The organism is Sphingobacterium siyangense (assembly GCF_007830445.1).
GTDB lineage: Bacteria > Bacteroidota > Bacteroidia > Sphingobacteriales > Sphingobacteriaceae > Sphingobacterium > Sphingobacterium siyangense.
In genome coordinates this window covers 173,015-288,357 of record NZ_VLKR01000003.1, presented here as the reverse complement: position 1 = coordinate 288,357, position 115,343 = coordinate 173,015, and the positions used below count along the sequence as shown (strand labels likewise).

Below are 115,343 nucleotides of genomic sequence, written 5' to 3'. Positions count from 1 at the left end.
TTTCTATCATGCCTGTAACTGGAAAGCCTGTATTTGATCAAGATGAACGTGCGAGCTGGTTTTCACATAAAGCGGAGATTGTAAAACCGTATTATTATTCGGTTTATCTAGCAGATCACGATGTGACTGCAGAGATGACACCAACAGAACGCGCAGCCATGTTTAGGATCTCGTTTAATAAAACAGACGATGCTTATATTGTTTTGGATGCTTATGAAAAGGGATCTGAAGTTCAGATTATTCCAGAAAAAAATATGATAATTGGCTATTCTTCGAAATATGCACGCGGCCCACTACCTGCTAATTTCAAGAATTATTTTGTTTTGGTTTTTGATCAACCTTTTGCAAGTGTCGCTACTTGGGAAGGCAAAGAGAAGAAGGATGGGCAACTTCAGATCAAAGGTGATCACACTGGTGCAATCGTCGGGTTTAAGGTAAAAGACAAAACGAAACCAGTGCAGGTGAAAGTGGCGTCTTCCTTTATCAGTGCCGAGCAAGCCTTATTAAACTTAAATGAGTTAGGTAACAAATCTTTCGATCAAATAAAAGAAGACGGACGTCAGATCTGGAATTCGACTTTAGGAAAAATTAAAGTAGAAGGTGATGATATTGATCAACTGCGTACATTCTATTCGACGATGTATCGGACCTTATTTTTCCCGAACAAATTATATGAAATTGATGCGCAAGGAAAGGCTGTACATTACAGCCCATATAATGGAAAAACACTTCCCGGTTATTTATTTGGAGGAACAGGTTTTTGGGACACTTTTAGAGCGTTGTACCCATTCTTAAACTTTATGTATCCTTCCATTAATAAGGAGATGCAGGAAGGTTTACTTAACGCGTATCTAGAAGGAGGCTTCCTTCCTGAATGGAGCAGTCCGGGATATGCCGATATCATGGTGGGAAATAACTCTGCATCGGTCGTTTCGGATGCATATATGAAGGGATTGCGCGGTTATGATATCAATAAGTTATACGAAGCCTTACAACACGGTGCTAATAACGAAGGACCAATGAGTGCTGTTGGAAGAAAAGGCGTTGAATATTACAATAGTTTGGGTTATGTGCCATATGATGTTAAAATCAATGAAAATGCAGCACGTACATTGGAATATGCCTATGACGATTTCACGATCTACCAATTGGCAAAAGCGTTGAACCGCCCGAAGGCTGAGATTGATTTGTATGCTAAGCGTGCACAGAATTACAAGAATTTATTTGATCCATCGACCAATCTTATGCGTGGAAAGAATAAAGATGGAAAATTCCAGGCCCCTTTTAATCCATTGAAATGGGGTGACGCATTCACCGAAGGAAATAGCTGGCATTATTCGTGGAGCGTATTTCACGATGTTCAGGGGCTGATCGATCTGATGGGAGGAGAGAAGACTTTTGTGGGCATGTTGGATTCGGTGTTTGTTCAGTCCCCAGATTTCGACGATAGCTATTATGGTGGTATTATCCATGAAATACGTGAAATGCAAGTTGCGAATATGGGGCAATATGCACATGGTAATCAGCCAATTCAGCATATGCCATATTTGTACAATTATGCTGGCCAACCTTGGAAAACACAATATTGGGTGCGTCAAGTGATAGACCGAATGTATAAGCCTACACCTGATGGCTATTGTGGTGATGAAGATAATGGTCAAACCTCTGCATGGTATGTTTTTTCAGCGCTGGGATTCTATCCGGTTTGTCCGGCGACGGATGAATATGTGCTCGGAGCCCCATTATTTAAAAAAGCGACATTAACATTTGAAAATGGTAAGACATTGACCATTGATGCACCAAAGAACTCAGCTGAAAATGTATATGTAAACACATTGCAAATGAATGGTAAGGATTATGGTAAAAACTGGTTAAGTCACAAAGCATTGCATGAAGGTGGCACACTTAATTTTGACATGGCGGCAAAACCCAATTATACGAGGGGATCGTCCAAAAATTCAGCGCCTTATTCAATGATAACGGATTTGCAAACAAATATCAAGTTGAAATCGAACAAAAAGAAATAATCATTGGATTATGATAAACTTTAAAAACTTAAAAGTAGTTGTTACCTTATTTGGTTTGGCATACTCTTGTTCACTTTTCGCGCAGGACAACTGGAAACATACAGAAAACGACCGCAAGGTGGCTGTGGATGTTGATAGTATCAGTAAAGGTGGGTACACCCTGATTTGGATAAATAAAGACAAAGATTTTAGTGCTCCTTTAAAAGAAAGGTTGGTGGCGGCATATTTTACAAACTATCCTAAACTAGCCAAGAAATATAATAAAAAGACCATAAAAAAGGTGTCTTTCGTTATTGATCCGGACTATAAAGGTGTGGCAGCGACAGCGGGCGGGATTGTCCGTTACAGTCCAGCTTGGTTTGCCAAAAATCCGGGCGATATTGATGTGGTTACCCATGAAGTCATGCATATTGTCCAAGCATACCCTGACGGGGCGGGCCCTTGGTGGATTACCGAGGGGATAGCCGATTTTGTGCGATTTGACGATGGAATAGATAATGCGGGAGCAAATTGGAAGCTGCCAGAATATAACGAAAAGCAGAAATACACCGATTCTTATCGTATTACAGCGCGCTTTTTGTATTGGATCAATCTACATATAAAGAAGGATTTTGTCAAAAAATTGGATGCAGCGATGCGTAGCAAAAGCTATAGTGATGCTTTTTGGAAAGTGGAGACGGGTAAAACTATTGATGAGCTATGGGCCGATTATAGCCAAAATCCCACACTATAATTCATAAGCGATGAATATCAGAAGTTTAGTCTTTTTGGGATTAATTAGTGTCCCATATCTATTAAAGGCACAAGAAACGAAATTAGTTCAGTATGTCAAACCACTCATCGGAACGGCGAAGATGGGACATACTTTTCCGGGGGCGACAGTTCCATTCGGTGCTGTACAATTAAGTCCTGATACGGATACATTATCTTATGCTGTCAATGGACGGTACAACGGTGATGTTTATAAATATTGTGCTGGTTATCAGTATGATGATCCGACGATTGTCGGGTTTAGTCATACACATTTTAGTGGCACTGGTCACTCCGATCTTGGTGATATACAGATCATGCCGACACAAGGAAAAGTTCAATTGAATCCGGGTACAGCTGATCGACCGCAAGACGGTTATCGATCATCCTACTCACATGCCAATGAGCGAGCTGAGGCCAATTATTACAGTGTTCTACTGGATAAACATCAGATTAAGGCTGAATTAACGACTACAACACGTGTAGGGCTCCACCGTTATACATTCAAAGAGTCTGACGCTTCACATCTTATCGTAGATCTAACTGCTGGGATTTATAATTATGATGGCAAGAATGTTTGGACCGTTGTCAAGGTATTGAACGATTCAACACTGGTAGGCTACCGTCAAACAAACGGTTGGTCGAGAACGCGCACCGTATACTTTGCAATAAAGACCTCAAAAGCTTTTAAGAATTATGGCGCCAAGTATGAAGATGGAAAATCTGTGTATAATGGTTTCTGGCGTAAGTTTGATCAACAAAATAATTTCCCCGACCTTGCAGCGCACAATATTAAGCTACACTTGGATTTTGATACAAAAGCACAAGAATCCATCCTTCTGAAAGTAGCTTTAAGTCCAGTAAGCATGAAGAATGCATTGGCCAATATGGAGGCTGAGGCTCCGGACTGGAATTTTGATGGCTACGTTAAGAAAGGCCAAGAAGCTTGGGAAAAGGAGCTGCATAAGATAGAAGCTGAAATGTTGAACAAGGAAGACCTGGTCAATTTTTATACAGCCATGTACCATGCAAGCTTAATGCCGACAGTCTATATGGATACGAATGGTGAATATAAAGGCTTGGATCAGGAGGTGCACCGCGCCAAAGGTTTTACGAATTATACTTCATTTTCGCTGTGGGATACTTATCGGGCTTTTCATCCGCTGTTGAATTTAATTAATCCTTCTCGGAATGCAGATATTGTGGCATCCATGATGGCTCATTATAACCAGAGTGTATTGAAGATGTTGCCGATCTGGTCGCATTATGCAAATGATAATTGGTGCATGAGTGGCTATCATTCCGTATCGGTTATTGTTGATGCTATCCTCAAGGGTGTTTACAAAGGTGATGCGGATGCTGCTTTAGCAGCTTGTGTACAAACAGCAAATACACGTCAGTACGAGGGGATTGGGGCTTACATAGATAAGGGATATGTTCCTGCAGATGTATCGGGAACATCTGTTTCTAATACATTGGAATATGCGTATGACGATTGGTGTATCGCGCAATTAGCGAAAAAATTGGGAAAAGAGGATATTTACACGACCTTTTCCAAAAGGGCTGAAAGTTGGAAATCACTCTATGATTCCGCTATTGGATTTATGCGTCCGAAGAATTCAGCGGGTAAATTTCAGGAGAAATTCGATGTTTTGGATACACATGGGCAAGGATTTATTGAAGGTAATTCATGGAATTACAGCCTGTATGTACCGCATCAACCTACTGAAATGATGGTATTAATGGGAGGTAAAAAACGTTTAGCGTCTTATTTGGATTCACTGTTTACCATGGAATTACCGGATAAATATTTTGAACATACGGAGGATATTACCCGAGATGGCATTATCGGAAATTACGTGCACGGAAATGAACCTTCCCATCATGTGGCATACTTGTACAATATAACCAAGAGTCCCTGGAAAACTCAGGCGCGTGTAAGACAAATCATACGGAATCAGTATCATAATGGTCATGCGGGTTTAGGGGGAAATGATGACTGTGGACAAATGTCTGCTTGGTATTTATTTACTGCATTAGGCTTCTATCCGGTGGCACCTGGGGAAGATAACTATTGGATTGGCAGTCCTTTGGTAAAATCGGCAAAGGTTAATCTTGAAAACGGACGCAGTCTTTCTATAGTTGCCCGTAACCAGTCTGAGAAGAATGTTTACGTTAAATCCGTTTCTTTAAATGGGCAGAAATTGGCTGATTTTCTATTGCCCTATAGCAGCATTATAAATGGCGGTGAATTAATCTTCGAGATGAGCAATAAACCGAACAAATAATAGTCTGTTTGCAAAAATGAGACGGTCAGGTGTATATAAATGGATAGCTATCTGTTGCTTAGTTTTGTTTTTGATATTACAATATCTCATGATTGCAAGATCATATGAGATCAAAAGAGGCGAACTATTTCAAAAAGAAAAAAAGGAAATTAAGGTTGTTTACGATAAGCATATTTCCAACGATAAGATATTCCCGGGCGGACAGAAACTTGTCGATTCAACCTTAATGCCTCATTTAGTTCGTCTGAGAGCTTATTATCAAGACGATAGAAATGCTTTCAATAGTCTGAAAGATAGTATCGCGAAGACCTTGATAATGCGGCTTCGAAATCATCCTGCGATGGATAGCCTATTCCAGGTCATCAGATCCGAAGTCAATTTGGGTGAAGGCTTTGGTTATGCCATTGTGTTGAGAGATGTTTCGGTGACTTTTGATGCGAAGACCTTTATACCAATCCTGGACTTTGGCAAAGATCAGCATATTCCTATTGGAGGGGAATTTCGGTTTATTGACAAAGACAATCTAGTATCGTCGATTGCAATAACTGCAAATAGTAAGATGTCAAATCGTGTGGCTTTTACGTTGTACGTTGGAAATATTGATACAAATTTTTCTGTATTAAGATCCATTTTCCCATTATTATTGCTGTCGGGCTGCTGTATAATTGGTATTGTTTGGTTGTATTTGATGACCTATAGTAGCTGGATAAAGCAAAAAAGAATGGCAGAAATGGCTTCTGACTTTATTAACAATGTCACACATGAGTTCAATACACCATTGACAACCATACGAATTGGTTTAACCAATTTGGCGGTAAAAGTTTCGAAAGATGATAAGTTAAAAATGTCAACAACTTTGGACACCTTGATGCGTCAGATAAACCGTTTGGATCGATTAGTTAACAAAGCGATTGATTTGAGTGTGTTTAATCAAGAAGAGGTGAGTCTAGAGGAACACTTTTTGGCAGAACTTATGGATCAATTAGAACAAGATCTTGCGATTTTAGTATCAGAAAGTGCGACGATTCAAATCTTAGTGGATCAAAACGTTAAAGAGGCTAGGGTGCTTGTCAACCCATTTATGTTTGTTACCGCGGTAAACAATTTGGTCGATAATGGCCTGAAGTATAATAAAGAGCGAATAAAGCATATTCATATTCGTTTGAGTATTGGCGCTAGAGATACGGTGGTGATGACTGTACAAGACAATGGAATAGGTATTTCACATAACCAATTGCCGTATATTTTCACGAAGGGATATCGGGGTAAACAAGAAGCTTCTTTAAATGGGCTGGGCCTGGGGCTTTTTTTCGTAAAGGAAGTCATGCGGATTCATAGATGGAAAATTGACGTTAAATCAGATAGCCAACCTGGAACAACATTTTCTATTTCAATACCAATAATAAAATAGATGATACCAAAATATGGACATATATTGCTGATTGAAGATGATCTTGATTTAGCGACAATGCTCATAGATTATCTGTCAAATTTCGGATTTGATGTTAGTCATGCAATGTCTGCTGAAGAGGGAATATCTTATTATAAGATTGATAAATATGATATCCTTGTAGTAGATATACAACTTCCCAACTGGGATGGGTTTCAATTCGTTGAATATATTTCTCAGCTAAATAAAAACCAGTTTGTGCTTTTTCTTACAGCAAGACTGTCTAAACCAGATCGATTAAAGGGCCTCCGTCTAGGGGGCAATGATTATATAACAAAACCGTTTGATGTTGAAGAATTGTCTCTGAAACTTCAAAATTATATGGTTAAGCAACATGTTGTTTGTCAATTACAACTCAATATTGGTGACATTAAACTTAACCGTAATTTACTCGCAATAGAATTTAATGATAGATCTCGGCAGGTAGTATCACCACGTGAATTCGAACTTTGGACATTCTTAGCAAATAAACCGAATGTTGTTTTGAAAAGAGAGGAGATCTTACTCGCTCTTTGGGGAGATAACGATTATTTTTTGGGACGAAGTCTCGATGTTTTTATATGCAAGATTAGAAAAATGCTGAAAAGATCGCGGTATGTTGCTATTAAAACTGTTTACAAAGTGGGATTTATTTTAGAGGTCGATTTCAATAATTGTCATTAACAATCGATTAACAACTTTCTCTTTTCTTTCTTTTTAATTTTACTAAAACGAATTAGTTTATCAGCTTAAGGTTGTTTTCTTTGGAGGGCTGTTCATTTCAAAGAAGTAACTGATTGACGACCAATTGTTGTATTAGTAAACCAATCATTAATTATTATTTATGAAAAGAAAGGTAATTCCATTATTTTTTACGCTTTCGGTGTGTAGCACGTTCAATTTGTGGACCGAATTGAAAGCTGCGTCTAGCCACTTCAGTTTCCAACAAGAGGGTATTATTGTAGAGGGAACAGTTTTAAACAGTTCGACAGGGAAAGTTTTGCAAGGTGTCACCATTGTGGTTAAGGCGAGTGGCAAATCAACGAAAACAGATGCATCAGGTCGATATCGAATAGAAATTCCCTATAAGGATGCGGTATTGACCTTCTCGTATATTGGTTTTCAGCCTCAACAAATTGTGGCGGGCGGAAGGTCAACGTTACAGGTTAGCCTAGTAGAAGATGTAAAAGCACTAGAGGATGTTGTGGTTGTTGGATACACAACACAGAAGAAAAGAAATGTTGTGGGCGCCGTCGCAACGATTACGACTAAGGATCTTGTACAGAGTCCTGCAGCCAATATTAATAACATGCTTGCAGGAAGATTACCAGGACTGGTTGTCAACCAATATGCTGGAGGTGAGCCAGGAGTAGATCGTTCAGAATTGTTTATTCGTGGTAAGTCAACTTATGGTAATCAATCCCCCATTGTAATTGTGGATGGAATTGAACGCGATATGAGCTATTTGGCTCCAGACGAAATTGAGACTGTTTCCATTTTGAAGGATGCAGCAGCTACGGCACCCTACGGAATTCGTGGAGCGAATGGGGTTATCGTTGTTACCACAAAACGAGGACAATCCGCCGATAAAGCAACCGTAGACTTCAAAGCGTCTTATGGACTAAATACACCTGCACAATTGCCGAAGCTTTTAGGATCTGCAGATTACGCGACTCTCTACAATGAAGCGTTAATGAATGATGCGAAGCTGTCTGGTGGAAATATCGATAACTTGAAATTATTTAGTCAGGATGCTATAGACAATTTTCGAAGGGCAAAGGGTGATAATTCGGACGGGTTAGGTTATAACTGGGACTATTTCGATTATATTTTTAGAACTGCACCTCAGCACGAATATAATCTATCAATACGGGGTGGTAATGATATTGCGAAATATTTTGTGATGGGCGGTTACATGGGACAAGATAATAATTATGACCATGTTGATTTATCTAAATATAATGTTTCTCCTAAATTTCAGCGCTATAATTTTAGGTCCAATATTGATGTCAACATTACTAAAAACTTGTGGGTAAAACTCAATTTAGGTGCTCGTATTACCAATCGAACTTCACCTGGAACTTCCGCAAGTAGATTGATGACTCTGGCAATGACACAGCCCCCGTATTTACCCATCATTCTTGAACCCAATAGCCAACCTTCTACGCAGGGGTATCTGCTGAATAATCCCTCGGGCTTGTTGTTTGGTAATCAAATTTACCGATTTAATGTTCTTGGGGAGTTGACTAGATCAGGATATCATACAGAAAAAAATACCTATTTGGAAGGCAGTTTTGCTGCCGGCTGGAATATGGATTTTATTACCAAGGGACTTTCTGTTGACGGAATATTTTCCTATGATGCTAGAGAGCAACAATGGGTCCGACGCGAGTTGGGTACCTATAGTGAAGGATATAGGGTATATCCCAATTATGCAACTTTTCAGCCTACAGATGGTATCGATCTTTTTATGAATCCGCAATACTATGAGGGTACTTATAAAAATGGGAACAAATATAGGGTAGATCAAACTGTTGGAAATTCATTTACACAAAGTAGTCCTTTTAATAGAACTTTCATTCAAGGAAAAATAAACTATAACCGTCTATTTAAAGATAAACACAATGTTACTGGAATGTTGCTTTTCAATCGCTCGAGCCAGTCTGTCTATGATGCGGCGAATTCAAGAGCCAGTGTTGATATCCGTTATCAAGGTATGACAGGACAGTTTACCTATAATTATCTAGAAAAATATTTGGCGGAATTTAACTTTGGTTACAATGGATCCGAAAATTTTATAGAGGGAAAACGTTATGGATTTTTCCCGGCTGGAGCATTGGGTTGGGTGGTTAGCAAGGAGAAATTTATGTCGAATACCAAAGACTGGCTTAGCTTTTTAAAGCTGAGGGCCTCGATGGGGCTTGTGGGTAATGATAAAATGCCAGGTGACGCTCGATTCGGATATCTCGCATTTTTTCAGGGAGGAGATGGTTATAGTTTTGGGGAACAGAATTTTAACAATGGACTAAGTGGCCTTCGTGAAGGACGCCTGGCAAACGAAAATATAACATGGGAGAAATCTAGAAAAACCAATATCGGTCTTGATATGGGCTTTTTAAAGAATAAGATGAACTTTAGTATTGATGTTTTTGAAGATTATCGTTATGATATTATTACTGAACTGGGGGCGGATGACATTGGTTTTCCTGGCGTAGTTGGTAAAGGCTCTCCGCTGATCAATATTGGAAAGGTCCGCAACCGTGGTATTGATATTGAGATGAGTTATTCAGATATGATTGGGGATAATTTCAGATTTTCTCTAAAACCTAATTTCACCTTTTCTAGAAATAAGTTGATCTACCGACAAGAGGTGCCACGACAATATGAATACAGACAAGCAACGGGCAAACGACTTTATGAAAATTTTGTCTATGTTTTCGATCACTTCGTTAGAGATCAGGCCGAGGCGGACAAATTAAATCAGAGTAATTTTCAACCTTGGGGAACAGTAGGACCTGGCGACGTCGTATATAAGGATTTGAATGGTGATGGTAAAATTACAGATTTAGGGGATCGCACAGTGATGGGAAATCCTAGGAGCCCGGAGATTCAATTTGGTTTACCAATATCGCTGCAATACAAGGGTTTTGATTTTAGTCTTTTGTTTCAAGGAGCGTTAAATTCTTCAATTTTATTGAAAGATGCGGCTGTGTGGGATTTCCCGACTTTTGATCAAGATAAACTCGGCTCCGTTCGACCAATTCATATGGGACGTTGGACACCGGAAACGGCCGAAACTGCTACTTACCCCGCTCTACATATTGGCAATTCCGAGAATAATAAAAATAGTAACAGTAGTTTGTTTTTATATGATGCTAAATATTTAAGGCTCAAAAATATAGAGATTGGTTATAATTTACCGAAAGATCTTATTAAAAAAATTGGTTTGAACCAATTACGCGTTTATGCGCAAGGGATGAACCTATTTACCTGGTCAGGTTTAAAGGATTTAAGTATAGATCCTGAAATGGGAAATACGAGCGGTTATTGGTACCCGATTCTAAAAGTCTACAACTTTGGAATAAATCTTAATTTCTAACCTTATGAATGTATTGAAGATGAAAAAAATACTTTTTTTTATGGCAGGTGTGGTTGCTTTTATGATCGCAAGTTGCAACAAATATTTGGACAAATTACCCGACGATCAGATCCGGGAAGATGAGGTTTTTACTCGTTATGAAAAAGTAAATCAGCTCGTTACGGATGTGTATGCTAAAGCGAAGGGTGTCAATCAGCCTATCTCGTGGTTCTATCATTTTTCGAGTGCCGCGATAACCGATGAGGCTGAAGGCTCTACAGTAGAGGGAAATATTACAAATAGATATAATACAGGTGATTGGAATATCAATGAACTACCCGGAGACAATGGGCAATTCTGGAATAGTATGTTTGACGGGATCCGCAGAACAAACGTTATTTTGGAAGGAATTAAAAAATATAGTACACCAGATGATATCCTAGAACCAGGTTCACTGCCTATGCGCGTGGGTGAGGTCTACTTTTTAAGAGCTTACTTTCATTTAATGGCTGTTCGTATATATGGTGAGATACCTTACATAGATCATGTTGTTACGGCAACAGAGAACATGAATTTCGAGCGTGAGTCAGTTCATAAAGTTATTGACAAAATTGTAGCTGATGCAACAACAGCATATAATGCTGTCCCGGAAAAATGGGAGGGGCAGAATTTTGGACGTATCGATAAAGGGGCATGTCTTGGGCTGATAGCAGAAGCACGGTGGATGGCCGCTACACCACTTTGGAATGGAGCTGCCGCAAAAGGTTATAATGGGACACGTAAGTTTGAGTCCGAATACGCTACATATGATCCTCAGCGTTGGGTGAAAGCTAAAGAGGCTGCTAAGGCAGTTCTTGAAAGTAAGGTTGCAGGTGGAAAACGTTATAGTCTTTACCAGAAATACTCAAATACCGATTTTGGAGATAGTGGTGGTCAAAACACGAGTAACTCAACAGTTTATACACGCTTATGGCAGATGTTTTATGATATGGAGGCGTTCAAAAATGAGTATGTTTTGTTTTTTACGCGCTATAAGGGTGAAGGGTGGTTTGGTGATGTATATCCGCCAAGCCGCGGTGGTGGAGCTCGTCAGATGCCCGTTCAAGAACAAGTAGATGAGTATGAGTACTTGTCGCCAGATGGCTTTGGTTACCCGATTTATAGTACCAAGGCTAAACAGGACGGGTATGATGACGCAAATCCTTATACTTCAGTAAAAAGGGATCCACGTTTTTATCGCGACATTATATTTCATGGTGCAGCATTCCGCGGCGGTAACAATAATCCATCCCAGACAAATATTGCGAGTGGTGCCGATCAGATCGGAGCGAATAATGCAACGCGCACGGGATATTATCTGAGGAAATTTTTGCAGGAAGCCTGGAATAAGAATGGCAGTGTTATCATTAGTGCGCCTCCAGTTTGGCGTTTGCCAGACTTTATTTACATTTATGCTGAGGCGGTTAACGAAGTTGATGGACCAACACAAGAGATCTATGATTTAATTAATCAGGTAAGATCTAGATCCTTTATGGCACCAATGCCTATGACAACGCTTGCTGATAAAAATTTGATGCGTGAGTACATTTACCGTGAAAGAAGGGTCGAATTCTTCTATGAGAATAAGAGAGCTTTTGATAGTCGCCTATATCTAGAGCCCAGTAGCTCGGTGGAGAAAACTAAATACCAGACCTTTACTGCATCAGGTAGTACAAATAATGAACGAAGTATAAACTACTGGAAGAATAATAATACAGCTTATCCGAAACTTCAAAATATGATTAATGGTATGAGAGCTGTTGAAGATGTAAATGGTAAAATCCAAATCGGTGATAAACGTTATAAAATGGAACGTTTCTTTGTTGAAAGTAGAGTTTTTACTGCTCCAACTCATTACTTATTTCCTATTTTAAACTCAGAGATCCAAAAATCGCCCTCATTAGGGCAGAACCCTGGGTGGTAGTATTAGTGTGATATAAAAACCGCAATCATTTGATTGCGGTTTTTTTTGTAACCATCTTGTGAAAAAGACCTGGGTAATCTGCTATATTTAAATTTCTTACCTATATTTACTAATACGTTTTAGCTTTTTTGCTAATAATTTTAAGCTTAACCAAACGCTTCATTTATGTTTAATATTAAAAAACTAACAGGTAGTATTCTTTTTCTATTCGCGACGCATGCTGGAATGGCGCAACAAACCTCACCTGTTGATTTCGTTAACCCGTTGATCGGTACAGAATCGAAGTATGAATTGTCTAATGGCAATACTTATCCTGCGATCGCTCGGCCTTGGGGTATGAATTTTTGGACCCCGCAGACTGGAAATATGGGCGATGGTTGGGTATATACTTACACGGCTGATAAAATTAAAGGATTTAAGCAAACGCACCAGCCAAGCCCTTGGAACAATGATTATGGTCAGTTTTCAATCATGCCAATAACAGGCACACCGCTATTTGATCAGGAAAAGCGGGCAAGCTGGTTTTCACATAAAGCGGAAATTGCAAAACCTTATTATTATAGCGTCTACCTTGCGGATCACGATGTGACAACAGAATTGTCTCCATCACAACGGGCAGCAATCTTTCAGTTCACCTTCCCCAAAACAGACAGTGCTTATGTTATTATTGATGCATTTGATAAGGGGTCTTATATTAAAGTAATTCCGCAGGAAAATAAGATTATCGGGTATTCAACAAAAAATAGCGGTGGTGTTCCGGAGAATTTCAAGAATTACTTCGTCATTACTTTCGATAGACCATTCTCCTACAAAGCTGCTGTTAAAAGCGGAGCGATAAGTAAAGATGAATTGGAAATTCAGGACAATCACGCCGGAGCAGTTGTGGGCTTCTCTTCCTTGAAAAGAGGGGAGAAGGTCACAGCCCGTATTGCTTCTTCCTTTATAAGTTTTGAGCAGGCAGAACTTAATTTAAAAGAAGTGAAGTCCAAAACATTTCAACAGGTTGTTGACGAAGGTAAAGCACAGTGGAACGAAATCCTCGGACGTGTACAGGTTGAAGACCATAATATTGACCGGTTACGTACATTTTATTCCAGCCTCTATCGTTCAACACTTTTTCCAAGGGATTTTTCTGAATTTGATGGAACAGGCAAGCGTATGCATTATAGCCCCTACAATGGGCAGGTCCTGCCTGGCGAAATGTTTACAGATACAGGTTTTTGGGACACATTCAGAAGTTTGTTTCCGCTGTTGAATTTATTATATCCATCCATGAACGATCGCATGCAAGAAGGTTTGGTCAATGCTTATAAGGAGAGTGGTTACCTTCCGGAGTGGGCTTCGCCAGGACATCGTGCATCGATGATTGGAAACAATTCCGCTTCTATTGTCGCAGATGCCTTGATCACTGATCGGAAAGGCTATGATAAAGACCTATTATGGGAAGCGCTCAAGCATGGGGCCAATAGTGCCTATCCGAAACACTCTTCGACGGGACGCTTCGGTTATGAATATTACAATAAATTGGGCTATATACCTGCTGATGTAAAAGTAGACCAAAATGTAGCACGTTCATTGGAATATGCATACAATGACTGGTGTATTTATGAATTTGGCAAAGCATTGGGCAAACCGGAAGCTGAAACAGCTATTTATGCAACACGCGCGATGAACTATAAAAATCTGTTTGACCCAAGTACAAAACTTATGCGTGGGAAAAAAGCAGACGGATCGTTCGTCTCAGATTTTGATCCAAGTGCCTGGTCAAGAGAATATACGGAGGGAAATGCTTGGCATTGGAGTTTTTGTGTGTTCCATGACCCTCAAGGTTTAATTAATTTGATGGGTGGTAATAAATCATTTGTGTCCATGTTGGATACGGTGTTTGTTATTCCGAGTTATGAGGGTATGAAAAGTCGCGGAATGATCCACGAAATGCGTGAAATGCAGGTGATGAATATGGGACAGTATGCGCATGGAAATCAGCCTATCCAACATATGCCTTATCTGTATAATTATGCTGCAGAGCCCTGGAAAGCACAATATTGGGTACGCAAAATAATGGATAAACTTTATTTGCCTACACCAGATGGCTATTGTGGTGATGAAGATAACGGGCAGACTTCAGCCTGGTATGTCTTCTCTTCGCTGGGATTTTATCCAGTTTCTCCTGCCTCGGGCGAATATGTGATTGGTTCACCACAATTCGATAAGGTGACACTAAATTTCGAAAATGGGAAAAAAGTGAATATCCAAGCTAAACAACAGGGAGCAAATCAGGTCTACGTAGATCAACTAACTTGGAATGGAAAGCCTTATAATCATAATTATATCCGTTATAAAGATTTATTGCAGGGTGCCAAACTTGATTTCAAAATGAGCGAAGAACCGAATAAAAATAGAGGTACAAAAAAAGAAGATGCTCCATATTCCTTTAGTAACGAAAAAATAAAATAATATATTATGAAGCAATTACGTATTATATCGCTAAGTCTTATTTTTGTAATCAATTTATTTGTTTTAAATGCCTTTTCACAAAATTCAATAGGTCTTACAATAGGAAGCTACAACATCCGTTATGACAATGACGGAGATCGTAAAAATGGTAACGGTTGGGATCAGCGATTTCCAGTAATCACTTCTTTAATTGATTTTGTGGATTACGATGTTTTTGGAGCACAGGAGGTATTGGTAAATCAATTGGTAGATTTGAAAAAACGTCTTACTGATTATGATTATGTTGGTGTTGGTCGGGATGACGGTAAAGTTGCGGGAGAGTTTGCGCCTATATTTTTCAAAAAGAAGAAATTTAAGAAATTAAAAAGTGGCGTCTTCTGGCTTTCTGAGACGTCAGATCGCCCTTCAAAAGGTTGGGATGCTGCCTTACCTCGTATTTGTACTTGGGTGCAGTTGCAGGAAATTAATTCTGGGAAGAAATTTTGGTACTTTAATTTGCATATGGATCATGTTGGTGTCAAAGCCCGGGAAAAAAGTAGTCGGTTGGTTGTCAAAAAAATGAAAGAGTTTGTAAAAGGGGAACTAGCTATATTGACCGGTGATTTCAATGTCGATCAAAATAATGAAATTTATAACATCCTACAAGAATCCGATTTTATAGAAGATAGTTTTGAGCTTGCTCCGACTAAATTTACATGGAACGGTACATTTAATGCTTTCGATAATAATCTTTGGACAGACAGCCGTATAGATCATGTATTCGTAACTCCTCGGATTAAAGTAAAGCATTATGCTGTTTTAACAGAATCTTATCGTAGTGCTAAAGAAAATAGTGAAGAGGTTAAAAAGGGGGATTTCCCTAAAGAACTTTCTTTTAAACAGTACGAGACAAGATTACCATCGGATCATTTTCCATTAGTGGTGAAAATCAAATTGTAACATTTGAAATTTATCGACTTTAATCTAATAAACTAGAGATATTTAAGGACATGACAGCTAATTTTTTAGGCTGTCATGGTTTTTTTACATGAATAAAATAATCTTAGCTATTTAAAGTCATACCTTTGTGATTCGAAATTTCGATATGTTAGGCAAAATATTTCATTTTTTAACACTCTTTGCATACCTTAATCTGTTGACCTATGAGTCTTTCTCCTCGGCAACTGGACAGGTGTTGCATGCAGGTGAGACCATTGTGGAGTATTTTTTGGATGACGTATTGGATTTGGAACCCATTCATTCTTCCCAAGAAGAAAAAGTACTATTGCAAGATGATTATCGTATATTTTCGCTCAATAGTCAAGTACTACCAATTTTTATTTTTGTTTTTGGAATCGTCTTTACGGCATTATGTTTTGCAAAAGATGATGAACATCCTTTTTACCGATCTAAAACCCTATGCTTACCAGGGTATTATCGCTTCCTATCCCGTTTTAGGCCATTCTAGTTACGCTCCTCTAATTTTCTAGCGGAGGCTGCAACAATTTAGTTTTATTTCTATATATGGTATGGAAGGCTTTGGGCCGCTCTTTACGCTATAGAATTGCTGTAGCTCCCATCTAACACATTCTCCTAACGACTGATTTTAAAATACCGTAGGAGGGTTTAACATTTTACATTTTTTATCGTTTATGAAGAAATTACTTTTACTGTGCCTTTTCGTGGGTATGGTTGGGATGCTGGCTTCATGCCATTCATCCAACGCTAACGCTGATTCGAAAGAAGAACTCAAAAATATACCAGTAGTACCTTTAATGGTAATGGATACGACTGTTTATCAGGAGTATATTGCGGATGTTCAAGCCTTAAAAAACGTCGAAATTCGTTCCAAATTGAATGGCTTTTTGGATAAAATTTATGTAGACGAGGGGGCTTGGGTAAAGAAAGGCCAAATGCTGTTTAAGTATAATAATGAGGAATATCGTTCGGAATTAGCCAAGGCCAAAGCACAGTATGATAATGCCATTGCGGAGGCACAAAAGATCAAGCTGGAAATGGAACGAACTCAAAAATTGGTTGACAAGAATATTGTGAGCTCTTCCGAATATAATTTATTGAAAATTCAATTAAAAGCGGCCAATTCTAAAATCGAAGAAGCCCGAGCTTTGGTAAATCAGGCACAGACAAGATTGGACTATACTGTTATACAGGCTCCTTTTGACGGTCGTATAGACCGTATCTTATTGAGAGAAGGCTCTTTATTGACCGAGGGTAGCTTAATTACGACGATCTCCGATTTAAGTAAAGTGAACGTTTATTTTGATATTTCTGAAAGGGAGTATCTGACACTTATGCGTGATAAGTTGGACGGTAAGGAGACGCAAAAATCGGTCAAGTTAATTTTGGCTAATGGTGAACTGTATCCACACGAGGGAATTGCCCATTTGGTAGAAAGTGAATTTGAAGCCAATACTGGATCCATTGCCCTTCGGGTTCAATTTCCCAATGCCGAGCATATCCTAAAGCATGGTGCAACAGGTAAGATTGCAGTGCCAATGCAGACAGGGCAACATACCTTTGTACACCAAAAATCAGTATTTGAAATTCAGGACAAAACATACGTTTATACTGTACAGGCAGATAGTACCGTAAAAATGACACCTTTTACAGCGGGCCCACGTGTGGGGCATTATTACATTGTGGATGGAGGTTTAGATCCCAACGCCAAGATTGTCTATGAGGGAGTACAGGGACTGCGGAGTGGAATGAAGATTAATCCAAAAATGAGGAAACTGTAGGGGAGGATAAATTATGTTTGAAACATTTATAAAACGACCCATATTGTCGTTGGTTATTTCGGTGTTTATTACACTTTTAGGGTTGTTGGCCTTATTTACATTGCCCATCACGCAATTTCCGGACATTGTACCACCTTCGGTCGTCGTCAATGCCAATTATACAGGTGCCAATGCTGAGGTGAGTACAAATGCTGTCGCTATTCCTTTGGAAAAAGCAATCAACGGTGTAGCTGGGATGACTTACATGAATTCAGTGTCTACCAATAACGGCAGCACGGTTATTCAAATCTTTTTTGAAGTTGGTACAGATCCAGATATTGCGGCTGTAAACGTACAGAATAGGGTAACAACGGTATTGGATGAACTCCCTGAAGAGGTCATCAAAGCAGGGGTAACCACCGAAAAAGAGGTCAACTCCATGCTGATGTATCTGAATGTTTTTACCGATGATGAAACTGCGGATGAAAGATTCATTTACAATTTCGCAGATATCAACATTCTAAAGGAACTGAAACGGATCGAAGGCGTCGGTCTCGCTCAGATTATGGGAATGCGGGATTACGCTATGCGTGTTTGGGTTAAACCTGATCGTATGGCAGCGTATAATATTTCCACCGAAGATGTGGTGGCAGCATTGCGAAAGCAGAATATTGAGGCTGCACCGGGGCAAACAGGGATTAGCTCGGATAAGATGCGCAATATGCAACAATATGTGTTACGTTATCCTGGTAAATTCACCGAAATAGAGGAATATGCTAATATTCCTATTCGGGCGAATTCCAATGGTTCCATTATCCGTATTAAAGACGTTGCAGATGTCGAATTTGGCTCGTTGGACTATGAAATGGTTTCCAAAACCGATGGTCGGCCTTCAGCTTCCATTATGTTGAAGCAATTACCAGGGTCAAATGCACAGGAGGTTATTCAACGTGTGAAAGATCGCATGGCAGAATTGAAACAGACACAATTTCCAAGCGGAATGACCTATACAATGGGCTATGACGTATCACGTTTCTTAGATGCTTCGATTTCTTCCGTTATCAAGACCTTACTGGAAGCCTTTCTTTTGGTTTTTATTGTTGTATTTATCTTTTTACAGGATTTTAGGGCGACTATTATTCCTATTTTGGCTGTACCAGTATGTTTGATTGGGGCATTATTTTTTATGCAGATGTTAGGTTTCTCAATCAACCTACTGACCTTGTTTGCCTTGGTACTGGCCATAGGTATTGTGGTAGACAATGGAATTGTCGTCGTCGAGGCTGTATATGCAAAGATGGAAGAAGAACATCTTCAACCTATGGAAGCGACATTGGAGGCAATGAAAGAAGTCGGGGGTGCTGTTGTGGCCATTACGTTGGTGATGTCTGCCGTGTTTGTTCCAGTTGCCTTTCTTTCAGGGCCGGTGGGGATTTTTTATCGTCAATTTTCATTGACGCTCGCGGCTGCCATTGTTATTTCAGGTATCAACGCGTTGACATTGACGCCCGCTTTATGTGCGCTTTTCCTAAAATCGCCCCATGACCGTAAGCCTTCGAATAACTGGTTGGACCGTTTCTTTAAAAAATTCAATGCCATTTATGACAAGACTGCCTTCGGCTATAAGGGAATTTTGGTAAAAACCAGTGCGCGACGTGGACTGACTCTCCTTCTACTTGGAGGATTCTTTCTAGCGACGTGGGGAAGTAGTGCCATCTTACCCTCAGGTTTTATTCCAACCGAGGATCAAGGAATGATCTATGTCGCTGTAACAACCCCACCCGGAGCAACCGTAGACCGTACAGAACGCGTTTTGGATAAAATTGACTCCGTATCACGGAAACTCGATGTTGTTGAAACAGTCTCTACGTTGTCCGGTTATAGTATCATTACAGAAGTATCCGGTGCTTCCTATGGCATGGGAATGATTAACCTTAAGCCTTGGAAAGAACGTGATCAGACCGTAGCAGATGTCATTAAAGAATTACGTGATAAGACTAAGGATTTTGCGGATGCAGAGATTGATTTTTTTCCACCGCCAACGGTGCCGGGCTTCGGTAACTCATCAGGTTTTGAGTTGCGGCTTTTGGATCGCAGTGGTAACGAAGATCTCAATAAGACGGCTGAGGTATTGCAGAAGTTTATGGACGATATGGAGAAAAGCGAAGTCCTTCAGGATATCGGTTCCAGTTTTGATGTGAACTTTCCACAGTATATGCTGAAGGTGGACTACGATATGGCTGCAAAAAAAGGAATATCGGTGGAGAATGCCATGAATACGCTGCAGACCTTAATGGGAAGTCTTTACGCGACAAATTTCATCCGTTACGGACAGATGTATAAGGTCATGGTACAGGCTGGTCCCGAATATCGCCAAAGACCAGAAGATGTATTACGTTTATATGTGAAGAATGAGACGGGTGAGATGGTACCATACAATGCCTTTATTTCGATGGAAAGAATTTATGGTCCTGAACAAATTACCCGTTACAATATGTTTAGTTCGGCCATGATTACAGGACAATCCTCAGCAGGCTTTAGTTCTGGACAAGCGATCGAAGAAGTGGAAAAAATAGCGTCATCTCTTCCTCAAGGTTATAGTATCGAATGGTCGGGGATGACTCGGGAACAGAAAATCTCTGGAAATCAGGCTTTGTATATTTTCGCACTTTGTCTTCTGTTTGTTTATCTGTTGTTATGTGCACAGTACGAAAGCTTCTTATTGCCGTTACCAGTTCTGCTCTGTCTTCCGGCGGGGATCTTTGGTGCTTTCATTTTCTTGAAGGTCTTTGGATTGGAAAACAATATCTATGCGCAGGTCGCATTGGTCATGCTGATTGGTTTGTTAGGTAAGAATGCGATTCTGATTGTGGAATATGCCAATTTGAAATATAAGCAGGGAATGGATATCGTGACCGCTTCAATCGAAGGAGCTGTTGCCCGTTTGCGTCCGATATTAATGACTTCCTTTGCATTTATTGCAGGTCTAATTCCCTTGATGATGGCCAGTGGAGCAGGAGCATTGGGTAACCGAAGTATCGGTACCGCTGCGGTGGGAGGAATGCTTATCGGAACCATACTCGGGGTAATTGTCATCCCGGGATTAGTGATCTTATTTTCAAAAAAAGACAACAAGAAACAGGTCGTTAAAAAAGCGTCTTTAGTCATAGCTGCACTTATTTTATTTGGTAGTTGCTCGGTTCCCAAAAAAACGCTTCAACCGGAGAAATTAAATGTACCGACTTCATTTTCCAAACATCTTTCGCCAGATAGTTTAAATGTGGGAAGCCGGCCTTGGAAGGAAATTTTTAAAGATTCGCAGTTGGTTTCCTTAATTGATTCGGCGTTGCAGAACAATTTGGATATTCGTCAATCCATCCTACGTTTGGAATCTGCGCAAGCTTATTTTAAGCAACGGAAAGCCGCTTTAGGTCCTAGGGTCGAGGCCACAGTAGAAGGAGGAATACGGAAGTATGGCCACTATACTGAGTCAGGGATCGGTAATTACGATTCAAATTTCTCGGAGAATTTGAAAAATGATGAAAAATTACCCGAACCATTTATCCCAGATTATTTTATCGGACTTCGTTCATCTTGGGAGATTGATCTTTGGGGAAAGTTAAAGAGCCAAAAACAAGCTGCTTATTTTAGCTTCCTAGCAGAGCAGGAGGGAAAGCGTCTCTTGGAAACGGAATTAGTCTCTAATATTGCAACAGCTTATTATGAACTAATTGCTTTGGATCAAAAGATAAAAGTATATAATCGGAATATTGAATTGCATAAGAATGCACTGGAAGTTGTTGAAGTAAAAAAAGATGCTGGTTATGCGACTGAGCTTTCTGTACAACAGTTTAAAGCGCTTTTGGCCAATTCTAAAGCTGCTAAAGAACAATTGATCCAAGAGATAGCACTTTGGGAACACCATATAAACGGTTTATTAGGACGTTTTTATCAACCTATTGTACGAAGTACATATGCTGAAAATGCGGATTTATATCATGCAATGCATTTTGGTACACCGGATGATCTTGTCAACCAACGTCCCGATATCAAGGCTGCTTATTTGAAAGTGATTGCCTCTTCGAATAATCAGGAAGCATCACGTTTGGCTTTTCTGCCTTCTGTAGCAATAAGTCCATTTATCGGATTGCAGAGCTTTAGCTTTAACAAGTTATTTAATTTGGATAAATCTATTGCGTATAATTTATTTGGCGGTATTACACTGCCGATATTTAATCAAAGACAGCTTAAAACGCAGTATGAGATCGCGAAAGCAGATTATGGAATTGCGTTTGTAGACTATGAAAAAGCAGTTGTAAACGCTTATAACGAAGTTTCCAATGTTGTCATGACGCAAGAGGCGATCGTCAAACGACGTAGCTTTGTTGATGAACATGTTCAAGCGTTAAACCTCTCTATTGAAGCGGCACAGGAACTATTTATTGCTGGGCGGGTGACTTCTCTCGATGTCGTTACAGCACAGAAGGAGTCTCTGGAAGCCCAAATCGGAAAAGTAGAATTGGAGAAAGAGAATACTTTAAATCAGATTCTACTTTACAAAGCCTTGGGAGGAGGTTGGAAATAGGTGGTTATAGATTAAAAAGAAAACTATTTTTCATGCGATAAAGAATTAACTTGTTAATTCTTGGACCCTTAACTGGGTCAGGGGAAGAGGCCGTCGTGAGACGTCCTCTTTTTTGTTGTTATTTTTATGTAGTTTAGTCTACACTATCTTGAACCGATTTTATTATGTTGCAGCGCATTTTTCTTTTTATTCTTTTCGCACATTTTAGTCTTTACCTATCTGCACAAGTGGCTTCCGATAGCACCCGGGTTTTGCAACGATTGGAATATCTGATGGAAAATCAGAAAATTTACATCAAGAACCGTGAAGATAAATTGGAGAAATTAAAACAGGAGGCAAAAGCATTAGAAGGCAATCCTGCTCAATTTTTGAAGAAGAACTACGAAATCTTTGAAAATTATAAGAAGTTTGATTCTGACGCAGCGCTTACTTATATTTTACTGTGTCAAAAGCTCGCTCCACCGCATAATGACTCCTTGCAGGCAGTGATTCATCTCGATTTGGCCTGGGTGTATTCCACCATCGGACGATATATAGAAGCTTCACAATTGTTGAAGCAAGTCGAATCTGCTCATCTTGGCCGGGATCTCCTGGCAAAATATTACGATACCTACAGCTCCTTTTATAGTCATTACGGTCAGAGCAATAATCGGTCAGAATATTACCAGGCAAGTGAAAAGTATCGTGATTCGTTGTTAACGGTACTACCAAAGTCTTCCTTGGAGTATCGTACTACCATTGCGATAAAAACACTTTTTAACGGTAATCGTGAGGACGCTAAAAAGCAATTACTGGTTCTTTGGAATGAGAATAAAAAGGATATTGAGCAACGCGCGCTGATCGCCTATTTTATGGGGCTCATTTATAAATATGAAAAGGATACGAAAAGCCAAATTTACTACCTTTCAATATCGGCCAGTGCAGATATTGAAATGGCAAATCGTGATAACGCATCTTTTCATGATCTGGCGTTAACGTATTACGACCAACAGGATTTTGATCGGGCTTTTCAGTTTATTGAAAAAGCAATCGACGATGCGATGTTATGTAAAGTACGGTATCGCATTATTGAGGGGACCTCTTCTTATCCCATTATCAATGCCGCCTATCAGCAGAAAATCAGTAGTCAAAATCGACAATTGGTTGGACTGGTCATTATCGTTAGTATTTTATTGATCGGTGTCATTATTGGACTTGTCATTATCTATAGACAGGTGCAACATTTGAGAAGGATACGGTCGGAATTATCGGCTACAAACCAACAACTTCGATCATTGAATAACGAAATCAACCAGACTAACCTTAAATTGTCGGAATCCAACCATATTAAAGAAGAATATATCGCCCAATTTTTTGACATGTGTTCGAGTTACATCGATAAAATGGAAGATATCAGAAAGGCATTACTGAAAAAAGCGACGAATCAGCAATGGGATGCGCTGCGGGAACAGTTAAAGTCAACGCAAATGGAGGAAAGGGAAGTGCAGCAACTTTATGTTAATTTTGATCGTATCTTCTTAAATCTATATCCAACCTTTGTTGATGAATTCAATGCACTCCTTCAGGAAGAGGAGAAGATCTATCCCAAAAAGACAGAGTTGTTAAATACCGAACTTCGGATTTTCGCATTGATTCGATTAGGGATCGATGATTCCGTGAAGATTGCAAGTTTCCTGCGATACTCGCTTCGGACGGTTTATAATTACAGAACAAAAGTACGGAATAAAGCCGCGGGAAATCGTGATGCTTTCGAGGCGGCTGTATGTCAGATTGCGGTGATCGACCGGGCATAAAATGTGCTATAATACCCGAAAATTAGCTATGTTAAAGACAATTTTACGCTCCTTTAGGTACTTTTTAAGGGTGTGTGTTTTTTATAGTGATCTTGTTTTTAGTTATTTATGTTTTTTCTTCAGTACTTTTTAAGTACTAGCTCTTTTTTCTCCGTCTTGGTGATCTTAGTTTTGTTTTGAGCAATGAAGCAGGGGAAACTCATTGCCATTTTGGAATAACCAAAAGATTAAACAATAACCAATTTTTTTATTTCATATGATTTACTTTACACGAAAAGTTGCCTTTTCAATGGGGTTAGCTTTCTTGTTTACTTTGGTGAATTTGGTGTTTGCCCAAGACCGGATTCAAGTTAGTGGACGTGTCTTGGATGCCCAAGATCAGAAACCACTCTCAGGAGTAACCATTACACAAAAAGGAAGTAATAACGCAGTCTCCAGTAACGGAGATGGACGTTTTCAAATTTCAGCTAGCACGGGCAGTATACTCCAATTTACTTTTGTTGGCTACGACAGTAAAGAACTACCTGCCAACAGTACCATGATTGTCCAATTAAATTCCTCAACCAATTTGCTGGAGGATGTTATTGTAATCGGTTATGGTAGCGTGAAAAGAAAAGATGTCACGACTGCAATCTCTTCAGTTTCCACCAAAGACTTAGAAAAGAGACCCGTTACTAATTTTGGGCAAGCCATTCAGGGTAAAGCTGCCGGGGTCACTGTTATTCAGCCGAGTGGTCAGCCAGGTGCAGCACCTCAGATACAAATTCGCGGAATAACGTCTTTTAATAGTAATACCACTCCTTTGTATGTTGTTGATGGAGTTCCTGTGGAAGATATTAAGTTCTTGTCTCCTAATGATATCACGGATATTCAAATTCTAAAGGACGCGTCATCGGCAGCGATTTACGGCTCGCGTGGTTCGAACGGTGTTATCTTGGTTACGACAAAATCAGGAAAAGCCGGGGAAGCAAAAATTACACTGGGAACACAATGGACAGCCAATGTTGTCAATAACACGGTTAAAGTTTTAAATACCAGTCAATACAAAGATTTACAGGATGAAATAGGCATGATAAATCTGCCAGAGGGATTGTTGGATCAAACAGATTGGTTTAAAGAAACCTATAAGACGGGGATCCAACAAAATCATCAAATATCCGTTTCGGATGGCAATGAGAAGCTCCGTTATTATTTAGGAGGGGGATATTTGAACGAAAAAGGAACACTACAGGGATCCTTCTTTAGACGATATAATTTTCGTGCTAATATTGATAATCAAGTCCGAAAATGGCTAAAGGTAAATGCGAATATCAATTATTCCGATAACAATGATAATGGAATTACCTCAGGATTGGGTTCTAATCGTGGGGGCGTAGTTACATCGGTGATTACAACACCAACCTACGCGCCTGTATGGGATCCAACCAATCCGGATCGATTCTATAATAATTTCTATGGGATCAACAACATCACCAGTCCTTTGGAAAACCTAGCCCGGACAAGAAATAATAATAACCGCGAAAACCGACTTGTTGCCACAGGAAGTGCACTGATTTCTTTTATGCCTAATTTAACTTGGAAGACTGCGTTTTCATTGGATAGAAGATCAGGTGTGATGACCACCTTTTTGGACCCTTGGACAACAGCTTGGGGAAGAAACCAATTCGGGGAGGCTTCAGATATTCGTAATACAAATACCGTGTTGACTTGGGACAATTTCTTGACGTACACGAAGAGCTTTGGAAAGCATAATTTGGAAGTAATGGGCGGTTCGTCATGGACAGATTCCAAGTACTCCAGAAGCTATATCTATGGTTCAAACTATGCAAATGGAATCATTGAGACACTTAATGCGGCAAACAAAATCTCTTGGGATAGAACAGGATCTACAGCATCCAACTGGGGGATTATGTCCTATTTCGCCCGCGCAATGTATAACTACGATGGCAAGTATTTATTGACCGCAAATATGCGTGCCGATGGTTCTTCGAAGCTGAGTCCGGAACGTCGCTGGGGGTATTTCCCATCGGTTTCAGCTGCATGGAGAATCTCTTCTGAAGACTTTATGAAAGATGTAACCTGGATAAACGACTTTAAAATCCGTGGCGGATGGGGACAGACAGGTAATCAATATGGATTAGGTGATTATGCGTACCTGCAATTGAGTGGGATCCAACGTCAACAGTGGTTCGTTGAGGGAAAAGACAATTCATTGCCAAATATCAATAAGCCAACAATCTTAAGGGCGAAAGACTTGACTTGGGAAACGACAAGTACAACCAGTATTGGTTTTGATATCACGATGTTGAATAATCGACTCAGCATCAGTGCAGATTATTACAACAAGGATACGAAAGATCTTTTAATGAATGCAAGTTTGCCCGCAGGACAGCAAGCAACCACAATCCAAAGAAATGGTGGCAGGTTGAATAACCATGGTTTTGAATTTGCGGTAAATTCAAAAAATCTGACCGGAAACTTGACTTGGAATACCGATTTTAATATTTCTTTTAACAGAAATAAACTGAAACAACTGGATCTACAACAAGTGTACTACGATGTAAAGACAAACGATTATGTCAATGATTTTGTCGTGAAGAATGAGCCAGGAAGATCACTTGCAGGATTCTTCGGTTATATCTCTGATGGTGTAAACCCTGAAACCGGCGAGCTCATTTACCGCGACTTGAATGGCGATGGAAAGATTTCATCGAGCGACCGTACATATATCGGTAATCCTCTTCCAAAGTTTGTCTATGGTATGACAAACAGCTTCTCCTGGAAAAATTTCGACCTCAGTATATTTATTCAGGGAACTTACGGAAACGATATCTTCAATGCGAGCCGCATGGAAACAGAGGGGATGTATGATGGCCGAAATCAAACTACTGTTGTATTGGATCGTTGGCGTGTACCGGGACAGATTACCAACGTTCCGAAAGCTGGGTTTGACATGAAAAATTCAACTTATTTTGTTGAAGATGGTAGTTATTTGCGGATGAAAAATGTTTCCCTAGGCTATTCCATTTCTCCCGAGAGACTGAAACGTATTGGTATCCATAAAATTCAGCCTTATCTATCTGTAAGTAATCTATTTACCTTGACTAAATATTCCGGTATGGATCCCGAAGTAAACCAATATTCCGGCGGATCTGATTCCAGAATCCAGGGTATTGATTGGGGAACCTATCCACAGAATCGTTCATTTGTTTTAGGTCTTAATATTGAGTTTTAATTGTCTGTATCATGAAAAAATATATAAGTAACGCTCTTTCTTTGCTAACCGGCTCTTTGTTTTTATTTTCTTGCTCTTTGAACCGTGATCCACTTTCAGATTATTCGGATGTCAGTCAAGGAAAGACAGAGACAGGAACGCAGATTGTTTTCAAGAATAAAGCCGAAGTTGAAACTTATTTGGCCGGAATTTACCAGCAGATGAAAGATCGGCAAGAACATTGGTACCTCGACCTCCTCTTGATTGGCGATTCGCACGCCGATAATTCCTATGCTGGAACAACAGGCGCGGAAGTTGTACCTTTTGAAAATAATTCTATTGAAGGGTCTAATTCTGTGGTTGACCGGGATTGGGGAAGATATCTGGAAGATGTTGGACGTGCAAATCGATTGATCATTTATGTGGATAGTGTCGCCGATAAATCGGTGAGCGATACAGAAATTAGGACTTATAAAGCACAAGCTAAACTATTCAGAGCATTGGCGATGTTTGATATGGTCCGTATATTTGGATCTATCCCTATCATCACAACGATCGCACCCGATATTACCGGTGATAATGTCAATGAAGTTTATCCGCAATATTTTCCGAAACAAGCTACTGAAGAAGAAGCCTACAAACAGATCGAAAAAGACCTGATGGATGGATTGGCAGATGCACCTGCCAACAATAATGGGAATAAAACTTTATTTACCAAATCCGTAGCGCGAGCTATGCTGGCAAAGATCTATGCCGAAAAACCGATTCGCGATTATGCTAAAGTCATTCAATTTGTTGACGCATTGACAGCTGATGGCTTTGATCTGAATACCAATTACTCGGATTTATATGCGATGAATGCAAGCAATACAGATCTTGCACAACGGAATACGAAAGAATCGATTTTGGAAGCACAGTTTACTTCAGGAGGAGGCAATTGGGCGACTTGGATGTTTGGAAGGGATTTGTCCAATTATGATAATAACTTCACATGGGCAAAATGGGTAACCCCCTCACGGAATTTGATACAAGCATATACGAATGAAGGGGATCAGATTCGTTTGGGGCAATCCGTTGTCTATTACACCACCACTTGGAGCAACTATTATCCCGCCAATCATTATCCATTCATGTTTAAACTGCGGTCTGCATTTAATAGTATTGTCAAGCTTCGTTATGCAGATCTTTTATTGCTCAAGGCAGAAGCTTTAATTCAACAGGGATCAGATTTATCCGGCGCAGCAGACATTATTGACAAAATTCGCACACGTGTTAAATTACCAAAATTGTCAACTGCGATACGTTCAAATAAGGATGCTTTATTAGATGCTTATTTGAAAGAACGTCGTCTGGAATTAGCCTTCGAAGGACAACGCTGGTTTGATCTCGTGCGCTTAGATAAGGTGGAATCTGTCATGAATGCGGTCTATGCAAAAGACGCTGGAAGAAAGGCACAGGTGTATCCCTTCACGAAGAACTCTTACCGTTTACCGATTCCGCAACCAAAAATTGATCAGAATCCTAATCTAGTTCAGAATCCAGGGTATTAATTGATTTAACAAGTGGAATCCCCCATCTGATGGATGGAGACAAATATATTAACAGATGAAACGTACTAATAAAAAAACTATGATATATACATTCTTGTTGTCCTGTCTAGTGACGGCAACATCTTGTAACCGTGACAGCTATACACCTTCGCAAGGTGATGAAATTAAAAAAAGTGGTGATGTTACAATTTATACGACGACAGGCAGTCGGTCTTTGGATTTTGGAAAGCGCTTTGTTGATTTCAGCTCCAAATTTAATATGTCACCCAATACAATTACGCTAGATCCTACTAAGAAATTCCAGACGATGGACGGTTTTGGTGCAGCCATCACAGGCTCAACATGTTATAATTTAATGAAAATGAGTAAGGAAGATCGGACAAAATTCCTTACAGAGACCTTTTCAGATAAAGATGGAATGGGAATGAGCTATATCCGTATTGCTATTGGATGTTCCGACTTCTCTTTGAGCGAATATACCTGTTGGGACAAAGAAGGAAAGGAAAATTTTGGATTGCAGTCTGAAGAGACCCAATATATCATTCCGGTGCTTAAAGAAATACTTGCTATCAATCCATCCATAAAAATCATGGGCTCCCCATGGACTCCACCGAAATGGATGAAAGTTAACAACCTAACTGATTTAAAGCCCTTTGATTCATGGACCAGTGGTCAGTTAAATCCAAAATATTACCAGGATTATGGTTGGTATTTCGTTCAATGGATCCAGGCAATGAAGAAAGAAGGCATTAATATTTATTCGATTACTGTTCAAAATGAACCATTGAATAGAAAAAATTCCGCTTCGCTCTATATGTCATGGCAGGAACAACAGGCTTTTGTCAAACAAGCGCTAGGCCCGCAATTAAAAGCGGCTAACTTATCAACAAAGATTTATGCATTTGATCATAATTATAATTATGATAATATCGCTGATCAGACGGATTACCCAGTAAAGATTTATAACGATGCCGGAGCAGCGTCATTCTTCGCCGGAGCGGCGTACCATAATTATGGTGGGGATAAAGCTGAACTTATCGATATTCATAATCAACGCCCAGACAAGGAATTGGTATTTACGGAAACATCCATTGGAGAATGGAATGATGGACGCAATCTTGAAAAACGTTTGATGGAGGATATGCGTGAAGTGGCTCTCGGTACAGTGAACAATTGGAGTAAGGGTGTCATAGTATGGAACCTGATGCTTGATACTGACAAAGGGCCAAATCGCGAAGGTGGCTGCCAGACATGTTATGGCGCCGTGGACATTAGTAAGGCAAATTATAAAAATATAACACGTAATTCACACTACTATATTGTTGGTCATCTTTCCTCGGTGGTCAAATCAGGGGCTACTAGGATTGGTACTTCTGGGTATTCAGCAGAAGGGCTAGTTTATACAGCCTTTCAAAATACAGATGGGACCTATGCTGTTGTTCTGTTAAACGAATCAGGCGATAGTCGTAAAATCACTGTCGCAGACGGTAAACATCATTTCAGCTATGATGTACCAGCTAAGTCGGTTGTTTCTTACCGTTGGACCTATTAACTGGAGGATGATAAACCCTAAGCGCTATCGCGTTGATAGCGCATAAATTATGAACAAATGAAAAGATATCTCATCAATATACTATTGGGAACTGCTGCTATTACTGCAGTTAGTTCCTGTAAAAAGGATGAAAAATATACCTATCAAATAGGGGATCCTAAAATCGAATTGAAATCGCCTATCTCGGCTGCAAATTTTGGGGATAGTCTCGAGTTTCAGGTCCATGTGTCGGATAGTGAAGTTGCGCTGTCTACTGTTAAAGCACAATTGTATTTTACAGACGACAAGGTAACAGAAACCGTTATCCGTACCAAACAAAATGGAGACTATGCTGGAAAGATTTATGTTCCGTTTCTGAAAGATATTCCCGATGGAAAAGCAACCCTTAAGTTTGTCGTACAGAATATTAGCCAAAAAATGACCGAACAATCTTTTGATATTAATCTGAGCAGACCCGACTTTCCATATTTAACTTTAGTCACAGAATCCAAATCCTATCGCATGGAAAAGGTAGGGCGAAACCAATATGCGGCAAAAGAAAATTTTGCAGCTGAGGTAAAAGGCTATATTCAAGCGCCAAAAGTAGGTACACAAGGTAATGCGATGAATTTTGGTTGGGTCAATAATGTTATTAACTTGGGGTCTACCGCTGAAATTCCTTTTTCAAATTCGACTTCTGGTGTATACCCGATTCAATTTAATACATTAACATTTCAGGCATCTCCATTTATTGTTGTACTGCTAAATGGATCGCAGTTCAGTCGACTGGATGATAAACATGCTAAAGTTGAACTCGAACTGGCCCAAGGGAAAACGACGACTTTTGAAGGGATTGCGGATCTGCAAGATTGGTGGATCGATCCAGATTTCTTTACCAAAGCGGCCGATGGAACCCTATCGTTTAAAGGATCAACTGGAAAATACCGTGTTACCGCAGACTTTAACTTAAAATACTTTGTAGTTGAGGCGATGACAGGCAATGATTTGGCAAAACTCCAAGATGATGGATCTGGGGCTGTCTGGATTATTGGTGAGGGAATTGGAAAGCCTAAAGTATCCAGTAACCAAGTGGGCTGGAATACGGATAAAGCACTTTGTTTGGTGCCGCTAGGTAACAAGAAATACCAGATAACTGTTAAGGCAGGAGAGTCCATAAATTCTGATAACATCAACTTCAAATTTTTCCATCAAAAAGGATGGGGCGGTGAATTTGGGGGTACAGATGTGACAACCTCAAATGATATCGTCTTTGTGGGGGATGGCAAGAATGGTCGTGATTCAGGCAATCTGGGTATCAAAACGGGCAAAGTTTTAGAGGCAGGTAAAACCTATGTTTTTACATTTGATTTAACTGCCGGCAATAAGAAAGCTGTTTTGACAATTGCATCAAAATAATTAAAATTGAGTTTTATAAGTCCTAGGTAGTAGTCTGCCTAGGACTTTTTCTTTTAAATAGCATTTGTTTATTCCAAGATTCATTTGTTATATTTGCCCAAACTCAAAACGAATTAGCATGAGCTCGATTTGGTAAGTTTACAAGATAAAGAAGTAATCTTAAGGATGTAAGCTGCTATTGAGAATAAAATATTCGAATGAAAATCAGACTGTTTATATGGATTCTATTACCCTTGATGCTCCTGCAGAGCTTCTCAACGGTATGGCTATGGACCGTCTTCGAGTTGAATCGAGATTATATCGCACGTTACGAATGTATCAATCGTTTTAACGATAATGCGCTTGCCTGTCGAGGCCAGTGTATTTTGATGAAGAAAATGCGCGAGCATGAGGAAAAGGAACAAAAAAATCTTGAATTACGTATTATTGATGTTGTTTTTATAAATAATACGCAAGATTTTACTTTTAAAAACACGGCTCTTTATGAAGACACTGTGGAGCGCCTGCTTCCAGTATATAAAGAAGATTATTCCTATAATCCCATCTTTACAATATTTCACCCCCCTTTGGTTTAAATCCAGTTAATATTTTATTTGATTAAGTAGTCGATCACTTAAGATGGATTACAAGGTATGCTAAGATTTCCTTCGCGTTATAATTTCGCTGTGAAACTGCTTTTAGTGATGCTTTGTCCATAAAATCGATCTTTCGGTTAAGCTATTTATTCAATAACGATTTATTTCAATGAAACCTTCTTAATTATTTGGGCTACATCGCGGTGTGGATCCGAATCATTTGAATATTGATAATAGCTAATAATCTGTTTAATATCAGTATGATGGTTTCATTTCGCTAGAAGTTGAATGGAGCGCATCTATTACGATGAAATATATCCGTTCGTCACAATAGGATATCATTTTGATTTATTGCCTGAGTTCCGGAGCTCACGCAATAAATCGGATAGCTTCCTAACAAATGAAAAATTATAGATGAGAGATTTATTTATAAAAAAAGTGGTTTTTTATAGCGCGATTATATCCTTTCTCCTAATCGCTTGTACAAAGGAGAAAACAGACTATGAGGCAGAACGTGGAAATACTGTAGCGGAGAATACGGAGTTTAAAGAGGTTACAAGCCTTGTTTCGTCAGGGTATAGTATTCGTATTGAGGCTCTAGGTGGGGTATTGTATCGCGGTTATAATGATATCCGCGTAATAATCAATAAGCAGCAAAATAACGAACCTGTCGCCGTTTCCTCAGTCAAATTGCTTCCAGTCCAAACCAATGTGCAAGGAATGAAAATTGTTTGTCCGCACCAGTCCGAAATGGACTACACGTTGGATGGTCGCTACTTTTCGGGTTACAGTGTGTTTACAGATGAAAGTTCTGCAGCAGTAAACTGGAGTTTGGAAATCGATTTTACAGTTGGTGGTCAGACCTTCACCGCTACACAACATGTAACTGTGAAGCCGCAGGTAAATAAAAATCGTAACCTAACCACTTTCACTGGGAAAGATGGCGAACAGTATTTAATCGCCTTGATTGCTCCTTGGAAACCAACTGTTTCTGAAAATAAACTGGTCGCCGGGATTTATAAGTTAGACGCTGCACAATTGTCTTATACGACAGTGAATGGATATACCTTACAATTGGATCCGCGTATGCCAGAACCTTCGATGGGCAACCATTCGTCGCCCAATAATAAGGACTTGGTACAACAGGCCGACGGGTTGTACCATGGTGTTGTGAATTACACAATGACAGGTAACTGGACATTGAATTTTATTTTGGTCAACCAAAATGGAAGGGTAATAGCAGGAACTGAGGTACCTAAGGACTTTACACCTGGAGTAGAAGGTCGTAAAAGTGAGTTATACATTGATATTCTATTCTAGCGGCTATGAGGAAGATAAGTATTATTCTCTTTATGTTGTCTTTGGGATGGAACGTACACGGACAAAACAATCCTGTTACCCGCGATACAACGAGACGTCTAGCCGAGGTTACAGTCAATGCAGCTGCCAAAAAGAGGATTGAAAACGATCTGAAGATGACAGTTTCTGTGGATGAATATTTGGCTTCTGCAAGTAATATCAGCTTCATAAAACGTGGTGCCTATGCTTGGGAACCCCTGCTCAATAATATGAGTAGCGAGCGTTCGACAATTACGATCGATGGGATGCATGTCTTTGGAGCATGTACGGATAAAATGGACCCGATAACCTCGTATGTAGAAAGTAATAACCTTGCTGCAATAGATATTAAATCGGGGCAGGAAGGTAATCTGCATGGTGCTACGGTCGCTGGCAGTATAGATCTGAAAAGAAGGAATACTGCGTTTGGTCTGCAGAAAAAAATTGGCGGAGCCTATCAGACAGGTTTTGAATTCAATAATAAGCAGACTTTCAATCTTGGGAATTTATATTACTCAAGTGACAAATTTGTGGCAGATGGAAGTATTGCCTTTCGGAAGGCTGGAAATTATTATGATGGAAATGACGATGAAGTACGGCATTCGCAATATAATAAATTCAATGCGTCGTTGGGCTTGGCCTATAAAACAAGTCCGCTTTCTGCTGTTAGGGTTGATGCTATTTTTGATCGCGCAAAAGATGTGGGATTTCCTGCTTTGCCAATGGACTTATCCTTATCTAGAGCGATTATCACTTCCGCTGCATACAAACAGTTGTTTGAAGAGGGTTTGGTAAAGGTATGGGACACCAAAGTTTATTTTAATGCAGTTGAGCACTATATGGATGATACGACCCGTCCGGAAAATTTGGTTCATATGGATATGCCGGGCTGGAGTACGACCTACGGTCTTTTATCTAAAATTAATCTGCAGAAAGATCGCTATTCTTCGGAGATACAGGTAAATGCTTACGATAATCTCTCGATAGCTGAGATGCGGATGTACCCGCAGGATCGATCCAAACAGACCATGTTTGCCTATAGCTGGCCATGGGTGACCACCCGTTTCGCGAGTGTAGCCATGAATAACGCGTTAGATCTTTCTGATATCAGTAGACTTGTCTTTGGAGGTTCATTGGGTTTGAACTATAACTATTCGAAATACGTTGAATTCAACTGGATTTTCCATCCTGGTTCTCCACAGAAGAAAAATAGATTTCTGCCGAGCCTACATGCTAGCTATCAGTTAAATATTGGTCAGTTTGACTTTTCCTTAGGAACAGGGTTTGGGCATCGTGCTCCCTCTGTTTCGGAGGCGTATGGTTATTACATTTACAATAGTTTCGATCGGTATGACTATATCGGAAATCCGGATTTAAAAAATGAAGTTTCTTATGAAGCCAATGCCAGTGCCGGGTTTAAGACCGGAAAGTTAAGCATTGGGGCCAAGGCCAATTATTTCTTTATCCAAGACTACATTATTGGCCGGATTTTGAGTTTGGGTAGCCCGATGAACTATCAATCGGTAGGCGTGAAAGGCTATACCTCTTTAGATCATGCGACTCTGTTTAATCTGGCACTCAATGCGCAATATCAAATTTTGCCAGGTCTAGATTGGAAAGCCGTACTTACCTACGCCAGAGGGCAAGACAATATGGGCGGAAACCTGCCTTTTATACGTCCCTTAAGTTATCAAACATCATTGCATTACCGATACAAAATGATCGGTGTGCAAACTTCAATGAACGGGGACTTTAGCCAGGTCAATTTTAGCCCTGAATACGGAGAGGACCAAACCGCATCCTATAAGATATGGAATGTTTCGGCAGACTATACCTTCACTATTGGAAAATTAAATGCCGTGTTTCAGGTCGGTGCGGAGAACCTCTTCAATGAATACTATAGTACCTATGCAGATTGGGGAAATATACCTCGCATGGGTAGGAATATTTTTACATCCTTAAAAATCAATTTTTAAATACCTTAAAACTTAGAATAAAATGAAAAAAAATGCAATTAAACTCCTGATGATTTCTTTGGTTATGGTTTCTTGTAGCAAAAGTGAAGATGTCGCCAACAGTGTTAACTTACATTTCAACAATACATTTAAAAATACAACAATTGTGCTGGGTAGTGCAGATTCACCAGCTGCCTCAACAAATACATCAGCCAGTGGACAACTGCATCAGTTTTCTGAGCTGAAGTATGTAATTAGTAATATCAGGCTTATTAAAGCCGATGGATCGGAGATCCCTTATAATGTAAATGACCTGGATAAAGGGGCTACAGTAATTGATCAGGCGAAAGCAGCAACTTTAAATTATGTACTGAGTAATATACCCGTTGGCGAGTATAAACAGATCAAATTCGGTTTGGGGGTAAAACAGGAAATAAATACATTGGATCAACTGAGATTCCCAGTTTTCTATGCAACAGCTGGGGCTAATGACACCAAAATGCACTGGGAATGGGGGACAGGTTACCGATTTACGAAATTGGAAGGCTTTTATGATGCAGATCATAAAGAGTTATCTATTCACACTGGAAGTACGATCAACGGAACAAATGGTGATGAATCCACTTATAAACAGGGGGTAGATGCTTATCGGGATATTACGTTGAATTTACCTTCCTTAGTTACTGTTGGAAAAAGTGTACCACAGATTAATATCAAGGCGGATTTCGATAAGCTCTTAAGCGGGAAAACGAATACCATTACATTGGGTGCCAACAATGCTGTGCCTAGTATTCATTCTGCAGTGGAAATGGTGAAGTTTGTTGATAATCTCGGTGGTAACGGTAGCAGTGATACAGCTGGGATGTTCACTGTTGAGAGTGTTTCTAACTAAATTTTACGTAAATGGCTATGATCTTGAATGAGGTTGTAGCCATTTGCTGAAAATACGTTGTGCATAAAAAAAAGAACGCCGTCTGATTGTACCATGATTTTCGAATGTGCATTCTGAATATTCATCAGCCATTGATAAAAATAAAAGGATGAAAAAAGTCATCTTAATCCTGACAGTTATAGTGATTGCTTTATCCTGTAGTAGGGATGATATCGTTGAATCTACGCAGGAAGACAACCCAACAGTCACGTTCAGTATTCCTGCGGATTTTCCGAGTCTGAATAATACATTTAATAGCAATAAGCCAACAAAGTATGGTGTTGAATTGGGTGAAAAGCTATTTCATGAAAAAAGATTCAGTGGAAATAATACGATATCATGTGCCAGTTGCCATAATCCCTCATTGGCTTTTTCCGATGGAAAGATGCAGGCAGTGGGTATAGATGATCGTGTCGGATTTCGGAACACTCCACCTTTGCAGAATTTGGCTTTTATGAAATTTTATAATTGGGATGGCAATATACTCGAACTGGAAAAGCAACCTTTAGTGCCAATTATCACGCATGAGGAGATGAACTCCTCTATTCTGGAGGTTATCGGTAAAATTAATGGGGATTTTGACTACAAAGTATTGTTCAAGAAGGCTTTTGGCGATGAGAATATTACACCGGAACGAATTTATAAAAGCATTGCCCAATATGAGTATACTTTAATTTCGGCCGACAGTAAATATGATAAGGTAAAACGAGGTGAAGGGGAACAATTCACGATTGAGGAAGAACGGGGGTATCAGCTGTTTAAGTTGAAATGTGAAAGCTGCCATGCAACAGAATTATTTACCGATCAGAGTTTTAGAAATGTAGGGTTTCCTTTAAATAAACATCCAGATGAGGCCGGGCGAGCACGTATCACAGGTATTGAAATGGACTATATGGCTTTTCGGGTACCTTCTTTAAGAAATGCGGAATATACAGCGCCTTATGGAAGTTTTGGGCAGTTCCCAACGTTAAAATCTGTCCTGGATTATTTTGACAAAGGTGTTTTGGATGCAGCTAACCTTGATCCGATTCTTAAAGAAAATGGCAAAAAAATTCCGATGACAGAAGACGAAAAAGAAGCTATCATAGCTTTTATTAAAACATTAAGTGATCCCAAATTTGTAGGCAAATAATGCTGATTTATGAATAGAAGAGATCAAGCAATTGTTTCGCTTCTTTCACATCATGTACGCGGAGAATTTGTACCCCTCTTTCGAGAAGTAAGGTATTTAAAGCGGTGGTGCCATTTAAAGCTTCTTGGGCGGTGATTCCGATTTTTTTATAAATCATGGATTTACGGGATATTCCGCCCAAAATTGGTAATTCGAAGTAGTGAAGTTCATTGACACGATAGAGCAACTCATAGTTCTGTTCGACTGTCTTTGCAAAACCAAATCCTGGATCAAGAATAATGTCTTTCACCCCCATACTTCTTAGTGTCGCAATGCGGTCACCTAAAAAGGTGGCTACGTCAGTTACAATATCTGTATAATCTGTTTTTTCCTGCATATTTTCGGGAATACCGCGCATATGCATGAGAATATAAGGAACTTGATATTTTGCTACCGTGGCGAACATGTTATCATCGAGTGTACCTCCCGAAACATCATTTATGATGTGCACTCCCGCATCGATTGCAGCAGCAGCAACGTCTGCCCTAAAGGTATCTATTGATAAAATAGCGTCAGGAAATGCAGTTTTAATTGCTCGAATAGCGGGAAGAGCTCGATCCATTTCCTCCTGAGATGAAATTAATGGAGCGCCCGGACGTGAGGAATATGCGCCAATATCAAGAATTTGAGCACCTTCAAGCAATAGCTTCTTTGCTTTCTCTACCGCAAGTTCGACGGTTGTATTGTCACCTCCGTCATAAAAAGAATCTGGAGTCACATTGAGTATCCCCATAATAATGGGCTTTTCGAAGGTCATTAAGGTACCATCGACCAGTATGGAGTGACAGGCTGAAGTGTGGAATCTTTTCATCAGAACAATGCTAGGTTTGGTGTGAGAGCGTCTTATTTGACAACCAAAACACCGTCAGCAATAATGCTAATATCTTTTTTAGGTTGTGTAATCTGGTCTATTTCAGACTGTGATTTACCAAGATCCTTTGCCGCATGTTGTAACGATGCTACAGAAACTTCCTTTTTCTTTGCGATACCCTCGACAACAACCGTTTTGCCGACAATGTCTGCTGGCATGAAGAATCCGTAGTCTTTAAAACGGACGGTAATCGGCTCTTCGCCTTCCCGTTGCAGGGTCATGAAACAGCCTTTTTTCTTACATACCTCAACGACCTTACCTGTCACCTTTCCGTTGAATGCGTTCTTTTGCGTGAGTTCTTTTTCAAGCTTTGCCACTGAAATCGCATTGGACGCAGAGATTTCTTTTCCATATTTTACACCAGGCTTGGCGGCAGGAATATCTTTTTGCTGTGCGAAAGATAAATTGGTAACAGCAAATGCTAATGCAAAAAATAAAACGATCTTTTTCATGCTATTTTCTAATAAATTCAAATTTACCACTTGGATCCAGCTTCATGACAGTAGATGATTTTCCATCTGTTGTTACGTCTCTGTCATAGGCGACAATATAATCTACCCCATCTTTGATGGCATCAGATATTTCATCAAAATCTTTCGCCGTTGGTTCACCACTGATATTTGCTGAAGTTGAAATTATCGGTTTGCGAAACCGTTGTAAAAGTTGTTCACAAAAAGGGTGCTTGACAATTCGAATGCCAATTGAACCGTTCTCAGCAATCGCATTGGGCGCAAGATTTTTGGCATTCGAATAGACAATTGTCAAGGGTTTTTCAGTGTATTCAATAAGTTGATAAGCCACATCCGGGATTTCATTTACATAACTTGCCAATTGATTGTCGTTGTGTAAAAGGACGATCAGACTTTTGGATTTATCTCTTCCTTTCAGCTGGAAAACTTTCTCCACGGCATCAGGATTGGTGGCATCACAACCTATCCCCCAAATGGTGTCGGTGGGGTATAGAATTAATCCGCCGTTTTTTAACGTCTCCAAGGCCTTATTTAAATCCTCACGATCTACGAATGCACTCATCTTATCTTTATACTAGTTTTAACTTTATACAGCTACATTATGATCACGTAGTGCATCATTTAATGAAGTCTTTTTGTCTGTAGACTCTTTACGTTGACCAATGATCAAAGCGCAAGGAACTTGATATTCCCCTGCCGCAAATTTTTTGGTGTAAGAACCCGGGATAACAACAGAGCGGGCAGGTACATAACCTTTATATTCTACTGGTTGGGGGCCCGTAACGTCGATGATTTTTGTTGACGCTGTCAATACGACATTAGCACCCAATACAGCCTCTTTTTCTACACGAATACCTTCAACTACAATCGCTCTTGAACCTATGAAAACATTGTCCTCAATAATAACTGGAGCTGCTTGTACGGGCTCTAATACGCCACCAATTCCGACGCCGCCACTTAAATGTACATGTTTACCAATTTGTGCACAAGATCCAACAGTTGCCCAAGTATCCACCATGGTACCTTCGTCTACATAAGCACCGATGTTAACGTAAGAAGGCATCATAATCACTCCTTTAGCCAAATATGCACCTAAACGAGCAGAAGCCCCTGGTACAACACGTACTCCAGTGTGCTTGTAGTCTGTCTTTAATTTCATTTTATCATGAAACACAAAAGGACCTGCAGTCATTTCGCGCATATCATTGATTGGAAAATATAAAATAACAGCTTTCTTAATCCAGTCATTGACGTGCCATCTTGTACCGATCATTTCAGCGACGCGGATTTCACCGCTATCTAATTTCATGATAACAGCGCGGATGGCTTCTGTATATTCTTTATATTCTAATAATTGCCTATCTTCCCAAGCTTCCTCAATCAGTTTTTTAAGTGGCTCTACCATATTATTTATTTTCTTATTTGAATTAGTTTATTTTGATGTACAAACTTAGATAAAGTTGGACTTAAAAACAACTTTATCCATTGTTCCTTGCAATAGACTTTCCTGATAACAACAGCCTACCAAATTATGATCAACTTCTGACTCCAACCACAGTGTGTGCACAGTGAGTCCACGTTGAGTCCACCTTTTTAAGGTGCACTCATGCTACAGACATTGTTTTAACAACCCGCTTGCAGTCAGGAGTTGGTATGGATTTGATGACAACTTCTCCGCAATTAGCTCTTAAACTCTTCCGGCGAACGGATGAAAGACGTTTTAATAATTGTACTCAGTTTAATAGGAATTTTCCATAATTGCTTTTGGTTATAATGGTTCTAAAAATATAATTATTTTTGTATTATGGCTGGAACATCAGAAAAATTGAGAATTGATAAATATTTGTGGTCAATTCGCTTATTTAAGACAAGAACTTTGGCAACAGAGGCCTGTAAGGCAGGTCGGGTGAAACTAAAAGGCCAAAATATAAAACCCTCTTATGAAGTTAAGATCGGAGATGTATACCATGTCCAAAAGGGAATTGAGAAAAAAGTGGTGATGGTGACAGGTCTTTTGGAACGTCGTGTTGACGCCAAGACTGCTATTCAATTCTACGAGGATCAAACACCTGTTGAAGAAACTGTAGGGTTTAAATCCGTATTTCATGCTCCTGTCCTAAAACGCGACCGCGGTACAGGGCGCCCTACGAAAAAAGACCGTCGTGAGATAGATGATTTACAATCTTCAGAATGGTGGGAGAAGGAAGATGAATAACCTCAAGATATGCGCCATGATAATTGTGGGAAGCCTGTTGGCAATTTCCTGTAAATCGTATAAAAAACCTGTGGCCATGACGGAGGAAAAATTTGTTTTGGCGATCCATGGTGGAGCGGGGACGATCTTGAAAAAGAATATGACAGATTCGATGGAGCAAGCTTATAGGATCGTCTTGGAGCAAGCGCTTCGTATGGGCTATCAAAAGTTGCAAGAAGGTAAATCCAGTTTGGAAGCCGTCGAATCTGCTATCCATGTTATGGAAGACTCACCCTTGTTTAATGCAGGGAAAGGAGCGGTTTTTACACATGACGGACATAACGAACTGGATGCCTCCATCATGGAAGGTAAATCCTTGGCCGCAGGCGCCGTTGCAGGAGTGACGACGATCAGAAATCCAATCTCGGCAGCCAAGGCGGTGATGGAAAAATCTGAGCATGTTATGATGGTGGGTAAAGGTGCCGAAGAGTTTGCGAAGCAAGTGGGATTGACCATTGTAGACCCTTCTTATTTTTGGACGGAAGCACGTTGGGAAGCTCTGCAGAAAGTGAGCAAGGATGACAGTACACGAACACAACTAGATCACGATCAAAAACAAAGCTCACGCTTAGGCATCATCAATAAAGATGCTAAATTCGGTACAGTAGGGTGTGTTGCATTAGATAAGGCAGGTAACTTGGCAGCGGGCACGTCCACGGGAGGGATGACAAACAAGAAGTTTGGGCGGGTCGGAGATTCGCCAATTATTGGAGCTGGAACGTATGCGAACAATAATACCTGTGCTGTTTCCTGCACTGGATGGGGTGAATATTACATCCGCACCGTGGCGGCATATTCGGTGTCGGCTTTAATGGAATATAAAGGTGAACGTGTTGATCAAGCGAGCAGGCAAGTAATCGATCGGATTGGTGAAATGGGCGGTAATGGCGGCATGATCGCATTGGATAAAAATGGACATGTTGCTATGCCTTTTAATACCGCCGGCATGTATCGGGGTACGGTGACTAAAGACGGTAAAATAACAGTAGAAATTTATAAGTAGCCAATTCAGCTGTTTTCAGCTTCATAAAATATCCCAAGTGATCAATACAATACATGTTGAAGATTGCTTGGGATATTTTATGCTAACTATTTTTATTGAATAGCAGTTATGGCCTATTATGTCAAATTGCCGTTAGGTATTGTTCTATCTCATCAAATTGGATATCACCATGTGAAGCGTCATATAAACTGTCTTTTCCTTCAACAATCAGTATTTGAGGTGATTGATGTTCTACATTCCAACGTTGGGCAATCTCATTCGATAGTGGGCGGTAACGCAAAAGGTCTAAAAGATAAATCGCATAATCATGGTCTGAAGTAGCAGACATACGCTCAAGACTACGCTTAGCCATATTGCTAATACCACAAGTCGTGCTATGTTTAAAGATGGCTACAACTTTATCGGATTGATAAAGCTCCTGTAGCTGTTCTTCTGTATTTAATTCTATCCAATTAATCATATTATAGTTCTGTAAATTTTTTCTGTTCTACCTGTACAAAAGATGAAATAGAGGAGAATATACAACTCTTTTGGTCATTGCTTGTGGAATTGAAGAAACTGGGTAAACGTATCCCGTCGCCAATCTCCTTATATTTGCTCACTTCATAAGTGTTTTTTTCGCCCTTATCTGTGTATTCGTAACGCACAATCTCACCAGTATTTTGATCAATATAAAGCAAACCATCAATCTTTGAACCAAAGATAGGGGCTGACGAGCTGATATTTGCTATCGTTAATTTCTGTCCAGCACTGAAACTTTCCTTCTGGCTTTTCAGCTGCACATTCTTCTGTCCGATCAAGGTAGGCAAAAGTAGCAGATTGAGATCCGAAAATAGCTGATTTTTAATTGATTTCTTTAGCTCTGGCCCATCTGTAGATAAATTCCCTCCAATAAAGAGTTTGTCTGACCCTGGGTTTTTAAAATTAAACAGGTAGGTCACCTGATCCGTTCCCTTATAGCCATCAAATCGACATGCTCCAGTTGTTCTATTGAACAGGAACTTTCGTTCGTCGTTTGACAACTGGTCTGAGATGGTATTTCCCTTTGCTGAGAAAGCCAAAAACTGCAAAGAATCCCATTTTTCCTGGCCACCGATACTTTGCCAAATCTGCTTGTTTAGACTATCGTCTTGTGCCACTAGATCCAACTGACAAAATAACGTCAGTATAACGACCAAGAGTACATTCGATAATGTTTTCATAATCCTATTTTTTAAAGAAACAATCATCAAGTAATTCGTATCAAAATTGATCCCATGAAACTTCATCATTGCGTCATTGTCTATAAAACTACCGACTGTTGTATAACCGATTTACACTACAATCAAGACAATTCAATAACAATTTATTCTAGTGAAAAAATAAAAATCGATTAATAAGATAACTGAATATTTTATTAATCGATTTGTTTAAAATATAAGTACCTGAGTAATAAGTCGTGCTCAGTAATACTTTTCATCATTGAATGGTAGGCAAAATTAATACCAAACTAGAATTTTTTGGCAATATGAGCCATTTGTATTGCTGTAATAGCAGCTTCTTCACCTTTATTACCATGTTTCCCTCCGGCACGATCCAATGCTTGCTGAAGGTTGTCCGTTGTTAATACGCCAAAAACAGCTGGTTTATTATATTTGAGCCCTACATTGGCAATACCATTTGTAACTGCATCGCAGATAAAATCGAAGTGTCTGGTCTCCCCCTGAATGACGCAACCTAAACAGATAACAGCGTCAAAACCCTGGTTTCTGAATGCGAGGTCTGCTCCTGAAATTAATTCGAAACTTCCAGGAACCTCTATGACTTGGATGTTGTTTTCCTTAGCGCCATGCTCTTCCAAGCCCTTTATTGCACCATTCAATAATGCACCTGTAATTTCTGCATTCCATTGTGCAACAACGATTGCAAATTTGAATGGACTTGCATCCGCAACCTGGATGTGCGAAAAGTCGGATAAATTTTTAATGCTACTTGCCATAATAGTAACAAAGATAGTGATTTTAGATGGTCACAAAAAAAGAGGCTATCAAATGGCCTCTTTTTATTATACTTTTACAATTATTCTCTTATAAATGTGCTTGTACACGACCCAATAAACCATCAATTGTTGAAGCTTCTTGGCTCTCTGGAAAATCTGTTTTAATCTTCTTGTAAGCAGTCTCTGCACTTTTATAGTCATTTTGTGCTTCATATACAAGTCCTAGTTTTTTCAAAAAGAGTGGAGTTGTATACGAGTTGCTTGATTTTTCAGAAGCTTGCTTGTAGTAATCAGCGGCTTTTTTGTAGTCTTTTAACTCTGAAAAAGCATCACCTGTTAAACCAATTACGAGTGGGTCTAGAATTTGGCTTCCTGTTGGAGCATATTTTTCAAGCGCTTTCGCAGCTTCATCGAATTTACCTTGCCGCAAATATAAACCTCCTAAATAGGCGTTTGCAATATTTGCAGATTTTGTATTGGAATACTCGTCCGCAATTTGTTTAAATCCAAGAAACGCACCATCGCCCATGATTGCTTTACTTTGTAAAGAATCAATTGTAGCAAGCTGTTCTGCTTTGTACATACGGTTCGAAGCTTCTTCTGCTCTTGGATCTAGATACAGCTTTTGATATCCAAAATAAAGTAAGATCAATACAACGATACCACCTAAAATGAACACTACACTTTTTTGGTTATCTTGAAAAAAAGATCCTTTTGAAGGTTTGAAACCTTGATTTGTATTATTTGTGTTTTTAGACATTACTAATCAGTAAAATATGGATTGCAAAAATACACTTTTCGAGCAAATTTGCAAGTGTTTTGCAAATTTTAAAGTGAATTAACTTTGGTTTTCCGACTCATTCGATAGTTCAATTTCCTTGTCTAGCTGTTCGTAGATGGAATTTTTACTTTTGAATTCAGGTACAATAATTTTCATTTGATACACCACTTCGTTTTTGTTTTGTGTCGCTAAACGCTGTTGTAATTCTTCGATTTTTATACTTACAATATCATAATTATTTTCTCTGACTTTGGCGATCATGATCTTTTCGTGGTGCGTCGGCAAGGTATTCTCCAAATCATTTAATAACTCCTCATATAGTTTTTCACCAGGTCTTAATCCAGTGAATTTTATTTCAATATCTTCATTCGGTTTAAATCCTGAAAGACGAATCATTTTTTTAGCTAACTCAACTATTTTTACAGATTTACCCATATCAAATACAAAAATTTCGCCACCTTGTCCCATTGTTCCAGCTTCAAGGACTAGTCGACATGCTTCGGGAATGGTCATAAAATACCGCGTAATTTCTGGATGCGTAACTGTTACAGGACCACCTTTTTGAATCTGATCTCTGAATCGAGGGATAACTGATCCATTGGAGCCTAAGACATTGCCAAAGCGGGTTGTGATAAATTTGGTGTGCACAGTTGCCCCTAAGGAATTTTCCAAATGATTGTTTAACGATTGTACATAAATTTCTGCGATACGCTTTGTCGCTCCCATGATATTAGTGGGGTTGACAGCTTTATCGGTAGAGACAAAAACAAATTTTTCAACTTGAAATTCCACGGCTAAATCTGCTAGATTCTTAGTACCCATGACATTGGTCTGTACTGCTTCCAAAGGATGGTTTTCCATCATTGGCACATGTTTGTATGCTGCCGCATGATATACATAATGCGGCTTGAAAGTATCAAAAAGTAATTGCATCCTTTTTGTACTTCGGACGTCTGCTATATAAGTATGATAAACTTGATTTGGAAATTCATCTTGAAGGTCAAGTTGGAGATTGTGTAACGGGGACTCCGCTTGGTCACAAAGGATAATCATCTGAGGCTCGTATTTTCCCAATTGGGATGCAATCTCACTACCTATGGAGCCTGCTGCCCCAGTAACTAAGATTCTTTTACCTCTCGTTTGGCTTAGGATGTGATCGTCGTTAATCTTAATCGGCTCCCTTTCTAGTAAATCTTCAATTTTTATTTTTTGGATCTGATTGGGGTTAAGATCACCATTCATGATCTTTTTAACAGGAGGGAGCGTTAATATGTTGACATTTTTTTCGAGCGCAACATCTGTAATTTCATTTTTACGGTCCGAAGGAATGTTGTGCGAAGCGATGATAACCTCCTCAACATTTAATGTATTGATCAGATGGCTGAACTTCTGCGAGGAATATATTTTGGTCCCATCAATTACCTTGTTGATTTTTTGTTCATTATCATCTAAGAATCCAACAATAGCATTTTTGGATCGTACATCATGGTCTAAAGTTCTTTTTACAGCAATTCCCAAGTCACCGGCACCGTAGATCAGTGTCTTTTTTCTGGATCCATTGACTTTTTTGGTGTATAGAAAGAAAATTTTAATAATTGTTCTATATACGGTTAAAATAAGAAAGGAGAAGAGTGCAAAGAAGATAATGAGTGCAGTTGGAATGTTTCGCTCTATCTCGTTTGCTTGGATCACTAATTTTATAACCAGGAGAACGAAAACACTAAATGTTATCGTTGATAATATACGTATTGAATCGATAGCGCTCGTGTAACGAACTATCCCAGTATACATCTTGAAGAGATAGAATGATAAAGAACATATGGCTATAAATAAAATGTAACGAATGCTAAAATCAATGTCGAGCAGAAAATCGAAGTTAAAATCATAGTAAATAACATTTGCGAGGAGATAAGCGATGGAAACACTAAAGATGTCCAATAAAAAAATGATCCACCGTGGCACTATATTGACTTTACTGAGCATGGTACTATATCTGATTAGTTTAAACAAATGTAGATAAATTTGTTTCATTCCAAAGCCGTGCCAAACCAAATTTATCTTCGTTTGATAAGATTGATTTTTTATTGTAATTTTAGCTAACTATCAATTTTACAAGATGAATGAGTTAGGAAAGCTTGCGAGTCAGGCTATGATTTCTCCAAAAGAGATGCTGTTTGAGAAGAAAAAGAATGCAAAAAGTTTATTTATAGGCATTCCAAAGGAAATCTCGCTTCAGGAAAAGCGGATCTGCTTGACGCCATTAGCGGTTGCATTATTGGTAGAAAATGGACACGAAGTCATCATTGAGACTGGAGCAGGTGCTGGAGCCAATTTTTTAGATCATCATTATAGTGAACAGGGGGCTCGTATCGTTTCATCTCGGGAAGAGGTGTACCAAGCAGATCTGATCATTAAAGTTGGTAGCCCTATCCTTAGTGAAGTGAAGTTGATGAAAGAAAGGCAGCTTTTATTATCTTCTCAACAACCTTCACTCATGAACCTGGATGTACTAAAGGCGTTAATGCATAAAAAAATCACTGCAATTTCTTATGAATATTTAAGAGATGAGGGCGGTTGCCTAGCAGTGGTGCGTGCGATGAGCGAAATCGTAGGGGCAACGGCAACCTTAATTGCGGGAGAGTATCTGAGCAATGCATTTGGAGGGAAGGGACTGATGCTCGGTGGTGTGACAGGCGTAGCTTCCACAGAAGTCGTTATTATTGGCGCGGGCACCGTTGGTGAACAGGCTGCCCGAACGGCTTTGGCGTTAGGAGCAGAGGTAAAGGTGTTTGATAATTCGATTTATAAACTTAGACGCCTACAAAATAATCTTGGTAGTCGTGTTTTTACCTCCGTTATACAACCGATTATTTTAAACAAGGCCGTGATCAGTTCGGATGTTGTTATTGGTGCTTTACGAGCGCGTAATGGACGTTCCGCTTGTGTGATTTCGGAAGAAACTGTTTCTAAAATGAAACCCAATTCCGTTATTATAGATGTAAGCATTGATCAAGGAGGTAATTTTGAAACATCGGAGGTGACCTCTCACGATAAACCTATCTTTCGTAAATTTGATGTTATTCACTATTGTGTTCCCAATATAGCGTCTCGGGTAGCGCGAACAGCTACTTATGCAATGAGCAATATCTTCACTTCTATTTTGCTTGATTTTGCTGAACTTGGGGGACTGAAAAATGCAATTTGGAAGAATCCCGGTATTCGGAGTTCAATTTATTTATACCAAGGAAACCTTACAAATGTTGACATGGCCTCAAGATTTAATATGACGGCGAAAGATTTAGATCTTTTAGTTGTTTCTTCCTTATAAACCATGGATATCCAGCTCATGTTTGATTCGTTTTTTCTAGTATATGTAGTCTGGAGCTATCTTTTAAAATATCATTTTAATGAAAAGAATTTTTATGATTTTATGTTCGTTGATTTCTCTCGTTAAGGCGCAGGAAACAATCAACCTTTATGCAGATTCCATTCCAAACTCGACTGATAAGGGGCAAGTAAATTTAGAAAAAAATGTACCGAAGTTATTTGCATATATGGCAGATAAAAGTATTGATAAAAATATCGCCGTACTGGTTATTCCGGGAGGTGGGTATTCTCATATAGCAATGGATCATGAAGGTCATGCTGTTGCTAAAGAGTTGATAAAAAATGGTTATTCAGCATTTGTTTTACAATACCGATTGCCTTCGCCGAACATTATGCGTGACAAATCAATAGGACCTCTTCAAGATGCCCAGCGAGCAATGCAATTGATCCGAACCTTGCATCCTGAACTTCGAAAAGTTGGGGTGATAGGGTTTTCCGCTGGCGGGCACCTGGCTTCCACTTTAATTACGAAGTTTAAGAAAGATTACATAGCGAATCCTTCCCATGTATCCCTAAGACCTGATTTTGCAGGATTGATTTATCCAGTAATCTCTATGGAAAACGATATAACACATAAAGGTTCGCGTATAAATCTCATTGGAGAAAACCCTTCGGAAGACCAAATCAAGCTGTTTTCTTCCAATTTGCAGGTATCTTCTGAGGTTTGTCCGGTTTTCTTTGTGCATGCCAAAGACGATATGGCTGTGCCAATAGAAAATAGCTATAGAATGATGGCAGCTTTGGACAAGTCAAAAGTGCCCAACAAGCTTTATACCTTTGAGCAAGGGGGGCACGGCTTTGGGTTAATTAACAAAACCTCAGACAAGTTATGGTTTGACGCATTTTTATCTTGGCTAGACACACAAGACTAGGATATACAATTAATGGTCAAAATGTATCCAGTGAGATATTGTTAGATCGACAGCCTGTAGTTTCTGTGGAATTATCTGCGATGTTATAATCGCATGTAAGTTAATCTCATTATTACTGACGACGATTTCATAATAAAAACCTCTGAATCGCACATCTTTTACAAAAAAAGTAGACTGCTCAGAAGGACTTATTGAAATCCATTCTTGATGTATCGCGACTGGTTTTTCGCTTGTTATGCCTAAATTTTGAGCTTGCTCAACTTGTAATATATTGCTTTTTGCCAGTAATTGCGCCGTATAAGGGTGCGATGGATTGCTATACAATACATGTGGATTGTTTTGATCTAGGATTTTACCAGATTTCATCACGATGAGGTTATCTGCTAAAGCAAGTACTTCCGTCGGATCGTGTGAAACTAAAATGACGGTTAGCCCGGTTTCTTTAACAATATCCTTGATGTCCTGTTGTAAGGTATCCCTAAAAGAGGCATCGACCTGATTGAATGGTTCATCCATAAGTAAGACTTCAGGCTCGTTGATCAAAGCACGACAGATGGCGACACGTTGTTTTTCTCCGCCACTGATGTCTGCTACTCTTTTTTTAGCGAGGTGATCTATCCGTAGACGTTGTAATATTTCCGCAGTTTTGTCTTGTTTGCGTTTGATATCTGTGTTTGGCAACTGCGAAGCAACATTATCCCATACATTGGCATAAGTATTCAAATCGTCAAAGCCTTGCGAGACTAATTTCATGGCATCATGTCCGGGGATTAACTTGTCCTTGCGCGTTGGAACCTGCCAACCTTTATAGCGCACAATGCCCCCAGTTGGTTCCAAAAGACCGTAGATAAGTCGCAGTAATGTACTTTTTCCACTGCCAGATTCACCAATGATTGCTGTTATTTTTCCTTCATCGATATCGAAAGAACTATTTTCAACAGCAAACTGCATATTGTTCTCATGAAAGGAAAAGCTAAGGTGCTCGGCGTGTATAGCCGCTAGTCCAGGAACATGGATATCAGATGGAATATATTGACAAGATGATAAATGAGCCATAGTAGAGAAAAGGTAGTTAACGAATAGAAATTTTACGTGTTGTTGCATCTATGATGCTAATATGTATCTCTTTTGCTTCTTTAGGAAGTAAATTGGGGATTTTCTCCGGCCATTCAACAAAGCAATATGCACCTGAATAGAAATATTCCTCATAGCCAAAATCGAATGCCTCCTGCTCATCTTTAATGCGGTAAAAATCAAAGTGATATATGGGGCCTGCGGGAGACTCATATTCATTAACAATGGAGAATGTTGGACTAGATGTACTATCTTGTACATTTAATTGTTTACACAGGTATTTTACAAAAGTTGTTTTTCCTGCTCCCATTGAACCATATAATAGAAAAATCCGGTCCTTTGGAAAACTATTTAAAAGTGTCTGAGCCGCTTGAGATAGATCTGCTGTCGTATTTACAATAATTTCCATGTTGCAAAATTACTATTTCGGTAAGTATGTCGCAAAGGGGATAATCATTTCTTCCAAAGAGATTCCACCATGTTGGAATGTTCCATTAAAGTAATTGACAAATTGATTGTAGTTGTTGGGGTAAACAAAATACGAATCTTCTTTGGCAAAAACGTATGTTGAACTAACATGAAGTTTAGGCAACTGTGCCTCGTGGGGATTTTTGATAGCAAAAACATCTTTGTCAATATAGTTCAGATTTTTCCCTTGCTTATATCTCAAATTTGTATTTGTATTTCGATCACCAACAATTTTACTTGGCTTTTTTACACGGATCGTGCCATGGTCGGTTGTAATAATCACACGAACTTTCTTTTGTGAGAGCCATTTTAAAGCCTCCAATAGAGGTGAGTGTTCAAACCATGACAAAGTGAGGGAGCGATAAGCCGCTTCATCGTTTGCTAATTCACGAATCATAGAGCTGTCCGTACGCGCGTGCGAAAGCATGTCAACAAAGTTATACACCAATACATTCAGTTGATTGTGCATCAAATTGCCGAGATTGTCTAACACGTCTTTTCCTTGTTCCAGGGTCAAAATTTTCGTGTAAGAGTGTTTTATAGACTTGCGGTAAAGTCGCTTGATCTGATCTTCTAAAAATTTATCCTCATATAAATTCTTGCCACCTTCATCTTCATCGTTTTGCCATAATTTAGGGAAGCGTTTTTCCATTTCCAGTGGAGTTAATCCACTAAAGATGGCATTTCTAGCATATTGTGTTGCTGTTGGTAAAATACTGTAATAGTTTATCTCCTCCTCAAGTCTAAAATAGTCGGTGATTACCTCATTGATAATTTTCCATTGATCGAAACGCAAATTGTCTATTAAAAAGAAAAATGTCGGTATATCATCTTCTATGGTCGGAAATACCTTCTTCTTAAATAGCTGGTGTGATAGAATGGGCGCGTTTTCGGGGCGATTAATCCACTGGATATAGTTGTTTTCTATAAATTTGGAGAATTGCATGTTTGCTTCGGATTTTTGCATCGTCAGAATTTCATGCATATTGTTATCTTCAAGCTTTTCGAGGGACAATTCCCAGTAGACAAGTTTTTTGTAAACTTCTGACCATTGGTTGAAATCCAGATTGTCATTCAGGATCATCCCCAAATTGCGGAAGTCTTGTTGATAAGCCATGGATGTTTTCTCATTGACAAGACGTTTGTTTTCCGTTAATTTTTTTATTGTCATCAAGATCTGCTTGGGGTTGACCGGCTTGATAAGATAATCATCTATTTTGGAGCCGATGGCATCTTCCATGACATGTTCTTCTTCATTTTTTGTGACCAGAACAACGGGGACAGTAGGGTTGATCGATTTGAGTATGGCAAGTGTTTCGAGCCCGGTTAGCCCAGGCATATTTTCGTCTAAGAAAACGAGGTGGAAAAAACCATTTTTAAAGGCTTCAACGGCATCATTTCCATTGTTGACTGTGTCAACTTTGTAACCCTTGCTTTCTAAAAATAAAATGTGTGGTTTTAGAAAGTCAATTTCATCGTCAGCCCAAAGAATATGTGTTTTTTGCATCTTGTTATTATATGTCTATTAGTAGTAGAGGGGAGGATCGGATTTTCGATCTCATGCTAACATAAGCAAATATCGTGCTTCAGATTTTATTTTTAACATTTCTTAACGATGAACTAACTATCTTTGTTTTAAGTTTATACTAGTGTTAACCAGGAGTTCACGATTAAAGGGCTCGGTTTCATATTTATAGTGTTGATGATCGTATTAATTTGTCTCCACATTGAACAAAAATAAAATTATTAATGATCCGGTATATGGATTTGTCGCTATTCCTACAGGATTGGTCTTTGACCTAGTGCAACATCCTTATTTCCAAAGGCTCCGCTATATTAAGCAGGTGAGCATGACACATCTCGTCTATCCCGGAGCTTTGCATACTCGTTTTCAGCACGCCATAGGAGCGATGCATTTGATGTCGATGGCATTGGAAACTTTGAGGAGTAAAGGTGTTATAATTTCAGGGGATGAAGAGGAGGCTGTTCTGTCGGCAATATTGCTGCATGATATAGGTCACGGCCCTTTTTCACATTCCTTGGAGCATAGTTTGATTGAAGGTGTTTCTCATGAGCTATTGTCTTCCCTTTTAATGGATCGAATCAACAATGATCTGGGTGGAAGACTAAGTCTTGCAATTACAATCTTTAATAATAAATACGAACGTAAATTTCTTCATCAATTGGTGTCGAGCCAATTGGATGTTGATCGAATGGACTACCTCAATAGAGATAGTTTTTTTACAGGCGTATCGGAAGGCGTCATCTCATTTGACCGGATTATAAAAATGCTCAATGTGGTGGAGGATGAAATAGTGGTGGAGTATAAAGCACTTTATTCTGTAGAGAAATTTCTGATTGCGCGGCGGTTGATGTATTGGCAAGTCTATTTACACAAGACCGTTATCGGTGCGGAACAGTTATTGATTAAAATTCTGCAGCGGGCAAAATATTTGACGGCTGCTGGCCATAAGCTCTTTTCTACTCCGGCGTTTCATTGGTTTTTAAGCCAGCAGGTCAACAAAACTAACTTTTTGGATGACCCGTTACATTTGGATTGGTTTACTCGTTTAGATGATACGGATATTATGTCTGCCATAAAAACATGGGAACGTCATGAGGATCCTATTTTAAGTACAATGTGCCAACGTGTTATGAAACGTAATCTATATCGATCTGTCATGAGTGATAAGCCATTCTTGCCAGAATATGTTAATTTAGTAAAGGCGAAAGTACAAGCTGAGATGGGGGTGGCTCAAGAGGATATCCATTATTATGTATTTATGCAAGAAATTCAAAACCGGGCCTATAATTCTTCCAGGGATCAAATTAAAATACTATTGAAATCGGGCGAGCTCGTCGATATAACGGAGGCTTCTGATCTAGGTAATTTGGAAGCACTGTCGAAAAATGTAGCTAAATACGCCTTATGTTATCCAAAAGAGGTGGGATATGTTGCAATTACTTCCATCAAGTAGTTATTTTTTAATAAAAAAACATAGATTTGTACCATGCAATTTACTGCTCAACAAATAGGGACATTATTAGAAGGACGGATTGAAGGAAATCCAGAAGTTACTGTAGGTAACCTTGCCAAAATTGAGGAAGGTAAAAAAGGCGATCTTTCTTTTTTGTCAAATCCAAAATATGAGCATTTTATTTATACTACTGATGCCTCGATTGTAATTGTTAATGAAGATTTACAATTGACGCAGGCAACTAAGCCAACATTGACGATCATAAGGGTTAAGAATGCATATGCTGCTTTCTCTACTATTTTGAATATGTATAATGAGTTTCGTCTTGACAAAAGCGGACGTGAGGAACCACATTTTATACATGCTGAAGCGGAGATCGGCCAAGGAGGTTATATTGGTGCATTCGTATATATTGGGCGTGGGGCTTCCATTGGAGATAACGTGAAAATCTACCCACAAGTCTATATTGGCGATAAAGTTACGATTGGCGATAATACAACACTCTACCCAGGCGTAAAGATTTATCATGATTGTAAGATTGGGAAAAATGTGGTAGTACATTCTGGTGTTGTGATTGGATCGGATGGATTTGGATTTGCTCCACAAGAAGACGGAACATATAAAAAAGTACCTCAGATTGGTTATGTGCAAGTGGAGGATAATGTCGAGATTGGCGCCAATACTGTAATCGATAGGGCAACAATGGGCGCTACAATAGTGCGCGATGGTGTTAAGTTGGATAATTTGATTCAAATTGCACATAATGTTGATATTGGAAAGAATACCGTAATCGCAGCGCAAACAGGTATTTCTGGTAGTTCAAAAATTGGAGAACATGTGGTTTTAGGAGGTCAGGTTGGTGTCGTTGGACATATTGTTGTTGCAAAGGGATCTCAAATCCAAGCCCAATCAGGAGTGAATAGATCGATTAAAGAAGAAGGTAAAAAGTGGGGCGGTACGCCAGTGATGCCTTACCAGCCGCAGTTGCGCTCCAATGTAATTTTTGCACGTCTTCCTGAGTTGGAAAAACGAATCCAAGAGTTAGAAAAGTTAGTAGAAAAAAAATTGAAATAATTATTTTTCATTGAAAATAAACTGTTCTTTAATTGTGATGAAATAATCATTCCTAGCAAGGCGATGGCGAACATCGATATAGCTTAAAGGATAAATGTTTTGTCAAAAGAAGTTTTGATTTAAAAATATGTTATTAGAAATGAATGTAAAACAGAGAACCATCAAAAACGAGGTTGAAATTTCGGGGGTAGGTCTTCATACAGGAAAAATTGTATCGATGACTATTAAACCCGCTCCGGAAAATCACTGGTTTAAGTTCAGACGTGTAGATTTAGAGGGGCAACCAGAAATTTTGGTTGATGCGGATAATGTTACGGATACCTCCAGGGGGACGACAATAACGCAGAATGGAGCAAGTGTGAGTACAATTGAACATTTGATGGCATCGTTAATTGGTTTACAAATTGATAATGTGCTGATTGATATTGATGGTCCTGAAATACCAATTCTAGACGGTAGTTCAGCTATTTTTGTGAAGTTGTTAGAGGAAGCGGGATTTGAGGAACAAGATGCTGATCGGGATTATTATGAGATTTCGAATAATATTCATTATGCAGAGCCAGATCGCAAAGTCGAAATACTGGGCATGCCAATGGATGGTTATCGTTTGACTTGTATGATCGATTTTAATTCGCCTGTGTTGGGAAGTCAACATGCAGCAATAACATCGATTGAGGATTTTAAATCTGAAATAGCCTCTTCGCGTACGTTTTGTTTTTTACACGAATTGGAAATGTTGGTTGATCATGGCCTTATTAAAGGTGGTGATTTAAGTAATGCAATCGTTATTGTGGACAAGGAGACTTCTCCTGAGGAATTGCAAAAATTAGCGCATCTTTTTCATAAAGAAACCGTTGCAGTTGCTAAGGAAGGAATATTAAACAATAATCAATTGCGTTACCAAAATGAACCTGCTCGACATAAATTGTTGGACATGGTTGGAGATTTAGCGCTAGTCGGAAGACCTTTGAAAGGGCATATTATGGCTGCAAGGCCAGGCCATGCAGCGAATGTGGCTTTTGCAAAAAAGATAAAGGAGCAGATCAAGAAAGATAAAACACGTAAAAAAATTAAAGTTTACGATCCCAATATGCCGGCATTATACGATACGGTTGAAATCATGAAGATTTTACCTCATCGTCAACCCATGCTTATGGTCGATAAAATTCTTGAGTTGACAGAAACACATGTTGTGGGTTTGAAGAATGTTACCATGAACGAAGATTTATTTATGGGACATTTTCCTGGTGCACCATTATTCCCTGGTGTTTTGCAAGTAGAGGCTATGGCACAAACAGGGGGAATTTTAGTACTGAAGACGGTTCCTGATCCAGAGAATTGGTTGACCTTATTCCTTAAAATTGAAAATGCACGTTTTAAAGCGCAGGTAACTCCAGGGGATTCTGTTATTTTTAGATGTGACTTGATGGAGCCGATCCGAAGAGGTATCGCAAAAATGAAAGGTGTGGCTATGGTAGGAGAGAAAATCGTGTGTGAAGCGGAGCTTATGGCACAGATCGTAAGAGTAAATAACAACTAAAGTAGTATAGATGATACAGCCATTAGCTTATATTCATCCGGAGGCAAAAATTGCTAAAAATGTGGTCATCGAGCCATTTGTAACCATTTATAAAGATGTCGTCATTGGTGAAGGCACTTGGATAGGATCAAATGTGACGATCATGGATGGAGCTCGAATTGGAAAAAACTGTAAAATATATCCCGGTGCAGTAATCTCTGGGGAACCTCAAGATTTAAAATTTGATGGTGAGATTACCACAGCTGAAATTGGAGACAATACAACCATTCGTGAGTGTGTAACAATCAATAGAGGAACCAAGGATAGGTATAAAACGGTCATTGGAAAAAACTGTTTGATCCAAGCTTATAGTCATGTTGCACATGATTGTGAAGTAGGTGATAATTGTGTTTTTTCGAACAACAGTACACTTGCTGGACATATTACAGTAGGTGATTATGTTGTACTTGCTGGAATGGTTGCTGTTCACCAATTTGTCAAAATTGGTTCGCATGCATTTGTTACCGGTGGTTCATTGGTGCGTAAGGATATTCCTCCTTTTGTTAAGGCCGCACGTGAACCGATTTCTTATGCTGGTATTAATTCTGTTGGATTGAGAAGAAGAGGATTTTCGGAAGAGCAAATTGCCGAGATTCAGAATCTTTATCGAATTCTTTTTGTCCAAAACAGAAACCTGGCTAAAGCAATAGAAATTATAGAAGCTGAATATCAGGCAACGGAAATCCGTGATGAAATTTTGGATTTTATTCGGAACTCCGGCCGGGGTATCATGAAAGGATTCAATAATAGAGCGATGTAGTCGCGTTGTCGATTCTAGTGAATTTGAAAATTACATTAAAAGATATTGGTAGGAGGTATAACAATGAATGGATTTTTAGGCATATAAACTATACCTTCGAGTCCGGCAAGAGTTATGCCATCCTTGGCCATAATGGTTCTGGGAAGTCCACTTTCCTAAAAGTGCTTTCAAGTAGTTTGACACCCTCATCGGGTGAATTGATCTACACGGATGGAGACCAAGTCCTAGGTGTGGAAACTATATATCAGCAGCTGTCTCTCGCAGCTCCTTATGTTGAACTGATCGAGGAGTTTACCTTAAACGAGCTGATTGATTTTCATTTTAAATTTAAAAATTATCTTCCTTCTTTTGATAAAGAAACTGTTGTAAACGTATTGGGATTGGAACATGCGCTTGACAGAGAGATCCGGTTTTTTTCATCAGGCATGCGTCAACGTGTAAAGCTAGCGCTAGCTTGTTGTTCTGCATCTGCCTTGGTTTTGTTGGATGAGCCTACAAGTAATTTGGATAGTGCGGGTGAACAATGGTATCTTCGTTTAATTGAGCGCACAAAAGTGGAATCTAGATTGTTTATCGTCTGTTCCAACCAAAAAAAAGAGTATGAATTCTGCGATGAAAGTATTTCTATCGTCGATTTCAAGTCTTAGGGGATCAACAATTGTTTCTGCCCTATTAAAAATAGGAGAAAAGTTTTTTGTCCTGTATCAAAAATGATTATTTCCCATAAACCATCAAGATTGCATAACCATTAACAGCTACGAAAGTGAACTGAAGGTTCTCTCCGGCCAATAAAAACAAACACTTTCAGAAAAAAAAGTAGCGAATGAAATTTTAATAACACAATTAGTTTTTGTACTTTTGACGACTCAATAATGAGATAACCGTTTAAAGTTCAATTCAAAGAATGGCTAAGGCATCAGAGGTAAAATCAGGAAATATCTTAAGATTTAATGGAGAATTAGTATCCGTAGAAGAATATATACACCGTACACCAGGCAATTTACGTGCGTTTTATCAAGCGAGAATGCGTAATGTTAAAACTGGTAAGTTAGTTGAATACCGTTTTAGAGTTGACGAATCTGTAGAAATTGCACGTGTAGAAACTAGCGATTATCAGTATTTGTATGAGGATGGAGATTTCTTCGTGGTAATGGATAACAATACATACGAGCAATTCAATATTCCTAAATTTTTGTTCGGTGATTCAGCTCGTTTCTTGAAAGAGGGAATGACTGTAATTATTGCTTTTGAAAGTGATGAGCCTATCATGGCAGAAGCTCCAAAAAGTGTTGAGTTAGAAATTACATATACTGAACCGGCTGTAAAAGGAGATACTTCTACAAATGCGTTGAAAAAAGCAACTGTAGAGACTGGTGTTGAAATTATGGTACCGTTGTTCATTAATCAAGGTGAGAAAGTAAGAGTCGATACGCAAACAGGTAATTATATCGAGCGCGTAAAATAATAGAAAGATTTTAGGTTTAGGTTGATTATTCGGTCTTGTTAGCGCTCGCTACAAGGCCGTTTTTTTTATGACTAGACTGCGTTTAACACCTGGTTTTTCTATTCTGAACGAGAATTTCTATTTGCTTTTGAAGCTTAAATAAAAATTGAATTGGAAGGAATGCTATTTTTGATTGATCTTGGCATAAGTGATGGAATTTAATGGGGATTTTGGTAAGAAAGGGAAATAAATTTTAGGAATAACTATTCTACAAATGAAATCGAAACAAGAATTACGACTTGAATATAAAACTAAGCGATGTCAATTGTCTTTAGAGAGAGAAACTGCGCTCAATGAACGATTACTTTCGCAATTTACAAAGCTTGATCTCTCAAGGGTCGAATTTTTGCATATTTTCCTTCCCATAGGGAAATACCACGAACCCAATACATATTTAATAATAAATTATATTCAAGAGTTTTTTCCGCAGATAAAGATCGTTGTTTCGCGATCTAATTTTGATGATTACTCGATGCAACATTTCATATTGGATGAACATACACGATTTGAGACGAACAACTGGGGTATTCCAGAGCCAACCTCTGGCATTAAGGTAGCTTCATCGCTTATTGATATGATTATAGTGCCGTTGTTAATTTTTGATCTTTTCGGCTATAGAGTAGGTTATGGAAAAGGGTTTTACGACCGTTTTTTCTCGTCTTGTAAAGTTGGTGTACAGCGTGTCGGACTATCTTTTTTTAATCCAATTGATGTTATTGCAGATAAAAATGAATATGATGTCCAATTAACGAAAGCTATTACACCAGATCATATTTATCATTTTTTTGATGACAAGTAATACTATTGGTCAGAAGAAGAATCGCACCGCTTTTTGTGAATAGTCACAAGGCTTTTTAAAAAGCGGCTTCTTTGTTTAATTAGCGAACAATAGTAGCGTATTATTTAATGTACTATTCTTATTTTTAATAAAAGAATGTAAGGTCTAATTACGATCTAAATCTTAACTGTGTTTGTAGTTGGTTGATTTTGTCTCATGATGATTTAATTAAAATTATTTTTTATTTTTATTGCGAAATTCAATGCCTGTGCCGATATGTTTCGATGTCTTCTATTTTTTCTTTTCCTAACAATCATACCTTGTCATGTTGTCTACGGGATGGATTTAATGGATTCCAATTCCTCGATTGAGGAGAAGAACTTTTACGAAACAATTATAAAAGAATCAGCGCAGTATCAATCCTCTAGTCTGTCGTTAAGCAAATATCTTGCACCATATTTTAGCCAAGCGGTACGAAAAAATGATAAGGCACTTTTGGCAATCTATTATTGTTTACTGGCGGATCAGTCGTTTAATGCCGAAGGCGCAAGAAATAACTTTAGTGATAAATACTATTTAAAAGCGCTGGACCTTGAAGAAGGCTATAGCTATCAAAATGTACGCATTTGGGTAAAGGTAATGTATGGCTTTTACCTATATCGATGCCTGAAAGCCTCTGAGGCATTACCTTTTATCTTGGAAGGAGAGAAAGGGCTTGAAGATATACCGAAAGAGCTTGTTTTAGACCTAACGCAAACTTACAAGAAGCTTGGCTATTTTTTTGGAACTTTAGGTGATTATACTTCTGGAATTAAATATCTGGATTTAGGGCAACGACAAGAACAAATTTCACCGAAATTGAAAGCTGAAATCTTGGACAATTTAGGTTTACTGACATTGAAAAGTGGTGGTGATACCTTGCAGGCAATGAAAATTTTTGAATTGGCTCAAACTTTAGCACTTTCAGAAAATGACTCATTACGCTACGCGAAGATCTTAGGTAATCAGGCGGCTGTGTTTGAAGGTATGAAGGATTACCATAAGGCTTTATCGCTCCTAGATAAAGATCTTGAGATTTCCAGATCTCTTGGGAATGACCGAAATACAATTTTCGCCTTAGTGATGCGTATTCGATTAAATATAGCGAATAAGGAAACGAAGGATGTTCGTCATATGATTGCGGAAGCTGAATCTCTTTTATTGGGCTCGGATGATAAGAAGACAATACTTGAACTTGAGATTCACAAGTTGAATTTGGCGATGCAAAGTAACGATATAGGTCGTGAGCTGAATGCACGAAGAAGAATAGAACGTCTCCAAGACTCATTACGTTTTTTAGATGGTGATCCAGTATTGTCCCAATTGAAGTTTATGGCCGACAAGCAAAAGTACGCCGATAAATTATCGCTGGCACAAGCTGTTATTAAGAAAAAGCAAGCTGAGAGGCGATTATGGCTAATATTAAGTTTATTGGTATTGGTATTATTCTTTTTTATTTATAATGCTATTCGATCCCGTGCTAGAAAACGGATACGTGACTATGAATATCAGCTTCTTAATTTAAAGTATACAAAAGCAGAATTAGACAGGGAACTGGTGAGTTCTAAAAGCCAAGTTGAAGAATACGTCGCTTATCTTAAGCGGAATAATGAACAGATAAATGTACTTTCTGCGATGCTTGAAGAAAAAGGGAATGTTGTTGAAAAAGATCGCGAGGAGCTAAAAATATTGTTGCAGTCACATCTCATCACTGAAGAGAAATGGCAGGAATTTAAATTATTGATTGTAAAAGAATTTCCCAATTTACTCCAGGATATACAATCTAGATTTCCCGATATAACGGAATCTAATCTGAGGGTAATTGTGCTTATGAAACTGGGGCTAAATAATAAGGAAGTAGCCAACGTATTGGGGGTTACTCCAGACGCGATAAAAAAATCTATGCAGCGCTTGAAAAAGAAGCTCGGAGATCAGGCCGGGATGCTCATGGAATATATTTCCGACAAGGAGTTTGTTTAATGTCGACCTTCAGTTGGCAGAAGGACCCTTTGGGAGCCAAGTTATGACCGTCTACGTTTTTAAGACGGTCATATAAAGTTAAGCTGGGTATAATGCTTTGCTGTAGCAGCAGAGGCTACTGTTTAATCCAATGGATTTTCCTTCAGATTTTTTTCCCATGCCCAGGCAGAAGCCATCATTTCATCAATACCAAGTGCTGCTTTCCAATGCAACTGATTGGCCGATTTAGTGACGTCCCCGTAAACTTTGATGATATCTCCGTCACGACGTGGACCAAATTCGTAATTTAATTTTTGTCCTGAAGCTTTCTCAAAAGCCTTGATCGCTTCAAGGACAGAATATCCATTTCCTGTTCCCACATTAAAGACATCGTATTTTCCGTTCGGGTTGCCTTTTTCCAATAATCTGATTGCTGCAACGTGAGCTTTTGCTAAATCAACAACGTGGATATAGTCGCGGATACAAGATCCGTCCGGTGTGTCGTAATCAGAGCCAAATACCGTCAATTTTTCTCTTTTTCCAATGGCTGTTTGTGTGATAAAAGGAAGCAGGTTCTGAGGAACACCGTTTGGTAATTCACCGATCAGTGCCGACTCATGTGCACCTACAGGGTTGAAATAACGGAGCGCAATAATATTGTAGTTGTCATATGCAGCAGCAGTTTCCTGTAGAATTTCTTCAGCAATTTGTTTTGTATTTCCATAAGGAGAGGTTGCCTTTTTCACGGGAGCACTCTCGTCTACAGGTAAGTAGTCTGGCTCACCATATACGGTACAGCTTGAAGAAAAGACAAAATTAATAGGCTTATTTTGATATGCCTCTAATAAGTTAATTAACGAGAAGAAATTGTTGTGGTAATATTTCAAAGGCTTCTGTACAGATTCACCTACAGCTTTAGAGGCCGCAAAATGGATAATTCCTGAGATATCGGTATTGTTTTTTACAAATTCATTCACGCGTTCTGTGTCACAAAGGTCAAATTGGTGAAATTCAGGTCTAACGCCGATGATCTTTTCAACCTGATCCAAAATTTTGATGTTTGAATTGGACAGATCATCCACGATGACAGGTACATATCCTGCTTGATGTAGTTCGACTACTGTGTGCGAACCGATATAACCTGTTCCTCCTGTGACTAGTATTTTTTTGTTCATTATTGTTGATTATAGTAAGTAAAGTCTTTATGTGATAAGTTATCCAAAGGGATCTTTTTGTAAAATGCTATGGTTTTTTTCAATCCTGTTTTTCGGTCTATTTGAGGTTCCCAGGCTAATTTTGATTTGGCCAAGCCAATATCGGGTTTCCGTTGTTTGGGATCATCAACCGGTAATGGTTCGTAGACGATTTTACTCGAGCTGTCTGTCAATTCGACAATTTCATGGGCCAATTGTAGCAAGCTGATTTCGTCTGGATTACCAATATTTATAGGTGTAGCACATGCCGAATGCAACAAGCGAAAGATGCCTTCGACCTGGTCGTCAATATAACAGAATGATCGTGTTTGTGAACCATCGCCAAAAATCGTGATGTCTTCGCCACGTATCGCTTGTGCGATAAAGGTGGGAATAGCTCTGCCGTCATTGAGACGCATTCTGGAACCAAAGGTGTTAAATATCCTGACAATACGGGTATCCAGACCATGTGCATTGTGATAGGCCATCGTTATTGCCTCTTGGAAGCGCTTCGCTTCATCGTATACACCACGAGGTCCCACGGGATTTACATTGCCCCAGTAGTCCTCGGATTGTGGTGAAACCAGTGGATCGCCATATACCTCAGAGGTGGAGGCTACCAAAATGCGTGCTTGTTTAGCACGCGCTAGGCCCAAGAGATTATGTGTGCCCAAAGATCCTACCTTCAATGTTTGTATGGGAATTTTAAGGTAATCAACGGGACTGGCTGGCGAAGCGAAATGCAGGATATAATCCAAGTGCCCGGGAACGTGCACAAATTTTGAGACATCGTGATGATAGAAGTCAAAATTTTCCAACTTAAATAGATGTGCTATATTCTGTAGATCTCCGGTAATCAGGTTGTCCATTCCAATTACATCGTAATCTTCCGCAATAAAGCGATCGCAAAGGTGAGAACCGAGGAAGCCAGCTGCTCCTGTTATCAAAATCCGTTTGCGATGTTTATTTTCCACTCAATGGTTCCGTTTAATGAAATGGGTTTAATATCTTTGACTAAGATAAACATTATTTTAAAAACATGCGTTTGCTTTATTCAATTGGAATCTTTCTTTATGGACTCTTACTGCGTATTTTGGCTCCTTTTCATGCCAAAGCCAAGCTCATGGTAGAGGGACGAAAAGACTGGTATTCGAGGATGAAACAAACGGTTGATTCTTCCCAAAAACATATTTGGTTTCACTTTGCTTCATTGGGGGAATTTGAGCAAGGAAGACCTGTCCTGGAAGCAGTGAAAAATAATTATTTGGATCATAAAATAATTGTAACATTTTATTCTCCCTCTGGCTATGAAATCAGAAAAAACACTGCTTTGGCCGATTATGTTTTTTATCTCCCCTACGATACTGCTCAGCACGCACGGCTTTTTCTCGACTTGATCAATCCAAGTTTCGCTGTGTTTACGAAATATGAATATTGGTATTATTTTTTTGAAGGCCTGCATAGACGGGGCATTCCCTTGTTTTTGATCTCAGCAATATTTAGACCCGATCAGATTTTCTTTCAGGCCTATGGTACTTTTTTTCTGAAAATTTTAAGTTATGTGACTTACTTCTTTGTGCAAAATGAAGAAAGTGTACGTCTTTTGAAAGAATTTGGGATACGGAATGCCGGGTTAGCCGGAGATACACGTTTTGATCGTGTGGTAGACATTCCTAAAAGCAGAAAAATGATTCCTGAGATCAGCCAATTTATTGGGGAAAATCCGGCGCTGGTTGCAGGAAGTACCTGGCCCGAGGATGAGCTGGCTCTACAGGAATTGCTTTTGGATTATTCAGACTATAAGCTGATCTTGGCTCCGCATGAAATCAATGAATCACATCTGGCGAGCATTTTTAACCTTTGGCCGAAGGCACTCCGCTTTTCGGACATGGCTACCTACGATGCCGCAACAATAGCCAATTCAAAGGTACTGGTTATCGATAACATTGGTATGCTTTCGTCTTTGTATGGGTATGGCCAACTGGCCTATATTGGTGGTGGTTTTGGCGTTGGAATACATAACACTCTAGAGGCAGCAACATATGGCATACCGGTTCTATTTGGACCAAATTTCAAGAAATTTCAGGAAGCGAAAGATCTCGTACAAAATGGATCGGGTTTCGCCATTGCCAGTGCTAAAGAATTAAAGAAAGTTTTTGCTGTTTTACAAGATCAGACTGTCCGTCAAGAGGCCGGAAAATTGGCCCGTGAATATGTTCTGCAGAAAGCAGGAGCAACACCGATAATTATGAAATACCTCAAAAGCAATCCTGTAAAAATATAAACGGTAATTGCACAACGAACTACCGCTTATATTTTTAAAGTTTGATGCTAATAATATGTATACCTTCTTACGCCAGTAATATGACGAGATAAGCGCATTACCTGATGAGAATATCCGTATTCATTGTCGTACCAGACATATAGGATGACATTCCTACCATCTGACGAGACTATCGTCGCTGGAGCATCCACGATCGCAGCGGCAGTGGAGCCTATGATATCGGAAGAAACGAGTTCATTGTCTTTAGAAAATTTAATCTGTTCGACAAGGTCACCCTGTAGTGATGCCTCTTTTAAAAGTGCATTGATTTCTTCGACGGTAGTTTTAGATTTAATTTCGAGATTTAAAATTGCCAATGATCCATTTGGTACGGGAACGCGAATGGCATTGGAGGTCAGTTTGCCCTTCAATGAAGGCAATACTTTTGAAACGGCAGTCCCCGCTCCAGTTTCTGTGATCACCATATTGAGCGCTGCGGCACGCCCTCTTCTGGACTTCTTGTGCATATTGTCGACAAGGTTCTGATCGTTGGTATAGGAATGTATGGTTTCGATATGCCCTTTTTCAATACCTATTCTATTTTCAAGGACCGCCAAAATAGGAGAGATTGCGTTGGTCGTACAGGAAGCGGCGGAAAATATCGCATGCTGTTCCACGTCAATATCATTTTCGTTGACAGCATATACGATATTTGGAACACCTTTTCCGGGTGCTGTCAATAAAACTTGGGCGGCACCTCTGGATTTCAGGTGGCGACTCAGTTCTTGCTCATCTCGAAAAGCACCCGTATTGTCGACGACTAAAGCATGCTGTATTCCATAATAAGTATAATCAATATCCTCTGGCTGTTTGGCAGAGATAAGGTGGACAGTGATGCCATTGATAATAAGAGCCTGATTTGGAATGTCGACCTGTACGTCGCCTTCGAACGCACCATGTATGGAATCTGTTTTTAATAGTGTCGCTCTTTTCAATATGGACTTGCTATCATTGGCGTCCCGTGTTACAATGGCACGAAGGCGAAGCTGCTGTCCAGCACCGGCTTTATGCATAAGCTCTCGGGCGAGTAAACGGCCGATACGGCCAAATCCATAAAGCACAACATCGCGTGGTTTTAATTCCGCTTGTTGATTGATATCTTTTAATTCATTTGTAATAAAACTAGGTAGATCGTTGTTTTCAATAGTCTGTTTCTTGACCTGTAAGGTAAGTTTTCCGATATCGATACGCGCAGGTGATAGGGTTAGTTTTTCCAATACCTGTGCCACGTGGAGGGTGTCAAAAATATTGAATGGCTCGTCGGTAAGGAGGACGCTTTCCTTGATCAGGTTGAGAATTGAACTCGATTTTACATCAATGAGTTGATTTCTAAAAAATACAAGTTCAATAGCGTGGTTATACCACAGGTTACTGACAATTTGAATTAAGCTTACGGCAGCGTTTTGTTGCTCTCTGTAACTTTTGATCTCTAAATCAAAAGATGGCTTGTGTGACATCATAATTTTATAATAGATTATGTTGCAAACATAGTACAAACCGCCTAAAAAATAGATTTATATTTTTATTTTCGTAATTTTTTAAATGTAAATACTTGTAATATTATTATTTTAATAAAATATTAGCGATTTATTTGTTAATCCTCTATTATAAATAATTCGGACATGATATGATCAGCCATTAATTTACCCGGATCTGTCAAGCGTAATTTGTTTTCTTCCAAAACGAGATTTTTCTCTCCTAGAAATGGTTCAGCATCCTTTAGGACTCGGTTTTTGACAGATTGCCCGAATTTGCTTTCCAGCGCAATCAAATCCAGTCCCCACATGGTTCTCAGCGAAGTCATGATACTTTCGTTGATCTGGTCCAGCGTAGAAAGCTCCTCAATTTCCAGGGGAAGTTGGTTTGAATTGATTGAGGTCATATATTTCGCGTTGTTGGAAACATTCCAGGATCTGGAAGTTCCATTGAACGAATGCGCTGAAGGGCCTATACCAAGATAATGTTTACCTTTCCAATAATTTGTGTTGTGACGTGCATAAAGGCCATTTTTTGCAAAATTGGAAATTTCATATTGTTCATATCCCGCGGCTTTCAATGTATGGATAAGAAGACTCATCTGATCCGCTGCCTGATCTGAATCTATAGCTGGACTTAAGCCTTTTTTAATAAAGTGATCCAATGCTGTCTTATTTTCTACGGTCATGGAATACGAAGAAATATGGGGAATTTCAAAGTCAATCAGCTGTTGCATATTGTGGCGCCATTTCTCATCAGTCAACAGTGGGTAGCCATAAATAAGATCACAGGTAATATTTTCAAAGCCCGCATCTTGCACCCGCATGATAGAAGCCAGTGCTTCCTGCTGATTATGTGCTCTGTTCATCCATTTAAGATCCTCTTCAAAGAAAGACTGTATGCCTATGCTGAATCGATTGATTGCTGTATTCCGCAGACTGTTTACTTTGGCCGCATTTAGATCGTCGGGGTTTGCTTCCAGCGTAATTTCAGCCTGATTTACGATGTCAAAATGCATTGCTATCGTATCGATGATCCGTGCGATCTCTTCAGCTTCCAATAAGGATGGCGTGCCACCACCAAAATAGATCGATTCGACCTTTTTGTCTTCCAAATAGGCTGCTCTGAGCTCGATTTCCCGTCGTATGGCATTGATCATCTCACTTTTGTATTGTAGTGAAGTGCTAAAATGGAAGTCACAGTAATGACAAGCCTGTTTACAAAAGGGGATATGGACATAAATCATGGGGACAAATATACCAAGACCTGACCAACTTCGCTTCTTATTCGTATTATTTCTTCTTTCTCGACGATGTATCCAGAAATATTCGTCGGACTCTTCTGTCTGCACACGAAGTGATTTAAAAAGAAAGTGCAATAGGATGGAAGAATCATCTAAAAGATGGTTGACAGCAAGCTAGTTATTCTTTATCTTGTCGTCAATATTTGTTAGTAGAAAGCACCAATATAGCACCTAATGTCAGATGAAGGAGGAGTGAATTCAAAGGTTTCCTTCTAGAAATAAAAAAGCTATCGGTACCAGCCGCGTTTAAATTATTTCATGGGAGCCTATCAAATAGATTAAAGAACGAATTATTTTCTTCTAATAAATGTAAAACGTATGAAAACCTCTCGTCGAGACTTTCTAAAAAATGTAGCCGGTGTTTCTGGCTTCTTCCTATTTTCAAACCATGGATATGCTTTGGGGGACAGTCTTGAAGACTCCTTTATAGATAAGTTATTACCGGCGCCAAAAGGAGGAGGATTTGCGATGAAAGATTATTGGATTTGGGATCCATCGGTCATAAAAGGAGAAGATGGACGATATCATATGTTTGCTTCGCGTTGGAGCAAACAATATGGCTTTGGTAATTGGGTGACAAATTCCGAAGTCGTCAGGGCTATTTCAGATACCGCTGAAGGGCCATACGAATTTGTTGAAGTTGTACTGCCTGCTCGGGGGAAGCAATATTTTGATGGCTGTACGACACACAATCCTCGAATTGTAAAAAATGGTGACTATTATGTGCTTTATTACTTTGGCAATAACTATGACGAACCAAATCCCTCTTTTACAGAAAATGTATGGGAGTCGGGCTTAGGCCAGAAAGCCTGGATGCATAAACGTATTGGGATGGCCTATTCCAAGTCAATTGCAGGGCCATGGAAGAGAGTTGATCAACCGATTCTGAATCCCCGTAAAGGGGAATGGGATGCCTCCATTACATCAAATCCTTCGCCAGTTGTCTTACCGAACGGAAAGGTTTATTTAGTTTATAAATCTTCCCCAGTAAATTATAATCCACCACTTTTATTGGGAGCCGCGCAAGCGGATTCTTTCCTCGGACCTTATCGCCGTTTATCGGACAAGCCTATTTTTTCATTTCATACAGACCAAAACCATGAAAACGATGTAGAAGATCCATTTGTCTGGTATAACGGTCAGCAGTTTGAACTTATTATGAAGGACCGTTACGGAAAGATCTGCGGTGAAGAGGGTGGCGGGATACATGCTTATTCCAAAGATGGCATAGATTGGCATCTTTCGAAGTCTGTAAAAGCTTATTCTAAAACAATTCAATGGGATGATGGCACGACGAGTCATCAGGCCAATTTTGAACGACCGTTTTTACTATTTGAAAATGGGAAGCCTACTCATTTGTTTGCGGCAACCGGGGATGGTTCAGAGCCCTATCAATTTGAACGTACATGGAATATGGTTATTCCTCTTAAGAGTATATAAGCCACGGAATTAAAAAACGGCTTCCAAACCGCGTCATATATATTGGGTTTGGAAGCTGTCTTGATTTTCCCATCTGTTCGGATAATGGGAAGTATATTTAGTTACTTACTAAAACTGTTGTTTGCCGATTCTACATCCGCTAATCGCAATGAAGGATCAATTGTTACCGTTTTTGGTGTTTTCGATACATGGATAGTATAGTCGGGTTTGGTCCAGAACCAATCCTCAAGCACGGTTCTTTTAACACCTTTGTAAATGTCAAAATGCTCTTCCGGTTTTTCTCCACGCATTTCACGCAAAGGGATATAAAATAATTCTTTGCTTCCATCGGTGTATTCTACCAGAACATCCAGTGGCATGGCAAAATTGGACTTATTGGCCAATAGGATTTCTGTATCTGTTACTTTTTCAATGGCGTAATCGATTTGACGTGTTGTATTGATAAACAGATTGAAATACCATTTTAAGTTGATACCGGAAACATCTTCAGCAACGCGTTTGAAATCATTTGGTGTCGGATGTTTAAACTTCCAGATGTCATAGAATTTCAAGAAGGTTTTTTCTAAATTTTCCTGACCAATAATATAACCCAACTGTTCTGCAAGCACGGCACCTTTGTTGTACGCTTCGTTGCTGTAGCCATAGTTGGTGTTATAATAATCTGCCAGTAAACTCATCGGTTCTTCTTTACCTGAAAGGGCCAATTTATAATATCCACGGTAGGCTGCAATTTGCGGGTTAGATGCTATGGCACCTCTTTTTTCAAAGATATGCTGCATAGCCAACTCCTCGACATAGGATGTGAAGCCTTCATCAAACCATTCATCGACGGTTTCGTTGATTCCAAACAATTGTTGGTACCAAGAGTGTGCCGATTCATGGAATATTACACCGACAAGGCTTTTTAGATTGCGGCCACCTGTGATAAGGGTAGCTGTACCATATTCCATTCCGCCATCTCCACCTTGAATGATGGTATAAGTTGGCCATGGATATTTACCAAACTTCGCACTACAGAAGTCAAAGAATTCGGTAGATAGGCCTATTGCTGTTTTCCAATTCGAGATCACTTCTTTGTCTGTTGGCAAGAACACAGTATACACTCTTATGCCATTTTTACTTGAGGCGGAATCAACGACAAACTTGGGGTCTGCAGCCCATACAAAATCGTGGATATTTTGGGCCTTATAGTGCCAGGTTGCTTTATTGTCGACGGCTTTTACTTTCGCTTTCTGTTGATAACCTTTGACATCTGATGGATTTTGAAGAACACCTGAGGCACCAACGACATAATTTTTATTGAGGTGTATGGTAACGTCAAAGTTGCCAAAAGGGGCAATAAATTCACGGCCCGTGTATTCATCCAAATGCCAGCCGAATTCATCGAATTGAGCCATCTTCGGATACCATTGCGCCATAGATAGTGCTACACCTTCGGCCGAATTTCGGCCAGTTCTTCTGATTTGTTCCGGAACTTGTGCGGTCCATTCCATATCAAAACGCGCTGTTTCCCCATCTTGGATTGCAACTGGTAAAGTTACCTCCAAAATAGTTCCATCAATTTTAAATGTTGTGTTGGCACCATTGACTGTTAGGGTTTTAATTTTCTGATAACCAGTTTGATCGGCTTTCAGTTCTCCGATACGGCTTTGATATACCGGTTTTTCTTTTGTACCCAAGTTAGTGACCATTCGTTTGTCGGGGTCACTTATGTTTTTTAATCGATAGTCCATCATCGATCCTGGTTGAAACGCATTGAAATATAAATGGAAATATACCTTTTTTAGTGATTGCCCTGAATTATTGCTGTACTTCAAGGTCATTTTTCCATCGTACTGATATGCTTTTTCATCCACGTTGACATCCATGTTGTAGTCAACCTTCTGTTGCCAGAATCCTTTTCTTTGGGCCTTCGCTACTGCCCCCCAAATATTTAATACACATGCAAGTGTAAAAAAGGATATTATTTTGATTTTCATGCCCCAAACTTACAAAATTGTCTCAATAAATGGCACTTAAACGAATGTAACGAAGTTAATGTCATCAAATCTTGACGAAAATTGACTGGTCTTTGGAGAATTGGCTTGGTTTTGGTTAGGGGATTTATCTGTTAAGTTAAAAATCAATTTTACTGTTTTTATGGAAAATCTATATTATAAGCCCTCGGGAAAGGCTCCTGCTTTGGCATTTATTGGATCTCTTGTGCTAGGTACAGTGGGTGCCATTGTCCTGGCAATTGTTTACATCGCTTTGCAATGGTTTATTCCTATTATTTATTTTAATGTATTTATTACATTGGGATTTGGCGCTGGAATATTCTATGTTCTTAACTTCTGTTTCAAACAATGGAAATTAAGAAATAAGGGCATTGCAATATTGATTACTTTGCTGATTGCAATTTTAGGCTTTTATGCCCAATGGGCTCTTTTTGTGTCGCTGATGTACAATGCGGAGGGGACAATGGGCGGAGATACCTGGGTAAAATCGTCTTTTAATCTGGAGGGGTTCAAGGCATTTTTCTTACACCCTTCATTTATTTGGGAAGCGATGCAGGGTTTAAATGAAGTCGGCACTTTTACCTTGAAAAAGAGTCCGGTTTCGGGCGGTATGTTGTGGGCCGTGTGGGCGATTGAAATGGGTATTATTCTGATTACCCCAATTATTATGGCATTCAGGGGTATTACTATTTATCCTTTTTCTGAAAAAGACGAAGCATGGATGAATAAGCGAATATTGCCGGGAAGGTTAAAATTCGTGGCGGATAAAGATGCTGTAGTAAGCTCCTTGGGTAATCATGATTTTGCCTATGTGTATGACCATCTTTCGGATGAAGAAGAGCATTTCTCTTTTGCCACTGCCGAATTATATGAATCTGAAACGGACGACCATCAGTATCTGACCATCTATAATCACCAATTTACGGAAAAGAAAGGCAAGATGGAAGAGAAGAAAGACGAGGTTATCGAATTCTTGCGGATCAATAGAAATAGTCTATAAACGAAATATACTGACGAGTTGAATTGCTCTTTATTATATGCAATGGCAGCTCAAATTCGATCGTATAGCTTGGTTCTTTACAAAGAGATCCCAGGAATATTTCCCCTGGGATCTTTTTGTATATGTTATTGTACCAATGTTCCACCTTTTAATTTCCATTCATTGATGGAAGGACTATAAATTTTGACGTCCTTAATACCATTTTTCGCCAATATGGATGCCGCTATGGTTGCTCGGTCTCCGGACTGACAATGCAGGTATAGCTGTTTAGTTCGGTCAATTTGGTTAAGATTGTCTGCAATTGTACCAACAAAGATATGAGTCGCATGCGGTAAATGGCCCTCTGAAAACTCAGCGGCATTACGCACATCAAGTATTTGGATGTCGGATTTGCCCAATACACTATTCATCTCTTCGAAACCGATGAGTTGCTGATGTTCCAATGGAATCCCCAAATGAGGAATCGTATCAGGCGTAACATATCCAGCGACATGATCCAATCCAATGCGCATAAGCTTGCGGGCAATGTCGTCCAATTGGCTTTCCTCTACAATGAGTATAAAGGGATCCGTGTAATTAAGGATCCAGCCAGCCCAGGTATTAAACGTTTTGTTATTCTGAATATTGATGCTATTTGGGAGATATCCTTTGGCAAACTCAAACTTATGGCGTGTATCAATGACAGTTGTTCCTTTGTGGTATAAATCCAGAAAAGTTTTGTTCGTTAACTTGTTGTACTGAGGAACTGCTGTTTGCAAAGGCCGTGCTATTTTGTTGAGTTTTTTCATCATGGCAAAATAGCGTGGCGGTTCGGGCTGTCCTGATAATAGCTCTTCCACGAAGGCTGTTTCGTTGTTTTGGTATTGAAGCGCCCAGTTGCGTATTTTTTCATAACCAACTGTTGAACTCGGAACGGCGCCTAGCGCCTTTCCACAAGCGGATCCGGCCCCGTGTGCGGGCCATACTTGAATATGATCAGGTAGAGCCAAGAAATGTTGCAACGATTGGTACATTTGGTGGGCTCCAATTTCCTTGGTTCCGATCATTCCCGCGGCATTTTCCAACAGATCTGGGCGTCCGATATCTCCAACAAATACAAAATCACCTGTAAATATCATGACTGGCTCCATGGTTGCAGGCGTATCAATCAATACAAAACTGATACTCTCGGGCGTATGTCCAGGGGTATGGATAACTTGGAAAATCAGATTTCCAACTTGAAATTGATCTCCATGTTTTAATCCAATATGTGGAAATTCATATTCCCAATCTTCTCCACCTTCATCGGAAAGATAAGGTTGGGCGCCTGTCAATGCGGCTAACTCTAGCGTACCTGAAAGGTAGTCGGCATGTATATGCGTTTCCGCAATATGGGTTATGGTCAGATTATTCTTTTGTGCAATCTCAAGATAGCTGTCTACATCTCTTTTAGGGTCAATGACTAGCGCTACACCCTTGGCTTGACAACCAATGATATAACTCGAATGTGCTAAAGATGACTCAAAAATGTGTTGAAAAAACATAACGTGTGATTTTAATGATTTACAAATTGAATGAATTCGAAAGCGAAGATTAGGATGCCAATACTAATTAAAAAGTACCCAAAAATACCTTTCAATTTTGCTGCATCTAATTTGTCTTTCCATTTGGAACCAATCTGGAGGCCTATTAAAGTGATTAACGTAAAGGTAACCAATATAAACCAATTCATATGTTCCAGGAACTGATAATTCGCGATCAAACCGAATGAGGCGTTTAAACCGATGATAAACAATGAAGTGGCAATGGCCTGCTTAAGTGGAATTCCTAAGAGTAATACGAGGGCCGGTACAATGATAAAGCCTCCTCCTGCACCCACTAGGCCGGTCATGATACCGACAAGCAATCCGACGAGGACAACGTTGAAAATCTGGCCAATTCCACCCCTGAATCGATCGTGCTGAACCTGTTTACGTCTTCGTACCATTGCTGTCGCAGAAATCAAAATCACAATCGAGAAAAGCAGCATGATGATATGGTTTCTGGAGATTGCTATTTCGCCCAGGTGGAATGACTCTGGTATGGCTACAAGGAGATAACGCTTGGTCAAATAGACCGAAATTAGCGATGGAAAGAGAAAAATGGCCGTAGTTTTCAGGTCAATTTCTCTTTTTTTCAACGGAGAAATTGATCCGACCAAGGCTAATATTCCTATAGAAAACAACGAATAGTCCAATGCATATTGAGGTTCTATATGAAAAATATAAACAAATATTGGCAATGTTAGAATGCTTCCGCCACTACCCATCAAACCCATTGACAGGCCGACCAGAACAGCTAATATAAAACCAGCTATAAATATTAATTCCATTTTCTCTTTCTAAAATTTTAACCCGTGGTACAGGCGTCAGATTGCGCGTATCGGTATAAAGTAGTTTGTTAAAACTAATGGGGCAACTTATTGCGCAAGACACCATAAAGCCAAGTACCCAACAAAGCGAAAAGCAAGACGATCCCTATAGTCCAATAACCAGCACCGATTAGGGCAAACATTGGTCCCGGACAAGCGCCTGTCAATGCCCAGCCTAAGCCAAAGATTGTTCCCCCGAGCAGGTATCGTGTAATACTTTTGTCTTTATCATGGAATGCTATTTGCATCCCGTTACTATCTTTGATTTGCTTTCTCTTGATGATTTGTACGATGATAATTGCTGTGGTCAGTGCTGTACCGATAATCCCATACATATGAAAGGAACGAAATTGAAACATTTCGTAGATTCTATACCATGATGCGGCTTCTGATTTGTATAAGATGATTCCAAACAATATACCGATGGAAATAAATTTTAGTGCTTTCATTTATGCGAAAATTAGCGGGAATAAAAAATGAACCATGATGATCCCTCCTAGGAAGAAACCTATAACGGCGATCAAAGAAGGAAGCTGAAAATTGCTAAGTCCAGAAATAGCATGGCCGGATGAACATCCACCAGCATAGCGGGTTCCAAACCCAATCAATACACCGCCAATACTTAAAAGTAGAAACTGAAACAAAGATCCATCGAAAATGAAAATGGATTCAGGAAGGTAGCCTTGTAGATGGTCGATAATACCCAGCTCTTTTAAGTCGGCAACACTTTTGGAATTAATCTGGCTTGCAGTGCCATCGCTCAGAAAATTATGTGCAATAAAACCGCCAATGGCTGTCCCGAGTACCACCAATAAATTCCATGACTGGGTCTTCCAATCGAATCTGAAAAAAGAGGAAGTTTTTCCGGCTCCTAATACAGTACACATGGTACGCAGATTATTGGACATGCCAAAATCCTTTCCCTGTTTGAGCAGCAGGTACATGACCAGTGCAATTAAAGGTCCTGAAATATACCAGGGCCATGGTTGTTTGATGTATTCCAATAGCATAACATTGTTCTTAAGTGATGTTACAAAGGTACATACTGCCTTTGCAAAAGCCTGTAACAAATGTTACCGAAGGAAGAAAGAATTTATAGGTCGTAATATTCGATGTCAGCGTCCTTTAGGGCTTCCGTTAGCAGGGGAAGATCATCTTCCTTTTGAAATAATTTGTTGCGCCAGGTACGGAAGGCTGGCCCTTTGTTTTGGTTGATAATGATCAGGTTGCCACCGGAACGTTTGAGATTCCTGATATGAGAAATATTATTCAAAGGGAAAACGATTGTTTTTTTAGCGTTGCTTATCTGAAGTGTATTTTCATCCAAGACCCAAGTCGACGACAAAGTCGAAGACTTTATGGCCAGATACAGTGCTAAAGGAATCATTAAAAGAGCAATAATAATCTTGAGAATTTCCTGTATGGGAACTTTAGACATTCCCATTCCGATCAAAAAGATTGAAATTAGCAAGATTAACATGTATTTTCCACGATGCAATGTCGACAAGTGGAATGTCTGTGGATTACTCTTCATATTTCTTGATAAAATTCCCTTTTGCGTCAATATAATAAAAATTCTCTAGATCCTCCGTTACAAGCGCTAGCCCGTTTTCAAAAGCTTGGGCATTTTGTAATTTAAATGGAACAACGACTTTCCCTGTGTAATCAATGTACCCATATTTATTGTCATTAAATGCCAATAGAAGTCTTTCACCCGCAAAAGATAGAAACTCATAATCCGTTTTAAGTTGATTATGCCCCGTTTTATTAATAAGCTGGTAGGATTGGTTGACTAGAATTAACGCGAGATTATCGCGATAATCCGAAATGGTTTCATATTTGGCAGGAAGTAAAACAGCGCCTTTTTGGTCCATGATACCCGTATGATCTCCTTCCGTAAAAAGTGCATATTCTGGGCTAGGAACTGAAATAAAGTCATATTTGGCCTGCAGCAATATTTTACCGTTTGTATCCAACAGCCCATACTTAAGATCTCTCATGTAAACCACTGGACCGCCTTCGGTTTCTAAACTGAGCGATTCATATTGACATGGAATAACTTCTCTGCCTTGTATGTCTATTAAGCCAAACATTTGAGCTGCATCAGTTACGATAGCATAATCTCCTACATAGCTATATATTGCCGTATACTTTGCTGGTGTTAATTTGTTCCCTAAGCTGTCCTGTACACCAAAATATGCTGTATTGGAATCTTGATACCAAGATAGATGGTCGTTTAGCGTGGAATCTACAGCTTCCTCAATAGGTTCACCTTCTTCATAATCCGCAGGAATTTCAAAGAGTGATTTGTCGAATGTTATTTCTTCTACCTTGGTCGCTTGGATTCCGAGCCCGGCCGATCCGATATAGAGCGCTGCCGCGGGCACTTTTTCGAGATAATCGTAAGTGCCCCAGTATAACTTTGGCAATTTTGGTGCATACCAAACGGTAATTTCCGTTTGTGGATCTTGGCTACCTGTTAGATTGAATGTTGCTTTTTCGCAGGTGATTCCTGCAATTATCTTCTTTTGATCGGGAACTAAGCTGATCTCAAAATCTCCCGAATAGGCATAATTATCACCCTCGTTTACGGCAGTCTCAATGAGTTTGCCGGTGGCCAGCTCTGTTGCAGTATAGGTTTTATTTATTTCATCCAGTAGAAAAGAGCTGCCTTCGTGGATATTGCTGATCTGTATCGATTTTCCGAATAATAAACTTTCAATGCGCATCTGGTCTTTGGTGATGAAGGCCTGCATTAATGCTTCATTATTTCCAGCCAATATTTTGATGAATTCTGAAGATGCGGTATCTGTTCCCGTTTCAGGATCAGCAAATTGATATGAAATTTTATATAGCTTTTGCTGAGCGTGTCCTTGTCCGATAAGGAGAAAAAACGCCAACTGTAAACAAAGGATAAATTGTTTCATTGTGTGATTTTAAGCTGCAAAAATATTGAAATTCGATTGATCTTTGAAATAATCTTTCGTTGTTTGTGGAAATTCTTTCAAAAATAGATATTATTGTATTTGGTTGTTTAAAACCGATTTTTGATCTGTACTTAGGGTTCAGGTGCTAGCGTCTTATATTTTGAGTAAAGATCTTGCGTTGTGGACTATTTCTATACCAAGTGAAATAAATGGTTGTAAGGACGGCGGTTAAGATAGCGGTCTTGTGGGAGTGTATGTGTTTTTTACTTGTTTTATAGTTTATTATCATATAATCGTCAAGAAAAAGCGAAAATAATTAAGGAATGTCGCTTTTTGGAAAAAGGTGAAATGTTAATTTTGTATTTTACAAACCTCGAATTTTTTACTGTTTAAAAAAGATACCTGTGGAACTATTACTAATAGAGGATGAACCATCCGTCATATCATTGATCGAAAGAGGCTTAAAAGAAGAAGGCTATCATATTAGTATTGCTATGGATGGTTATACTGGTCTAAAAATGGCGGGATTGAACCGTTATGACCTGATCCTATTGGATGTGATGTTGCCGGGTATGAATGGCTTAGATGTCTGTAAAAACATTCGGATGTCCAACAACGAAGTCCCAATTATTATCTTAACAGCATTAAATCAAACGGAGGACATTGTTGAGGCCTTTGACAGGGATGCGGATGATTACTTGACGAAGCCGTTTCGTTTAGAGGAATTAAAAGCTCGAATCAGTCGCTATAGCCGCAAATCCAAAACAGTTACCGAGCAAAAAAATATATTGGTATTTGACGATCTTCAATTGGATAGAGACAGTAAATCGGTTCAACGTGCCAATTCTCCTATTATTCTCACAGCTACTGAATTTCGTTTACTTGAATTTTTAATGCTCAACCGAAATAAGGTATTGAGCCGGATCGATATTCTGGAAGAAGTATGGGGTATGGATGTTGACTTAAGCACCAATGTTGTCGACGTGTATGTAAATTATCTGCGGAAAAAGATCGATAAACAATTTTCACGTAAACTTATCCATACGGTGATCGGTATGGGCTATGTAATCCGTCATGAAAATTAGGACCAAAATAGTTCTCCTATTTTCTATCATCAGCACCCTGCTGCTTGTTGTTTTTGCCATTTATGTGTCTTATTTCACGTACGACAGTCTACAGACCAAATTTTTTCATCGGCTAGAAGAGAACGCCGTGATTGTCGGAGATCATATCGTCCATCAGAAGGATGAAAATAGGGCACTCTATATTCAGGTAAAACGTAAATACCTGAAACAATTATCTGAAGGAACAGACCATCTCATTCGTGTTGTTAAGGGAAGTGATCGTGTTCAATTGCGGCCTGAGCTGCCTATGCCAAAAACATTCTATGCCGATGTAATTCGTCATGGAAAGGGAAGATACATGCATGGTAAGACTGCCTTTGTAGCGGTATTCTTTCAGGATCATCTTCACCAGGAAAATTTGATTGTTGTATCGGAAGGGATTGATGATTATGGCCATGATGAACAGCGTCAATTGGATCGTACCCTGATCACAGGTGGGATTTTGGCGATTTTTTTAATTGTACTGATGTCTTTTTATTTTGCTGACCGATTATTGAAACCCATTAAGGATATCAACAATGATTTAGACAAAGTTGATATCGCACATTTAGACCATCGTCTGTTTAGTAAATTTAGCAATAGCAAAGATGAATTGGGTGTTTTGATTGCGAACTTAAATTCAATGCTTAGCCGATTGGATATCTCGGTTCAGTCGCAACAGAGTTTTATCGGAAATGCCTCTCATTCGCTAAAGACCCCACTTACAATTATCGGAGGAGAAGCCGAATTGGCACAACAGCTCCTGTCGAAAGAGCATGAAGCTTATTATTCACTGGAGACGATCGCAAAATATGCGGATAAAATGGAGTTGATTATCAATAATCTTTTGCAACTATCCCGCATGGGCTTCAAGGGGGAAGTGGACAATAAAGAAATTATTCGAATTGACGAATTACTCTATGAAATTTATAAAGCCGAAAAAAGTATTCATAAGGACCTCAAGCTTTCTTTTGATCTAACAGAAATTCCAGAAGATAGTGATGAGCTTACGGTTTTGGCTAACCCGGATCTGTTTTTTATTGCCTTTAGCAATATTATTTCAAATGCATTTAAGTACGGCAATGGAACGCAGGTTGGCGTAGCCATAAGTAGCGATAGCAAAAATATTACGATAAAAGTGTTTGACCAAGGGATAGGTATTCCTAAAAAAGACCAGCCACATATTTTTACCTCTTTTTACCGCGCTTCTAATGTCGGTGATATCTATGGCAATGGTTTGGGGCTTGTTTTAGCCAAAAATATCTTTGACCTTCATGGTGCTGAATTGTTCCTCAATTCAACGGAAGGTCAAGGCACTCTGGTCGTTGTTACAATCCCAAAAACTCCTTTCTAATTTCATTTTAATCTCATCCTTATTCCATTTTTAGGTGGCTGTGATATACTTGTACCAGAGATAAGTATAACTCATGGATCTATCTTGTTGTTTCGAATCGGATTATGTTTTGAAACCGCGGGATTGCTTCGTTACCATAAAGGAACAAAATATAAGGATGAAAAAAACACTTTCACTTTTTACAACACTGGGGATTAGTATAGCATCATTGCATGCGCAAGAGCAGATCCAAACGGACTCTGTTCAGGCGCAAAGAAGCAGCTTGTTACTGAAAGAACCCGCGCGAGCAAAATCATTTCAATTGGATGTCCTGTTAAGAGCAGGTCTGCAAACGGACAATGGGGAGGGGGAGTCTCAAGCAAAAGCAAACCTTGATGATGCCCGTATTTTGATGAGCGGCGTATACAATGATAGACTGTCGTATAAAGTGCGTTTTCGTTTGAATAGGTCATTTGCTCCAACGAGTCAGGATAATGGCTCGCGTGCATTGGACATGGCATTGATCAAGTACAAGTTTGGCAAGGATCTCAAATGGTCCGTTACGGCCGGTAAGCAAAGTGCGATGGTCGGGAGTTATGAATTTGAAAATAACCCAATTTACGAATATAAGTTCACAGACTATGTCGACCGCATATTGAATCTCTTTGTTGTCGGTGGAATGTTATCCTATGAAGTCAATCCGAATCATTCGTTACATGCCCAAGTTTACAACACGACCAATGATAGTTTTATGGAGCTTCATGCAAAAAATGGTTTTGCTGTAGGTGATTTGGAACGCTCTAGTGTACCAATGGGAGCCTATTTCACTTGGGTGGGGGCATTTATGGATAAGCGTTTTAATACGAAATGGTCTTACAACATCTCTCAGTTTGCAAAGGGACATACTAATCATGCCGTTTCATTAGCGAATAAATTCAAAACAGCAAAACAGATGCTATATCTTGATTTACAGTACTCTTATCTTGCTGTTGATCATGCGATGATTGCATCTTCCGCGATCAACGAATTTTATGGTAGAACTGGCGCGAACCGTGTATTGGCCAAAGATGTGAACTACAGCTCTGCCATATTGCGCTATGATCAATTTTTGAGTAAAAAATGGGAGGTGGCTTTGAAAGGTGGGTATGAGATCGCGGGATCGAGAGATGATAACCAACTCGGTAAGAATTTTCGCCAAAACTGGACCTATTTTGCGGCTTTGCAACATAAGCCGTTTCACAACCAGGATCTTCGGTTTTATTTAGGTTACGTTGGTAACACCGTAAACTATAAGGGCTATATGGATATGGCCAAGAGTCAGTACAACCGCTTAGCCTTTGGGGCATATTTTACCATTCCAGTTTTATAATAATTCCTTTAACAAATTAACAAATAATTATTTTTTTATGCGTTTAACACCGAGAGAAACAGAAAAGCTGTTGTTGCATTTGGCCGGCGAATTGGCGGCTAAGCGATTGAAACGCGGGGTAAAATTAAATTATCCTGAGTGTATCGCTTACATCAGTGCCCAGATTATGGAGGAGGCTAGGGACGGAAGGTCTGTGGCGGACTTAATGTCTTATGGTACTACCTTATTGAAAAGGAGCCAAGTCATGGAAGGAGTCCCTGAAATGATCCATGATGTACAGATCGAAGTTACTTTTCCGGACGGAACTAAATTGGTGACTGTCCATGATCCTATTCGTTAATAAATATTGAATGATATGATTCCAGGAGAATACATTTTAAAAAAAGAGGAAATCAAAGCTAATGTTGGGCACAGAACCACAAGCATTGTTGTGAAAAATGAAGGTGATCGACCGATTCAGGTAGGTTCACATTATCATTTCTTTGAAGCGAACAAGTTGCTTTCCTTCGACAGGGAGAAAGCGTTTGGGATGCGCTTGAATATTCCAGCCAGCACCGCTGTTCGTTTTGAACCAGGGGAACAAAAATCGGTTGTTTTGGTTGAATTTGGCGGAAGTAAGGAAATCCATGGTTTTAATGGATTGACAAATGGGAAGTATACAGATCAATCGGTGAAAACCAAAGCCATTGATAAAATGAAAAAATTGAAATTCAGACAATCTAAGTAAATATGGGAGGATGGAATAGACGCGAATGGATTAAAGTTGTAGGGCTCACCACTTTGGGTTCTACTGTTGGTCTACATGCGCTTGGTTTAGATAAACTAGGTTTAGATAAATCATCTGTAAAATATGTTGATGGGGAACTTTATATCCCGAGAGACAAATATGCGGCTCTTTTTGGACCGACCACTGGAGATAAGGTTCGTCTGGCAGATACAGAGCTTTTCATTGAAATTGAAAAAGATTTCAATGTTTACGGAGAAGAGAACAAATTTGGTGGCGGTAAAACTATTCGCGATGGTATGGGGCAATCGGCTCGTGCCTTGCGTGATGAGGGGGTGTTGGATTTTTGCATCACTAATGTCATTATCATTGACCACTGGGGTATTGTAAAAGGCGATATTGGTATTAAGGATGGTAAAATTGTAGGTATTGGTAAAGCTGGAAACCCAGATGTACAGGATGGTGTAACCGAGGGCATGATCATCGGTGCTTCTACGGAAGTGCATGGGGGAGCGGGCTATATCCTAACTGCAGGCGGTATTGATACGCACATTCACTTTATCTCGCCGCAACAGATTGAAACAGCGCTATATTCTGGTGTAACTACTTTTATTGGTGGCGGTGCGGGACCAGCAGATGGAACACTGGCAACGACAGTGACTTCAGGAAAGTGGTATATCGAGCGTATGTTTGAAGCGTTTGAAAACCTTCCTATCAATGTTGGTTTTTTCGGAAAAGGTAACGTGTCGACCACTAAACCTATCGAAGAACAAATTGAAGCTGGTGCACTGGGCGTGAAAATCCATGAAGATTGGGGAGCGACTCCGGCAACAATTGATGCGGCATTGAAAGTTGCTGATAAATACGATGTACAAGTTGCGATCCATACCGACACACTGAATGAGGCCGGTTTCTTGGAAGATACTGTTGCTGCGATAGATGGTCGTGTAATCCATACTTTCCACACGGAAGGAGCTGGCGGTGGACACGCTCCGGATATTATTAAGATCGCCATGTATCCCAATATCCTCCCTGCATCTACCAATCCAACAAAACCTTTTACGGTAAATACTGCTGAAGAACATTTGGACATGCTGATGGTCTGCCATCACTTGGATAAAAATGTGAAAGAAGATGTGGCATTTGCTGATTCACGTATCCGTCCACAGACAATTGCTGCCGAGGATATTTTGCAAGATATGGGCGTATTTTCAATTATGAGTTCGGATAGCCAAGCGATGGGACGTGTGGGAGAGGTCATTTCCCGTACATTCCAAACCGCCCATAAGATGAAAATCCAACGCGGCCCTTTAGCTGAAGATCAAGGTAAAGAAAATGATAACTTCCGTGTCAAACGTTATGTGTCCAAATTTACAATCAACCCTGCTAAAGCACATGGTATTGACCAATATATTGGTTCGATTGAAAAAGGAAAGTATGCAGATTTGATCCTTTGGAAACCAGAATTATTTGGTGTAAAACCCGAGTTGATCATCAAAGGCGGTATGATTTTGGGTGCTAAAATGGGAGATGCCAATGCGTCAATTCCGACACCACAGCCAATCATTTATAGGCCAATGTTTGGAAATTATGGTAAAGCAGTTTCAAAACTATGCTTCAATTTCGTTTCGAAAATTTCTTTGGAGAACGGAAATATTCAAAAATTGAATTTGTCGCGTAAATGTCTGCCTGTGGAGGGATGTCGTACGGTGATGAAAAAAGATATGGTCCATAATCATGCAACACCAAATATCGTCGTTAATCCAGAAACCTATGAAGTAACAGTCGATGGTGTGTTGGCGACCTGTGAACCATTGAAGGAACTTCCAATGGCTCAACGGTACTTCTTATTCTAATTGGTTATTTATGTTGTTAGCAAGAGACATTAAGGGGAATATTTGGGCCGATAGCACAGATCAGAACAGTGTTGAACTTGATTTTTTGGAACTCGAATGGTTTGATACGGAAAGACGTATTATCCGAGGGTTCACTGTTGAAGGTCGAGAAATAGGCTTTAAAAATTTAGGAACGGAATCCTTGTTTGACGGTGATATTTTGTTCGAAACAACGGAACTGCGCATTGCTGTTCGAATATTGCCCTGTCCTTGCCTTGTTGTACGTCCTAAAAACCTCTTGGATATGGCTCGGATATGTCTCGAAATTGGCAACAAACATATCCCTGTTTTCATCAACGCTGCACATGAAATTATTGCAGCCTATGAAAATCCCCTTTGGGAAACCTTAGAAAGGGCGGGTTTTACACCGACGAAAGAGTTACGGGTGATAGAAAGAACACATACGTTACGCATACATCAGTATGCCGTAGTCCAGCACAAAATTACCTTGGCCAAGGGGCTCTAATACTTAATTAATAACGATTACATATGAATCCATTGTTGACATTAATGCAGATTAACGACTCTGTATTCCCGATTGGAGGCTTCACACATTCCTATGGTTTGGAAACTTATATCAATAAAGAGATTGTACATGATGCTAAAACTGCAAAAGAATATGCACAGACTTTATTGGAGCATAGTTTCTATTACAACGATGCCGCTTTTTTTCATAAAGCTTGGCAATTATGTGAATCAAGAGCAACCAGGAAAAAGATCGCTGAACTGGATGCATTGATAACCGCTTTCAAAGCTCCTTATGAGATTCGGGATGCCAGTAAGAAATTGGGAATACGGTTTTTAAAATTGACAGAAAAATTAAAACCGGTCAAGCGTTGTTCGGCTTATCTAAAGGCGATAAATGCGCAAGAACAGCATGGTCACTATGCAATGGCATTTGCCATGTTTGCCCATGCGCAGGAAATTAGTTATTCAGACGCACTGAGTGCTTTTTATTATAATTCTTTGAATGGTATTATGACGAATTGTGCCAAACTGGTTCCAATTAGCCAAATGGATGCACAGCAGATTTTGTTTAAACTACAGCCCTTGATTAATAAATTGGTCGGATTACAGCCCGAACTGGATGATGATCTGATCGGAAATTGTTGTATCGCTCAGGATATTCGATGCATGCAACATGAAAAATTATACACGAGAATTTACATTTCGTAAAAATAACTGAAATAAAAGATGTCTAAGAGAAATTACGTGAAAATTGGTGTTGCTGGTCCTGTGGGCTCTGGCAAGACGGCACTTATTGAACGGTTGACACGTTCGATGTCGGCAGATTATAGTATCTGTGTTGTAACAAATGATATTTATACGCGTGAGGACGCTATGTATCTACAACAGAATTCGGCTCTGCCCGCTGAACGTATTATTGGTGTTGAAACAGGGGGCTGTCCGCATACGGCAATCCGTGAAGATGCTTCGATGAATATTGAAGCTGTAGAAGAATTAGCGAATCGTTTTGAGGATGTGGAACTGATTTTTGTTGAAAGTGGAGGTGATAACCTGACGGCGACTTTTAGTCCGGATCTAGCCGATTTGACCATATTTGTTCTCGATGTTGCTGAAGGCGAGAAAATGCCACGTAAAGGTGGGCCAGGTATTACGCGCTCGGATTTGTTGTTGATCAATAAAATAGACCTTGCCCCTTATGTAAATGCCGACTTGGAAGTTATGCGCCAGGATACAATCCGCATGCGCGGTGAAAGACCATTTATTTTTACAAACTTAATGACTTTAGAAGGTTTGGAAGATGTGAAATCATGGATCAAAAAGTATGCTTTGTTGGAGCCCGTAGGTTAAAATTTATCGTATATGGATAGCAAAATCGTATTAAATGTTGCCAAAGAGGACGGCAGAAGTAGATTGAAGGAGAGTTATCATAATGCACCTTATAAACTAACGCATTATGGCGCGGCAGGATTGACCAATCATTTGGAAATGATCATCATGAGTGCATCGCCTGGTATTATGGATACGGATTATTTGCACATTGATGTTCATGTGAAAAAAGATGCACAATTGAAACTTTTTACACAGTCCTTCAATAAGCTTCATCCTATGAAAACTGGCGCAAGACAACATACGGACGTGCATGTTGGGGCCGGTGGCTTGTTTCATTACATTCCACACCCAGTAACGCCGTTTAAGGATTCTATTTTTAAGGCAAGCAATCATATTCACTTGGCTGAAGATGCAGTTTTGATGTGGGGTGACATTATTAGTGTTGGAAGAATTCACATGAAAGAAGCATTTGAGTTTGATAGTCTCCATACGCAAACCAAGATTTTTAGACAAGGTAAACTGTCCTTTATTGACAATCAGCTTTTGCGTCCCAAAAGTCAACCGATACAGAAGATGTTATTTTTTGAGGGATATACCCATCAGGCAACTTTTGTGTTCTCGGCTCTTTTTGCGCAAGAATTAAAATATGAATTGGATGAAATCTTAACTGTTGAATACAATGATATCTCTTATGGCTTTACGCAGGCTTCAAAAGATGTGGTTATCCTACGTGCTTTGGGGACTGATGGAGAGTTGCTTTACGACTTTTTACATATGTTGGGGCAATTGTGTTGGGATTTTACACAACATAAGTTTTCTGAAAGGAAGGAAGATACAGCCGTCGAAGCGATAACGGAAGATGAGAAATCGAAGACGGGGGAAATCACCGTCATTGAACACAGAAAACCTCGTCGAAAAAGTAAGCGGGAGTTGGTGGATGCTGTAGTGGTGGAAGGAACTAACTATGCATAAGGGGAGCCAGCATGACGAGATATGGATTGATGTTATCCCTGATTTTGACAAATTGAAGCTGGGCCGCGATTCAGATATTTTGGATCTTTCCTATTATGAAGTAAATAAGCGCGTTATCCAGCGGAAAACAAGAAAGGGTAATCTGGTGCGTATACAGCGTGATGATGGCAGCGCACTGCGTTCAGGACAGTGTATTTATCATCGTGGTGATTTATTCATCCAGGTCAACATTTTACCTTGTCTTTGTGTATTGTTGGATAGTCAGAATCTATCTGTTGTGGGCGAGTTCTGCTTCGACGTGGGCAATCGACACTTGCCGGTTTATCTCAAGGCAGATGGGCGATTTGCTGTTTCTTATGATGGACGTCTCTATCAGGCGCTAAAAGAAAAATACAAAGGCTTTATCACATTGGAAAATACGATTTTAGAACCTGATGAACAGATTACCTACATTCGTAGACCTATCCTCGAATGATGGAATGCTGGTATTAGCGAAAAATTGCGCATTTTTGTCGCTATGAAATTTGGCGAGGAATTGCAAGCATGGTATCGACAGCATAAGCGAGATCTACCATGGCGAGAAACAAAAGATGCCTACAAAATATGGCTTTCTGAAATTATTCTGCAACAGACTCGTGTCGAACAAGGCTTGCCCTATTATGTACGTTTTGTCGAGCGATTTAAGAATGTTGTGGAATTTGCGAATGCAGAAGAAGATGATATTCTTCATCTTTGGCAAGGTCTGGGTTACTATTCTAGAGGACGGAATATGCATAAGGCCGCGCGAATAGTTCGCGATCAGTATCAGGGTGTTTTTCCGGTAGATTATCAAACATTAATAACGCTTCCTGGAATAGGAGAGTATACTGCTGCGGCGATATCCTCTTTTGCGAACGATGAAGCCCAGGCGGTATTGGATGGAAATGTGTTTCGTGTACTGGCGCGATACTATGGCATAGAAACACCTATCAATTCTACGGAAGGAAAGAAGATTTTTACAGCTATAGCCAAAGAAAATCTTGATCATAAACACCCGGCATTGTATAATCAGGCTATTATGGATTTTGGTGCCACCCATTGTAAGCCCAAGCTGCCTTTATGTGAATTCTGTATGTTTCGTCCTTCCTGTTATGCGTTATCTAAAGGCCAGGTAGATCAATTGCCTGTAAAGCTTAAAGCCAAGGCAAGCAAAGATCGATACTTTAATTATTTTATCTCGAAGGATAACGATCAGATACTGATGTCTAAACGTGGTGAAGGTGACGTTTGGCAGAATCTATATGAGTTTCCACTTTTGGAGTCTAATTACAGCTTGTCAATTCCGGATGTTCTTAGCGATGAGTGGTTTATTTCCTGTTTCGGTTCCGATGCTGAACTACATGTTTTACAACAGCAGACAAAACATATCTTGAGTCATCAAAATATTTATGCGACATTTTTTGAGGTGCGGTTAAAAGGCGATCTAATTCAAAAAAAATCCAATTGGGATTATGTATTTCTAAAAGATTTAGATAAATTAGCTAAACACAAGTTGATCTTTACCTTTTTGGAAAGATCAAATTTTTAACCATTTATGCTTTTAAATTATGTCAGGAGTTAACAAAGTCATTTTAGTGGGACATCTTGGAAAAGATCCCGAAATTCGCTATTTAGAAGGCAATGTCTCTGTTGCCAGTTTTCCATTGGCAACATCAGAAACGTATAACAAAGACGGAAAAAGAGTAGAACAAACCGAATGGCACAATATTGTTATGTGGCGAGGTCTGGCTGACGTGGCTGTAAAATATCTAACAAAGGGGAAGTTAGTTTATATTGAAGGTCGACTGCGGACTCGTACTTATGAGGATAAGGAAGGTATTAGACGATATGCTACTGAGGTTGTCGCTGAAACCTTTACGCTTTTAGGTCGTAAATCGGATTTTGAGCCGAATGCGGGTGTAAGTGCTGGTAATACAGCAAACACGCAGGCGCAAAAAGTCGAAGATAAGGAAGTGGAGGTCGATTTTACGGAGAATGATCAGGAGGATAATCCATTACCATTTTAAGCTGAAGAATTTGAGATTATGTAAAAACTTTACATGTATAGTAAATATAGTAAAATCATCAAAAAACAAAAGAGCAGGCAACTAGGCCTGCTCTTTTGTTTTATTAGCGTTTTGGGTGTGGAATTCTGATTACCTTCTCCCAAGCGAGTAGGCTGTTTCTGCTATGTGTTCTTTTATGATGCTCAGTCGAAGTTCAAAATTTCTTTTTAGCGGAAATTTTGGCTATGTTTGCTCTAATTATGTTGCAAGATAGAATTACGCAGTATACTGAAGAGATTAAGGCATTTGCGCCAGCTTCTTCAGCCGATGTAGAAAATTTCAGATTGAAGTTTTTGGTTTCCAAAGGGATTGTGAAAAATCTTTTTGATGAATTCAAAACAGTTACGCCTGAAGAGAAACGTACTTTGGGAAAAGTGTTGAATGAATTTAAGCAGTTCGCAGAAAATACATTCAAAGAAGCACAAGAAAAGTTCGGGTCTGGTGAGAAGCAAAAATCACAGGAATTTGCGAGTGATTTAACATTGCCTGGTCAAGGTTTTCAGCTGGGGTCTAGACATCCAATCTCTTTAGTTCGTAAAGAAATTGTTGAAATTTTCAAGAAATTAGGTTTTATTGTGTCAGAAGGGCCGGAAATTGAAGATGACTGGCATAATTTTTCTGCGTTGAATTTTCCACCGGAACATCCTGCGCGTGATATGCAAGATACTTTCTTTATCAAAAAACAGGAAGGTAATGACATTACATTGAGAACGCATACATCTTCGGTTCAGGTGCGTTTAATGGAAGCCGGTAAACCACCGTTTCGTGCGATAATGCCTGGACGTGTTTATAGAAATGAAGCTATATCAGCCCGTGCACACTGTTTCTTTCACCAAGTAGAAGGTTTATATGTAGATGAGAATGTTTCTTTTGCCGATTTGAAACAAACTTTATATCATTTTGTTCAAGAGATGTATGGCGAAGGTACCAAAGTACGTTTCCGCCCATCCTATTTTCCTTTCACTGAACCTTCGGCAGAAATGGATATCTCCTGTACAATCTGTAAAGGGGCAGGGTGTAACTTGTGTAAGTACTCTGGCTGGGTAGAAATTTTAGGTTGCGGTATGGTAGATCCTAATGTGCTTGATAACTGTGGTATTGATAGTAAAAAATACTCAGGTTTTGCATTTGGTATGGGAATAGAACGTATCACAAACCTTAAATATGTGATTAAAGACCTACGTCTTTTCTCAGAAAATGACACGCGTTTCTTGTCTCAATTTGAGACCGAATTAATATAAATTAATCATTGTAAAGATTGTGGCATCACATTATTCTCTACGATAATTAGGCAAGAGAATAATGTGATGCTTTTTGGTCTTTAAGCTTTGTAGATGACTTTCAACATTCGTACGATCTAACGTATATGGAACCAGATTATATTATTGAATCCATAAAAAGAACAGCACGTGAGCTCTTTCGTCAAAATGGCTACCATAAAACCAGTGTGAACACATTGGCAAAAAAAGCTAAGATTGCGAAGGCGACGGTGTACAAGTATTTTGATAGTAAAGAGATGATCTTGCATGCCATTCTCATGGATTATCTTCGTGCGAGTCTGCAGGATATTTTGAAAACAACCAAATATGAGGATGATATGGCTTCGTTTTTGGCTTCAACAATTTTGCGGGTAAGCCGACTGACCTATACGGCTTGCAATGAATTGATCGGTTGGGAGTTTATCCGGGAATCTGCGAACGCACAAGAATATCTAAAGACGCTTTCTGAAGATTTGGAGTTTCTGCTCCTAAGCACATTCATTCAGAATGAAAAAATAAATGAAGCGATTAGTGAAGAAAAGCTGACCTTTTTGATCAAGTCTAGTAAGAGTATTGTGTTTTCTTTTGCTTTTACGGCCGTCTCAGATGCCGATGTGCGAAAAAACTTTATTTCGTTTCAGAAAGAGATCCTTCCTTATCTTGTTCAGGCAACAGTTCAGTAACATTATTATAACGCGCTCATCCCTTTCTAATTCACGACGTTATCTTTTTTTGCATGTTCACTTTTTTATGATGCTCAGCAACGTTAATGGTATTGTCGGGTTGTCTTCGTATTATGTTCGTACCACCTTCGGAGATGAACAGTCTTGCAACTATTATTGACCAGACCCTGAACAGATAATTCCTGTTCAGCGTTTGGTCGGAATCTGATCAGCAACGGTACACGATCTGTATCGCATCCGAACAAGGTACGAACAATGTCCGAATCTGATCCCGGTATTCTATTCGTTCGAAACTTATCATACCTGTCAGGTACTCGTTTATGCCAGTGATAATCAATGGCTATAAATCATTTATGCAGATGAAAAATCGGTATAAATTTGTATTTTTGCACCCTATGAGTAGAAGAATTCCGCAAGAGAAAAAGTTCTTGAAAGATATTGCCATCATTGATATTGCCGAAGAGGGTAGAGGTGTTGGAAAAACCGAAGATTTGGTTTTGTTTGTAGAAAAAGCTGTTCCTGGTGATGTTGTTGACGTGGAGCTTATGCGCAAGAAAAAGAATTTTGCGGAGGCTCGGGTGACCAGTTTAAAAGAGGCTTCATCTTATCGTGTAGATCCGTTTTGTGAACATTTCGGAGTGTGTGGCGGATGTAAGTGGCAGCATATGACCTATGATGCTCAGCTAAAATTTAAGCAACAATCTGTCGATAATGCCCTTTCGCGTATTGGGAAAGTAGATACTTCGGCGATGGAAAGTATTTTAGGCTCTGCGCAAACAGAATATTACAGAAATAAATTAGAATATACTTTTTCAAACAAAAAATGGTTGACTTCTGTTGATGAAGATTCGTCCCAATTAGAAATGAATGCACTGGGTTTTCACGTGCCTGGACGTTTTGATAAGATTTTAGATATCGATCATTGTTTTTTGCAAGAAGATCCTTCAAATGAAGTTCGTAATAGTATCCGTGATTTTGCTCTTAGTCAAGATATGACGTTCTACGATTTGCGTGAACACACAGGTGTATTGCGTAATTTGATTATCCGTATTTCTTCAACCGGGGAGATGATGGTGATCGTTGTGTTTGCATATCCGGAAGAAGGACAGGTTGAGTTGTTGATGGAATTTGTTAAAGAAAAGTTTCCTCAAGTCGCTTCCCTGTTATATATTGTAAACCAGAAACGCAATGATACAATCTTCGACCAGGATATTCATGTATATGCCGGTCGTGATTTTATCTATGAGGAGATGGAGGGCTTGCGTTACAAAGTTGGGCCTAAGTCGTTCTATCAAACAAACTCTGCACAAGCGTATGAGCTGTATAAAATCACACGTGACTTTGCCGATTTAAAGGGGGATGAGTTGGTGTATGACTTGTATACAGGAGCGGGTACAATTGCAAACTTTGTCGCTAAGAGGGCGAGAGAAGTTGTTGGTGTAGAGTATGTTCCTACTGCCATTGAGGACGCTAAAGTCAATTCGTCGATCAATGATATTACGAATACAAAGTTCTACGCTGGAGATATGAAAGATGTGTTGACCCCTTCCTTCATAGCTGAACACGGAAAACCAGATGTGGTGATTACAGATCCACCACGTGCAGGAATGCACGCTGACGTTGTAGCTCGTTTGTTAGAAATGGAATCACCGCGTATTGTATATGTCAGTTGTAATGCTGCTACACAGGCACGCGATTTGGTGTTGTTGGGCGAAAAATATGAGGTGAAGCGGATCAAGCCAGTAGATATGTTTCCGCATACCCAACACGTTGAGAATGTGGTTTTATTGGAATTAAAGAAGTAATAGCATACAGTATGGAAGTAGAAGATTTATTTGCAGGATCTGCAAGAGAAGAAAATACACCGTCTACAGAGCAAAGTCCATTAAAAAGTCTGCAGGTAGATCTCGATTTTTATAGTGAATCAATCCGCGAAGTAGCGCTGGAGATTGTTGAAGAAGGTTATTCTGACTACCCAATTTTTGTCGCACATCAGCATGAAGTTTCCGTTGGCGAAGTGATATTAGATCGTAAGGAACTGGAGACGAAATGGAGCATAAACGCCTCGACACTGGAAGAGTTTGTAGAAATGGATATTATTCAAGAAGATCGTAAAGCGTCTTTTATTCAGAACTATAAGCCTGCGAAAGACTATATGTGCTTGTTTGTTGTAGTTGCTGAAGGGGCTAATTTTGTTTTTTATCCATACAAATGATAAACAAAGAATATTTAAACTTTTTTAACAGTACAAGTGTCAAACTATTATTACTTTTAACAAAGTAGGTTAGGTGTAGCTGGGAATTAATAAGATTGAAATAAATTATAAGCTGTTCCTTACGGAAATGAATGTTTGACCCAATGAAATTGTTGATTTACAATCGCACTGAAACCAATTGGGGTAATTGAAGAGAGATAATAGGATGAAAATAATACATATACATATATTAGGGCTTTTTTTGCTGTTATTCACCTATTTTGGAGCTACTGCGCAACAACAGCAGAAGGTTTCGGGAATGGTGCTGCAAAAGGGGAACGGTAATCGCATTGGAGATGCTGTGGTGCTTAATATGCGCACGCACAGATCAACGTTGAGTAACTCTTTTGGTGTTTTTACGATTGATGCATCGGTAGGAGACTCCCTGTCTTTTACCAAAGTCGGGTATTCACCTGTTAAAACCGTGCTGACCAACCTGAATGAGTTTTATGTGGAATTGCAAGAAGGGATACGATTGGAGACCGTCATCGTTGAGCGAAAAACGAAGGAGGCCGAATTAAATGATGCCATGAATAATTACGCTAAAAAGGGTATTTATAATGGGGGTAAAAATAAGTTCGGAACCTATCTGGGTAGTCCTGCAACCGCCCTTTATAATCTTTTTGGAAGGGAAGCCAAGAATGCAAAACGTTTTGGGCGATTTATGGACAAAGAGAAGGATGAATTACAAGTTGATCGTATTTTCTCTCGTGAAGCTGTTAAAAATCTGACGAAGCTGGATAGTACAGAATTAGATGCTTTTATGATACGTTACCGTCCATCTTTTGATCTGGCTGAGCATTGGGGACAGTATGATTTAATGCATTACGTACAACAATCTATGGACGACTTTAATGCAAAGGGAAGGCCTAAAGGAGCTCTTTTACCTGATATTGAAGTAAAGACTCAAGAAAAATAAAAACATTTTGCTTTTGTTACTGTTAGCTGTTTGTACGAGTAGGAAAAGGTGATTTAAAATTATGTAGCGTATCGACGTCATTTTTGGAAGTTTTAAGGGCCTTTTTCAGTGTTTTGTAACAAAAAAGTTGATAAAAATGTCTTTTGGCACTTTGTTTGATTTTAGTAGAACGGTATTTAATTTGAATATTAAAAGTCTTAGATAGCATACATATGAAAATGAATAGAAAATTAGCTGTATTAGGTTTGACAGTTGCAACCTCAGCTATGTTATTTGGAAGTTGTTCTACCATCCAAAATACAAATAATACGACTAAAGGTGGTGTAATCGGTGGTGTTGCTGGAGGTGCTTTAGGTGCATTGATCGGTGGCAAAGCCGGTAATACGGCTATCGGTACATTAGCGGGGGCTGCCATTGGTGGAGCTGCCGGTGTATTGATTGGTAAAAAAATGGATAAGCAAGCTGCTGAGATTTCTAAAACTGTTGAAGGAGCTGAAGTTACGCAATCTGCGGAAGGTATCGTGGTTAAGTTTGATTCAGGTATTTTATTTGACTTCAATAAATCAGATTTAAAAGCGTCAGCTAAAGATAATATCGCAAATTTGGTAACAACCTTGAACAAAGAACAAGGTACTGAAATCCTGGTTATCGGACATACAGATAATGTAGGTACGTTGGCTGCGAATGAAAAAGTGTCTTTGGACCGCGCAAATTCTGTACGTGCATTTGCGGTATCTAAAGGCTTAGCGTCTTCGCGTATTAGAACTGAAGGTAGAAACTTCTCTGAGCCAATTGCAAGTAACGATACGGAAGCAGGACGAGCTCAAAACCGTCGTGTTGAAATCGTTATTGTAGCAGGTGATCAAATGAAAAAAGAAGCAAAACAACAAGCAGGTCAGTAAGCATTTTTAGGAATATTTTCCTGAAACAAATCTATTGATCTTGAATCATAAGAAAGCGTTGATTTAATCAACGCTTTTTTTGTGAAATACAGCGTGTCAGAATTTTTATATGGTCCATTTGCTCCTAAAATTTGACAAAGGATAAACCATATTTCTGTCTGACAAACTGTCATTATATGGATTTAAATTTCTAACTTTGTAGTCTTTGAAATAACTAAGGGCATAAAATCAGATCAGCAAAAGATCGGTCATTGCATTGGTTACGCCATCGAAAATAATAAAAATTATATTCTATTGAATATCGAGCTATGCTAGATTTAACACATACCACTAAGGAACACGACGAATCTCGTCAGGGTGAGGCATTATTATTAGAACAGGATCCGATTTTAAGTAATGGACGCAAACTGTATATTGAAAGTTACGGTTGCCAGATGAATTTTTCGGATAGTGAGATTGTTGCTTCTATTTTGTTGGATAAGGGATTTGAAACAACCAAGAATTATCAGGAAGCTGATGTGGTTTTTATTAATACCTGTTCAATCCGCGAAAATGCAGAACAGCGAGTGCGCAATCGTCTAAAGGAATTTGAAGCTGCTAAAGCAAAAAATCCTGGAATGATCGTTGGAGTGCTGGGGTGTATGGCCGAGCGTTTGAAATCGAAATTCTTAGAGGAAGAAAAGTTGGTTGATGTCGTTGTAGGGCCAGATGCTTATCGCGATCTGCCAAATTTGATTGATAAGGTTGACGATGGAGCTAAAGCTGTAAACGTCTTGTTATCTAGAGAGGAAACGTATGCCGATATTAATCCTGTTCGTTTGAATTCAAACGGTGTAACAGCTTTTATTTCGATTATGCGTGGCTGCGACAACATGTGTTCTTTCTGTGTTGTTCCTTTTACACGTGGACGTGAACGTAGCCGTGATCCGCAATCTATCGTCAAGGAGGCCCAAGATCTCTTTAATGCAGGCTATAAGGAGGTTACGTTGTTGGGACAAAATGTGGATTCCTACAAATATACTGCTCCAGTAGCTGAAGGGGAGGAACCGGGTGAAACTATAACATTTGCTAGCTTGCTTACGATGGTTGCTGAAATCAGCCCGCTTTTACGTATTCGCTTCTCTACTTCCCATCCAAAAGATATTACAGATGAAGTTTTATATGCAATAGCTTCGCATGAAAACATCTGTAATTATATTCACTTGCCAGTTCAATCTGGAAATTCCCGTGTATTGGAATTGATGAATCGTACATATGACCGTGAATGGTATATGGAACGTGTGGATGCCATTCGTCGTATTATTCCTGAATGTGCTATTTCTACAGATGTTATTACAGGTTTCTGTACTGAAACGGAAGAGGAGCATCAGGAAACATTATCTATGATGGATTATGTCAAATACGATTTCGCCTATATGTTTGCTTACTCGGAAAGGCCAGGTACTTTGGCTGCAAAAAGATACGCAGATGATATTCCAGAGGATGTAAAAAAACGTCGTTTAACAGAAGTTATCAATAAACAGCGCGATCATAGCTTATATCGTTATCAACATTTTGTTGGCAAAGTATGTAAAGTGCTTGTTGAGGGATTTTCAAAAAGGTCTGAGTTCGATTTTTGCGGTCGTAATGATCAAAATGCATTGGTGGTATTTCCAATCGATCCTCGATTTAAACAAGGTGATTATGTGAATGTACTTATCGAGTCATGTACTTCTGCGACATTATTAGGAAAGATTGTTGATTAAGAAAACTTAGATTGTTTTATTTCCAACTGGAAATTTATGGATAACCAAGATATAAAGAATAGATTTGGAATTATCGGTAATTCGCCTTTGTTGAACCGTGCTATCGATATTGCACGACAAGTGGCTCCAACTGATATCTCCGTATTAATACAGGGTGAAAGTGGGAGTGGTAAAGAAGTTTTTTCGCATATTATCCATCAATTGAGCTCCCGTAAGCATGGCCCTTTTATTGCGGTCAATTGTGGAGCTATACCAGAGGGGACCATTGACTCCGAGTTGTTTGGTCACGAAAAAGGTTCTTTTACGGGTGCCCATGAAGCCAGGAAGGGATATTTTGAAGTCGTTGATGGTGGAACAATCTTTCTAGATGAAGTAGGTGAGTTGCCTTTGGGTACACAAGCAAGATTATTACGGGTATTGGAGTCCGGTGAGTATATACGGGTAGGGTCATCCAAGGTACAGAAGACAAATGTGCGGGTGGTTGCTGCGACAAATGTGAATGTGTTTGAAGCCGTACAAAAAGGTAAATTTCGCGAAGATCTTTATTATCGCTTAAATACTGTACCATTGCGCGTACCGTCTTTACGTGAAAGACCTGAAGATATCAACTTATTATTTCGCAAGTTTATTGTGGACTTTTCTGAGAAATACCGTACACCCGGGGTTCAACTGACAGAAGATGCACAGAATATGCTACGCAACTATAGCTGGCCTGGAAACGTGCGTCAACTGAAAAATGTTGCGGAACAAATCGCTGTTTTGGAAAAAGAACGCATTGTTGATGCATATACACTTCAAAATTATCTGCCCAATGAATCCAGAACGAGTTTGCCAGCGGTCGTTCCTTCAAATAATGGTGGAAAAGAGGATTTTTCAGAAAGAGACTTGCTGTATAAAGTCTTATTTGATATGAAGAAGGATATGGTTGATCTGAAGAAACTGGTGGTTGAATTAATTCAGAAAGGTGTCGATTCTAGCACATTTGATCAAAATTCTCCCTACATTAATCAATTGTACCAAGAGATTGAACCACAATTGAAAGCGGATCCAGAAAATTATAATACAACCCCAACGCTAACGATACATTCTCCGGCAAATACGACAAATGTATTAAAAAGTCCTGTTGCACAGGATGAATATCTGCAGGATGCTCAAGAAGTTGAAGAATCTTTATCGCTTGTTGATAAGGAGTCTGATCTGATCAAGAAAGCACTGAAAAAGCACCGCGGTAAACGTAAAGCTGCTGCGCAAGAGTTGGGAATTTCTGAAAGAACTTTGTACAGAAAAATTAAAGACTTAAATTTAGATTAAGGTTTACAGATGTTGTCAAGAAAAATTTTATATGCTTTTCTCACCACAACCTTTTTGTTTGTAATGAATAGTTGTGGGGTAAAATATGGATTTACTGGTGGATCCATTCCTGAGGGAATGAAAACAGTCAATATTCAATATTTCGAAAATATAGCTCCTTTGGTTTATCCGACCTTAAGTCAGAATTTTACGGAGGCACTGAAAGAGCGTATCCGTAACCAATCTCGATTGAGTCAGGTGAATCAAGATGGTGATGCTACCTTTGAGGGATTTATTACAGAGTATTCGATAAGTCCGGCAGCTGTTGAAGCTGGGACAGATCGTGCAGCTATGAATAGATTGACTATTACAATCAAGGTTACCTATCATAATAAAATTAATCCGAAGGATGATTTTGAGCAACCTTTTACGCGATTTAAAGAATTTGCAGGAAACCTTCAGAGCGCGCAAGAAGAGACCTTGGGTAAAGAAATTATTCAAATGTTAACTGAGGATATATACAATAAAGCGTTTGCTAATTGGTAATTCTATTTCCAAGATGAATCTTAATATATCATTTTCCAATAACGAGCTTTTTTTTCAAGCAATCAATCATCCGGACACCGTGGCCGAAGATGTTGTTTTAGCATTGATTGAAAAATACCCGTATGCCCAAAGCCTGCGATTTGTCTATGAGCGTAAAGTTTTTGGCAAGCATAGTTCAGTTCAGAATTTATCGTCTACTTTGCTCTATGCATCTTCTCCGAGTTGGTTGTATGAATTTATGCATTGTAAATCAGCGGCAGAGCCTGATACAATAATGCCTTCAGATGAATTTCTAGTGGATGGAGCAATTCGCGACGATGATGGGATTGTCGAAATTGAAACTGAGAGCGAAATTGTTGCTGAACCAGTTTTATCCAAGGTGGAGGTTGATGAATTGGATCGTTTGATTCAAGCGGGGGTTGCAAAAGATTATTTTCGGTCAAGCGATCAGCAGCAAGAAATTATTGCCGATTCAGAGGAGTCGGCACTAGTAACACCTGTTCTATCGGAATCTGTTGCCGAAATAATGGATGATGGTCAAGAGCGTGTTTCGGTCTATGATGATGATACCATGCCATACAGTTTCTTATGGTGGTTGCATAAGACGAGATTAGAATATGCTGATACCTATCAGCCCTATGTTAAATCTCCATTAGGCCCGATGACGCCCTCCAATGACGATATTGCTAAAATTCATGAGAAACTGGATAGTCAGCTACTCGATCAACAGATCCGGGAGAATATCTTTCACTTACAATCGCCTGAAGCAAAGTTGAGTGATGAGGTTAAAACGACCATATCTTTTCAAATACCACGTAAAACTGATGAGGTGATCGAGAAGTTTATTCGTGAGGAGCCTATGATTCAGCCTCTGCAAGCGGAAAAATTAGACTTGGAGAATAAAGCTAGGAAAAGTTCGGAAGATCAACATTCACTTGTTACCGAAACGCTTGCAAAGATCTATATGGAGCAAGGCTTATATCCAAAAGCAATAGAGGTTTACAAAAAATTAGTTTTGAAATATCCAGAAAAAAATGCTTACTTTGCGGCACGCATAACAGAATTAGAAAAGAAATTAAATTAATAACATAAAGAGATGCAAGGATTATTAATCGGTCTAATCATATTAGCTAGTATTATTTTAGCGTTTTTGGTTTTAATCCAAAATCCAAAAGGAGGTGGTTTGTCATCTGGTTTTTCAGGTGGAACGAATCTTATGGGAGTAAAACGTACAGGTGACTTTTTGGAAAAAGGTACCTGGATCATGGTTATTGCCATTATGGTATTTAGCTTAGGTGTAAATGTTATTGGTACGTCTCCAAGTACATCTAAAGGTGGATTGGGAGGTCAAATTGAAGCGCCTAAACAACAAGGTCCATTGAATTTGGGTACTGGACAACAACCTGCTGGTGCTCCTGCGGGACAAGAGCAAGCTGCTCCGTCTCAATCGCAAGAAAAGGCCCCAGTGACTACACCGGCAACAAAACCAGCAGAAGAAGCTAAGAAATAGTTGTCATTAAAGAATTATGAGCCCCGTTTGTTTTCACAGACGGGGCTTTTTTATGTTGGGTATTTTGTCTAAGGCAGACCTGTACCGTTAATTTTATTGGGATGGCGGTCGACGGAAGTAAGACTGGCAGGCCGGGAATGACAGTGTGACAGCAAAATGAATTTTTGTCGATGGAGATATTAACTTTTCTGTGAAAAATTGTCTTATAAGCTGTCTTATTTACAATTGGCATAAAAGATGATGTGTTTATAACGATTATAACATTAAAATAAATTCAATAACAGATAAAAAGTAAATTAATTATGGCATTAAGTATCCAACCTATCGGAGATAGAGTAGTAGTAGAGGCTGCTCCTGCAGAAGAAAAAACAGCTTCAGGGTTATATATTCCCGATACAGCGAAAGAAAAACCATCTCAAGGTACAGTAGTTGCTGTAGGTACAGGTAAAGTTGACGAGCCGTTAACTGTTAAAGTTGGTGATAAAGTATTGTATGGAAAATACGCAGGTACTGAAATCACTTATGAAGGAAAAGAGTACTTAATTATGCGTGAGTCTGATATTTACGCTGTTATCTAATTAATACGAACAGGTTATTTAAAAATGAGCTTGCTGGCTCAAATAAGAATTCAATAGATTATTTTAGTGAAGCTTTAAAATTAGACGTATTAAAAGATAAAATTGGTTTACGGTTCTATTTCAACGCCTAATTATGCTTCTTAGAAATACTAAATACTCATATAACAATGGCAAAACAAGTAAAATATAACGTTGAGGCTCGCGAGGCCCTTAAAAAAGGTGTAGATACTTTAGCTAATGCAGTTAAAGTAACATTGGGTCCTAAAGGACGTAACGTAATTATTGAGAAAAAATTTGGTGCTCCAGTAATTACTAAAGATGGTGTTTCGGTAGCGAAAGAAATCGAATTGAAAGACGCTTTAGAAAATATGGGTGCACAAATGGTAAAAGAAGTAGCTTCCAAAACAGCTGATCAAGCTGGTGACGGTACTACAACTGCTACTGTATTAGCGCAAGCAATCGTTGCTCCAGGTATCAAATCTGTTGCGGCTGGAGCTAATCCAATGGATCTAAAACGTGGTATTGACAAAGCTGTTGCAACTGTTGTTGCTAACTTGAAATCTCAATCTCAAGAAGTTGGTCAAGACAATAATAAAATTAAACAAGTTGCTACTATTTCAGCGAACAATGACGAAGTAATTGGTGCTTTGATCGCTCAAGCAATGGAAAAAGTAGGTAACGACGGTGTTATCACTGTTGAAGAGGCAAAAGGTACTGAAACAGAAGTAAAAACTGTGGAAGGTATGCAATTTGACCGTGGTTATTTATCGCCATATTTTGTGACAAATTCTGACAAAATGGAAGCGGAACTAGATAACCCATACATCTTGATCTACGACAAGAAAATCAGTAACATGAAAGAATTGTTGCCTATCTTGGAGAAACAAGTTCAAACTGGTAAACCATTATTGATCATTGCTGAAGACTTAGATGGTGAGGCACTTGCAACATTAGTTGTTAATAAAATCCGTGGTTCGTTGAAAGTTGCAGCTGTTAAAGCTCCAGGTTTCGGTGACCGTCGTAAAGCAATGTTAGAAGATATCGCTATCTTAACTGGTGGTACTGTTATCTCTGAAGAAAGAGGTTTCAAATTAGAGAATGCTGAGTTATCTTACTTGGGTCAAGCTGAAAAAGTTCAAGTTGACAAAGATAACACAACTATTATCAATGGTTCTGGTAATGTAGAGGATATCAAAGCACGCGTTGCTCAAATCCGTTCACAAATCGAAACAACAACTTCTGATTACGATCGCGAAAAACTACAAGAACGTCTGGCAAAATTGTCAGGTGGTGTAGCTGTGTTATATGTAGGTGCGACTACTGAGGTTGAAATGAAAGAGAAAAAAGACCGTGTTGATGATGCTTTACATGCAACTCGTGCAGCTGTTGAAGAAGGTATTATCGCTGGTGGTGGTGTTGCATTCATTCGCTCAACTGAAGCCTTGGTAAACCTTAAAGGTGACAACGAAGATGAGCAAATCGGTATTGACATCATTAAACGCGCTATCGAAGAGCCATTACGTCAGATCTGTAATAACGCTGGTATTGAAGGTGCAGTAATCGTTCAAAAAGTGAAAGAAGGAACTGCAGATTTCGGTTACAACGCACGTACAGACCGTTACGAGAACTTAATCGCTGCTGGTGTAATTGATCCAACTAAAGTATCTCGTGTAGCATTGGAAAATGCAGCTTCAGTTGCTTCAATGTTATTGACTACCGAGTGTGTCTTAGCTGACGAAGCTGAAGAAAACCCTGTAGGTGCTGGTGCTCCTCCAATGGGTGGCGGTATGGGTGGAATGATGTAAGATTCATCCTTATAAAAAAAACCTGTTATCTAAGATAACAGGTTTTTTTATGCCTTGTACTTAATGACGCCTTCTGTATTTCTCGTAATAATGATCGTATTCTCGAGGTGAATAATTACGTTTAGTACCCCATTCCTGCAGCTCGTCATTAAAAAAATGTAACCAATATTGACGAAATCCTGAGGCTGAATCTACTGGATTTTCAAGTTGAGGAGTATTATATTCGTATATTTCTAAGATGCCTTCCTGATACTTCTTAGCAGCCACAATAGCGTCTGGTTTTCCAAGTTTTTGAATAACTTGTGCTTTGGTCATACCAACTTGTATCTTTGTAAGATCAGGCCCTTGAAGTATTTTGCAGTTTGAAAATAAAATCAACGTAAATATGGTCGCTAATGTTGCTCTGAAAATCCTGTTGTAGTTCCTTTGAATCATAATATGTTGTTTCTTGTAAGATAGGGATTGCATCAAATAGTTTAATCATTTTTAATCTAATAACCTTTCGCTGTATCGTCTCCACGTGGGTCGGCTCCTGTCTGTAATTTACCATTTGGTAATACAAGTATATTCTCCACACGGCCGATTGCCCCTCTCGGATTTATCGTATAGCCATCTTTTGTCAATTGGCCACGTAAATTGGAATTGATAGCGTTATTTTCGACATCAATGCGATCAGGAAGCCATTGATGATGAAATCTTGGCAGGCTCACAGCAGATTGTGCATTTTGTCGGAAGTCAATAACGTTGAGGATAGTCTGAAAAACAGAGGTAATGATGGTTGATCCCCCCGGGGTTCCCACAACCATGAATAGTTTGCCATCTTTTTCTACAATAGTGGGTGTCATTGAGCTGAGCATTCTTTTGCCGGGCTGAATCTCGTTCGCTTTTTCCCCTGTAAGCCCATACATGTTTGGGACACCGGTCTTCACAGAGAAATCATCCATTTCATTGTTTAGGAGAAAACCTGCGCCGGCCACAAATACTCCCGAGCCATAAGAATCATTGAGTGTTGTTGTAATGGATACTGCATTCCCTTGCTCGTCTACGATATTGAAATGTGTCGTTTGTTCACTTTCATAGCCAGGAATGACATCTGCATTGACATCTTTGCTTAATGTCGCTTTACGGAAATTGAATGAATTGAGTTTATGTGCATTTGAGCTGGAGTCAATAAGCTGTTGGACGGGTACCCTAATAAAATCAGGATCTCCTAAATATTTGGCCCGATTGGCATATACATAGCGTTCAGCTTCGACCATGACACGAATGGTTGAATCGGTTTGAAAGCCCCAGCGTTGAAGTGGAAACTGTTCGACTGATTTGAGCAAGGCCAAAAGAGATGTTCCCCCACTCGAAGGCGGCGGCATGGAAATAACTTTGTGCCCCCTGTAATTTGTGGAAATTGGGGTACGCCAAATTGCCTGATAATCCAGTAAATCTTGATGATTGATAATGCCTTTCCCTTTGTCCATTTCGGCAACAATTAAGTCGGCCGTTTTACCTTTATAGAAGCCGTCTCGCCCTTCTATTGCGATTCTTTCCAGCGTTTTCGCGAGTTCCTCCTGGATAAATGGGTCAGCTGTTTTCCAAGCTGTGGTTTTGATAATTGCAGCACCAGAGGGATTCAGCTTGACAAAACGATCTTTATGGCTTTCAAACTCATTGGCTTGTCGTTGACTGATTTTAAAACCTGTTCTGGCGAGCTGTATTGCTGGGAGTACGAGATCTTTCCATTGCAACTTGCCATACTTTCTGTGTGCTTCCCACATACCGGCAACAGACCCAGGGATGCCTGAGGCCAATTGACTGTAAAGACTCAACTCAGGAATAACATTACCTTGGGCATCGAGATACATATCCCGGGATGCTTTTTGAGGAGCTTTCTCACGAAAATCTAGGGCATCTAAATTACCCCGATGATCGCGATAGAGCATAAAGCCGCCGCCGCCAATATTTCCTGCATTTGGATAAACAACTGCCAAAGCAAATTGCACGGCAACTGCAGCATCTATTGCATTTCCACCTTGTTTTAAAATCTTTACGCCGACTTCTGAAGCCAAAGGATGCGCTGTGACTACGGCAGCCTTATTAAAAGTACTGGCCTGCTCGACCTTAGAATTTAGCTGTTGTTTTGTCGCACAAGAGGCAAGGCATATGCTCGCTATGAGCGAATAGGTTATGAATTTATACATCGTATTCGATTTAAAACTTTAAATATTATCTCAAAGAGTTGTACAAACAATACTATCTCCAATTATTTAAGTTTTTCGTTGTTTTTATGGCGGTCGGCATCCCGAATTGATTTCTTTTGAAGATTTTGTTCCAGAGCTTCTGTTAGATCAATTCCCGTTTGATTGGCAAGACACATCAAAACGAATAATACATCGGCCATTTCATCTGCTAAATTGACTTCTTTGTCTGATTTTTTGAAAGATTGCTCTCCGTATTGCCGAGCCATTATTCGGGCAACCTCACCGACTTCTTCCATGAGTATAGCGGTGTTTGTCAGTTCGTTGAAATAACGTACTCCGGTACTATTGATCCATTTGTCAATAATGTCTTGTGCTTCTTTAATTGTCATCTTTTTCAATAAAAAATTAAAAGTTGTCCTTATCTTTTGTATCCATGACGATGGTAACTGGACCATCATTCAGTAGGTCGATTTTCATATCTGCTCCGAATATGCCCAGTTGAACCTCTTTTTGGAGCAATTGACTTAACAATAAAGCCATCTCTTCATACATTGGTTTGGCTTTATCCGGTTTTGCTGCTCTGATAAAAGAAGGTCTGTTTCCTTTTTTTGTTTGAGCAAAGAGGGTGAATTGTGAGATGAGTAAGATATTTCCGTCTATATCCTGTATCGATTTATTCATCAAGCCCTGTTCATCCTCGAAGATGCGTAAGTTGATGAATTTCTGTCCTAACCATTTAAGATCTTCTGTTGTGTCTGCTTCTTCAACTCCTAATAAAATCATTAAACCCTTCTGGATCTGGCCTGTAATCTGATTATCTACCGTACAAGAGGCGTTTTTCACTCGTTGTATAACTGCGCGCATAATGAAAAGTATAAAACCAAAGGTAAAAATTCCGATTGTTAAACACGATGTAATGTGCAATTTATCCACCATATTAAATAAAAAACGTCTCTTGCTTCCTCAGGAAAAAAGAGACGTTTTTTTATTTAAATAAATTGTTTCTAAAATTTGAAATTCAGGCCCAATAGGAAATTTGTTGGTGCTTGTGGGAAATAGAAATTATAATATTTTCGGGTATCACCTTCCATCCAACCGAAGGTGTAGCCATTGGCTTCGTACTTTTCGTTTAAGATGTTGTTGACCTGTAAAGTTGCACTGATGTTTTTGATACCTAATGCTGTAAAGCTATAATTTGCTAACAGATTGTTGACAAAATAAGAGGAAATGCTCCTCTCTTTCGCAGATGAATTATCTAGATATTGTCTTCCTACAAATTTGGATAGTAGAGAGAATGTCAGTGATGTTATCGGACTATAAGAAAAATTACTTGACAAAATCGTTCCCGGAGATAAAGCAATGTCTGTTTTCGAATAAAATATCCTTGTATTACCGATTACCTCTTCAAAGTCTTTAATTTTATTTTGGCTGAAACTAGCTGTTGCTTTCCAGTTGAACTGTTTGCTGATGTTCCATGATCCATCGAATTCAAGTCCCATTCTATAGCTATCTTTGACATTTTGTCGAATTGGAGAGCCAGTATCACTGATTTCACCTGTTGGGATCAACTGATCCTTGTAAAACATGCCATACCCATTCAATCCGATGTTGAATTTTTCATTTGTAAAGCGATAGCCAAATTCGATGTCCTGCATTTTCTCTGGGGTAGGGTCTGGTAAGGCGCTATTTTTCTCTATAAAATCCTTGCGAACAGGTTCTTTTTGTGCAAAGGCATAGGAAGCGTATACATTTGAATGGTCATTTAGCAAATAAGTTGCACCAGCTTTAGGGTTTAAGAAATTAAACTTAGGATGATAATTATAATTTTTCACCTTATCATCATCACCATACATGTGGTAATCTACATTCCGATATTGAATATCGGCCATTAATATCCACTTATCTAGTTTATAATCGACCTTTAAGAAATTACTGAAATCATTTTTTTGTGATTTCCCGAAGTAATATTTATCGTCAAGAAAACCTGTTGATGCATATTGTGCCCAAATCACCTGGCCATAATGTTTTCCTTTGTATTGATTATAAGCTCCACCCCAAGTAATTTCAAGCTGATCATTCGGTCTGTAATTTAGGGCATAGGTCATGCCATAAAAATAATTATCAAGCCATCTCCTGCGGACGAGATCTGTTTTTTGTATGGTATCTTTACCAATGATGACGTTAGGCAAGCCGTATTTACTTAGTTTATCTCCGGGTCTCATTTCTTCATAGTAACCATAACCTCTTGTATAGTGTAGGGCTGTATTGAGCGTCAATTTGTCGTTCAGGATATTGGTATAATGAAGTTGATGATGTTTCTGCGTATAATTATCTGTTTGATTTTGATACGTATATAGATTATAATTCCGGCCGGCGTTCATGAAACGATCTTTCTCTGCGCCCGAGATTTCGAGTGCATTATCTGCATAGTCATCCATGCGTGATCGATCGCCAGTAATCAATGGTTCGGGAACGCCATTCCAGGCTTGATATGTCTTTTCTTTTCCCCAGAATACAATTCCTTTTAAAATATGTTTCTTGCCATAATAACCTCCGTCCACATAAAAAGACTGTAAGTCTGAACTACCTCTTTCGATATAACCATCGCTACTGATTCGAGATAATCTGGCATTGAAGGCAAATTTGTCGTTAATTAGCCCGGTACCTACCTTGACTGTATTTTTCCAGGTATTGTAGGAGCCAAATGAATTGTTGAGCTCTGCGTAAGGGGTTTCGACTAACGTATTGGACTGAATATTTAATGAGGCTCCAAATGATCCGGCACCATTCGTCGAAGTCCCAATACCACGCTGAACTTGGATGCTCTCGGTAGAAGAGGCAAAGTCGGGAAGGTTTACAAAAAATGAACCCATGCTCTCGGCATCATTTAAAGGGATTCCATTTAATGTTACGTTGATTCGTTGATTATCTGATCCCCTGATTGTCATTCCGGTATAACCTATGCCTGCCCCGGCATCGGAATTGACCTGCACGGATGGAGTCTGATTTAAAAGGAATGGGATATCCTGGCCGAGGTTGTTACGTGTTATTTCTTCTTTGGAGATGTTTTTAAAGGTTGTAGGAGCATTTCTTTTGGCACGGGTAGATTGAACAAGCACCTCTTCCATTTGAATTGTACTAGGTTCTAACGCTACCGTAAGCTCCAAATTGTCTTTAACATCCACATTTTGGCTCCATGTTTTATATCCAAGAGAAGATACCTGGATCTGGTGCTTACCTGTATTGATACGATATAGTTTAATCAGCCCATTTTTGTCCGATTGGCCAGCAAAGGATGCTTGTCCATCTATAGATATGGAAACATACTGTAAGGGGGTCTGATTGGTATTGTCTACAGCTTTAATTGTCAGATTTTGTTGCGCAATGGCAATTTGGCTTGAAATAGTAGCTAAGGAGCTACAAATCAAAAATTTGATCATGGTAATGTATTTTGTTTGAGTTAAACAAATCATAGCAAGGGGTTACTACGACCGCACTATTTAACTAACCTCTCCCTACGCCAGCATTATCTGGATCAGGTGTACAGAATTTAATCTGTTGGGTATAATCTCAGCCTTTATTTGTGTTCCTGACAAAACAAGGCACCCCTATTCGATGCTGCAAATATATAAATTTAAAATTGAAATGAAGTATAAAGAAGTAATTTATGACAAATGAAAAAGAGCGGATTTGCGGTATTATTTCTTTTTGGTTAAAAATTTGTGCAAATTGTTGTTTTTGGTATTTATTGTTCTTTTTAGGTACCTTGGCATGAATTTTTCTACTAAAGGTATGTATTCATACAGGTCAAAAAATTTTAGTTACTAAATTGATAGTGAGGAGATAAAATGTTAAAATATTTAAGCGCTAATTATATTCTGCCGATTACTTCAATGCCAATAAAAGACGGTATTGTTTCGGTAGATGAGGAGGGGGTAATTCAAGGTATCTATGACCCAACTTCATTTACACCTTCAGATAAAACGAAGGTTGAGAGATATGAAGGAGTGATAATTCCAGGTTTTATCAATGCACATTGCCACATTGAATTGTCGCATATGAAAGGTATTGTTCCTAAAGGTACGGGGCTTCCGAGCTTTCTCAGTAAGGTGATGACAACGCGGTCGGCATCGATGAAAAAAATAGATGACGCTATGGCCAAAGCCGATCGAGATATGTACGAAAATGGTATTGTCGCAGTCGGAGATCACGCCAACACTGATAATTCTTCAAAATTGAAGGAAGATTCACAGATATTATATCACACATTTGTGGAGGTGCTCGGAATTGAACCTGAAGAAGCTGACTTTAAGTTAAAGGAGGCTAAATCGTTGACCCAAGAGTTTAGGAATGGGCATGTATCCATTACTCCGCACGCTCCCTATTCTTGTTCGAAGGTCCTTTTTAAAAAATTCAAGAAGATGGTTCCGGAAACAAATATTATCAGTATTCACAATCAAGAAAGTGAAGAGGAGAATAAACTGTTCCGTTATAAAATGGGTGAGTTCTTGGACTTTTATAAAAGTATAGGAAAAAATGCTGATGCGATTAAGGCGCAGGCAAGAAATTCGATTCAGTCTTATCTTCCTTATTTGCCTTATCCAAATAAATTATTGTTGGTTCATAACACCTATACCTCTCTTAAAGATTTGGATTTCGTAGAACGTATGGATCGTGATGTGATGTGGTGTCTCTGTCCAAAGGCCAACCTTTATATTGAGGGAACATTGCCAAAGGTTCAGAATTTTATGAATGCCGGACAGCGTTTAGTAATCGGAACGGACAGTTTAGCTTCAAACGATACATTGTCCATTTTGGAGGAGCTAAAGGTATTGCATGCGCACTTTGAGGATCTGGATTTCTTGCAGACTATTCAATGGGCTACAATCAATGGTGCTATCGCGTTGAACATTGAGGATGAATTTGGCTCCCTTGAAGTGGGTAAAAAACCTGGGATTGTGTTGTTGCAAGGTATGGAACACATGCGCCTAAATGAAGATGTTAAGGTAAAACGTTTAGCGTAGTATTTAATTCCCCAAAACTTCTGTACTTTTGCTCTTATTGAACCGTCCATGACTATAATAACGAAACTATAGTCATGGTAAGTTCCATCTGACCGATGGAAGAAAAAATAAGTTACAGATGAAACATTTGAATATTTCAATAAGAGGTAAAGTACAGGGTGTCTTTTTTAGATTGACAACCAAGGCGGTTGCAGATCAAGTCGGTGTTAGAGGCTTTGTTGTCAATTTAAAAGATGGTTCTGTCTATATAGAGGGCGAGGGCGACGATTTTGCGCTAGATTCACTATTGGAGTTCTGCCAAGAAGGACCCGAGGGTGCAATCGTTGAAAGTGTTGAGGTAAAGGAAGGCGAAATGAAGGGCTTCTCCAATTTTGAAGTAGTTAAAAGAGTTCAATCTTAAGTCTTTTCGCCTTGTCAGTACTTAAAAAATTCGCCGGACAGACCATGATTTATGGCCTGAGTACGATTATAGCCCGTATGCTGTATTTCGTCATGACGCCATTGTATGTCCTCAAATATCCACCTGCGTCCTACGGAATATTTACTCATATGTACGCCTGGGCATCCATGATCAATGCCGTTTTGGCATTTGGTATGGAAACAACTTTTTTTAGGTTTCTCCAAAAAGTCGAAGAAAAGGATAAAAAGCAGGTTTTCAATAACAGTTTTATCGTCATTGCCTCTTTGGCAACATTATTTTTTATTACGGCCATAGTCTTTGCTGGCACTATTGGTAGCTGGTTGAATAAGGGAACTTACAATGCCGATTACGAGAGCTATGTGAAGTATTTCGCCCTCATATTGGCATTGGATGCTTTAGCTATTGTTCCTTTTGCGAAATTGAGATCGGAGGGAAGGCCTATTCGATTTGGTGCTATTAAATTGGCCAACATCGGTATTATGGTTATGCTTAACCTATTCTTTATTGCGCTAGTTCCCTATCTGATAAAAGATGGTGGTGCTTTGGGCACTTGGTGTTCCGGTTGGTATAGAAATGAATGGATAGGTTATATATTTATTTCTAATATTGTGGCAAGTGCAGCAACCTTTCTATTGCTCCTGCCTGAAATGAAAGGGTTTTATTTTAAACCCGAAAAGCAGCTAATCTTAAAGATGCTATCGTATAGCTTTCCGATTTTAATTGCCAATATTTCTTATATCATCAACGAAAATTTAGATAAAATTGTGTTGCCAATCTACCTGCCTAAGGATATTGGTGATCGCGATTTGGGGATCTATGGAGCCGTTGGAAAATTAGCGATGTTTCTGAGCATTTTTGTTCAGGCTTTTCGATTGGGTGCCGAACCATTTTTCTTTTCTTATGCAAAAAATGCTAATGCAAAGAAGACCTATGCGTTGATTATGGAATATTTCGTAATTGCCATGATGTTAGTTATGCTGGGGATTACAGCGAATATTGACTGGCTGAAGTATTTTATTAAAGGAAATGTGGAAACTCGTGACTTATATTGGTCTGGACTTTTCATCGTTCCGCTATTACTATTCAATTATGTGCTGCTGGGAATCTATATGAATCTTTCGGTATGGTATAAGCTTTCTGACCAAACGCGGTACGCTTTGTATATTTCATTGGTAGGCGCAGGAATAACTGTCGTTGCGAATTATTATCTGATTCCTAGATACAGTTATGTTGGAGCATCAATAGTCACATTTTTAGCCTACTTTTCTATGGTGGTGCTATCTTATGTATGGGGACAAAAACATTATCCTATACCTTATAAATTGGGCAAGATCCTGATGTATATAGTTGTAGGAATATGTTTCTCCTATCTATCCTATTTTGTATTTAATCATAATACCTTCGTTGGTAATGGGCTTTTGATTGCTTACATTGGAGGTGTATTTCTGATGGAAAGAAATCAGCTCAAGCGATTCATAAAGAAAGACGCTTAAACGAAAAAAGGTCGTGCTAATGTTAACTTAGCACGACCTTTTTCTTTATAAATCGTAGACTTCAGGATTATACCACTTCTGCCGAGAAATTGTGTTCAATTTCATGAAGTACCTCAAGAATCTCTGCCTGGCTTTGAAGGCTAACCAATTTCATTCGGTGTTCTTTAAAGTTGGGGATTCCTTTGAAGTAATTCGCATAATGCCTGCGCATTTCAAAAATACCCAATTTGTCACCTTTCCATTCAATGGATTTGTTCAGATGTGTTCTGCAAACCTCGACACGTTCGGCAATAGTTGGTCCTTCTAAACGCTCACCAGTATTGAAAAAATGTTTTATTTCTCTAAAGATCCAGGGGTATCCGATTGCTGCACGGCCAATCATAATGCCATCCACTTCAAACTCCTGCCGCCATGCCGCAGCTTTTTCGACAGAGTCTACATCGCCATTGCCAAAAATTGGAATCTTGATGCGCGGATTGCGTTTGATATCACGAATCATAGACCAGTCCGCCTGACCTTTATACAGCTGCGCGCGCGTACGTCCATGAATCGCAAGTGCTTTGATCCCCACATCTTGTAACCTTTCGGCAACTTCGTATACATTTTTTGTGTTGTCATCCCAGCCAAGACGTGTTTTCACCGTTACGGGTAGATCCGTAGCCTCAACGACAGCTTTTGTCATTGCAACCATTTTATCGATGTCCTGTAGCAGGGATGAACCAGCTCCTTTACAGACTACTTTTTTAACTGGACAGCCGTAATTGATGTCGATTAAATTAGGCCCTGCTTTTGTGCAGATCTCAGCAGATTGACGCATACTTTCAATATCTCCACCAAAGATCTGAATGCCAATAGGACGTTCATATTCAAAAATATCAAGTTTTTGAATTGACTTTGCAGCATCCCGAATTAAGCCTTCCGAGGAAATAAATTCAGTATACATTAAATCAACACCATTCTGTTTGCACACATAGCGAAACGGAGGATCACTTACATCCTCCATCGGAGCTAATAACAATGGGAATTTACCCAAATCAATATTTTCACCAATCTTGACCGACATCTTCGATAATTTTTTACAAAGGTACAAAATTTGGCATTAGTATAAAGTTAGCTAACTGTCACGAGTTTAGAGCCGATTTTTGATCTCTTCAGATCCTGTCGAACGTTGACCGTTCGAATCGCTAACCCCGCCAAATTCAGAGTTAAGTGAAAGTATAGTCTTCCTAACGTCAGGGTTTGATTTCCTTATATTTCTTTTACAAATTCTTTGATAGCTTGTCCAGGATCGGCTGTCTTCATGAAATTTTCACCAATTAAAAATCCTTGGAATCCAGCTCTTTTTAGAGCTTTAATTGTCGAAGGATCAGATATACCGCTCTCAGACACTTTAATATATTCTGTTGGTATTTTGTTCAGGAGATCATAAGAATGCTGAATGTCGACTGAAAAATCTTTAAGGTTTCTATTATTGACACCAATTGCGTCAATGTCATCGAAAAGATTATCCAACAGTTCCTGTTCGTTGTGCACCTCAAGTAAAACATTTAAACCCAATTGGTGTGCATAGGCTGCAAATTCCTGTATTTCCTCCTTTTTCAGACATGCTGCAATTAAGAGGATGATATCTGCTCCATAAGCTTTCGCTTCGGTGATCTGATATTTATCCACGATGAATTCTTTTCTTAAGATAGGAATGCTAATAGCCTCGCGTGCTTTCGATAGATCTTCTAAATTGCCTTTGAAAAATTCGCTATCAGTAAGAACCGAGACTGCCGAAGCACCTGCCTCCTCGTATGCCTTTACAACATCTTCCACTGCTGAAGTACTATTGATGTCTCCTTTTGATGGCGATGCTCTTTTGTATTCCGCTATAATTCCTGTTTTTTCAGGATCAAGAATAGATTCTCTCAACGATAGACAAGCCACACTGAAATAGGGATAGTTTAATAGTTCCTCAAAAGGAACTAAAGCTTTTGCTTTTTCTACTTCTATTTTTTTTCGTTCAATGATTTTATCAAGTATAGTCATTTTTTTAGATGTTAGATTCCCAACCAGTTTTCAATTAATTTTTTACCATTTGTGGTCAATACCGACTCTGGGTGGAACTGCATTCCCCTTACATCGTATTCGGTATGGGTTAAGGCCATAATGATGCCATTCTCGTCGATTGCCGTTACCTTGAGGCTAGCTGGTAGGGTGTCTTTGTTTACAGCCCAAGAATGGTAGCGTCCAATTTTGGAATCTTTTGGGAAGTCCCGAAACAATTTCTCTGACTCATCAACAACAGAAATATTTGTTGCTACGCCATGCAAAGGTTTTTCCATATTGAATAGTGTACCACCAAAGACTTCTGCAATAGCCTGTTGGCCTAAGCAAATACCCAATATACTTTTATGTGGAGCGTAGGTACGGATAACATCAAGTAATAATCCAGCTTCTTCTGGAATACCTGGGCCCGGCGAAAGAAGTATTTTATCGAAAGCATCAATATCTTCCAGTTTAAATTTATCATTTCTCCATACAACATATTCTTGATCTAATTCCTGTAACAAATGGACCAAGTTGTAGGTGAACGAATCGTAGTTGTCTATAACGACTATTTTATTGTTGCTCATAACCTTTTGCTATAAAATCTTGATTAATATAATTTTCAATTTCCTGGAATATGGACCGAATAAATTCGATTGGCAAATGAAATCTTTTTGCCAGTAGGACATAATTACTGTCCAGGTTCCGAATGATATTCTGCTCTTCGTTTTGCTCATCCTCGAAGGACTTGCCTTTGCCGATATAGGTTTTTCGTAATGCCAATAGCTCAACGATGCGGTTGTCAATGGTGTCTACCGAATCATGGATATGTTGCTTGTTGACACAGTATTCCAATGGTCTGATCATAATGTTTCTGCTAATTGTAATGCTTTTCGTAGCGCAGCAATTTTGTTATTTACTTCTTGTAGCTCCATTTCGGGGTCTGAATCTAATACGATACCGCCGCCGGCCTGATAATGTAAGGTGTTTTGCTTACTTAGGAAGGAACGAATCATAATGGCATGATTAAAGTCTCCGTTAAAACCCATGAATCCGATTGCACCCGAATAAAATGAGCGTTGTAATCCTTCATAACGATCAATCAATGTCAACGCCATATGTTTTGGAGCTCCTGAAAGCGTACCCGCTGGATATGTATCACCTACGATGTCAAATGGGTTGATATTATCTTTTAATGTGCCCGTTACTTTGGAGACCAAGTGGATAATATGCGAGTAATATTGTGGTTCCATGTAGGACTCAACTTTAACTTGGGTGCAATGTCTACTTAAGTCATTGCGGGCAAGATCGACGAGCATAACATGTTCGGAAGTTTCTTTAGGGTCTTCTTTGAGCTTGGTGGCTATTTTTTGATCTTCCTCCATGTTACCTGTCCGTTTGAATGTTCCTGCGATAGGGAAAATCGTCGCTTGTTTCCCGTGGATACGCAGTTGAGCCTCAGGCGATGATCCGAAAAGTTTAAAGTCACCATAATCAAAATAGAAAAGATAGGGCGAAGGGTTGATGGAGCGGAGCGCACGATAGACATTGAATTCATCACCGGAGAACGGTGTCTTAAAGCCTCTGGATGGAACGATCTGGAATACATCACCACGTTGGATATGCTCTTTCATCTTCTTAACCAACTGACGGTGTTCTTCATCGGTACGATTGGAGCTTTCCTCGCCAGCTAGTTTGAAGGTATATTCAGGAAAGTTTTTGTTCTGAATAAGGAACTGCATTCTTTCAAGTTCTGATTCTTCGTCATC

99 protein-coding genes (2 of these 99 running past the window's edge) are annotated in these 115,343 nt (G+C 39.3%); 66 read left to right on the top strand and 33 right to left on the bottom strand.

Annotation, left to right across the window (positions count from 1 at the left end; all coding sequences use genetic code 11):
- The 22 genes from IQ31_RS05115 to IQ31_RS05010 all read left to right on the top strand — a co-directional run.
- A protein-coding gene (locus tag IQ31_RS05115; RefSeq protein WP_145327295.1) for a GH92 family glycosyl hydrolase crosses the window boundary here: on the top strand, positions 1–2,027 show its 3' portion. Its footprint begins 322 nt before the window's first position; only the last 2,027 of its 2,349 coding nucleotides appear in the window; its start codon lies off the left edge, out of view; it ends in the stop codon at positions 2,025–2,027.
- 10 nt (positions 2,028–2,037) lie between these two features.
- Positions 2,038–2,760, top strand: a complete 723-nt coding sequence (locus tag IQ31_RS05110; protein ID WP_145327293.1) for a basic secretory protein-like protein — start codon at positions 2,038–2,040, stop codon at positions 2,758–2,760.
- A 10-nt stretch (positions 2,761–2,770) separates the two neighbouring features.
- The gene (locus tag IQ31_RS05105) at positions 2,771–5,065 is read left to right on the top strand and encodes a GH92 family glycosyl hydrolase (RefSeq protein ID WP_145327292.1); all 2,295 of its coding nucleotides are present in this window, start codon (positions 2,771–2,773) and stop codon (positions 5,063–5,065) included.
- A gap of 88 nt (positions 5,066–5,153) precedes the next feature.
- On the top strand, positions 5,154–6,476 hold the full coding sequence (locus IQ31_RS05100) for a sensor histidine kinase (protein WP_158638793.1): 1,323 nt from the start codon (positions 5,154–5,156) through the stop codon (positions 6,474–6,476).
- Positions 6,477–7,178, top strand: coding sequence for a response regulator transcription factor (locus IQ31_RS05095; RefSeq protein WP_145327290.1), 702 nt, complete (start codon positions 6,477–6,479; stop codon positions 7,176–7,178). It begins immediately after the preceding gene.
- A 160-nt stretch (positions 7,179–7,338) separates the two neighbouring features.
- A complete protein-coding gene (locus IQ31_RS05090; RefSeq protein ID WP_145327289.1) occupies positions 7,339–10,593 on the top strand; it encodes a SusC/RagA family TonB-linked outer membrane protein in 3,255 nt (1,084 codons plus the stop codon).
- Between the two features lie 19 nt (positions 10,594–10,612).
- The gene (locus IQ31_RS05085; protein ID WP_070561814.1) at positions 10,613–12,535 is read left to right on the top strand and encodes a RagB/SusD family nutrient uptake outer membrane protein; all 1,923 of its coding nucleotides are present in this window, start codon (positions 10,613–10,615) and stop codon (positions 12,533–12,535) included.
- 165 nt (positions 12,536–12,700) lie between these two features.
- Positions 12,701–14,992, top strand: coding sequence for a GH92 family glycosyl hydrolase (locus tag IQ31_RS05080; RefSeq protein ID WP_145327287.1), 2,292 nt, complete (start codon positions 12,701–12,703; stop codon positions 14,990–14,992).
- A 6-nt stretch (positions 14,993–14,998) separates the two neighbouring features.
- The gene (locus IQ31_RS05075) at positions 14,999–15,931 is read left to right on the top strand and encodes an endonuclease/exonuclease/phosphatase family protein (protein WP_201303454.1); all 933 of its coding nucleotides are present in this window, start codon (positions 14,999–15,001) and stop codon (positions 15,929–15,931) included.
- Between the two features lie 145 nt (positions 15,932–16,076).
- On the top strand, positions 16,077–16,439 hold the full coding sequence (locus IQ31_RS05070) for a hypothetical protein (RefSeq protein WP_070561742.1): 363 nt from the start codon (positions 16,077–16,079) through the stop codon (positions 16,437–16,439).
- A 184-nt stretch (positions 16,440–16,623) separates the two neighbouring features.
- The gene (locus IQ31_RS05065) at positions 16,624–17,730 is read left to right on the top strand and encodes an efflux RND transporter periplasmic adaptor subunit (RefSeq protein WP_115046907.1); all 1,107 of its coding nucleotides are present in this window, start codon (positions 16,624–16,626) and stop codon (positions 17,728–17,730) included.
- 13 nt (positions 17,731–17,743) lie between these two features.
- Positions 17,744–22,294, top strand: a complete 4,551-nt coding sequence (locus tag IQ31_RS05060; RefSeq protein ID WP_145327285.1) for an efflux RND transporter permease subunit — start codon at positions 17,744–17,746, stop codon at positions 22,292–22,294.
- A gap of 164 nt (positions 22,295–22,458) precedes the next feature.
- Positions 22,459–24,087 carry a DUF6377 domain-containing protein gene (locus IQ31_RS05055; RefSeq protein ID WP_145327283.1) on the top strand — a complete coding sequence of 543 codons (1,629 nt, stop codon included), beginning with the start codon at positions 22,459–22,461 and terminating at the stop codon, positions 24,085–24,087.
- Positions 24,088–24,376: 289 nt separating this feature from the next.
- Entirely contained in the window at positions 24,377–27,322 is a 2,946-nt protein-coding gene (locus IQ31_RS05050) for a SusC/RagA family TonB-linked outer membrane protein (RefSeq protein WP_244294339.1), read from the top strand.
- An 11-nt stretch (positions 27,323–27,333) separates the two neighbouring features.
- Positions 27,334–28,851: a RagB/SusD family nutrient uptake outer membrane protein gene (locus tag IQ31_RS05045; RefSeq protein WP_145327279.1), complete on the top strand. Its 1,518-nt coding sequence runs from the start codon at positions 27,334–27,336 to the stop codon at positions 28,849–28,851.
- 79 nt (positions 28,852–28,930) lie between these two features.
- Positions 28,931–30,403: an endo-1,6-beta-glucanase gene (locus IQ31_RS05040; RefSeq protein WP_145327277.1), complete on the top strand. Its 1,473-nt coding sequence runs from the start codon at positions 28,931–28,933 to the stop codon at positions 30,401–30,403.
- A gap of 57 nt (positions 30,404–30,460) precedes the next feature.
- Complete coding sequence (locus IQ31_RS05035) at positions 30,461–31,798, top strand: DUF5125 domain-containing protein (protein WP_145327275.1); 1,338 nt, start codon at positions 30,461–30,463, stop codon at positions 31,796–31,798.
- Positions 31,799–31,995: 197 nt separating this feature from the next.
- Complete coding sequence (locus IQ31_RS05030; RefSeq protein ID WP_075990767.1) at positions 31,996–32,373, top strand: hypothetical protein; 378 nt, start codon at positions 31,996–31,998, stop codon at positions 32,371–32,373.
- Positions 32,374–32,787: 414 nt separating this feature from the next.
- Positions 32,788–33,693: a hypothetical protein gene (locus tag IQ31_RS05025; protein ID WP_244294336.1), complete on the top strand. Its 906-nt coding sequence runs from the start codon at positions 32,788–32,790 to the stop codon at positions 33,691–33,693.
- A 5-nt stretch (positions 33,694–33,698) separates the two neighbouring features.
- Positions 33,699–35,687: a TonB-dependent receptor plug domain-containing protein gene (locus tag IQ31_RS05020; RefSeq protein WP_145327273.1), complete on the top strand. Its 1,989-nt coding sequence runs from the start codon at positions 33,699–33,701 to the stop codon at positions 35,685–35,687.
- A 22-nt stretch (positions 35,688–35,709) separates the two neighbouring features.
- Positions 35,710–36,558 (top strand): MbnP family protein, encoded by an 849-nt coding sequence (locus IQ31_RS05015; RefSeq protein WP_145327271.1) that lies wholly within the window; start codon positions 35,710–35,712, stop codon positions 36,556–36,558.
- A 148-nt stretch (positions 36,559–36,706) separates the two neighbouring features.
- Positions 36,707–37,729, top strand: a complete 1,023-nt coding sequence (locus tag IQ31_RS05010) for a cytochrome-c peroxidase (RefSeq protein WP_145327269.1) — start codon at positions 36,707–36,709, stop codon at positions 37,727–37,729.
- Between the two features lie 7 nt (positions 37,730–37,736).
- Here IQ31_RS05010 and folP read toward each other — a convergent pair whose 3' ends face one another.
- From folP to IQ31_RS04990, 4 genes are read right to left on the bottom strand one after another with little or no spacing between them, the layout of a single operon-like run.
- Positions 37,737–38,579 carry a dihydropteroate synthase gene (folP, locus tag IQ31_RS05005; protein WP_145327267.1) on the bottom strand — a complete coding sequence of 281 codons (843 nt, stop codon included), beginning with the start codon at positions 38,577–38,579 and terminating at the stop codon, positions 37,737–37,739.
- A 32-nt stretch (positions 38,580–38,611) separates the two neighbouring features.
- Positions 38,612–39,091 (bottom strand): DUF4920 domain-containing protein, encoded by a 480-nt coding sequence (locus IQ31_RS05000; RefSeq protein ID WP_145327265.1) that lies wholly within the window; start codon positions 39,089–39,091, stop codon positions 38,612–38,614.
- Position 39,092: 1 nt separating this feature from the next.
- The gene (locus IQ31_RS04995; protein ID WP_145327263.1) at positions 39,093–39,671 is read right to left on the bottom strand and encodes an L-threonylcarbamoyladenylate synthase; all 579 of its coding nucleotides are present in this window, start codon (positions 39,669–39,671) and stop codon (positions 39,093–39,095) included.
- 24 nt (positions 39,672–39,695) lie between these two features.
- A complete protein-coding gene (locus IQ31_RS04990) occupies positions 39,696–40,514 on the bottom strand; it encodes a 2,3,4,5-tetrahydropyridine-2,6-dicarboxylate N-succinyltransferase (protein WP_075990775.1) in 819 nt (272 codons plus the stop codon).
- Positions 40,515–40,913: 399 nt separating this feature from the next.
- On the opposite strand from IQ31_RS04990, the gene IQ31_RS04985 reads away from it, so the two are divergent.
- Together IQ31_RS04985 and IQ31_RS04980 are read left to right on the top strand one after the other, a co-directional pair.
- Complete coding sequence (locus tag IQ31_RS04985) at positions 40,914–41,324, top strand: RNA-binding S4 domain-containing protein (protein WP_145327262.1); 411 nt, start codon at positions 40,914–40,916, stop codon at positions 41,322–41,324.
- Entirely contained in the window at positions 41,281–42,366 is a 1,086-nt protein-coding gene (locus IQ31_RS04980) for an isoaspartyl peptidase/L-asparaginase family protein (protein ID WP_244294334.1), read from the top strand. The genes IQ31_RS04985 and IQ31_RS04980 overlap by 44 nt, the downstream gene beginning before the upstream one ends.
- A gap of 121 nt (positions 42,367–42,487) precedes the next feature.
- Here the strand turns inward: IQ31_RS04980 and ytxJ are convergent, their stop codons facing one another.
- The 5 genes from ytxJ to IQ31_RS04955 form a co-directional block, all read right to left on the bottom strand.
- Positions 42,488–42,826, bottom strand: a complete 339-nt coding sequence (gene ytxJ, locus IQ31_RS04975) for a bacillithiol system redox-active protein YtxJ (RefSeq protein WP_201670052.1) — start codon at positions 42,824–42,826, stop codon at positions 42,488–42,490.
- Between the two features lies 1 nt (position 42,827).
- Positions 42,828–43,568, bottom strand: coding sequence for a hypothetical protein (locus IQ31_RS04970; RefSeq protein WP_145327259.1), 741 nt, complete (start codon positions 43,566–43,568; stop codon positions 42,828–42,830).
- Between the two features lie 287 nt (positions 43,569–43,855).
- Positions 43,856–44,344 carry a 6,7-dimethyl-8-ribityllumazine synthase gene (gene ribH, locus IQ31_RS04965; RefSeq protein WP_145327257.1) on the bottom strand — a complete coding sequence of 163 codons (489 nt, stop codon included), beginning with the start codon at positions 44,342–44,344 and terminating at the stop codon, positions 43,856–43,858.
- 88 nt (positions 44,345–44,432) lie between these two features.
- Entirely contained in the window at positions 44,433–45,104 is a 672-nt protein-coding gene (locus IQ31_RS04960; protein ID WP_088159993.1) for a tetratricopeptide repeat protein, read from the bottom strand.
- 78 nt (positions 45,105–45,182) lie between these two features.
- Positions 45,183–47,108 carry a polysaccharide biosynthesis protein gene (locus tag IQ31_RS04955; protein WP_075990780.1) on the bottom strand — a complete coding sequence of 642 codons (1,926 nt, stop codon included), beginning with the start codon at positions 47,106–47,108 and terminating at the stop codon, positions 45,183–45,185.
- Positions 47,109–47,241: 133 nt separating this feature from the next.
- On the opposite strand from IQ31_RS04955, the gene IQ31_RS04950 reads away from it, so the two are divergent.
- The gene (locus tag IQ31_RS04950; RefSeq protein ID WP_075990781.1) at positions 47,242–48,453 is read left to right on the top strand and encodes an alanine dehydrogenase; all 1,212 of its coding nucleotides are present in this window, start codon (positions 47,242–47,244) and stop codon (positions 48,451–48,453) included.
- Positions 48,454–48,532: 79 nt separating this feature from the next.
- Entirely contained in the window at positions 48,533–49,384 is an 852-nt protein-coding gene (locus IQ31_RS04945; protein ID WP_075990782.1) for an alpha/beta hydrolase, read from the top strand.
- A 9-nt stretch (positions 49,385–49,393) separates the two neighbouring features.
- Here the strand turns inward: IQ31_RS04945 and IQ31_RS04940 are convergent, their stop codons facing one another.
- From IQ31_RS04940 to porX, 3 genes are read right to left on the bottom strand one after another with little or no spacing between them, the layout of a single operon-like run.
- Entirely contained in the window at positions 49,394–50,440 is a 1,047-nt protein-coding gene (locus tag IQ31_RS04940; protein WP_075990783.1) for an ABC transporter ATP-binding protein, read from the bottom strand.
- A 16-nt stretch (positions 50,441–50,456) separates the two neighbouring features.
- Complete coding sequence (gene tsaE / locus IQ31_RS04935) at positions 50,457–50,867, bottom strand: tRNA (adenosine(37)-N6)-threonylcarbamoyltransferase complex ATPase subunit type 1 TsaE (protein WP_145327255.1); 411 nt, start codon at positions 50,865–50,867, stop codon at positions 50,457–50,459.
- Between the two features lie 12 nt (positions 50,868–50,879).
- Positions 50,880–52,433, bottom strand: a complete 1,554-nt coding sequence (porX, locus tag IQ31_RS04930; RefSeq protein ID WP_075990785.1) for a T9SS response regulator signal transducer PorX — start codon at positions 52,431–52,433, stop codon at positions 50,880–50,882.
- Between the two features lie 220 nt (positions 52,434–52,653).
- Between porX and IQ31_RS04925 the strand changes: the two genes are divergently transcribed.
- The 8 genes from IQ31_RS04925 (at position 52,654) to IQ31_RS04890 (ending at position 61,618) form a co-directional block, all read left to right on the top strand.
- On the top strand, positions 52,654–53,904 hold the full coding sequence (locus tag IQ31_RS04925; protein WP_145327253.1) for an HD domain-containing protein: 1,251 nt from the start codon (positions 52,654–52,656) through the stop codon (positions 53,902–53,904).
- 33 nt (positions 53,905–53,937) lie between these two features.
- Positions 53,938–54,978: a UDP-3-O-(3-hydroxymyristoyl)glucosamine N-acyltransferase gene (gene lpxD / locus IQ31_RS04920; protein WP_075990787.1), complete on the top strand. Its 1,041-nt coding sequence runs from the start codon at positions 53,938–53,940 to the stop codon at positions 54,976–54,978.
- 139 nt (positions 54,979–55,117) lie between these two features.
- Positions 55,118–56,518: a bifunctional UDP-3-O-[3-hydroxymyristoyl] N-acetylglucosamine deacetylase/3-hydroxyacyl-ACP dehydratase gene (locus tag IQ31_RS04915; protein ID WP_172840641.1), complete on the top strand. Its 1,401-nt coding sequence runs from the start codon at positions 55,118–55,120 to the stop codon at positions 56,516–56,518.
- Positions 56,519–56,528: 10 nt separating this feature from the next.
- Entirely contained in the window at positions 56,529–57,317 is a 789-nt protein-coding gene (gene lpxA / locus IQ31_RS04910) for an acyl-ACP--UDP-N-acetylglucosamine O-acyltransferase (protein ID WP_075990789.1), read from the top strand.
- Positions 57,318–57,334: 17 nt separating this feature from the next.
- Positions 57,335–57,964: an ABC transporter ATP-binding protein gene (locus IQ31_RS04905; RefSeq protein WP_312208582.1), complete on the top strand. Its 630-nt coding sequence runs from the start codon at positions 57,335–57,337 to the stop codon at positions 57,962–57,964.
- Positions 57,965–58,221: 257 nt separating this feature from the next.
- A complete protein-coding gene (efp, locus tag IQ31_RS04900; RefSeq protein WP_046674772.1) occupies positions 58,222–58,782 on the top strand; it encodes an elongation factor P in 561 nt (186 codons plus the stop codon).
- 253 nt (positions 58,783–59,035) lie between these two features.
- Positions 59,036–59,620 (top strand): 5-formyltetrahydrofolate cyclo-ligase, encoded by a 585-nt coding sequence (locus IQ31_RS04895; RefSeq protein ID WP_145327251.1) that lies wholly within the window; start codon positions 59,036–59,038, stop codon positions 59,618–59,620.
- Positions 59,621–59,938: 318 nt separating this feature from the next.
- Positions 59,939–61,618, top strand: a complete 1,680-nt coding sequence (locus IQ31_RS04890; protein WP_145327249.1) for a helix-turn-helix transcriptional regulator — start codon at positions 59,939–59,941, stop codon at positions 61,616–61,618.
- Between the two features lie 122 nt (positions 61,619–61,740).
- Here IQ31_RS04890 and galE read toward each other — a convergent pair whose 3' ends face one another.
- On the bottom strand, positions 61,741–62,772 hold the full coding sequence (gene galE / locus IQ31_RS04885; RefSeq protein WP_088160000.1) for a UDP-glucose 4-epimerase GalE: 1,032 nt from the start codon (positions 62,770–62,772) through the stop codon (positions 61,741–61,743).
- Positions 62,772–63,764: a UDP-glucuronic acid decarboxylase family protein gene (locus IQ31_RS04880; protein ID WP_145327247.1), complete on the bottom strand. Its 993-nt coding sequence runs from the start codon at positions 63,762–63,764 to the stop codon at positions 62,772–62,774. The genes galE and IQ31_RS04880 overlap by 1 nt, the downstream gene beginning before the upstream one ends.
- 65 nt (positions 63,765–63,829) lie before the next feature.
- Here IQ31_RS04880 and IQ31_RS04875 point away from each other — a divergent pair, with 65 nt between their 5' ends.
- The gene (locus IQ31_RS04875) at positions 63,830–65,074 is read left to right on the top strand and encodes a 3-deoxy-D-manno-octulosonic acid transferase (protein ID WP_145327245.1); all 1,245 of its coding nucleotides are present in this window, start codon (positions 63,830–63,832) and stop codon (positions 65,072–65,074) included.
- A 47-nt stretch (positions 65,075–65,121) separates the two neighbouring features.
- Here IQ31_RS04875 and IQ31_RS04870 read toward each other — a convergent pair whose 3' ends face one another.
- Positions 65,122–66,573: a glyceraldehyde-3-phosphate dehydrogenase gene (locus IQ31_RS04870; RefSeq protein ID WP_244294331.1), complete on the bottom strand. Its 1,452-nt coding sequence runs from the start codon at positions 66,571–66,573 to the stop codon at positions 65,122–65,124.
- Positions 66,574–66,707: 134 nt separating this feature from the next.
- Complete coding sequence (hemW, locus tag IQ31_RS04865; RefSeq protein ID WP_244294329.1) at positions 66,708–67,940, bottom strand: radical SAM family heme chaperone HemW; 1,233 nt, start codon at positions 67,938–67,940, stop codon at positions 66,708–66,710.
- Between the two features lie 270 nt (positions 67,941–68,210).
- Between hemW and IQ31_RS04860 the strand changes: the two genes are divergently transcribed.
- Positions 68,211–69,332, top strand: coding sequence for a glycoside hydrolase family protein (locus tag IQ31_RS04860; protein WP_208734111.1), 1,122 nt, complete (start codon positions 68,211–68,213; stop codon positions 69,330–69,332).
- Between the two features lie 101 nt (positions 69,333–69,433).
- Here the strand turns inward: IQ31_RS04860 and IQ31_RS04855 are convergent, their stop codons facing one another.
- Positions 69,434–71,311 carry a M1 family metallopeptidase gene (locus tag IQ31_RS04855; RefSeq protein WP_145327244.1) on the bottom strand — a complete coding sequence of 626 codons (1,878 nt, stop codon included), beginning with the start codon at positions 71,309–71,311 and terminating at the stop codon, positions 69,434–69,436.
- Between the two features lie 160 nt (positions 71,312–71,471).
- Between IQ31_RS04855 and IQ31_RS04850 the strand changes: the two genes are divergently transcribed.
- On the top strand, positions 71,472–72,329 hold the full coding sequence (locus IQ31_RS04850) for a hypothetical protein (RefSeq protein WP_145327242.1): 858 nt from the start codon (positions 71,472–71,474) through the stop codon (positions 72,327–72,329).
- Between the two features lie 125 nt (positions 72,330–72,454).
- Here IQ31_RS04850 and IQ31_RS04845 read toward each other — a convergent pair whose 3' ends face one another.
- From IQ31_RS04845 to IQ31_RS04820, 6 genes are all read right to left on the bottom strand, one after another.
- Positions 72,455–73,852, bottom strand: coding sequence for an MBL fold metallo-hydrolase (locus tag IQ31_RS04845; protein WP_145327240.1), 1,398 nt, complete (start codon positions 73,850–73,852; stop codon positions 72,455–72,457).
- Between the two features lie 11 nt (positions 73,853–73,863).
- Positions 73,864–74,679 (bottom strand): sulfite exporter TauE/SafE family protein, encoded by an 816-nt coding sequence (locus tag IQ31_RS04840; RefSeq protein WP_088160008.1) that lies wholly within the window; start codon positions 74,677–74,679, stop codon positions 73,864–73,866.
- Between the two features lie 74 nt (positions 74,680–74,753).
- A complete protein-coding gene (locus IQ31_RS04835) occupies positions 74,754–75,167 on the bottom strand; it encodes a DUF6691 family protein (RefSeq protein WP_088160009.1) in 414 nt (137 codons plus the stop codon).
- Positions 75,168–75,728, bottom strand: a complete 561-nt coding sequence (locus IQ31_RS04830) for a YeeE/YedE family protein (protein WP_198386026.1) — start codon at positions 75,726–75,728, stop codon at positions 75,168–75,170.
- An 83-nt stretch (positions 75,729–75,811) separates the two neighbouring features.
- A complete protein-coding gene (locus IQ31_RS04825) occupies positions 75,812–76,252 on the bottom strand; it encodes a hypothetical protein (RefSeq protein ID WP_083663466.1) in 441 nt (146 codons plus the stop codon).
- Complete coding sequence (locus tag IQ31_RS04820; protein ID WP_145327238.1) at positions 76,242–77,645, bottom strand: WG repeat-containing protein; 1,404 nt, start codon at positions 77,643–77,645, stop codon at positions 76,242–76,244. Before IQ31_RS04820 ends, IQ31_RS04825 begins: the two co-directional genes overlap by 11 nt.
- 404 nt (positions 77,646–78,049) lie before the next feature.
- Between IQ31_RS04820 and IQ31_RS04815 the strand changes: the two genes are divergently transcribed.
- From IQ31_RS04815 to groL, 26 genes are all read left to right on the top strand, one after another.
- Entirely contained in the window at positions 78,050–78,730 is a 681-nt protein-coding gene (locus tag IQ31_RS04815; protein WP_075990802.1) for a response regulator transcription factor, read from the top strand.
- Entirely contained in the window at positions 78,720–80,102 is a 1,383-nt protein-coding gene (locus IQ31_RS04810; RefSeq protein ID WP_145327237.1) for a sensor histidine kinase, read from the top strand. Before IQ31_RS04815 ends, IQ31_RS04810 begins: the two co-directional genes overlap by 11 nt.
- A gap of 157 nt (positions 80,103–80,259) precedes the next feature.
- Positions 80,260–81,450: a porin gene (locus IQ31_RS04805; RefSeq protein WP_145327235.1), complete on the top strand. Its 1,191-nt coding sequence runs from the start codon at positions 80,260–80,262 to the stop codon at positions 81,448–81,450.
- Between the two features lie 37 nt (positions 81,451–81,487).
- Entirely contained in the window at positions 81,488–81,790 is a 303-nt protein-coding gene (gene ureA, locus IQ31_RS04800) for an urease subunit gamma (protein WP_046674789.1), read from the top strand.
- A 15-nt stretch (positions 81,791–81,805) separates the two neighbouring features.
- Positions 81,806–82,177: an urease subunit beta gene (gene ureB / locus IQ31_RS04795; protein WP_075990804.1), complete on the top strand. Its 372-nt coding sequence runs from the start codon at positions 81,806–81,808 to the stop codon at positions 82,175–82,177.
- A 2-nt stretch (positions 82,178–82,179) separates the two neighbouring features.
- Positions 82,180–84,030 (top strand): urease subunit alpha, encoded by a 1,851-nt coding sequence (gene ureC, locus IQ31_RS04790; protein WP_145327233.1) that lies wholly within the window; start codon positions 82,180–82,182, stop codon positions 84,028–84,030.
- A 10-nt stretch (positions 84,031–84,040) separates the two neighbouring features.
- Positions 84,041–84,535, top strand: a complete 495-nt coding sequence (locus IQ31_RS04785) for an urease accessory protein UreE (protein WP_145327231.1) — start codon at positions 84,041–84,043, stop codon at positions 84,533–84,535.
- Positions 84,536–84,558: 23 nt separating this feature from the next.
- Entirely contained in the window at positions 84,559–85,245 is a 687-nt protein-coding gene (locus IQ31_RS04780) for an urease accessory protein UreF (protein ID WP_145327228.1), read from the top strand.
- Positions 85,246–85,263: 18 nt separating this feature from the next.
- On the top strand, positions 85,264–85,884 hold the full coding sequence (gene ureG / locus IQ31_RS04775; RefSeq protein WP_088160017.1) for an urease accessory protein UreG: 621 nt from the start codon (positions 85,264–85,266) through the stop codon (positions 85,882–85,884).
- 12 nt (positions 85,885–85,896) lie between these two features.
- Positions 85,897–86,838: an urease accessory protein UreD gene (locus IQ31_RS04770; RefSeq protein WP_145327227.1), complete on the top strand. Its 942-nt coding sequence runs from the start codon at positions 85,897–85,899 to the stop codon at positions 86,836–86,838.
- Positions 86,831–87,313, top strand: coding sequence for an urease accessory protein UreE (locus IQ31_RS04765; protein ID WP_120333064.1), 483 nt, complete (start codon positions 86,831–86,833; stop codon positions 87,311–87,313). The genes IQ31_RS04770 and IQ31_RS04765 overlap by 8 nt, the downstream gene beginning before the upstream one ends.
- Before the next feature lie 42 nt (positions 87,314–87,355).
- Positions 87,356–88,405 carry an A/G-specific adenine glycosylase gene (mutY, locus tag IQ31_RS04760; protein WP_145327225.1) on the top strand — a complete coding sequence of 350 codons (1,050 nt, stop codon included), beginning with the start codon at positions 87,356–87,358 and terminating at the stop codon, positions 88,403–88,405.
- Positions 88,406–88,424: 19 nt separating this feature from the next.
- Positions 88,425–88,883 (top strand): single-stranded DNA-binding protein, encoded by a 459-nt coding sequence (locus IQ31_RS04755; protein ID WP_046674796.1) that lies wholly within the window; start codon positions 88,425–88,427, stop codon positions 88,881–88,883.
- A 239-nt stretch (positions 88,884–89,122) separates the two neighbouring features.
- Positions 89,123–90,163, top strand: coding sequence for a phenylalanine--tRNA ligase subunit alpha (gene pheS / locus IQ31_RS04750; protein WP_145327223.1), 1,041 nt, complete (start codon positions 89,123–89,125; stop codon positions 90,161–90,163).
- 125 nt (positions 90,164–90,288) lie between these two features.
- Positions 90,289–90,864 carry a TetR/AcrR family transcriptional regulator gene (locus IQ31_RS04745; RefSeq protein ID WP_046674798.1) on the top strand — a complete coding sequence of 192 codons (576 nt, stop codon included), beginning with the start codon at positions 90,289–90,291 and terminating at the stop codon, positions 90,862–90,864.
- Between the two features lie 395 nt (positions 90,865–91,259).
- Complete coding sequence (rlmD, locus tag IQ31_RS04740) at positions 91,260–92,669, top strand: 23S rRNA (uracil(1939)-C(5))-methyltransferase RlmD (RefSeq protein ID WP_145327221.1); 1,410 nt, start codon at positions 91,260–91,262, stop codon at positions 92,667–92,669.
- 11 nt (positions 92,670–92,680) lie between these two features.
- A complete protein-coding gene (locus IQ31_RS04735; protein ID WP_088160022.1) occupies positions 92,681–93,079 on the top strand; it encodes a hypothetical protein in 399 nt (132 codons plus the stop codon).
- A gap of 205 nt (positions 93,080–93,284) precedes the next feature.
- A complete protein-coding gene (locus tag IQ31_RS04730; RefSeq protein WP_145327219.1) occupies positions 93,285–94,037 on the top strand; it encodes a hypothetical protein in 753 nt (250 codons plus the stop codon).
- Between the two features lie 212 nt (positions 94,038–94,249).
- The gene (locus IQ31_RS04725; protein WP_172462318.1) at positions 94,250–94,939 is read left to right on the top strand and encodes a YiaD family glycine zipper/OmpA-like lipoprotein; all 690 of its coding nucleotides are present in this window, start codon (positions 94,250–94,252) and stop codon (positions 94,937–94,939) included.
- A gap of 308 nt (positions 94,940–95,247) precedes the next feature.
- On the top strand, positions 95,248–96,684 hold the full coding sequence (gene miaB / locus IQ31_RS04720; protein ID WP_088160025.1) for a tRNA (N6-isopentenyl adenosine(37)-C2)-methylthiotransferase MiaB: 1,437 nt from the start codon (positions 95,248–95,250) through the stop codon (positions 96,682–96,684).
- A 36-nt stretch (positions 96,685–96,720) separates the two neighbouring features.
- Complete coding sequence (locus IQ31_RS04715) at positions 96,721–97,995, top strand: sigma-54 interaction domain-containing protein (protein ID WP_145327217.1); 1,275 nt, start codon at positions 96,721–96,723, stop codon at positions 97,993–97,995.
- Between the two features lie 9 nt (positions 97,996–98,004).
- On the top strand, positions 98,005–98,520 hold the full coding sequence (locus IQ31_RS04710) for an LptE family protein (RefSeq protein ID WP_088160027.1): 516 nt from the start codon (positions 98,005–98,007) through the stop codon (positions 98,518–98,520).
- Positions 98,521–98,533: 13 nt separating this feature from the next.
- The gene (locus tag IQ31_RS04705) at positions 98,534–99,604 is read left to right on the top strand and encodes a hypothetical protein (RefSeq protein WP_145327215.1); all 1,071 of its coding nucleotides are present in this window, start codon (positions 98,534–98,536) and stop codon (positions 99,602–99,604) included.
- A gap of 12 nt (positions 99,605–99,616) precedes the next feature.
- A complete protein-coding gene (gene secG, locus IQ31_RS04700; RefSeq protein ID WP_088160029.1) occupies positions 99,617–100,030 on the top strand; it encodes a preprotein translocase subunit SecG in 414 nt (137 codons plus the stop codon).
- A 302-nt stretch (positions 100,031–100,332) separates the two neighbouring features.
- Complete coding sequence (locus IQ31_RS04695; RefSeq protein WP_088160030.1) at positions 100,333–100,608, top strand: co-chaperone GroES; 276 nt, start codon at positions 100,333–100,335, stop codon at positions 100,606–100,608.
- A gap of 167 nt (positions 100,609–100,775) precedes the next feature.
- Entirely contained in the window at positions 100,776–102,413 is a 1,638-nt protein-coding gene (gene groL, locus IQ31_RS04690; RefSeq protein WP_070561631.1) for a chaperonin GroEL, read from the top strand.
- Between the two features lie 60 nt (positions 102,414–102,473).
- Here the strand turns inward: groL and IQ31_RS04685 are convergent, their stop codons facing one another.
- The 5 genes from IQ31_RS04685 to IQ31_RS04665 all read right to left on the bottom strand — a co-directional run bounded on the left by IQ31_RS04685 (position 102,474) and on the right by IQ31_RS04665 (position 108,045).
- Complete coding sequence (locus tag IQ31_RS04685) at positions 102,474–102,848, bottom strand: hypothetical protein (protein ID WP_075990822.1); 375 nt, start codon at positions 102,846–102,848, stop codon at positions 102,474–102,476.
- Between the two features lie 56 nt (positions 102,849–102,904).
- Positions 102,905–104,605, bottom strand: a complete 1,701-nt coding sequence (gene ggt, locus IQ31_RS04680; protein ID WP_145327213.1) for a gamma-glutamyltransferase — start codon at positions 104,603–104,605, stop codon at positions 102,905–102,907.
- Positions 104,606–104,667: 62 nt separating this feature from the next.
- Entirely contained in the window at positions 104,668–104,994 is a 327-nt protein-coding gene (locus tag IQ31_RS04675) for a nucleotide pyrophosphohydrolase (protein WP_145327211.1), read from the bottom strand.
- Positions 104,995–105,010: 16 nt separating this feature from the next.
- Positions 105,011–105,469, bottom strand: coding sequence for a D-aminoacyl-tRNA deacylase (dtd, locus tag IQ31_RS04670; protein ID WP_120333195.1), 459 nt, complete (start codon positions 105,467–105,469; stop codon positions 105,011–105,013).
- A gap of 140 nt (positions 105,470–105,609) precedes the next feature.
- Positions 105,610–108,045, bottom strand: a complete 2,436-nt coding sequence (locus IQ31_RS04665) for a TonB-dependent receptor (protein WP_145327209.1) — start codon at positions 108,043–108,045, stop codon at positions 105,610–105,612.
- Positions 108,046–108,453: 408 nt separating this feature from the next.
- On the opposite strand from IQ31_RS04665, the gene IQ31_RS04660 reads away from it, so the two are divergent.
- The 3 genes from IQ31_RS04660 (at position 108,454) to IQ31_RS04650 (ending at position 111,543) form a co-directional block, all read left to right on the top strand.
- Positions 108,454–109,629 (top strand): amidohydrolase family protein, encoded by a 1,176-nt coding sequence (locus IQ31_RS04660; RefSeq protein ID WP_075990826.1) that lies wholly within the window; start codon positions 108,454–108,456, stop codon positions 109,627–109,629.
- A gap of 118 nt (positions 109,630–109,747) precedes the next feature.
- Positions 109,748–110,029: an acylphosphatase gene (locus tag IQ31_RS04655; protein ID WP_046674815.1), complete on the top strand. Its 282-nt coding sequence runs from the start codon at positions 109,748–109,750 to the stop codon at positions 110,027–110,029.
- 44 nt (positions 110,030–110,073) lie between these two features.
- Positions 110,074–111,543 (top strand): lipopolysaccharide biosynthesis protein, encoded by a 1,470-nt coding sequence (locus tag IQ31_RS04650; RefSeq protein WP_145327321.1) that lies wholly within the window; start codon positions 110,074–110,076, stop codon positions 111,541–111,543.
- Between the two features lie 67 nt (positions 111,544–111,610).
- Here IQ31_RS04650 and dusB read toward each other — a convergent pair whose 3' ends face one another.
- From dusB to IQ31_RS04625, 5 genes are all read right to left on the bottom strand, one after another.
- On the bottom strand, positions 111,611–112,606 hold the full coding sequence (gene dusB / locus IQ31_RS04645; protein WP_145327207.1) for a tRNA dihydrouridine synthase DusB: 996 nt from the start codon (positions 112,604–112,606) through the stop codon (positions 111,611–111,613).
- 185 nt (positions 112,607–112,791) lie between these two features.
- Complete coding sequence (trpC, locus tag IQ31_RS04640) at positions 112,792–113,574, bottom strand: indole-3-glycerol phosphate synthase TrpC (RefSeq protein WP_075990828.1); 783 nt, start codon at positions 113,572–113,574, stop codon at positions 112,792–112,794.
- 11 nt (positions 113,575–113,585) lie between these two features.
- Positions 113,586–114,161, bottom strand: a complete 576-nt coding sequence (locus IQ31_RS04635) for an anthranilate synthase component II (protein ID WP_145327205.1) — start codon at positions 114,159–114,161, stop codon at positions 113,586–113,588.
- Positions 114,148–114,441, bottom strand: a complete 294-nt coding sequence (locus tag IQ31_RS04630; protein WP_145327203.1) for a chorismate mutase family protein — start codon at positions 114,439–114,441, stop codon at positions 114,148–114,150. Before IQ31_RS04630 ends, IQ31_RS04635 begins: the two co-directional genes overlap by 14 nt.
- Positions 114,438–115,343, bottom strand: partial view of an anthranilate synthase component I family protein gene (locus IQ31_RS04625; RefSeq protein ID WP_145327201.1) — the 3' portion only. The gene runs 498 nt beyond the window's last position; 906 of the gene's 1,404 nt are visible here — the last part of the coding sequence; the start codon falls outside the window, past its right edge; the stop codon is at positions 114,438–114,440. The genes IQ31_RS04630 and IQ31_RS04625 overlap by 4 nt, the downstream gene beginning before the upstream one ends.

Excerpts from the sequence above, each read along its gene's own strand:
- IQ31_RS04980 (WP_244294334.1), top strand. The coding sequence starts at position 41,281 with ATGATTTACAATCTTCAGAATGGTGGGAGAAGGAAGATGAATAACCTC.
- IQ31_RS04985 (WP_145327262.1), top strand. The coding sequence starts at position 40,914 with ATGGCTGGAACATCAGAAAAATTGAGAATTGATAAATATTTGTGGTCA.
- IQ31_RS05095 (WP_145327290.1), top strand. The coding sequence starts at position 6,477 with ATGATACCAAAATATGGACATATATTGCTGATTGAAGATGATCTTGAT.
- IQ31_RS05015 (WP_145327271.1), top strand. The coding sequence starts at position 35,710 with ATGAAAAAAAATGCAATTAAACTCCTGATGATTTCTTTGGTTATGGTT.
- IQ31_RS04785 (WP_145327231.1), top strand. The coding sequence starts at position 84,041 with ATGTTGTTAGCAAGAGACATTAAGGGGAATATTTGGGCCGATAGCACA.
- IQ31_RS04730 (WP_145327219.1), top strand. The coding sequence starts at position 93,285 with ATGAAAATAATACATATACATATATTAGGGCTTTTTTTGCTGTTATTC.
- dtd (WP_120333195.1), bottom strand. The coding sequence starts at position 105,469 with ATGCGCGCAGTTATACAACGAGTGAAAAACGCCTCTTGTACGGTAGAT.
- tsaE (WP_145327255.1), bottom strand. The coding sequence starts at position 50,867 with ATGGAAATTATTGTAAATACGACAGCAGATCTATCTCAAGCGGCTCAG.
- secG (WP_088160029.1), top strand. The coding sequence starts at position 99,617 with ATGCAAGGATTATTAATCGGTCTAATCATATTAGCTAGTATTATTTTA.
- IQ31_RS05065 (WP_115046907.1), top strand. The coding sequence starts at position 16,624 with ATGAAGAAATTACTTTTACTGTGCCTTTTCGTGGGTATGGTTGGGATG.
- IQ31_RS05000 (WP_145327265.1), bottom strand. The coding sequence starts at position 39,091 with ATGAAAAAGATCGTTTTATTTTTTGCATTAGCATTTGCTGTTACCAAT.
- IQ31_RS05040 (WP_145327277.1), top strand. The coding sequence starts at position 28,931 with ATGATATATACATTCTTGTTGTCCTGTCTAGTGACGGCAACATCTTGT.
- lpxD (WP_075990787.1), top strand. The coding sequence starts at position 53,938 with ATGCAATTTACTGCTCAACAAATAGGGACATTATTAGAAGGACGGATT.
- IQ31_RS04895 (WP_145327251.1), top strand. The coding sequence starts at position 59,036 with ATGAAATCGAAACAAGAATTACGACTTGAATATAAAACTAAGCGATGT.
- IQ31_RS05055 (WP_145327283.1), top strand. The coding sequence starts at position 22,459 with ATGTTGCAGCGCATTTTTCTTTTTATTCTTTTCGCACATTTTAGTCTT.
- ggt (WP_145327213.1), bottom strand. The coding sequence starts at position 104,605 with ATGTATAAATTCATAACCTATTCGCTCATAGCGAGCATATGCCTTGCC.
- IQ31_RS05100 (WP_158638793.1), top strand. The coding sequence starts at position 5,154 with ATGATTGCAAGATCATATGAGATCAAAAGAGGCGAACTATTTCAAAAA.
- miaB (WP_088160025.1), top strand. The coding sequence starts at position 95,248 with ATGCTAGATTTAACACATACCACTAAGGAACACGACGAATCTCGTCAG.
- dusB (WP_145327207.1), bottom strand. The coding sequence starts at position 112,606 with ATGTCGGTCAAGATTGGTGAAAATATTGATTTGGGTAAATTCCCATTG.
- IQ31_RS04780 (WP_145327228.1), top strand. The coding sequence starts at position 84,559 with ATGAATCCATTGTTGACATTAATGCAGATTAACGACTCTGTATTCCCG.
- IQ31_RS05070 (WP_070561742.1), top strand. The coding sequence starts at position 16,077 with ATGTTAGGCAAAATATTTCATTTTTTAACACTCTTTGCATACCTTAAT.
- IQ31_RS04635 (WP_145327205.1), bottom strand. The coding sequence starts at position 114,161 with ATGAGCAACAATAAAATAGTCGTTATAGACAACTACGATTCGTTCACC.
- IQ31_RS04810 (WP_145327237.1), top strand. The coding sequence starts at position 78,720 with ATGAAAATTAGGACCAAAATAGTTCTCCTATTTTCTATCATCAGCACC.
- trpC (WP_075990828.1), bottom strand. The coding sequence starts at position 113,574 with ATGACTATACTTGATAAAATCATTGAACGAAAAAAAATAGAAGTAGAA.
- IQ31_RS04915 (WP_172840641.1), top strand. The coding sequence starts at position 55,118 with ATGAATGTAAAACAGAGAACCATCAAAAACGAGGTTGAAATTTCGGGG.
- IQ31_RS04755 (WP_046674796.1), top strand. The coding sequence starts at position 88,425 with ATGTCAGGAGTTAACAAAGTCATTTTAGTGGGACATCTTGGAAAAGAT.
- IQ31_RS04995 (WP_145327263.1), bottom strand. The coding sequence starts at position 39,671 with ATGAGTGCATTCGTAGATCGTGAGGATTTAAATAAGGCCTTGGAGACG.
- IQ31_RS05085 (WP_070561814.1), top strand. The coding sequence starts at position 10,613 with ATGAAAAAAATACTTTTTTTTATGGCAGGTGTGGTTGCTTTTATGATC.
- IQ31_RS05030 (WP_075990767.1), top strand. The coding sequence starts at position 31,996 with ATGAAAATCAGACTGTTTATATGGATTCTATTACCCTTGATGCTCCTG.
- IQ31_RS04830 (WP_198386026.1), bottom strand. The coding sequence starts at position 75,728 with ATGCTATTGGAATACATCAAACAACCATGGCCCTGGTATATTTCAGGA.
- efp (WP_046674772.1), top strand. The coding sequence starts at position 58,222 with ATGGCTAAGGCATCAGAGGTAAAATCAGGAAATATCTTAAGATTTAAT.
- IQ31_RS04675 (WP_145327211.1), bottom strand. The coding sequence starts at position 104,994 with ATGACAATTAAAGAAGCACAAGACATTATTGACAAATGGATCAATAGT.
- IQ31_RS04950 (WP_075990781.1), top strand. The coding sequence starts at position 47,242 with ATGAATGAGTTAGGAAAGCTTGCGAGTCAGGCTATGATTTCTCCAAAA.
- IQ31_RS04715 (WP_145327217.1), top strand. The coding sequence starts at position 96,721 with ATGGATAACCAAGATATAAAGAATAGATTTGGAATTATCGGTAATTCG.
- galE (WP_088160000.1), bottom strand. The coding sequence starts at position 62,772 with ATGAACAAAAAAATACTAGTCACAGGAGGAACAGGTTATATCGGTTCG.
- IQ31_RS04940 (WP_075990783.1), bottom strand. The coding sequence starts at position 50,440 with ATGGCTCATTTATCATCTTGTCAATATATTCCATCTGATATCCATGTT.
- IQ31_RS04840 (WP_088160008.1), bottom strand. The coding sequence starts at position 74,679 with ATGGAATTAATATTTATAGCTGGTTTTATATTAGCTGTTCTGGTCGGC.
- groL (WP_070561631.1), top strand. The coding sequence starts at position 100,776 with ATGGCAAAACAAGTAAAATATAACGTTGAGGCTCGCGAGGCCCTTAAA.
- IQ31_RS04710 (WP_088160027.1), top strand. The coding sequence starts at position 98,005 with ATGTTGTCAAGAAAAATTTTATATGCTTTTCTCACCACAACCTTTTTG.
- IQ31_RS04765 (WP_120333064.1), top strand. The coding sequence starts at position 86,831 with ATGCATAAGGGGAGCCAGCATGACGAGATATGGATTGATGTTATCCCT.
- IQ31_RS04845 (WP_145327240.1), bottom strand. The coding sequence starts at position 73,852 with ATGTTTTTTCAACACATTTTTGAGTCATCTTTAGCACATTCGAGTTAT.
- IQ31_RS05045 (WP_145327279.1), top strand. The coding sequence starts at position 27,334 with ATGAAAAAATATATAAGTAACGCTCTTTCTTTGCTAACCGGCTCTTTG.
- IQ31_RS04955 (WP_075990780.1), bottom strand. The coding sequence starts at position 47,108 with ATGCTCAGTAAAGTCAATATAGTGCCACGGTGGATCATTTTTTTATTG.
- ureB (WP_075990804.1), top strand. The coding sequence starts at position 81,806 with ATGATTCCAGGAGAATACATTTTAAAAAAAGAGGAAATCAAAGCTAAT.
- pheS (WP_145327223.1), top strand. The coding sequence starts at position 89,123 with ATGTTGCAAGATAGAATTACGCAGTATACTGAAGAGATTAAGGCATTT.
- mutY (WP_145327225.1), top strand. The coding sequence starts at position 87,356 with ATGAAATTTGGCGAGGAATTGCAAGCATGGTATCGACAGCATAAGCGA.
- IQ31_RS05090 (WP_145327289.1), top strand. The coding sequence starts at position 7,339 with ATGAAAAGAAAGGTAATTCCATTATTTTTTACGCTTTCGGTGTGTAGC.
- IQ31_RS04970 (WP_145327259.1), bottom strand. The coding sequence starts at position 43,568 with ATGAAAACATTATCGAATGTACTCTTGGTCGTTATACTGACGTTATTT.
- IQ31_RS05075 (WP_201303454.1), top strand. The coding sequence starts at position 14,999 with ATGAAGCAATTACGTATTATATCGCTAAGTCTTATTTTTGTAATCAAT.
- IQ31_RS05110 (WP_145327293.1), top strand. The coding sequence starts at position 2,038 with ATGATAAACTTTAAAAACTTAAAAGTAGTTGTTACCTTATTTGGTTTG.
- porX (WP_075990785.1), bottom strand. The coding sequence starts at position 52,433 with ATGCAAAAAACACATATTCTTTGGGCTGACGATGAAATTGACTTTCTA.
- IQ31_RS04655 (WP_046674815.1), top strand. The coding sequence starts at position 109,748 with ATGAAACATTTGAATATTTCAATAAGAGGTAAAGTACAGGGTGTCTTT.
- IQ31_RS04685 (WP_075990822.1), bottom strand. The coding sequence starts at position 102,848 with ATGATTCAAAGGAACTACAACAGGATTTTCAGAGCAACATTAGCGACC.
- IQ31_RS04770 (WP_145327227.1), top strand. The coding sequence starts at position 85,897 with ATGGATAGCAAAATCGTATTAAATGTTGCCAAAGAGGACGGCAGAAGT.
- IQ31_RS04945 (WP_075990782.1), top strand. The coding sequence starts at position 48,533 with ATGAAAAGAATTTTTATGATTTTATGTTCGTTGATTTCTCTCGTTAAG.
- IQ31_RS04665 (WP_145327209.1), bottom strand. The coding sequence starts at position 108,045 with ATGATCAAATTTTTGATTTGTAGCTCCTTAGCTACTATTTCAAGCCAA.
- IQ31_RS04630 (WP_145327203.1), bottom strand. The coding sequence starts at position 114,441 with ATGATCAGACCATTGGAATACTGTGTCAACAAGCAACATATCCATGAT.
- IQ31_RS04960 (WP_088159993.1), bottom strand. The coding sequence starts at position 45,104 with ATGTCTAAAAACACAAATAATACAAATCAAGGTTTCAAACCTTCAAAA.
- IQ31_RS04660 (WP_075990826.1), top strand. The coding sequence starts at position 108,454 with ATGTTAAAATATTTAAGCGCTAATTATATTCTGCCGATTACTTCAATG.
- folP (WP_145327267.1), bottom strand. The coding sequence starts at position 38,579 with ATGAAAAGATTCCACACTTCAGCCTGTCACTCCATACTGGTCGATGGT.
- ureC (WP_145327233.1), top strand. The coding sequence starts at position 82,180 with ATGGGAGGATGGAATAGACGCGAATGGATTAAAGTTGTAGGGCTCACC.
- IQ31_RS04725 (WP_172462318.1), top strand. The coding sequence starts at position 94,250 with ATGAAAATGAATAGAAAATTAGCTGTATTAGGTTTGACAGTTGCAACC.
- IQ31_RS04890 (WP_145327249.1), top strand. The coding sequence starts at position 59,939 with ATGGATTTAATGGATTCCAATTCCTCGATTGAGGAGAAGAACTTTTAC.
- IQ31_RS04855 (WP_145327244.1), bottom strand. The coding sequence starts at position 71,311 with ATGAAAATCAAAATAATATCCTTTTTTACACTTGCATGTGTATTAAAT.
- ytxJ (WP_201670052.1), bottom strand. The coding sequence starts at position 42,826 with ATGATTAATTGGATAGAATTAAATACAGAAGAACAGCTACAGGAGCTT.
- IQ31_RS05010 (WP_145327269.1), top strand. The coding sequence starts at position 36,707 with ATGAAAAAAGTCATCTTAATCCTGACAGTTATAGTGATTGCTTTATCC.
- IQ31_RS04805 (WP_145327235.1), top strand. The coding sequence starts at position 80,260 with ATGAAAAAAACACTTTCACTTTTTACAACACTGGGGATTAGTATAGCA.
- IQ31_RS04860 (WP_208734111.1), top strand. The coding sequence starts at position 68,211 with ATGAAAACCTCTCGTCGAGACTTTCTAAAAAATGTAGCCGGTGTTTCT.
- ribH (WP_145327257.1), bottom strand. The coding sequence starts at position 44,344 with ATGGCAAGTAGCATTAAAAATTTATCCGACTTTTCGCACATCCAGGTT.
- ureG (WP_088160017.1), top strand. The coding sequence starts at position 85,264 with ATGTCTAAGAGAAATTACGTGAAAATTGGTGTTGCTGGTCCTGTGGGC.
- IQ31_RS04650 (WP_145327321.1), top strand. The coding sequence starts at position 110,074 with ATGATTTATGGCCTGAGTACGATTATAGCCCGTATGCTGTATTTCGTC.
- IQ31_RS04745 (WP_046674798.1), top strand. The coding sequence starts at position 90,289 with ATGGAACCAGATTATATTATTGAATCCATAAAAAGAACAGCACGTGAG.
- IQ31_RS04705 (WP_145327215.1), top strand. The coding sequence starts at position 98,534 with ATGAATCTTAATATATCATTTTCCAATAACGAGCTTTTTTTTCAAGCA.
- IQ31_RS04990 (WP_075990775.1), bottom strand. The coding sequence starts at position 40,514 with ATGGTAGAGCCACTTAAAAAACTGATTGAGGAAGCTTGGGAAGATAGG.
- IQ31_RS04875 (WP_145327245.1), top strand. The coding sequence starts at position 63,830 with ATGCGTTTGCTTTATTCAATTGGAATCTTTCTTTATGGACTCTTACTG.
- ureA (WP_046674789.1), top strand. The coding sequence starts at position 81,488 with ATGCGTTTAACACCGAGAGAAACAGAAAAGCTGTTGTTGCATTTGGCC.
- IQ31_RS04825 (WP_083663466.1), bottom strand. The coding sequence starts at position 76,252 with ATGAAGAGTAATCCACAGACATTCCACTTGTCGACATTGCATCGTGGA.
- IQ31_RS04870 (WP_244294331.1), bottom strand. The coding sequence starts at position 66,573 with ATGATGTCACACAAGCCATCTTTTGATTTAGAGATCAAAAGTTACAGA.
- IQ31_RS05020 (WP_145327273.1), top strand. The coding sequence starts at position 33,699 with ATGAGGAAGATAAGTATTATTCTCTTTATGTTGTCTTTGGGATGGAAC.
- IQ31_RS04695 (WP_088160030.1), top strand. The coding sequence starts at position 100,333 with ATGGCATTAAGTATCCAACCTATCGGAGATAGAGTAGTAGTAGAGGCT.
- IQ31_RS04835 (WP_088160009.1), bottom strand. The coding sequence starts at position 75,167 with ATGAAAGCACTAAAATTTATTTCCATCGGTATATTGTTTGGAATCATC.
- IQ31_RS05105 (WP_145327292.1), top strand. The coding sequence starts at position 2,771 with ATGAATATCAGAAGTTTAGTCTTTTTGGGATTAATTAGTGTCCCATAT.
- IQ31_RS05060 (WP_145327285.1), top strand. The coding sequence starts at position 17,744 with ATGTTTGAAACATTTATAAAACGACCCATATTGTCGTTGGTTATTTCG.
- IQ31_RS04735 (WP_088160022.1), top strand. The coding sequence starts at position 92,681 with ATGGAAGTAGAAGATTTATTTGCAGGATCTGCAAGAGAAGAAAATACA.
- IQ31_RS05035 (WP_145327275.1), top strand. The coding sequence starts at position 30,461 with ATGAAAAGATATCTCATCAATATACTATTGGGAACTGCTGCTATTACT.
- IQ31_RS05080 (WP_145327287.1), top strand. The coding sequence starts at position 12,701 with ATGTTTAATATTAAAAAACTAACAGGTAGTATTCTTTTTCTATTCGCG.
- IQ31_RS05025 (WP_244294336.1), top strand. The coding sequence starts at position 32,788 with ATGAGAGATTTATTTATAAAAAAAGTGGTTTTTTATAGCGCGATTATA.
- rlmD (WP_145327221.1), top strand. The coding sequence starts at position 91,260 with ATGAGTAGAAGAATTCCGCAAGAGAAAAAGTTCTTGAAAGATATTGCC.
- IQ31_RS04850 (WP_145327242.1), top strand. The coding sequence starts at position 71,472 with ATGGAAAATCTATATTATAAGCCCTCGGGAAAGGCTCCTGCTTTGGCA.
- IQ31_RS04820 (WP_145327238.1), bottom strand. The coding sequence starts at position 77,645 with ATGAAACAATTTATCCTTTGTTTACAGTTGGCGTTTTTTCTCCTTATC.
- lpxA (WP_075990789.1), top strand. The coding sequence starts at position 56,529 with ATGATACAGCCATTAGCTTATATTCATCCGGAGGCAAAAATTGCTAAA.
- IQ31_RS05050 (WP_244294339.1), top strand. The coding sequence starts at position 24,377 with ATGGGGTTAGCTTTCTTGTTTACTTTGGTGAATTTGGTGTTTGCCCAA.